We start from the raw sequence: 115,343 nt of genomic DNA, 5'->3' as shown, positions 1-115,343 counted from the left end.
CTCGGGTCAGCTGCTGGCCGACCGGTACAAGCTGACGAACCGGATCGCCGTCGGCGGGATGGGCGAGGTCTGGCAGGCCAGTGACACGCGACTGGACCGGACGGTCGCGGTCAAGATCCTCAAGGCGGAGCTGTCCGGCGACGCGGAATTCCTGCACCGGTTCCGGACCGAGGCACGGATGACGGCTTCGCTGAACCACCCCGGCATCGCCGCGGTGCACGACTACGGCGAGACGGTCGCGGACGAGCTGTCGATCGCGTATCTGGTGATGGAGCTGGTCGAAGGCGATCCGCTGGCCGCCATCATCACCCGCGAAGGGCGGCTGAACGCCGAGCGCACCCTGGACATCCTCGAGCAGGCCGGTAACGCGCTGCAGGCCGCGCACGAAACAGGTCTCGTGCACCGGGACGTCAAACCGGGCAACATCATGGTGACCCCGGCCGGACAGGTGAAGATCACCGACTTCGGTGTCGCGAAGGCCGCCGACGCCGCCCCCGTGACCAGGTCCGGCATGGTGATGGGCACCGCCCACTACATCGCGCCCGAGCAGGCGCTCGGGCACAACGCCGAACCGGCGAGCGACGTCTACTCGCTGGCCGTCTGCGGCTACGAATGCCTCACCGGGCACCGGCCGTTCCTGTCGGAGAACGCGGTGACCGTCGCGATGATGCACATCCGCGACCTCCCGCCGCCGCTGCCGCCGGACGTGCCGCCGGGCGCCCGCGCGGTCATCGAAGCGACCCTGATCAAGGATCCGCGACAGCGGTACAACAGCGGTGGCGAGTTCGCCGCCGCGGTGGCCGCGGTCCGCGCCGGGCTCCCGCTGCCGACGCCGTCGGGGCTGGTCAACGTGGCCTATTCGGCGGGGCAGCCCGTGATCCCGCCCGGCCCGCATTCGCCGCCGAACCCGATGGTGGCCGTCGGGCCGGCGTCGCATCCGGCGATGCACCCGGTCGGCGGCCCGCCGCCGATGGCGGTCAGCCGCCTGCCGGGCAGACGGCCACAATGGGGCTGGTGGGTGCTGCTCGCGGTGATCCTGATCGCAGTACTGGTGGCAGGAGCCTTCCTCATCGTGAGACTGGTCGGTTCGGGCAACGGACCGCAGTCGGGCGGCGTGGAAACGAGTGAACAGGTGCCGGCTCCGGGTAAGAAGTCTGAAGGTCCTCCGCCGACATCCGCCTACCCAGCGGTGCCGACGGAGGGCGGCACCGAGGAGCCGGCCGGACAGGCGAATCCGGGAATGATGAGCAGCAAACCTTGGACGGAATGGAACGGCACGCAGAGATGAGCACACCAAGACTGCTCAGCAACCGCTACGAGCTGGGCGAAACGCTCGGCTACGGAGGCATGTCGGAGGTCCACCACGGCCACGACGTGCGCCTGGGCCGGGAGGTGGCGATCAAGATCCTGCGTGCCGACCTGGCGCGGGATCCCCAGTTCCAAGAACGTTTCCGTCGCGAGGCACAGAACGCGGCGGCACTGAACCACCCGGCGATCGTCGCCGTCTACGACACCGGCGAGACGAACACCGAGTTCGGCCCGCTGCCCTACATCGTCATGGAGTACGTCGAAGGACGGACTCTGCGGGACATCGTGAAGACCGAAGGGCCGATGTCGCAGAAGCGGGCGATGGAGGTCATGGCCGACGTCTGCGCGGCACTGGACTTCTCGCACCGGCACGGCATCGTGCACCGCGACGTCAAACCGGCGAACGTGATGATCACGAAGAACGGCGCCGTCAAGGTGATGGACTTCGGCATCGCGCGCGCCATGCACGACGGGCAGTCCGCGATGACGCAGACCGCCGCGGTGATCGGCACGGCGCAGTACCTCTCGCCGGAGCAGGCGCGCGGTGAGTCCGTCGACGCGCGTTCCGACGTGTACGCCGCCGGTTGTGTGCTGTACGAACTCATCACCGGCGAGCCGCCCTTCACCGGTGACTCGCCCGTGGCGGTGGCGTACCAGCACGTCCGGGAAGACCCGAACCCGCCGTCGTCGGTGAACCCCGCCGTGGCGCCCGAGCTCGACGCCGTCGTGCTCAAGGCGCTCGCGAAGGGCCCGGCGAACCGCTACCAGTCGTCGGCGGAGATGCGTTCGGACCTGGTCCGCACGCTGTCCGGCCAGCGTCCGGCCGCGCCGATGGTGATGTCGGAGGACGAGCGCACCCAGGTCATGGACTCCGACCGCCGGGTGCCGCAGCGCTACGACCAGTACGAGGAAGAAGACGAAGACCCGGCCGCGAAGAAGAAGCGGCGTGCCTGGCTCATCGCCGGTCTCGTGGTGTCGCTGGCCGCCGTGGTGCTGCTGATCATGTGGCTGATGGGCGCGTTCCAGGGCACCGGCGCGGAGAGCAAGGCGATCCCGAAGGTGGTCGGGCAGTCCGAGGTCTCGGCGAAGGACACGCTGCGCGGCGCCGGCTTCAACTCGCTCGACACCAAGAAGGTCACTTGCACCGGCGAGGCCGTGAACGGCCAGCCCGCCTGCGACGACAACCAGATCGACAAGGTCATCGCGATCAACCCCGCCGAGGGCCAGATGACGCCGACCACGGACAAGATCACGCTGACCGTCGGCGCGAAGCCGGGCAAGGTCAAGACCCCGGACCTCAAGGGCAAGACTGCGGCCGAGGCCCTCGCAGCACTGACCGAAGCCGGTCTGAAGCTCGGGGCGACCACCGAGGAAGAGAGCAACGACCCGAACGAAGCGGGCAAGGTCACCTCCCAAAATCCGGCCGCGCAGGCTGAGGTCGACCAAGGTTCGAAGGTCGACATCACGATCGCCAAGTCCCAGGAACTGAAGACGGTCCCGAACTACAAGGGCAAGACTCAGGCCGAGGCCGAAGCCGGGTTGAGGGCGGCCGGGTTCACCCCGCAGGTCACCAGCGTGGACTCCGACCAGCCCAAGGGCACGGTGATCGAGCAGACCCCGAACGGCGGCAAGGTGGCCGTCGGCACTGTCGTCAAGCTGTCCGTGTCGAACGGCAACCAGGAGACCTTCGACATGCCGAACCTGAAGGGCATGACGGAGGACGAGGCGACGCGGCAGCTGCAGCAGCTGGGCTGGTCCGGCCGGCTGGACACGCAGGCCGACAAGAGCGGTGACCCGGATCAGGCGGGCAAGGTCAGCAAGACCAACCCGCAGGCCGGTACGAAGATCGCGAAGAACGCTCCGGTCACGTTGTTCATCGTCGAAGGCGATGAGACGCCGACGACGACGTCGAGCTCGCGGCTTTTCGACCCCCCGCGATAGGCAGCTGAGCAAGAGGGCCCCGCACGGTTTCGTGCGGGGCCCTTCTCATGCCGGCTGATCTCATCAAAGAGGCCTGTTGAGAGATAAGACAAACGTGGCGCGTCGGTGCAGGTGGTCGTGAGTGGCGTTTCGGGTTAGAACCCGAAACGCCACTCACGACCCGCGCGACCAGGGCCGTAGGCTCCCATCGCCGCATCAGGGCGCCAAACTGTCCAGAAGTCCTTGGTAGGCCTCCTGAATCCGCCCGGCGCTGGTGTGCACCACGACCGCCTTCGGTCGCGTCACGACGAGTTCCACGAGCCTGTCGTACATCGCCGCGAGCTGTCCGGGCCCGCCCAGCATCTCGTGCGCCTCGACGTGTTCGGGCTCGGCCGCGGCGCGGGTGCGCTCGGCGAACCGCCGGAGCACGTTCTCCTTGGTGTCGAGGAGGACGATCTCGCGGAACTCCGCGGCCGTCTCCCCGGCGAGAGTTTCCAGCCGTTCGAGGAAATCGGCGCGGCCGAGGAACTGCGGGACGATCACGTCGTGGCCCGCGAGCAGATGGGTCCGCGCGGCGCTCACGGCGAGATCGCGGGCGAGCGTTCCGGCTTCCGCGGGGTCGTCGCGCCAGGCACCGAGCAGGCCGCGGACGCGGTCGATGTCGAGGTTCAACGTCAGCGGATGGTCTTCGGCGTACCGCCGGGCGAGTGTCGACTTCCCACAGGCGGGCGGGCCGTTGAGCACGATGAGACGCGGCATCAGGCGTTGCGCCGCAGCAGGTGTCCGACGGCCGTCGCGCTCAGCAGCAGGACGGCGACCGACGCCACCGCGGCCACCGTGAACGGGACAGCCAGCGGTTCTTGCGAGGTCAAAGCGCGCAGCAGCGGGTTGGCCAGCGGCAGCCATTTCACCAAGAGGACCGCCGCGAGCGCGAAGATCGCCGCCAAGACCGACCAGCCGATGCGCGGGACCAGCAGCCGCGAACAGGGCAGCCCGGTCGCGATCCCGAACAGCGCGCACAGCGCGTGCGCCGCGGCGCCGAGAGCGAGGGTGCCGATCGGGAAGCCGCCCGAGCGGAGGCCCGACCAGGCCAGCGTCACGACGATCAGCACCGCGGCGCAGCCGAGGACGGCCAGCGTGGCGCCGCCGAGGACCGATCGCCAGCGTCGCGCGTGGCTGAAGGTCACCAGCCGCTGGACCGGGTCTTCGACGTCGAGCATCGCGATTGTCAGCCAGCACGAGACCACCAGGAGCGAACCCGCGCTGATCCCGTACTGCGGCAGCAGCGGCGACTTCGGATCCGTGTAGAGCACGGTGTTCACCGCGAGGTAGGCGAGGATCGCGGGCAGGTAGCGCTGGGAATGCCCGAGCAGCGCGAGGTAGTACCGGGTCATGGCGAGCACGGCGCCACCTCCCGGACCGAGAAGCCGCGGTTGAGCGCCCGCAGCAGGACCGCGTCCGTCTGCCCCGCTTCGACGGTCAAGGTGACTTTCCCGCCTTCGGTCACGGCTTGGCTGACGCCCGGTTCCGAGGACCAGTCGCCGTCGGGCCCGTGCAGGACGATCCTTGTCGCGCCATCTTCGACGTGGGTCAACAGGCCGTCGTCCATCCGGTAGACGACGTCGGCGTGGGCGTGCACGACGGCCGCGCGGTGGTCGGTGAAGACCACGCTCGCGCCCCGCTCCTTGGTCTCGGCGACGAGTTCGCCGAGCACCGTGTGCGCTTCGACGTCGAGCCCGGACCAGGGCTCGTCGAGGATCAGCAGCTCCGGCTCGGCGAGGACCGCCTGCGCGAGGCCGACTTTCTGGGCGTTGCCCTTCGACAGGGTCCGCAAGGGCGCGTCCGGCCCGCCGACCAGCGCCAGCCGGTCCAGCAGCGGATCGATCGCCGACAAGTCGACATGACCGTCGATGCGGGCCATATGCCGCAGGTACGCCCGGGCACTCATCCGCTGCCCCGCCGGGAAACGGTCCGGCAGGTAGCCGACCCGCGGGCTGCCCACGACGTTCCCCGAAGTCACCCGGGAAAGCGCCGCGAGGATCCTGAGCAGCGTCGACTTCCCCGAACCGTTCGAGCCGAGGACGCCGACCACGCGACCCGCCGGAATGTCGAGATCGACGTCGGCGAGCACGGGTTCGCCGCGGCCGTAGCGCTTACCGACTCCTTCGAGCCGGATCAGCGAGGTCACGCAGCAGCGGCCTTCTGCAGCGCGCGGGTCTCCTGTTCGAGTTCGTTGACCCTGGCGTCGGGGACCGGGTGCCCGGCCGAAGCCATCCAGTTCGCCAGCATCCGGTGCCCGCCCTGGGTGAGCACGGATTCGGGGTGGAACTGGACGCCTTCGAGCGGCAGCTCGCGGTGACGCATGCCCATCACGACACCGGACTCCGTGCGGCCTGTGATCTCAAACACGGCGTCGTCGATGGTTTCGGGCAAAACGGTCAGCGAGTGGTACCGCGTGGCGGTGAATTCCGAGGGGAGCCCGGCGAGCACTCCGTCGCCCGAATGGTGGACTTGACTGGTCTTGCCGTGCAGCAGTTCCGGGGCGCGGTCGACGGTGGCGCCGAAGACGACGCCGAGGGCCTGGTGGCCGAGGCAGACGCCGAGCATCGGGATGCGCTTTTCGGCGCATTCACGGATGACGTCCATGCTCTGACCAGCGCGTTCCGGGGTTCCGGGGCCGGGAGAGACGAGCACCGCGTCGAACTCGCCGAGCTTGTCGAGCTCCACCACGTCGTTACGCCAGACGGTGCAGTCGGCGCCGAGCTGGGCCAGGTACTGGACCAGGTTGTAGACAAAACTGTCGTAGTTGTCGACGACGAGCACACGCATGAAGCCAGCTTAGCGGCTCCCAGCAGGTGGACCGTACGCCAGATCACAATGATTGTTAGGGCTACCTAACTTACCGTGGTAGGAGTGAGCCGTTCTCTTCGTGTAGCCATCGTGGGTGCCGGTCCGGCCGGCATCTACGCCGCCGACATCCTCGACAAGTCCGACGCCGACGTGACGATCGACCTGTTCGAGCGCATGCCGGCGCCGTTCGGGCTGATCCGGTACGGCGTCGCGCCCGACCACCCCCGGATCAAGGGCATCGTCACCGCCCTGCACAAGGTCCTCGACAAGCCGAACATCCGGCTGCTGGGCAACGTCGACTACGGGACCGACCTGAAACTCGACGACCTGCGCCAGTTCTACGACGCGGTGATCTTCTCGACCGGCGCCATGGCCGACCGCGCGCTCGACATCCCCGGGATCGACCTCGACGGCAGCTACGGCGCCGCCGACTTCGTCTCCTGGTACGACGGTCACCCGGACGTGCCGCGCACCTGGCCGCTGAACGCCACCTCGGTCGCGGTCCTCGGGGTCGGGAACGTGGCGCTCGACGTGGCGCGGATCCTCGCGAAGACCGCCGACGAGCTGCTCAGCACCGACATCCCGGACAACGTCTACCAGGGGCTGAAGGCCAGCCCGGTCACCGACGTGCACGTGTTCGGCCGTCGCGGCCCGGCGCAGGCGAAGTTCACGCCGCTGGAGCTGCGCGAGCTGGACCACTCGCCGAACGTCGAGGTCATCGTCTACCCCGAGGACATCGAGTTCGACGAGGGCAGCATCGCGGCGCTGCGGGCGTCGAAGCAGATCGACATGGTCGTGAAGACGCTGCAGGAGTGGGCGATCCGCGACCAGGGCGACCGGCCGAAGCGGCTGCACCTGCACTTCCTGCACTCGCCGTGCGAGATCGTCGGCGAGGACGGCAAGGTGACCGGCCTGCGGACCGAGCGCACCGAGCTGACCGGTGACGGCAACGTGCGCGGCACCGGCGAATTCCACGACTGGGACGTCCAGGCCGTCTACCGCGCGGTGGGCTACCTGTCGTCGCATCTGCCGGAGATCCCGTTCGACCACACCACCGGGACCGTGCCGAACCAGGCGGGCCGGGTGCTGGACATCGACGAGGAGCAGGTGCCGGGCGTCTACGTGACCGGCTGGATCAAACGCGGCCCGATCGGCCTCATCGGCCACACCAAGGGCGACGCGGCCGAAACGATCGCGAGCCTGCTGGCCGACGCGGACGACCTCACGGCTCCGGCCGTCGAGGACCCCGACGCGATCCTCGGTTTCCTGACCGAACGCGGCGTTCCCTTCACCACCTGGGAGGGCTGGGGCAAGCTCGACGCCCACGAGAAGTCGCTGGGCGCCCCGCACGGCCGGGAACGCGTGAAGGTCGTCGAACGCGACGAGATGACCCGCATCTCGCGAGGCTGACAACTGCGCGTGAAGGCCCCCTTCCCTCGGCTGAGTCGAGGGAAGGGGGCCTTCACGGCGTTCCCAGGTAAGCGAGAACCGCGAGGACCCGGCGATTCGTGTCGTCCGAGGCGACGATGCCGAGCTTCGCGAAGATGTTCGCGGTGTGCTTCCCCACCGCGCCCTCGCTGAAGTGCAGCCGCGAAGCGATGGCGGCGTTGGAGCAGCCCTCCGCCATCAGCCCGAGCACCTCGCGTTCGCGCGGGGTCAGCGCGGAAAGGGGGTCGGAAGCGTTGCCCGCCACCAGTTTCGCGATCACTTCGGGATCCATCGCGGTTCCGCCACCGGCCACCCGCCGCACCGCGTCGATGAACTGGTCCGCGTTGAACACCCTGTCCTTCAGCAGGTAGCCGATCGCGCCGGCTCCGTCGGCCAGCAGTTCCCGCGCGTAGAGCTGCTCGACGTGTTGTGACAGAACGAGAATCGGCAGGCCGGGGATGTCACGCCGCACCGCCAGCGCGACCTGGAGTCCTTCGTCGGTGAGTGTCGGCGGCATCCGGACGTCGACGACCGAGACGTCGGGCCGATGGGTGCGCAGCGCCCGGTCCAGTTCCGGCCCGGTGCCCACCGCCTCGACGACGTCGAAACCGTGCGCGGTCAGCAAATGCGTCAAGCCGTCTCGGAGGAGGTACTGGTCCTCGGCGACGACGCATCGGGGTCGAGCTGGCACGGGATCTCCATGATCGCCTTCGTCGGCCCGCCGGGCGGGCTGGTCAGAGCAAAACTACCGTCGAAGGCGCCCAGCCTGCGTTCGATCCCGCGAATCCCGCTCCCCCGGGCCGCGTTCGCGCCGCCCTTGCCGTCGTCGGTCACCTCGATCCGCAACAGGCCGTCCTCGTAGCCCAGTTCGATCGACACTCGCCGCGCCTCGCCGTGCTTCGCGGCGTTGCCCAGCAACTCGCTGACCGCGAAGTACGCGCACGCCTCGGCGGGCTGCTCCAGCCGAGGCAGGACGCCGTTCACCGAAGCCCGCAGCGGGCTGTCCAGCGCCATCGCCCGGACCGCGTCACCGAGCCCGCGCTCGGACAACACCGGCGGGTGAATCCCGCGCACCAGCAGCCGCAATTCGGTCAGCGTCTCGGACGACGTCTGCCGAAGCTCGGCCGCCAGCCGTTTCGCCGCGGCCGGGTCGCTGTCGATCAGCGCTTCGACCGCGCCCAGCTTCATCCCCATCGCGACCAGCCGCGACTGGACGCCGTCGTGCAGATCGCGCTCGATACGCCGCAGCTCGGCGGCCTGCGCGACCGACGCGTCGGTCCGCGTCTGCTTCAGCCGTTCGACTCGCTGCGCCAGCCGCGAAGCCTCTGTGGGCCCGAGAAGCAGCTTCGCGAAGCGCGCTCCCGAGCGGGCCAGCCACGGCGCCACGAGGAGCCCCGCGACGACCGCAGCCACCGCGACCGGAGTCAGCGCGAGCGCTTGCCCGAACGGACGCGAGATCCAAAGGACGGCCAAGCCCCCGATACCGCCGAACACCAGCACCGCGGTCGGCACCACCATCAGCAGCAGCACCACGGAATCGACCACCGCGGCCGCCAGGTCACGCCACGTCGCCCGGTCTCGTATGACCCAGCGCAAGCGCGCCAGCCGCGCCGGCCACCACGGTGTGTCGTACAGCTGCCGTCCGTACTGGTACATCCCGTCCGCCCGGGGGACGGGGAACGGCGGCTCCGGCAGGTACGGCCGGTCGATCCGCACCCCGGTCCAGTTCTTGGCCTCGCGGCGCAGGGTGTCGGTCACCGTGCGACCGGCGACGACCATCGTCGGGAACAGCGGCGACGGCCAGATCAGGCTGAGCAGCGTCGGGATCGCCATCCCCAGTTGCGCGACCGAAAGCGCGAACAGGCCCAGCTGGAATCCCAGCGCCTTCGACCCGCTCCTCACCCAGCCGTCCCCGGCGCGAGCCGGACGGGGTCCGAGCCACCAGCGCGTCCATTTCCCGTACAGCCGGAGCGCGCGCGGCCCGGACAGCAGCACCGCGGGCATCAGCAACAGGCCCGCGACCGGATTCCACAGTTGCCAGCCGAGGTCGCGCCCGGTCGCGGGATCGTCGGAGATCCACTCGAACCGTTTGGTCCACTTGATGAACCACGACCGCTTGAACAGGCTGTTCCCGTCGCGGTACCAGCCATCGCGCTCGCGTTCCGGTTCCGGCGGCGCCGGCCGGTAGGGCGGTTCGACGTCGACACCGCACCAGCGTCCGGCCAGCCGCCTGGTGAGCGCGGCGCGCGGACGCGTCCCTTCGAGCGCCAGCGTGTAGGCGAAGACCAGGCCGACACAGAGCAGGCAGAAACCCACCAGTTCGAGCAGCAGGTCAAGCCAGCTCACCAGCGCCAAGCCCGCGAGCGCGAAGCCCCGGCGCACTGAGGTGAGGTAGGTGCGGATCATGCGACGAAGTCTTCCCCACCGGCCCGGCACGGCACAGTGACCGCAGGCCCCCGATCAGGGTGGGTCCAGCCCCACCCCGGTTGTGGGTTCAGCTCCATTCTGGCCAAGTCCGTTGCGCCATAACGTTTTTCGCATGCCACTCATCGAAGTCAGCAACCTCCGCAAGACGTACGGGGAGCACGTCGCGGTCGACGACGTTTCGTTCCACGTGGAACAGGGCGAGATCTTCGGGATCCTCGGGACCAACGGCGCGGGCAAGACCACCACGGTCGAATGCCTCCAGGGACTGCGGACGCCGGACTCCGGCACCATGTCGGTCCTCGGTCTCGACCCCGGCAAGGACCACGGCGCCCTCCGGCAGCGCCTCGGCTCGCAGCTCCAGGAGAGCCGCCTGCCGGACAAGATCAAGGTCCACGAGGCGCTCGACCTCTACGCGTCCTTCTACGCGAATCCCGCCGACACCGGCGACCTGCTCGCGAAGCTGGGCCTCACCGGGCAACGGGACCAGTACTTCGGCAAGCTTTCCGGCGGCCAGAAACAGCGCGTCTCGATCGCGCTCGCGCTGGTCGGCCGTCCCGAGGTCGCCGTCCTCGACGAGCTGACCACCGGGCTTGACCCGCACGCCCGCCGCGACACCTGGAAGCTCGTCGAGACCGTGCGCGACGCCGGCGTCACCGTCCTGCTCGTCACGCATTTCATGGACGAGGCCGAACGCCTCTGCGACCGCCTCGCGATCTTCGACGCCGGCCGCGTGGTCGCCACCGGCACCCCGGCCGCACTCCGCGACCGCGCCGGGAAATCCACTTTGGACGAAGCCTTCGTGACCCTGACCGGCCGCGACTGATCCGAGGAGACGGAAATGAACACGCTCGCCAAGATCACCCTCACCGAAACGAAACTCGCTCTCCGCACGCCCGGCTTCGTCCTCGGCGGGCTGCTCCTGCCGACGGCCATCACGGCCGTCCTCGGCGCCATTCCCGCCATTCGCGCGGACAGCGGGACAACGACGGGCATGCGCTTCCTCGATGCCTGGGTGCCGTCGATGATCGTGCTCACCATCGCCATGATGGGCCTGCAATCGATCCCCGGGATCATCGCGACGTACCGCGAACAGGGCATTCTCCGCCGCTTCGCCACCACCCCGGTGCACCCGGCCCAGCTGCTGGTGGCGCAGCTGATCATCAACGTCACCGTGACGATCGGCGGGGCCGGCATCCTCCTCGTGACGGCGGGCGCGGTCTTCGACGTCCCCACCCCGCGTCACCCGCTCGGCTTCCTGCTGACCTTCGTCCTCGGCACGACCGCGATCTTCGGCCTCGGCCTGATCGCGGCGGCGGTCGCCAAGACCAGCCGCGCCGCGGGCGGGATCGCGTTGATCGCCTACGTCCCGGTCATGTTCCTCGGCGGCGTCTGGCTGCCGCGCCCGTTGCTGCCGGAGGCCATCCGGGACATCGGCGCGTACGTCCCGCCAGGGGTGAAGGCCCTCGAAGACGCCTGGACCGGCACCGGCGCGCAGCCGCTGCAACTCGCCGTTCTGGCGGCTTTCGCGGTGGGCAGTTGTGTCGTGGCGGCGAAGCTCTTTCGCTGGGAGTAACGGCCGCTTCCGCCAAAGTGGTGATGATGATCGTTTTCTCTTGTGGCTTGGCCCGCGGGTGGGTAGTCAGGAAGACGGCCCACGTTCACTGTGTCTCTCTCGGAGGTCCGATGTCTCTGGATGTATCGCCCGCGCTGCTGGAGAAGGCCGAGCGCGGGGAGGTCTCCGACGCCGAATTCGTCGCCTGTGTCCGGGAATCCCTGCCCTACGCCTGGACCGTGATCACCGGTGTCATCGCGGAGGCCGAAGGCGCGGCCGACGGGTTCGCCGACAACGAGACGCCGCCGCCGAGCGAGGCCGAACGCGGCCAGCTGCTGCGGGCGCTGGCCTCGGACTCCATCCGCGGCGGACTGGAACGGCACTTCGGGGTGAAGCTGGCGTTCCAGAACTGCCACCGCGTCGCCGCGTTCAAACCGTCCCAAGTGGACAGTGACCGCTTCCGTGCGTTCATCTCGGTGCGCGGCCAGCTGCTGAACCAGAGCCCCGAACTCCGCGACTGCTAGCCCCTCCGCAGCGCGGGCAGGACCTCTTCCCCGATCCGCGCGATGTTCTCGAGCGTTCCCTCCGGCGTACCGGACGCTTCCACCATCATGATCACGTGGGAGACCCCGGTACGCCGGATGCTCGTTCCCAGCCGGTCGACGCAGTACTCCACGCCGCCGATCGGGTGCATCTCGCACAGCTTGTCGGTGTAGGAGACCGGGTCCTTGTCCAGCCCCCGCTTGCCGTCGAGGTACACGTGCCCGGCGAACCCCTCTTTCAGGGAACCCGGCAGCGCGGAGCGCACCACGTCCAGCGCGTCGTCCCCGACCTGGCACATCACCGTCGAGACGTGTTCGGCGGCGGAATCCCCGTACGCGGCAAGGGTTTCGATCTTGCCGTCGTCGTCGGTGTGCAGCCCGAGCAGCATCGGCAGCCCGCGATCGGCGGCGAGCCGGACCGCGTGTGAGCCGGCATCGCCGCAGGCCACGACCATGCGGGGCGCGCGCTCCGGCCGCGGCACCATCGGCACTTCACGGAAGTCGAAGTGCTCCCCCTTGGCCGAGACGGTCTTCGAGGTCATCGCCGTGAGCAGCAGGTCGAGACTCTCCTCGAACCCGGTTTCGTAGCGGGCCGCGCCGGTGCCGAAGACCTCCAGGTCCTGCCACGGCCCGCCCCGGCCGACGCCGATCCGCAGGCGGCCGCCGGAAACCGCGTCGAGCAGCGACCACTGTTCGGCCAGCGCCACCGGATGCGCGACCGACAGCACGCTCACCGCGGTGCCGACGGCGATCCGCTCGGTGCGGCCGAGCACGTGCGCGGCGAGGGTGATCGCGGACGGGCAGACGCCGTACGGCATGAAGTGGTGCTCGGCGAACCACACGTCGTCGAACCCGGCCCGTTCCGCGGCGATGGCGGCGTCGACCGACCGGCGCAGGACATCGGCGTCCTCTTGGCCGGGAAACCGGCCGGAGACGAGAAAGACTCCGAATCGCATACCTACTGGACCGAAACCTCGTTGAACCAGAGCCGCGGTTCCAGCCACGGGAAGACGACGAACATCAGCAGCGCCACGACCCCGAGCGCCAGCACGACCGCCGTCACGAGCTTCACCGCGAAGGGCCCCGGCAGCTTGCGCCAGATCCAGCCGTACATCAGCGCGCCTCCGAGATCTTGGGCAGGAGTTCGGCGTAGGTGCCGACCTGGTTCTTCGGCACCTGCTGTGCCAGCACCGCGTGGATGATGAGCCGTTCCTTCGCCGAGAACTTCGGGTGACACGTCGTCAGCGTGAGCAGCGAGACCTGGTCGGCCTTCGGCAGGATGCCGGGGTCCTTGTACGGCACCGGGTTCACCGTGTCGCCCTTGGTCGGGAACACGATGCGGCGGCCGTTGGTCTCGCCGTAGGCGCCGCCGTCGACGGCGTTCGGGTCGCGCAGGGTGCCGACGTTCTTGCACTTCGGCTGCGCGCCCTTGCCCGCCGCCCAGCCTTCGACCTCGTCCTTGTACGGCAGCACCTTGTAGATGTAGAAGTCGGTCTGCGTCTCGATGATGATCTGGTCGCACGAGCTGAGGTTGTCCAGGTCGTTGAACGGCGCGCCCTTGCCGACCCGGTGGCCGGCGATGGCGAAGTTGCCCGGCTCGCCCGGCAGCGCCGTGCCCTTGTAGTGGCCGGGGCCGACTTCGAGCGCGGCCTCGGTGGTGCCTTCCTGGATGGTGAAGTTGAAGTCGGCGCCGAACACCGGGATGTGGATCCTGGCGAACGCCTTCCCGTCGACCAGGTCCGGATGCAGCTGCCGGTCCTTGCCCCATTCGCCGTCCAGCTCCGAGCTGGCCTCGGACTGCTTGTTCGCGGAGAAGAGGTCGGTCACGTAGACCTCGTAGACCATGAACAGCAGCACCACGAGGCCCGCGGTGATGAGGAGCTCGCCGACGGTCCGGATGGCGGCGCCGCCCTTGCCCAGTTCGCGCGGCGGACGTTCTTCGGTCGCGGTGCCACCGCCGACCGGTTCGAAGACGACGGTCTCCTCGGTCGACCCGGGCGGGGGCGCGGGACGACGTCGAGGCGGCGGCGCGTCCGTCCGGCGGCGCGGCGGCGGTCCGTCGTACGCCCTGCCCTCCGGCGGCCTCCGGCGAGGCACCGGCGCCGCTCCTTGGGCACGACGGGGCGGAATCGCGTCCTCCGGCCTCCGCCGGGGGGCCGGACGGCCTCCGCCGGGGGGTCGTTCGGGGTGGCGCCGTCGGTCCCCACCCGGCTCTTCCCGCTCAGCCACGCAAGCTCCTCAGTCTCGAACCAAGCCGCAGTGTCGAACCAGCACAATGTCGAACCGTGTGTGACACCAGTGTCACAGTGCGGGAAATCGACCGGTCCCGGACGGTGCCCAGCGGCGCTCGTTTACGTTAACGTGTGCACGTGGCGCTGGTTGCGCACCCGAAAGCGGGTCATCGCCACCAGGGAAGCCGAACAGTACGCGAGGAACACGATGCCGAAGTCCAAGGTCCGCAAGAAGACGGCGTACACCCCGCCGACCGACCGCCGCACGCCGGTGAAGGTCAAGGCGGCGGGCCCGTCGAACCTGTTCTACAAGATCGTGATGTTCGGCCTCATGTTGATCGGCCTGTTGTGGCTGGTCGTCAACTACATCGCGGGCGACAAGATCCCCTTCATGGCGGATCTGGGCAACACGAACTTCGCCATCGGTTTCGCCCTGATGATCGCCGGGTTGCTCATGACGATGCGGTGGCGGTGAGCATTACCCCGGTTGGCGGCTTGACGCCTAATTACACCGGTGTGACTCATCCCCAGTGTGGATAACCCCTGTGGATAACTACCCCACCTCTTGGGCGCCGCAGCAGAACGTTGTGGTAGTGGCCTGGGTGATCACCCTGTTGTTGCTGGCAGGCGTGCTGTGGCTGGCCTTCGGCGGCGACGTCGGCGGCACCGTCCTGACCGGGGTGGCGATGCTGTCCGTGGGCGCTCTCGCGCTGCACGGCACCCTGCTCCGTCCCCGGCTCGCCGCCGGACCGGACGGAATCCTCGCCAGGACCGTCGGCGGCGCGCACCGCTACTCCTGGTCCGAAGCCCGGCTGCGGTTGCGCACGACGCGACGGCTCGGCCGGGACAACCTGACCCTCGAGGTCGAATCCGGCGACCACCTGCTGGTGTTCGGCCGGATCGACCTCGGTGAGGACCCCAGGGACGTCCTGGACGTCCTCACCGCCCTCAAGGGTCAGGCGTTGTCGTAGTAGTGGACGTCGCCGTTCGGGCCGTGTGACCAGCCCGGGACGGCCGGGCCGACGGCGGGCGGCGCGTACTCCCCGAAGATCTCGTACGGCGCGGCCGGCGAGCAGATCGGGTTGATCTTGACGACGCAGTTCCGCAGCGACCCGCTGAACTTCGCCTTCACGTGGCGGGGCCGCTGGTCCTCGACCACGGCCGAGCCCGCGGTGATCTCCCAGCCGGTGGCCGCGCCCGGGCCCGTCGTGCCGACGGTCTGCGTCGCCGCCGACGAGGTCACGCCGGGGTCGCCGAAGCAGATTTTCAACGCCGAATCGACGTAGGCGACACGCAGGGTGATCGTGCTGCCCGAGCCGAGGAAATAGCGTTTGGTGTAGGTGTGGCAGGTCTCGGCGGCTTGCCCGGCCTGTGCGACCGAAGGTGCCAGAGCCGTGGCCAGCGCGGCGACGGCGGCGAGAGCTGCTGTTTTCCGGATCTTCATCTCAACCCCCAAGTTGATGTCGATGATCAACTCGAAGGTACCCAGGTTCGTTGCTTCCCCACCGGGTATTCGGATGACCCACACGGGCGAACTGAGGGCTACTCCGGGTAACAGACGTACGTCGGCGCGCCCCGGCTGGTGGTGAGCTCGCAGGACGCCGAAATCGTCTGCGAGTCCTTCCAGGCGATGAGCCCGATCATCGCCACCACGACGATCGCGATCCCGCCGAGCTGCCACTTCAGCCGGTTCTTGTCCGGGGCGTACAGCAGCGCGAAGGTGACCAAGAGCCCGGCGACGAAACCACCGGCGTGCCCGAGGATGGAGATACCGGGCACCTGGAAGGTGATGAAGACGTTCAGGCCGAGGATCACCAGCAGCCAGGTCGGATTGAGCCTGAGCTTGATGACGATGACCGTGTACGCGCCGATGAGCCCGAAGATGGCCCCGGAGGCGCCGACCACCGGGACGGCGTCGAGGCCGGCGAACACCAGGTTCGCGGCCGAACCGCCGAGCATGGAGACGAAGTAGAGCACCGTGAACGGCACGCGGCCGAGCGCGGTCTCCAGCGGGCGGCCGACGAACCACAGCGAGAACGCGTTGCTCGCGATGTGCAGCAGGCCGTACTGGAGGAAGCCCGAGGTGACGACGCGCCACCATTCGTCGCCAGCCAGCGTCGCCGGATTCCACAGCTGACCGAACTGGAACAGCTCGGAGAAGTTGTTGTTCGCGAGGCTGCCGGACTGGGCGACCGTGACGAAGAAGATGATGACGTTGAGCGCCAGGAGGACAGGCGTCACGACAGCCGTCTGAACGGGCTGGGCGCCCGCGAGCGTGCGCGCGCCGTACCCGGCGTCGCGGTACTGCTTCTGCTGGACGCGGTCCTGCTGCCGTCCCGCCTGGACGCAGTCGGTGCAGTGGAAGCCGACGGCGGCTTCGCGCAGGCAATCCGGGCAGGCCGGACGACCGCAGCGTGAACAGCTCAGCCCGGTCTGACGGTTCGGGTGCCACCAGCAGCCGGGCATGGCGGCCTGCTGGTACTGGGGGTTCGGTGGTTGGCTCACGATGCCACCAACCTACCGAAATCCCCAGTGACAGGCTCTCTGATCAGCCCTCGCGGCTGATGCTGACCTTCTCGATGACGATGTCGTTCAGCGGACGGTCGGCCGGACCGGTCGCCGTGCGGCCGATCGCGTCGACGACGTCGCGGGAAGCCTGGTCCGCGACCTCGCCGAAGATGGTGTGCTTGAAGTTCAGGTGCGTCGTCGGCGCGACGGTGATGAAGAACTGCGAGCCGTTGGTGCCGGGTCCGGCGTTGGCCATGGCCAGCAGGTACGGCTTGGAGAACTGGAGCTCCGGGTGGAACTCGTCGCCGAACTTGTAGCCGGGGCCGCCGCGGCCGGTGCCGGTCGGGTCGCCGCCCTGCAGCATGAAACCGTCGATGACGCGGTGGAAGATCGACCCGTCGTAGAACGGGCCCGAGTTCGTGCCCTGAGCGTTGGGCTGGGTGTACTCCTTGCTGCCCTCGGCGAGCCCGACGAAGTTCGCGACCGTCTTCGGCGCGTGGTCGGGGAACAGGTTCAGGTTGATGTCACCCTGGTTGGTGTGCAGAGTGGCCTTCAGCGCGCCACCAACGAGGGATCCCTTGCTTTCAGTCACGAGCTTCATCGTGCCATCTGCGGCAAGATCTGGGGAAAAGGGGCACGATAGGTTACAAGCAACGAAGCAGAATCAAAACGATTGATGAGGTGAAGGCCATGACCCGGGCCGCAGATTCGGTGAGCGAGTCGGCGAAGGCCGGCGCGCTCGGCCTGCGCAAACGTGCCGTCGAGGCGGGTAAGGAAGCCACCGCCCACGCCGTAGAGGTAGCCGAGCAGAAGCTCTCCGAGAGCGCCGGTGAGATCGCTAAGACCAGCCGTCGCGCGCGCAAGAAGCTCGCGAAGAAGACGGAACTGACCCGCAAGGAGCTCAAGCGCAGCTCCAAGGCGGCTCGCAAGGAGGCGCTGGCCAGGATTTCCGAGATGCGGAAGCCGGGCCGCAAGGCGCGCAAGGCCGCCATCCAGGCCGCGAAGTCCGCCGGTGAGTCCAAGCGCCGGGGCAAGAAGGACTTCAAGGCCGCGAAGAAGGACTTCAAGGCCGCGCTCGTCGAGGCGAAGTCGGCGGCCAAGGGGACGCGCAAGCGTCGCCGCTGGCCGTGGGTGATCGGTATCGCCGTCGTCGGTGCCGGTGCCGCCTACGCGCTGCGTTCCAAGCAGGAGCCGCCGGTCGCGCCCGCGCCGCCGAAGGCTCCGCCCGCTCCTCCGGCGAAGCCCGCCGCTCCGGCGGCGGCCGCTCCGAAACCCGCTCCGGCGAAGCCCGCGGCTCCCGCGAAGCCCGCTGCTTCCGGTCCGGCCGCGGCTTCGGGTGCGGGTTCGGGTGCAGCAGCCAAGCCCGCGGCGCCGAAGAACGGGCACCAGGCTTCGAACGCCTCCGCCGACAAGAAGAACTGACGCTTCACCCATATCTGCTATCGCGAAACGGGTCGCCCAGGACCGCAGTCCGGCCCTGGGCGGCCCTTTCACGTTCCGGTGAGTTCGTAGCCCGCTTCTTCGACGGCGGCGCGGACGTCGTCGATGTCGAGGTCCTGGTCGCTGGACACGGTGACCGTGCCGTCGTCGACGTCCACCGCCACGGCGGTGACGCCCGCGATGGTCTCGATCTCCTCGGCGACGAAAACCGCGCAGTGCCCGCAGGCCATTCCGCGCACGGCGTAGGTGCGCGCGCTCATGTCGCCGGCACGGTGCGGGTGAGCGTGTGTCCCCGGCGCATCCGGCCGTCGGGGGTGAACTCCCCGAAGAAGTAGACCTCCATCGTGAGGTCCTTGCCGCGATTCGTCACGTACAGGGTGCTCCGCGCGGCGATCCGGTCGCCGTCCGCCACCGCTTCGTGCACTTCCATCCGCCCCGTGGGCCGGTTCTTGCGGACCGGGCGGGTGTGCGCGATGAGCTTCTCCCGGTCCATCCGGTGCCCGTCCGCGATGTGCACGATGTCCGGCGTGTGATGGCGGTCGACGACCACGCCCGCGTCCTCGTCGCTGTTCACCAGTTCGTCGTGGAAGGACGCGTGGAAATCCGCGATGAACTTCTTCGGATCGGTGCCGTGGAAGGGCGTCATGGTGCTCCCCAAGCCGCCTGAGCTATCTCTTACACGATGTAAGATATCCGCCGGACGCGAAGCTTGACAAGGCGTAAGAAATACGAAGGGGCGCCGTCGCCCCCGACGTGATGTCGAGAGCGGACGGCGCCCCTTCGGATGTTCGGCTCAGCGCGTGGCTGAACGGGTCACGCGGTCGCGGCGTGCTTGTCGATCAGCTGGCCGAGGCGGGGAAGGGCCTCCTCGACGTTCTTCTTGCCGTTCGGGCGCAGCTTCGAGTAGACCTTCTTGATGCTGTCGCGGCTGCTCTTCTCGGCGCGCGAGTCGGTGACCGACAGGAGCGCGTCCGAGGCCTCGTCGCTGCGGCTGACCAGGTAGGCACCGAAGTCGTTGCCGCCCTTGGCCTTGTAGTCGCCGTAGAACGGCTCGAGGGCCACGGTGAAGTCGTCGAGCAGCGTGTCGACGGCGGCGGGGATGATGCCCGGCTTGATCTTCTTGACGGCGGCGAAGCCGGTCTTCACGACGGCACCCGAAACGCCGCCCTTGTCCGAGACCTCGGCGTCGACGAGACCTTCGAAGTCGCTCACGACCGCCGGGCGACGGCTGGAGTCGAGCAAGATTTCCTTGAGGGTGTCAGCCACGAAACCTGTCCTTTTGTCTTATGGGGAGAAATGATCTTTTGTGCCGCCGAGCCACACCGCAAGGCGGCCTCCGCCGGATCTGGCGCCCGCGCTGGTCCCGCGAAACCTCGCGCGTGCGGCACAGGGTAGTACAAGATCAACTTCACTCTGACGTGTGGATACCACTACCTAGAGCTTCAGCTCACCGATAGCCTCCTTCGCCACCGTACGGGCTTTGATGCTCTGCTTCTGGTTGGTGGTCACGACTACCGCGTTCCCACCCTTCGCGACCGCGTAAACGGCGCCTTCGCCGGAAGGTTGGTAGCCGCCCTTCCAGCCCGCCGGCTCGTCGGCCGGGTTCGAGGTGTCGATGGGCGCTGCCTGGTCCACCAACGCCTTGGCCACGGCGGGTTCCCCGACGTACACGCGCACGGTGAGCTGCAGTTTCCCGCTCAGCGCATAGAAGAAACACGTCGGATGCGGCTGATCGGCCGAGGTCTTGACCTTGGAGACCTTCTGCCCGTTGGCGTCCGACACGAAATCGTTGCCGAGGTACGGGCACGGTCCCTTGCCGGTGGGTTCCGGGGCGGGCGGGATGCTGGGCGCCGCGGTCTTCGACGGCGCGGGCGAACTCGCCGCGGGCGGCGGCTGTTCCGTCGGCCCGCAGGCCGCCAGCAGCGGCACGACGAGCGGCAAGATCAGAAGACGTCGCATAGTGGCGTCCAGTGAAGCAGATCGCCGTTTTCGTGCGACGATGGCGCTGCGCGAGGAGTCTTCGGGAGGGTCAGTGCTCAGCAAGGAGCAGTACCTGGGTGCGGTCGCAGAGCGTATCCAGCGCAGCGGCGGCAGGCTGAACACCGTCCAGATCGGCCCGAGCGCGGCCGTCGTGGGCCTGTTCACCGAGTCCGTGATGATGTCGACGATGAACTACTGCGTGGTCGCCGCGGCGATCCCGGAGGTCACCGCGCCCGCGCTGTACGACTTCACCAGGCTGGCGACACAGCACGCGCGCGCGAACGTGATGGGCACGGTCGGCTGGACGGCCGCTTCGGTGGTCATCGCCGGGCTGATCGGCGACCGCGTGTACCCGGACGCCGCGCAGGCCGCGTCGGCGAAGTCCGGCAACCAGTTCGGCGGCGAAACGCGCATGGTGGCCGTCGACGTTTCGGCGGCGCAGATGTACGCGTTCGTCGGCGGGAAGCTTTGGGGCGCGGCGGTGCAGGGGTCGGTGAACGCGAAGCTGACGTTCTGTTTCCCACAGCCAGCTGAGGTCTATCAGCAGGTGCAGTGGGCGCAGTCGCAGGGCCAGCAGCCGCCCATGCCGCCGGGGCCGCCTCCGCCGCCGCCCGGTCAGCAGCCGCCGCCCGGTTGGCAGCCGCAGCAGCCACCGCCGCCGCAGTACCCGGTCGGGCCGCCGCCCGCGCAGGGTCCGCCGCCGGGTCAGCATCCGCCGCACTATCCGCCGCCCGCGCCCGGCTATCCGCCGCAGCGCCCGCCGGGGTACTGATGAACCGCACGTTGCGCGGCTGGCCGTCGTTCCCCGAGGAACTTCCGGAGTTCGACACCGAGGCCGCACCGGCGACCCCGCGCGAGCTTTTCCTGGAATGGCTCGAAGAAGCGGGCGAACACGTGCTTGCGCCGCACGCCGTCACTCTGTCCACAGTGGACACCGAGGGCGTACCGGACGCGCGGGTGGTGATCCTCAAGGACGTCGACGGGGACACCTGGGCGGTCGCGACGAGCTCCGAAAGCCCGAAAGGTGTCCAGCTGGCGAAGAATCCGTTCGCCGCGCTGACCTTCTTCTGGCCGGGGCGAGGCCGTCAGGTGCGCCTGCGTGGCCCGGTCTCGGCCGCCGACCCCGAGGTGTCCGCCGCCGATTTCACCGCCCGGCCGCCGGCGTCGCGGGTGGAGGCGTTCATCGGCAGGCAGTCCCAGGTGCTCGAAGATCCGGCCGATCTCGACCGCGCGGCCGCGGAAGCCGAGCGCTGGGTCGCCGGGAATCCCGGTGTGGCACCGGAAACCTGGACCCGGTACCTGGTGACACCGTCCGAAGTGGAGTTCTGGCAGGCGAGCCACGACCGGCGGCACAAGCGGCTCCGCTACCGGCGCGAGGACGGAAGCTGGCGCAAAGAGCGCCTCTGGCCGTAAACGGTAACTGGGAACGACGATCGTCGGGTTGTCGTGGATGATTCACCTCGGCGACGGTGAAGGCCACCTTGTCCCCAGATCGTTCGGAGGCGAAATGTCCACACGCCGTCGCATCGGGGGCGCCTTGGCCGCCACCGGGCTCGCCCTGCTGGCCGTCACGACGCCCGTCGCGAGCGCCCAGACCGGCGACCCGGCGAGAGGGCTGTACTCGGTGGAGGGCGCGTCCACGCCGGACAAACGCACCGCGGTCGCCCGTACCGGCGTCGACGTCGCGGGTTCGCGGGGCGGCGCGCTGACCGTCGTCGCCACGCCGGGACAGGCCGCGGCCCTGCGCGCCAACGGCTTCGGCCTGAAGCAGCTCGGCGACTTCGACAGCATGCTGAAACAGCGGAGCGCCCGTGCGGGCACCGCGGCGGTCGCCGGCGACTTCCCGCCGGGCGACGAGGCGTACCACACCTACGCCGAAACGACCGCTGAGCTGCAGAAGACCGCGAAGGACCACGGCGGCATCGCGACGCTGTCCAGCATCGGCAAGTCCCACGAGGGCCGTGAGCTGAACCTGCTGAAGATCAGCGACAACGCGGGCACGGACGAGAACGAGCCCGAGGTCCTGTTCACCTGCAACCAGCACGCGCGCGAACACCTCACCACCGAGATGTGCCTGCGGATCGTGCAGCGGTTCACCAGCGGCTACGCGACCGACGCGGCCATCAAGAAGATGGTCGACGAGCACGAGATCTACGTGATCCCGAACGTCAACCCGGACGGCTCCGAGTACGACATCACCGGTGGCGAGTACCAGGGCTGGCGCAAGACGCGGAAGCCCGTGCCGGGCAGCAGCGCGATCGGCACCGACCCGAACCGCAACTGGGACTACAAGTGGAACTGCTGCGGCGGTTCGAGCAACAGCCCGTCCGCCGAGGACTACCACGGCCCGTCGGCGTTCTCCGAGCCCGAGACCAAGGCGGTCGCGGACTTCGTCGACTCCCGCGTGGTCGGTGGCGCGCAGCAGATCAAGACGCACATCGACTTCCACACCTTCTCGGAACTGGTGCTCTGGCCGTACGGCTACACGAAGGCCGACACCGACACGGGCCTGAACGAAGAGGAAGCGAAGCGTTTCGCCGACGTCGGCAAGCAGATGGCCGCCACCAACGGCTACACGCCGGAGCAGTCCAGCGATCTGTACGTCACCGACGGCGACGTCAACGACTGGGCTTGGGGCAAGCACAAGATCCTCAGCTACACCTTCGAGATGTACCCGAAGGACGGCGGGATCGACGGCTTCTACCCGCCCGCTTCGGTGATCCCGGAGCAGACCGCCCGCAACGACAAGGCGGTCGACATCCTGATCAACGAGGCGAAAGCCTGAGATCGGCCACTCGCGACGCCCGGCTCTTCGGCGAATCCAAGCTGAAGCTCCGGGCGTCGCCCAGTTGGTCACGGACGAATTCCTCGGTCCGCGCGATCGTCTCGCGCAGCGCGGCGTCCTCGTCGCCGAAGAACCGGTGGACGATCTTGCCCGTCTCGGTGTCGAACTCCCACAGGCCGGCGATGCGGCCCCGGTCGACGATGACGTGACTCGGCGGGTCCGCCTGCCCGCCCAGCGTCTCCCCCGCCCGGCCTCCGGGTACCGGCCGTTCGACGTCGGCGTCGGCGAGCAGCCGCGGCATCTCTCGGTGCAGCAGGTGGATGCCGTCGATCCCGGCGAGCAGCGCGTACGACGGCTCGGACGGCACGGTGAACGCGGCGAACTCGTCGGCGATCTCCTTGGGCAGCAAGAGATCGGTGCCGTCGAGCGACACTAGTTCCAGCTGTTCCGCGATCTTCTTCGCACTGGCCGCGGTGAAACCGGAGAACCAGCGGAAATGCTTCAGCGACGCCGGGGCGGCCCACGAGAAGTACCGCCGGGCGAGTTCGGTCCGCGCGGTGTCCATATCGGACAGTGCGCCGCGCGGGGACGGCGTCCAGCGAACGTAGCCGTAGCGCTGCTGGTCCAGCCGTCCGGTGACGGGGACCCGCCGGATGTCGCCGCGGGCCTGGAGCAGACCGAGCGCGAGCGGCAACGTCGTGGTGGTCCCGCGTTTGCGGCCCGCCTCCCCGAGATTGCGCACCGCCGGTCCGGCGGCCTCCTTGATCGCGGCCGGAGAGAGCGGTTCGCCGTCGAGCAGATCGGCGACGGTGACGCACAGTTGCTCGATCTCGGCCTGCGTGACGCCGAGGTATTTCTCCGCGGCCGCGAGTTCGCCGGCGGGCGCCGCGGCGCCGACCGTCAGGCCGAGTTCGAAATCCGCCGACGGCAGGACGTAGGTGCAGCCACGTGCCGAAGGCAGTTCGTGGATGGCGAGCTGCGCGACGTCCGCGTCGACCGTCTCGCGATCGAGGCGGGCTCTGGCGAACAGCCCGAGATAGGGCGCCGATCCGCCGACCGAGCGCATCCAGCCGGTCCGCTCCAGCACCGCGGCCGCCGACGACCCGTGCAGCGTTCCGTCGAGCCCCTGCCGATGTGCCCACCACGCGCGCAGCTTGTCGGTCGCCATGACTCCACGTTAGGCGGCACCCCGCGGCCTGGCACGATGACGGCATGCTGGTCGAACTGGCCATCGGCGACGCGTACGGAGGCTCCTTCGAGCACGCGTACCCGGGCTTCGTGGCCGAGCACAACACGCTGGCCGGTTACGTGGCGCAGCCCGGTGCCCAGGCGGGTCGCTACACCGACGACACGCAGATGACGATCGCGATCGCCGAAGTGCTCGTGTCGGGACAGCGATGGACGCCGCTGCTGCTCGCCGAGCAGTTCGTGCGGGCCTACCACCGCGATCCGCACGACGGCTACGCGCCGCGCTTCCATCAGCTGCTCAGCGAGGTCCGCGACGGCGAAGAGCTGCTACGGCGGCTTCACCCGCAGAGCGACAAGAGCGGGGCGGCCATGCGCGCCGGGCCGATCGGGCTCCTGCCGACCGTCGACGACGTCCTCTACCACGCGAAACTGCAGGCCAGGATCACCCACGACACCCCGGCCGGGATCGCCGCGGCGCAGGCCGCCGCGCTGGCCGTCCACTATTGCCACCATCGGGTGGGTCCGCTCACCGAGGTCGCGAGGTGGATCGACGGGATCCTTCCGGAGGACGTCGGGCACGGCGGCTGGGCGTCGCCGTGGTCGGGCAAGGTCGGGCCGCAAGGCTGGATGAGCGTGCGCGCCGCGCTGACCGTGTTGACCGGCGGCGGAGGACTCGCCCGGATGCTCCACGCCGCCGTCGCGCTCACCGGCGACGTCGACACCGTCGCGACGATCGCGCTCGCCGCCGCGTCACGCTCGCCCGAGGTGGCACAGGATCTGCCGCCGTCGCTGTGGCGCGACCTCGAGAACGGCGAGTTCGGCCGCGACTATCTGGCCGGCCTCGACGAGCGGCTCCTGCACATCTGACGTAGACGGGCTCCACGGAACGCGGACGCGCCCGGCAGCCGGTTTCGGCAGACTGAGCGGGTGAAGTGGCTGATCAGGAGCGGGGCCGTCGCCGCTTGGCTCGCGGTGAGCGCGCTGCTCGTCGTCGGCACGGCGAATCTCGAACCCGGCCTCGGGGAACGCCCGGTCGACGCGTTCGGCTTCGCGGTCGTCTCGCTCGCTTGTCTCGCGCTCGCCGTCGCGTGGCGGCTCCCGGTGGCCGCGGCCGGGACGGAAGCGTTTGCGCTGCTGCTCTACCTGGGGATCGACTATCCCGACGGTCCGGTGTTGTTCGCCGGTCTCGTACCGCTGTTCGCGCTCGGAACCCTTCGCCCGCGGCGGCTCGCGTACGCCGTCGCGGGCGGTATGGCGGTGATAGTCGTCGGCGCGAACTTGACCACCGGCGGGGCGGGCGTCCTCGATCTGGTCTTCGTCGGCTGGGCAGGCTTCGCGGTCTTCGCGGCCGACGCGCTCCGAGCGCGGCGTGAGCGGGCCGCGGCCGCCGAACGGGCGGAACGCGAGCGCGTCCTCGGCGAGCGGCTGCGCATCGCCCAGGATCTGCACGACAGCGTCGGCCACGCGATGGCGGTCATCAACGTCCAGTCGGGAATGGCCGAGCACGTGATCGACGATCACCCGGAAGTGGCGAAGGAAGCGCTCGGGGTCGTCCGCACGGTCAGCGGCACGATCCTGGACGAACTGAACGCGATGGTGCGGCTGCTGCGTGAGGACTCGGCCCCGCTCCGGCCGGCGCCGGGCGTGGCGGACATTCCCGCGCTGGTCGCGTCGGCGAACCAGGCGGGCCTGGCCGTCACGCTGGACCTCGACGCTCCCGGTATCGGGCAGCCGGTCGGCGGCGCGGTGTACCGGATCCTCCAGGAATCCCTGACGAACGCCGCGAAACACGGTGCGCCGTCCGCCGAGGTGACGGTGCGGGCCGACGAGAACGGCGTGCGGCTCGATGTGTTCAACGAGATCCACGCGTCTGGTCCGGATGTTCCCGGCGCGGGGATCACGGGAATGGGTGAACGCGCCAGGGCGACCGGCGGCACACTGAGCGCGGGCCGTGAGGACGGGAGGTTCCGGGTGAGCGCGCGATGGCCGTGATCAGGGTGGTGCTCGCCGACGACCAGCTGCTCGTGCGGTCCGGATTCGCGGCGCTGCTCCGGGCGGAAGCCGGGATCACCGTGGTGGGGGAAGCGGACGACGGCGAGACGGCCGTCGCCGTCGTCGCGGAGACCGTGCCCGACGTCGTGCTGATGGACATCCGGATGCCGGGGACGGACGGGCTGGAGGCCACCCGCCGGATCATGGCGGACGAACGGCTTTCCGGTGTCCGCGTCCTCATGCTGACAACGTTCGACCTCGACGAATACGTCTTCGACGCGCTGCGCGCCGGAGCGAGCGGCTTCCTGCTCAAGCACACCAGGCCCGCCGATCTGATCCAGGCGGTCCGCGTCGTGGCGGCGGGAGACGCGCTCCTCTCCCCGAGCGTGACCAGGCGGCTGATCGCGGAATTCACCGCCCGGCCGTCACCGGCGCTGCCCCGTGCCGACGGCTCGGCGTTCACCGAACGAGAGCACGAAGTCGTCCTTCGCGTCGCGCAAGGGATGTCGAACGAAGAGATCGCGCGCGAGTTCGTGATCAGCGCGGCGACCGTGCGGACCCACGTAAGCCGGGCGATGACCAAGGTCCACGCCCGCGACCGGGCCCAGCTCGTGGTCTTCGCCTACCAGAGCGGGATGGTGCGCGCCTGACGTAGCCGCGGATCCCCACACCGGCACGACGACGCGACCCGGGCCCGGGAGCGACGCTTTCGCCATGAAACTCATCGCGAAAGCCGCTCTGCTCACCACGCTCCTTTCCCTGACCGGGATCACGACGGCGACCGCCGCGGAAAGACCGGCCCGCTGCGCCGAACAACGCTTCGCGGTCCAGGTGCACGGCGAACGCCAGACGATCGCCGGCGAATTCTGTGTCCGGGGGAAGCTCACCCCGCGCACGCCGGTGCAGGTCCTGTTGCACGGCGGGACCTACGACCGCGACTACTGGGACTGGCCCTACCAGCCGCGTCGTTATTCCTATGTGGACAGTGCGACCCGCGCGGGTTACGCGACGCTCAACCTCGACAGGCTCGGGTACGGCCGCAGCAGCCGCCCGGATCCGGAAACCCTCGACTTCGAAGCCGGCGGTGAGGCCGTCCACCAGGTCGTCCGGCAGCTGCGTCCGCGGTTCCGCACGATCGTCCTCAATGGACATTCCATGGGCGGACTGGTCGCGGAACGGGCCGCCGGACGGGGCGGTGTCGACGCCGTGATCGTCAGTGGCATCCCCCGGGTCCGGCCCGGCGCACGGACCGAGGCCGCGTCGCCGTTCCACCCGGCCGAACTGGACCCGAAGTTCGCCGGAAAGCCTTGGGCCCGCGGCTATTTCACGACAGTCCCCGGCACTCGCGCGCGGACCTTCCACCACCCCGGCACGTACGACCCGGCGATCATTCCCGTCGAAGAAGCCCTCAAGGACACGCTGGCGTCGGCCGAACTCCGCTCGGTGGGGCCCGGCGCGGCGAACCGAGCGGCGCCGAAGGTGCCGACGGCGTACGTACTCGGCGAACACGACACCCTGGTCTGCGGAAGCGGCGACTGCGGCGCCGACGAGATCGTGCGGGGCAGCGGTCATTCGATCAACACCAGCCTCGCCGCGCAGGCCTTCTACCGGTGGACCTTCACCTGGCTTGCTCGAAACACACGGTGAACGCGCACGATGCCTGTCACCGGCCCGGCGGCGGATGATCTCCGTCGCCGGGCCGGCATGCACGCCGTACTACCAGGAAGGCCGGTATCGCAGGCCTTGCTCGTAGTACTGATCGTCGGATTCGGCCGGCTCGGGCACCTCGTCCTCGGCGGGCCCCGCGGGTTCTTCCGAACGGTCCTTGAGCACCACGTTGTCGGCGCCCGCCGCCGGACGGCGAGACACCGGCGCCGATGGCGTGACGGTTTCCCCTTCCTGCTGGAGCGAAGGGGTGAAGCCGAGCCGCCAGCGGAGCCTGTCGGAGATGTAGCCGGCGTTACCGATCGGCGCCATCAGTTCCGCACTGCGTTTCGCGGAACCTTGCTGCGCCTCCTGGTAGGTCCGCATGACGGTGTCCGCGATCTCGGCGGGCGACATCCGCGATACGGCTTCGCTCACCCTGAGCCGCGTCATCACGCCGTCGGTGTTGACCGAAACGGAAACGGCACCGTCCGGCGAGGACGCGTCCACCGACAGGGCGGCCAGCGCCTCGAGCATCGCTTGCCGGTCGGCTGGTGGCTTCTTGGCCGCTGGTTTGTCAGCCACGATCCTCCGTCAATCGGTCGGCAGCGGGGAAAGTTCCATCGGCGGTTCCTGGAACTTGCCGTCGTTCGAGATGTCGACGTTCTTGTCCCGGACCCGCTTTTCCGTTCCCTTGTCGGTGTTCTCCGTTTCGAAGTTGCCGGGGTCGAACGTCTCACCCGGGCTGACGTCCGGCGGTTCGGGGATGATCGGCAGGTTGTTGATCTCGGTGTGGATCTTCGAGATCAGCGACTCCGCCGCGCGGAACATGGCTTCACGGAGGTTGACCACACCGTCGTGGAAGCTGTTGTAGATCATTTCGGGGCTGTCCCCGACGATCGAGGCGTTCTCGGAGATCAGGGTCGAGAGCCCGGCACCGGCAGCCGCACCGGCGACCTGGACCCCGTTCGCGGTGGTGAAGAACGTCGCCGCGGTGAGGGCGGCTCCGGCGGGCGGCACGGCCGCGACGAGCAAAGCCGCGACAGCACCGGCGAAACCCGCCGCCAACGCCTTCGTCAAGGCGGATTCGTCTTGGCGTTCCTGATCGTCCCGATACTTTTCCGCCGCGGTCAGGAAAGCGGCGGCGAGATTGCTCAGGTCGGCGCGCGCGGTCGCGATGGCGTCCCGCGCGGCCACGATGTCGGCTTCCAGCACCGTGAGTTTGGTGCCCACGCGGGAATAGGTGTTCACGAGACCCTGGATGTAACTCTTGGCGGTCTCGGCGCCTTCACCACGCCACTTGAGCAGCAGGACCAAGGACCGGTCGAGCGGCGCTTTCGTGTCCTGGAAAGCGTTCCAGAGGCCTTCGTAGGCCTCGATCATGGTCTGCAGGCTGTTCTCGCCGACGAGTTCCGCCTCGGAGAACTCGATGAAGAAGTCGCGGACCTGTTCCTTCAGGCCGCCGCTCAAATCGACGTCGCTGCCGAAGAACGGCGGGTAGAGGAGGTCCAATGCCGTGTAGGCCTTTTCCGCCCCCGCGGTGAGGTCGTGGGAGATGCCCTCGAGGAGTTTGCTGTGGTCGCCGAATCCGGAGTCGTTCTCCTCGTCCAGCGCGTTGAAGTACCCGTCCACGCCGCTACCCCTGGTTCCCATACGCAGCGCGGTTCACTCGCTGCTTGTTGTCCTCGTCCACCGATTCGTAAAGTTCGGCGACCCGTTCCAGGGCACGGGAGGCGTCCTGCGTGCTGCGGTGCAGTTTCGCGAGCATCTTCTCGACGGCCTGGCGGTGTTCCTCGTACGCCGCCGAAACCCCGCGCATGCCCAGGGTCTTCCCGAACGCGGTGTCGGGCGCGAAAAGGCTGGGGAGAAGGGCTCCCGTGACCGGGTCGGGCGCGGGCACGTCCTGCCCTCGCACGCCGGTATGGGCGGTACCGACTATGTCCGCGGCCTTCTGCAGTTCCTTGCTCGACAACCTGAGATCGTCGAGGTCGGTTTCGAAACTGACCATGTTCACCTCGCTGTCCGGATTCCACCCCCATGTAAGCAGCGTTGACTTGGCTGGGCGCAAGACTTTGTCATCCGCGTACGGTGACGAACGTCACCACTCAGACGCAGACCCAGCAGTAGAGGCGATCACCCCTGGTCCTCGCGGTGCGGGCGAGCTCCGCGAGGCCGGTCAGCATGGTGACCAGGTCGGCGGGATCGGCCTGACCACCGAACTCCTCGGTCCGGGACCAGGGCTCGGCCACCTCGCGCAGGCGTCCCTCATCGGCATCGGACAACGCGGCGGTCAGCTCGCCGGTCAGCGCGACGACCAGGCGCGAGCCACCGTCGGCCATGGCGACAGGTTCGATGGCGCGGCCGATGACGGTCTCGTAGTCGGCACCGGTGAGCAGGGATTCCAGCGTGCCCATTTGCACGAACGGGTCCACACCTTTGAGCGCGACGGTCGGGAAGGACGCCTCGTCCGGGCCGCCGACGAGGTCGATCGTGGTGGCCGCGGCGTCGTCGTCCGGCGCGGCGAAGTAGTCGAAGAGCACACCCATGCGCGCATTCTGCCCGGAAACGAAAAGACCACCCGGAGTACGGGTGGCCTTCGTGGATCCCAGTGTGGAGCTGAGGGGAATCGAACCCCTGACCCCCGCCTTGCAAAGGCGGTGCTCTACCAATTGAGCTACAGCCCCGGGTCGCAGGCGATCATGATAACCGCCCGCGCCGAAATCAGTTGTTGCGGGACGCGTCCGCGGCCTTGGCCGGAGCGCTTCCGTTCGTGGAAGCGGATCCCAGGGGGCGCTCGGTGGGAGCGGTGGCCTCACGCCAGAGGTCGGCCTCGGCCTTGGCTGCCTTGTTGCGCTTGATCACGAACAGCACGCCGCCCGCGATGACCGCGAGTGCCAACAGCTTCTTCATCAGAAGCCCCCTCTTTCCGCCGAGTTGCTCCGCTTACCCACCGATGCTACTGCACGCCGTTCTCCGGACGCCCGCTGCCCGACGTTCCACGTGGAACCGAAGACCCTGCCGGGAAGAGAAGGCCGGCAGGGTCCACCAGTCTCAACACGGGCACGCCACGGAACACTCCCGTGGCACGCATGACCTCGGCCACCTCGCGCTACCGGAAGACTGGACCGGCTGGACATCACACCCGAGCAGGAGGTACGCGTCTCCGAACTGCTCTTCGAGTTCCTGGCCGAACGAGAAGCAGCCGGGTAGCGAAAAAGCCGACCCGCGAGAATCGCGAACCGGCTTTCGGAGTGGGCCCACCAGGACTTGAACCTGGGACCTCTTCGTTATCAGCGAAGCGCTCTAACCGCCTGAGCTATGGGCCCGAACGAGGAGAAGATTACAGGACGCCTTCCGGCGCCCTGCAACCGGGTCACTCTCGTTCGGAAAGGGTCACTTCCAGGCCTCCGGCGAGGTCGGCGGAGACGTTGTAGATGAAGGCGCTGACGGTGGCCAGCGCCGAGATCAGCACGATGTTGATGGCGCCGAGGATGGCCGCGATCCCGAAGACGCGGCCGGCGCTGATCAACGGGTCGGCCGGCGCGTCGGCCCCTTCGCCGCCGACGAGCGACGAGTAGGTCCCGTTGAGTTTGTCCCAGACGCCCATGCCGTCGAGGACGGTGTAGAGGACGCCGACGGCGACGAGCCACACGAAGAACAGCGCGACGCCGAGGACGAGGGACAGTTTCAGCACCGACCAGGGGTCGAAGCGTTTGATCTGCAGGCTGGCGCGACGCGGTCCGCGGCCGGGGCGGCGGAGGGCGGTCGGCGCGGCACGGGTGCGGGAGGCCGACGGGATGGCGGAGGGGGCGGGGTCGCCCTCTCCGCTGTCGCCGAAAAGCCTCTTCGCGGCTGTGCCGCTGACCCCGTGATAGTCGGTCACGGTCGTCGCGTCCCGCTTCGGGTCCGAGTGGGCCACGTCTTCGGTGGCGACCGAAGACACCGAGACCGTCTGCTCGCTGGAGCCTTCGGGTTCCCCGGCGCCGCTGTCGCGCTGCCAGGGCGGGCTCGACGAACCCGCCTGTGCGCCGCCTGCTTCGGGCTTCTCGGATGGTGTCACGAGGTGTCAGTCCTTACCCAGTACGTGGGGCGTCGTCTACTCCTGCTCCGACGCCGGGGTTTCTTCTCCTTCAGTACTACCTGCAGTGGCGACGTCCGAGGGCTCGTCCGCGTTGCGTGCGACCGCGAGAAGAGTTGTTCCTTCGTCGAGATTCATCAGCCGCACTCCCTTCGTCTGCCTGCCTGCCTTGCGCACCTGTCCGGCCGAAGTCCGGATCACCCCGCCGCTGGAGGTGATCGCGTACAGCTCGTCTTCGGCGTCGACGATGACCGCGCCCACCAGCCTGCCACGTTTCTGGTCGTACTGAATGGTGAGCACACCCTTGCCGCCGCGGCCTTGCACCGGGTAGTCGTCGGTCGGCGTGCGCTTGGCGTAGCCGCCGGCGGTGGCGACGAGGAGGAACCGGTCCGGCTGGACGACGTTGATGCCGAGCAGTTCGTCGCCGTCGTTGAACCGCATGCCCAGCACACCGGACGTCGCGCGGCCCATGGGACGCAGGGCCTCGTCGGTGGCGTGGAAGCGGATCGACTGGCCTTCCGCGGAGACGAGGAGCAGGTCGTCCTCGGCGGCCGCGAGGACCGCGCCGACCAGTTCGTCGCCTTCGCGCAGGTTGACGGCGATGAGGCCGCCGGCGCGGTTGGAGTCGAAGTCGGTGAGCTTGGTCTTCTTCACCAGGCCGCGGCGGGTCGCGAGCACGAGGTACGGGGCGACCTCGTAGTTCGGGATCTCGATGACCTGGGCGATCTGCTCGTCGGGCTGGAACGCGAGCAGGTTCGCGACGTGCTGGCCGCGCGCGTTGCGGTTGGCCTCGGGCAGGTCGTACGCCTTCGCCCGGTACACGCGGCCCTTGTTCGTGAAGAACAGGATCCAGTCGTGCGTCGAGCAGACGAAGAAGTGCTGGACGATGTCGTCCTGTTTGAGGGTCGCGCCCTGTACGCCCTTGCCGCCGCGTTTCTGCGAGCGGTACAGATCGGTTTTCGTCCGCTTGGCGTAACCCGTGCGGGTGATCGTGACGACGACGTCCTCGACCGCGATGAGGTCTTCGACCGAGACCTCGCCGTCGAACGGGATGATCTTGGTGCGCCGGTCGTCGCCGTACTTGTCGACGATCTCCTGCAGTTCCTCGGCGATGATCGCGCGCTGCCGCTCGGGCTTCTCGAGGATGTCCTTGAGGTCGGCGATCTCGAGTTCGATCTCGGCGAGGGTGTCGATGATCCGCTGCCGCTCCAGTGCCGCGAGGCGGCGGAGCTGCATGTCGAGGATCGCGGTGGCCTGGATCTCGTCGACGTCCAGCAGGCTCATCAGGGCGGGCCGGGCCTCTTCGGCCGAGGGCGAGCGCCGGATGAGGGCGATGACCTCGTCGAGCATGTCCAGCGCCTTGACCAGACCGCGCAGGATGTGGGCGCGTTCCTCGGCCTTGCGCAGCCGGAAGCGGGTCCGGCGGACGATGACGTCGATCTGGTGCTTCACGTAGTGCCGGATCATCTGGTCCAGCCGCAGCGTGCGGGGCACGCCGTCGACCAGGGCCAGCATGTTGACACCGAAGTTCTGCTGCAGCTGGGTGTGCTTGTACAGGTTGTTCAGCACGACCTTGGCGACCGCGTCACGTTTGATCGTGACGACGATCCGCATGCCGCTGCGGCTGTTGGACTCGTCGGCGATGTCGGAGATGCCGGTGAGCTTGCCGTCGCGGACCAGGTTCGCGATGTTCTCGACCAGGTTGTCCGGGTTGACCTGGTACGGCAGCTCGGACACGACCAGGATCGTGCGGCCCTTGGCGTCCTCTTCGACCTCGACGACCGCGCGCATGCGCACGGAACCGCGGCCGGTGCGGTACGCGTCCTCGATCCCGGAGTTGCCGAGGATCATCGCCCTGGTCGGGAAGTCCGGGCCCTTGATCCGGACCAGCAGCGCGGCGAGCAGCTCGTCGTCGCTGGCCTCGAAGTTCTCCAGCGCCCATTTGACGCCGTCGGCGACCTCGCGCAGGTTGTGCGGCGGGATGTTGGTCGCCATCCCGACCGCGATCCCGGAACCGCCGTTGACCAGCAGGTTCGGGAACCGCGACGGCAGGACGTCGGGCTCCTGGGTGCGGCCGTCGTAGTTGTCGGAGAAGTCGACGGTCTCTTCTTCGATGTCCTGCAGCATGTGCATCGCGAGATGCGCCAGCCGGGACTCGGTGTACCGCATGGCGGCGGCGGGGTCGTTACCCGAGGAACCGAAGTTGCCCTGGCCGTCGATCAGCGGGTACCGCAGCGACCACGGCTGCGCGAGCCGCACGAGCGCGTCGTAGATCGCGGAGTCACCGTGCGGGTGGTAGTTGCCCATCACGTCGCCGACGACGCGGGAGCACTTGTTGTACCCGCGGTCGGGGCGGAAGCCGGAGTCGAACATCGAGTACAGCACGCGGCGGTGCACCGGCTTGAGGCCGTCCCGCACGTCCGGCAGCGCCCGCGACACGATGACGCTCATCGCGTAGTCGATGTAGGAGCGCTGCATCTCCTGCTGGATGTCGACCGGCTCGATCCGGTCGTGGTCCGGAGCCGGCGGCAAGGTTTCCGTCATGAGGTCCTTCTCGTGGGAGCAGTCCTAAGGGGACAAAAGAGCGGGACGTCGCTAGACGTCGAGGAAGCGCACGTCCTTGGCGTTACGCGTGATGAAGGAGCGGCGCGCTTCGACGTCCTCGCCCATCAGGACGGAGAACAGGTCGTCGGCCTGCGCGGCGTCGTCCAGGGTGACCTGGCCGAGCAGCCGGTTCGCCGGGTCCATCGTGGTCTCCCACAGCTCTTCGGCGTTCATCTCGCCGAGACCCTTGTAGCGCTGGATCGCGTCGTCCTTCGGCAGCTTCCGGCCTGCCTCGACACCCGCCTGGATGACGGCGTCGCGTTCCTTGTCGGAGTAGGCGTACTCCGGGTCCTGCCGCGGCCACTTGATCTTGTACAGCGGCGGGCGCGAGAGGAACACGTGTCCGTGCTCGATCAGCGGGGGCATGAACCGGAACAGGAAGGTGAGCAGCAGCGTGGTGATGTGCTGGCCGTCCACGTCGGCGTCGGCCATCAGCACGATCTTGTGGTAGCGCAGCTTCTCGATGTCGAACTCTTCGTGGATACCGGTGCCGAGCGCGGTGATCAGCGACTGGACCTCGGTGTTCTTGAGGACGCGGTCGATCCGGGCCTTCTCGACGTTGATGATCTTGCCGCGGATCGGCAGGATCGCCTGGTACATCGAGTCGCGGCCTTCCTTGGCCGAACCGCCCGCCGAGTCACCCTCGACGATGTAGAGCTCGCATTCCGACGGGTTGGTCGAGCGGCAGTCCTTGAGCTTGCCGGGCAGCCCGCCGATCTCCAGCGCTCCCTTGCGGCGGACCAGGTCGCGCGCCTTGCGGGCGGCCATCCGCGCCTGCGCCGAGGAGATCGACTTGTTGATGATCGTCTTCGCCTCGGTGGGGTTGCGCTCGAACCAGTCGGCCAGCCATTCGTTCGAGGTCTGCTGCACGAACGTCTTGGCCTCGCTGTTGCCCAGCTTGGTCTTGGTCTGGCCTTCGAACTGCGGCTCGGAGAGCTTGATCGAGACGATCGCGGCGAGCCCCTCGCGCACGTCGTCACCGGAGAGGTTGGCGTCCTTCTCCTTGAGCAGCTTCTTCTCGCGCGCGTACGCGTTGACGACGCGGGTGAGCGCGGCGCGGAAGCCCTCTTCGTGCGTGCCGCCCTCGTGCGTGTTGATCGTGTTGGCGAAGGTGTACACCGACGGCGTGAAGCCGTTGTTCCACTGCATGGCGACCTCGACCTCGAGGCCGGTGCCCTTGGCCTCGAAGGAGATCACGGACGCGTGGATCGGGTCCTTGCTGCCGTTGATGTGCTTGACGAAGTCTTCGAGACCGCCCGGGTAGCAGTAGGTCTTCTCCTTGACCCGCGCCGCCTGGCCGGAAGCGTCGGCTTCGGTCTCTTCGTCGGCGACGCGCTCGTCGCGCAGCGAAAGGGTCAGGCCCTTGTTGAGGAAGGCCATCTCCTGGAGACGCCGGGAGATCGTCTCGAAGTTGTACGTCGTGGTCTCGAAGATGTCGCCGTCGGCCCAGAAGGTGATCGTGGTGCCGGTCTCGTCGGCGGGGCCGAGATCCTCCAGCTCACCGGGGATCTGGTCGGTGTACACCTGACGCCAGCTGCGCCCGCCGTACTTGACCTCGGCGACGAGCTTGGTCGAGAGCGCGTTCACCACGGAGACGCCGACACCGTGCAGACCACCGGAGACCGCGTAGGAGTCGCTGTCGAACTTGCCGCCCGCGTGGAGCACGGTGAGCACGACCTCGAGGGTCGGCTTCATCTCCTTGGGGTGCATGTCGACCGGGATGCCGCGGCCGTCGTCCACGACGCGCACCCCGCCGTCGGCCAGCAGGGTAACCTCGACCTTGGTCGCGTGGCCGGCCATCGCCTCGTCGACGGAGTTGTCGACCACCTCCTGGACGAGGTGGTGGAGGCCGCGTTCACCGGTGGAACCGATGTACATACCGGGACGCTTGCGGACGGCTTCGAGGCCTTCGAGCACCGTGATCGACGACGCGTTGTACTCGCTCTTGTTCTCGGTCACAGGCGTTGATTCTCCTCGTCTCGCCCGAGCGGACGCTCGCTCATCCCCAGTGTACTTGGCCGCGTTCGCAGACATGCGGCAAGGACACCCCTGATTTGCTCACAGGCGCGCTAATTCGTTCGAAGAAGAGTCTTGACGTTCGCGAAGCGCTCTGGGCGCGTTCTCGGGGCGCTGGTGGCACAGTCCCGGCGAAGCGCAACTCGGATCAGCCGTACGTGTCACGCGGGCCGCGGCCCGGCACGTGCCGGGGCCCTTTCCGCCAGCTCGGCGCCGTCGGCCCCTGGATCCGCATCTTCTTCACTACGCCGTGCCCGACACCCTTCGCGATCTTCGCCAGCAGCTGCCCCTGGAGCAGGCGAAGCTGCGTCGCCCACGCCGTCGAGCTCGCTCGCACGGTCAGCTCGCCGTCCTTCAAGGCCACCGGCTGGGCGTGTTCGGCGACCTCTTCACCCACAAGCCGCGTCCAGCTCCCGAAGACCTGGCCGTTGGCCAGCCGCGTGTTCCAGCCGCGGTCGACCGCGATCCGGGAGGCGAGCCTGCCGAGCGGTTGCGGGTCGCGGGCGTCGGCACCCGGCCCTGACCAGCGACGACGTCGCGGGCTCTGCCCGGCCGAACCGGCTCCCCCTCCGGTGATACGGCCGCGGCGGACGCCCGGTTCAACTCCACGGGCCTTGGCTTTCGCCTTCGCGGCGTCCAGCGCGGCGCGCGCGAGGTCACGCCCCGTCGCCGGCTCCTTGCTTTCGGTATCGGTTGCACCGTTCGATACCGCAGTGGGTTCACGCTGCGTATCGAACAGGGCTCCCTCACCCGGGTTACCGCCCGAGTGGGGGGTGTCAAGCCGCTTATCAGGCCCCTTGGTCACGCGGGGCGATAACGCTTTCCTGGTGTTATCCACACTGTCCACAGGTTTGTCCCCAGATCGGTGGGCAACTGCTGTGGCGCCGGTCACCCGGGGTGTCCGCTGCCCGCCGATCACCCTCGGTTGATCTCACCATCCGCCACGAGGAACCGGTGTCCGGCCAGTTCGGCGGGCACGTCCTCGTCCACGGCGGCGGTCACCAGCACCTGCTCGGCGCCTGCCGCCACCTCCGCCAGCCGGGCCCGGCGACGCCGGTCCAGCTCGGCGAACACATCATCCAGCAGGAGCACCGGTTCCCCGGCCTCGCCACGCAGGAGCTCGTAGCTTCCCAGACGCAACGCGAGGGCGAACGACCAGGACTCCCCATGGCTCGCGTAGCCCTTGGCCGGCGCTTCGCCGAGGATGAGATCCAGCTCGTCCCGGTGCGGGCCGACCATGCTCACCCCGCGCTCCAGCTCCAGGTTCCGCGACCGTTTCAGCGCCTCGACCAGCACATCCTTGAGTACCGCTTGGTCGGCGCGAGGACCGTCGGGATCCCCGTAACCCTCCGGCATCGCTTCGCCGAGGCTCGACTTGTACGCGATCTTCGCCGGACGAGAGTCGGGCGCGACCCCCATGTACGCGGCGGCCGCGTACGGCGCGAGATCCGCGATCAGGTTGAGCCGGGCGGCCAGCAGCGCGGCGCCCGCCACCGACAGGTGGTCGTCCCAGACGTCGAGCGTCGACAACGCGTACGGGTCTTCGCGTCCCGTACGCCGCTTGCCCGCCGTCTTGAGCAGGGCGTTCCGCTGCTTCAGCACCTTCTCGTAGTCGGCGCGGACCCCGGCGTACCGGGGAGCGCGCAGCACGAGGAGCTCGTCCATGAAGCGGCGGCGCTCCCCGGGATCCCCGCGCACCAGCGCCAGATCCTCCGGCGAGAACAGCACGGTGCGCAGGATTCCGAGGACATCGCGGGGCTTGCCGACCGCGCCGCGGTTGACCCGCGCGCGGTTCGCCTTGCCGGGCGTGATCTCCAGCTCGACCGTCAGCTCGCGGTCGTCGTTGACCACCGCGACCCTGATCAGCGCGCGTTCGCACCCGTGCCGCACCAACGGCGCGTCGGTCGCGACGCGGTGCGAGCCGAGGGTCGCGATGTAGCCGATCGCCTCCAGGAGGTTCGTCTTGCCGCGGCCGTTCTGTCCGACGAGGACGGTCGGGCCGGGTTCGAGCGCGAGATCGGCTTGTGGCCAGGACCGGAAGTCGGTGACCTGGAGGTGTCTGAGGTACAACCGTCCTGCCTAGTCGCCGGCTTTCTTGACGGCGTGCCCGCCGAACTGGTTGCGCAGCGCGGCCACGGCCCGCATGGCGGCGGAATCCTCCTGGCGCGAAGCGAACCGGGCGAACAGCGCGGCCGAGATGACCGGCGCCGGGACAGCGTTGTTGATCGCCTCTTCCAGCGTCCACCGGCCTTCGCCGGAATCCTCGACGTAGCCCTCGAGGTCGTCCAGCTCCGGGTCCTCGTCGAGGGCGCGGACGAGCAGGTCGAGCAGCCACGAGCGGACGACGGTCCCCCGCTGCCAGCCCTTGATCACCGCGGGCACGTTCTCGACGACCTTCGCGGCTTCGAGCAGCTCGAAGCCTTCGGCGAAGGCCTGCATCATGCCGTACTCGATGCCGTTGTGGATCATCTTCGCGTAGTGACCGGAGCCTACGGCGCCGGCGTGCGAGAAGCCTTCGTCACGCGGGCCTTCGGGACGAAGCGCGTCGAAGATCGGCATGGCCTTCTCGACGTCCGAAGCCGCGCCGCCGACCATCAGGCCGTAGCCGTTGTCCTTGCCCCACACGCCACCGGAAACCCCGCAGTCGAGGTAGCCGATCTTCTTCGTCGCGAGCAGGTCCGCGTTGATCCGGTCGTCGGTGTACTTCGAGTTGCCGCCGTCGATCACGAGGTCGCCCTCGGACAGCAGGTTGCCGAGCTCCGCGACGGTCTGCCGGGTGGGTTCGCCGGCGGGCACCATGATCCAGACGATCCGCGGACCGTCCAGTTTGGACACCATGTCCTCGAGTGAGGTGGAGTCGGTGACGTCGGGGTTGCGGTCGTAACCGATCACCTCGTGACCGGCCGCGCGCAGCCGCTCACGCATGTTGAACCCCATTTTGCCGAGGCCGATGAGTCCCAGCTGAGCCATGAAGATCCCCTTTGGTGCGAACAGAATTGGCGGCCGGTCAGCCCGGAAGGCGAACCGGCATCAGGAGGTACAGGTAGCCGGGGACGACGTTGCCCTCCTCGTCGGCCGGCTTGATCAGCGCCGGCCGGTTCGGGGTGGTGAACGTCAGTTCCGCCCGGTTCGCGTTCAGCGCGCCGAGCCCGTCGACGAGGTAACCCGGGTTGAACGCGATGGTCACCGGCTCACCCTCGTAGTCGACCTGAAGCTCTTCTTCGGCCGAACCCTCGTCGTCGCCGCCGGCGGACAGGCGCAGCGAACCGTCGTTGAACTCCAGCCGCACCTGGGTGCCACGCTCGGCGACGAGCGAAACACGCTTGATGGACTCGGCGAGCGCGGAGACCTCGATGACCGCGCGCGAGGTGTGCTGCGCGGGCAGCAGCTGCCGGTACGGCGGGAACTCCGCGTCGAGGAGGCGGGTGGTGGTGTAGCGGCCGGAACCCGAGAGACCGAGAAGGCCTTCGCCGCTGGCGAGCGCGAGCCGGATCTTGGCACCGCTGGCGCCGAGCGTCTTCGCGGCCTCGGCGAGCGTGCGCGCCGGGACGAGCACGGCGGCGTCGGACAGGCCCTCGGCCGGCTCCCAGGTGAACTCGCGCATCGCGAGGCGGAAGCGGTCGGTGGCGACCAGGGTCAGCGAAGAGCCGGAGATCTCCAGCCGCATCCCGGTCAGCATCGGGAGGGTGTCGTCCTTGCCCGCGGCGACGACGACCTGGGTGACGGCCTGGCCGAACGCGTCACCGGTGAGTTCACCGGCGAAGGCGGGCTGGGACGGGAGCTGCGGGTAGTCCTCGACCGGCATGGTCGGCAGGGAGAAGCGCGCGGAGCCGCAGGTGATGGTGGCGCGGGCGCCGTCGACGGAGATCTCGACCGGCTGCGCGGGCAGCGACTTGGTGATGTCGGCCAGCAGACGGCCGGAGACCAGCAGACGGCCGCCGTCGGCGATGGTGGCCGGGACGCCGACCGTGGCGGAGACCTCGTAGTCGAATCCGGAGACGGTGAGGGCGTCACTCGTCCCGTCGGATCCCGCATCGAGCAGGACACCGCCCAGCACCGGGACCGGAGGCCGCGACGGGAGGCTTCTCGCCACCCACGCGACGGCGTCGGCCAGCCCGTCACGCTCGACGCGGATCTTCATGCGCGCTTCCTTTCGACAGCCGAGCCCCTGACGGCTCGAAAGCTCAACGGGTCACCTCGGCCGGAGAGCGCGATGGCCAGGTGCCTCGCAGGTGTTGTTCGGCCCGAGCGAGGACGCGGACGCACGTCGACACGCAGACCAGGTGCAGGGACCCACGTTAGGCCGTCCCCGGGGTCCGCGTCACCTCGGCCTCCCCTTGCTTTTGTCGACAAGACGACACGGCTCTCCGGCTGTCCCCAGATTCGTCCTTCGCCTGTTTTTGTTTTGTTCTCTTCTAGAGAAGAAGAAAAGACAGCAGTAGTAATAGGCGTTGTGGATTGTGTGGACAAGGCTCGTTCGCGCAGGTCCGGGCGCCTCGGAGGCTGTGGACTCCGGGTGTGTACGGACGGTGGACAGCTCGGGCCGTCCGTGGATGGATTCGGGCGGCGCTCGATCTGTCCACAGTCATCCACAGTTGTCCCCACGGTTATCCCCAGTTGTGTGCCGGTTTGTACCCAGGGTTGTGGGCGGCGTTCGTGACCGGAATCGCTCGGGAGAGTGATCCGTGCAGCCCGCGTCACCCTTGTGCACAAGATGTGGGCAACCTGGGGACAGGGTGTGGATCTTGGTGTGGAAATGCTGTGGATTCCCTGTGAGTGCGATGTGGACGGAAACCCGGTCGCCGCAGCTCCCGAACCCACCGGAGTTGTGCACAGTCTGCCCACACCCTGTGGATTCCCTTTGTACACAAGGAAAAACGCGAAGCACACCGAGGCTGCTTCGCGTCCTTCGCCGCTTCTCCGCCTACGCGTGCTTCGGGCCTATGTGGACACTAAGAAGGGCTCCCACCTACCGGCGAGAGCCCCGAAACCCTTGTCGGCCAAGGGATTGATACTCGAATGACCCAACGGTCTCCCCAAGGGCGCCCCGCGCCCGACGGAGACTTCACCGTCGAGCGCCCTCTTTCGGGCCGAAGGCCCACGAAAACGCGATGAAGGGGCGCCTTCCCGCTCACCTCGAGGTGGAAGCGGAACGACGCCCCTTCGGCGCGCTTTTCGTCAGCGCTCGACAGAGAACACAGTCAGCGCTCGACAGAGAACACAGTCAGCGCTCGACAGAGAACACAGTCAGCGCTCGACAGAGAACACAGTCAGCGCTCGACAGAGAACACAGTCAGCGCTCGACAGAGAACACAGTCAGCGCTCGACAGAGAACACAGTCAGCGCTCGACAGAGAACACAGTCAGCGCTCGACAGAGAACACAGTCAGCGCTCGACAGAGAACACAGTCAGCGCTCGACAGAGAACACAGTCAGCGCCCGACAGAGAACACAGTCAGCGCTCGACAGAGAACACAGTCAGCGCTCGACAGAGAACACAGTCAGCGCTCGACAGAGAACACAGTCAGCGCTCGACAGAGAACACAGTCAGCGCTCGACAGAGAACACAGTCAGCGCCCGACAGATATCACTGCCGTGCTCGTTGCTTGATCCTCGATGTCAGTTCCTGCACCTGGTCGTAGATGCGGCGCCGTTCGGCCATCTCCTTGCGGATCTTCTTGTCCGCGTGCATGACGGTCGTGTGGTCGCGGCCGCCGAAGGTCTGCCCGATCTTCGGCAGCGACATGTCGGTCAGCTCGCGGCAGAGGTACATCGCGATCTGGCGCGCGGTCGCGAGCGCCTTCGTCTTGCCGGGGCCGCAGAGGTCGTCGAGGGTCACGTCGAAGAACTCGGACGTGACGCCCATGATGGTCGGCGCGGTGATCTCCGGGGCGTGCGAATCCGGGATGAGGTCCCGGAGCACGATCTCGGCGAGCGCGACGTCGACGGGCTGCTGGTTCAGCGACGCGAAGGCGGTGACGCGGATGAGCGCGCCTTCGAGTTCCCGGATGTTCGCCTCGACGCGCGAAGCGATGAACTCCAGGACCTCGCCGGGAACCGCGAGCCGGTCCTGTGCGGCCTTCTTGCGAAGGATCGCGATCCGGGTTTCGAGTTCCGGCGGCTGGATGTCGGTGATGAGGCCCCACTCGAACCGCGTGCGCAACCGGTCTTCCAGCGTTTCGAGGCGCTTCGGCGGGCGGTCGGAGGAGACGACGATCTGCTTGTTCGCGTTGTGGAGGGTGTTGAAGGTGTGGAAGAACTCTTCCTGCGTACCTTCTTTGCCTTCCAGGAACTGGATGTCGTCGACGAGCAGGATGTCGATGTCGCGGTAGCGGCGCTGGAACGCGACCTTGCGGTCGTCGCGCAGCGAGTTGATGAAGTCGTTGGTGAACTCTTCGGTCGACACGTACCGCACGCGCATGCCGGGGAACAGCCGCTGGGCGTAGTGCCCGACCGCGTGCAGCAGGTGGGTCTTCCCGAGTCCGGACTCTCCCCAGATGAACAACGGGTTGTACGCGCGCGCCGGTGCTTCGGCGACGGCGACCGCGGCCGCGTGCGCGAAGCGGTTCGACGCGCCGATCACGAACGTGTCGAACGTGTACTTCTCGTTCAGCTTCGTCTTCGACGTCTGCGGCTGCGCCGGCGCGGTGTACGGCTGGCCCGCGATCGGCTGCCCGGAGAAGGTCGGCCAGATCTCGGTCACGGCGGCGAGGGCCTCGCCCTCTTCGTCGACTTCTTCATCGCTGTCATCGCCATCGTTGAGGCTGTTGTCCACCGGCTGCTGCCTCGGCGGCCTCGGTTTCGGAGGCTCGGGCCGGGGCCTGGTCGGGGACAGCATGCCGTCGCCGTCGGGCAGCGGAGGAGTACCCGGCACCGGACCGGAACCGTTTTCCACCCGGCTGGGTGACGTCGGTTCGTAGCGGGGGCCGGGCGAGGGCGGCGGCGGAGGCATCGACGGCTCGGTGCTGTCGACCTTCACCGCGAGCGAGACCGCGCGGCCGAGCCGGCGCGAAAGGGCCTCGGTGATTGCGCCGCGGAGGGCGCGCTCGATCGCTTCCTTGGCGAAGTCACTGGGGGCGGCGAGGAGCGCGGTGCCGTCGAGCAGGCCGATCGGCCGGGTCACCCGCATCCAGGCGCGCTGCTGCGGGGAGAGGGTGCCATCCGACAGCTCGCGCACGACCTGTTCCCAGATGACGCCAAGATTGTGCTGGTGATCGGACACCTGCCTGACTCCCCTCCCCTCATCGGTGCGCTGCGGCGAGATCACTCAGCGGCCCGAAACGCCGGGTCGAGCGTCATCCTGGCCCGATCGACTCATGCGCACAGCAAATATCCACATAGTTGTCCACAGCTGTGCACTAATGTACGGCGGCCCGCGGTGACGCCACCTGCGGGCTCGACGTATGCCGACGGGACGCCTCCACATCCCCAAGGACACCCGGGCGCCTGCACCGTTCCACCTCGGCGAAAACCCGGGAGGGGCACGCTAACAAGCCCCGCTCGTTGCCACAAGGCATCCTCGCGCGCAAGCATTTCACGGTGTACGGCGTGTTGCCATTCGATGCCCTCGCGTCGTCGGTGATCACTCTCCACGTACCGTCGCGGTGCGTGGTCGAGGGGGTGCCTGCCGGGCTCGGGCGGTGGGTGCGTACCCTCGTAAGGTCTCCCGTATACAGCGGGGGCGTTTCGCGTGCCCACGTTGTCGTCGCTCGACGTGACGAGGCCACACGTTGGTAGGAGACACCAGAGACTGCCGTGCGTCAGCACGACACGCCAGGAACGGGTCGAACCGTTCCCGGCGGCCGAGAAACAGGAGAAGTTAGTCGTGAGCAAGGGTAAGCGCACCTTCCAGCCGAACAACCGCCGCCGCGCCCGGGTCCACGGATTCCGGCTGCGCATGCGGACCCGCGCCGGCCGGGCCATCCTGGCGGCTCGTCGTCGCAAGGGCCGCGGCGCGCTGTCCGCCTGATCCGGCCGTCGTCGAGGGACGTCGTGCTGCCGGCCGCCGCGAGGTTGCGGCGCAGTGAGGATTTCCGTGCCGTGATGCGGCGTGGGGCCAAGGCAGGCAGGCGCCGCCTCGTCGTCCATGCGTTGACCACGGACCCGCCCGATGCCGCCGAAGCGGCGCGGGCGGGTTTTGTGGTGAGCAAGGCCGTGGGGAACTCGGTGGTCCGCCACCGCGTCACCCGCCGGTTGAGGCATCTTGTTTCCGCCAGGCTCGGAACACTGCCGCCGGGCAGCTCGTTGGTGATACGGGCACTACCTCCGGCCGCGGACGCGTCCAGCGCGGAACTCGGTTCGGACCTCGACGCGTCGTTGCGGCGCCTCGGGCTGTCCGGGAAGTCCCGCCAGACGCGACCACCCGACAACGGATCAGCGGTGTAACGGCATGCGAGCCACCGAGAACGAGACCACCGAAGACGCCCGGCCCGGACCGGTGGCATGGGTGCTGCTCCTGCCCATCAAGCTGTACCGCAAGGCGATCTCCCCCTTCCTTCCTCCGGCGTGCCGGTTCTACCCGAGCTGTAGCGCGTACGCCGTCGAGGCACTGACCCGGCACGGCGCCGGCCGCGGCACTTATCTCGCGGTCCGGCGCCTGCTGCGCTGTGGCCCGTGGACCATGCCCGGGCGCGACCCGGTACCCGAGACGTTCTCGTGGCGCCACCGCCGACCTGAAACACCGATCGAGGAGTAGCTCAGTGCTCGACTTCATCTACTACCCTGTGTCCTTCATCTTGTGGTGTTGGCACAAGGTCTTCGGGTTCGTGTTCGGCGAGGCGAACGCGTTCTCCTGGGTCCTCGCGATCATCTTCCTCACGTTCACGGTCCGCGGCATCATGTTCAAGCCGTTCGTGAACCAGGTCCGGTCGATGAAGAAGATGCAGGACTTCGCGCCGGAAATGAAGAAGATCCAGAAGAAGTACGCCAACGACCGGCAGCGCCAGGCGATGGAGATGCAGAAGCTCCAGAAGGAGCACGGCGTCAACCCGCTGGGCAGCTGCCTGCCGATGCTGCTGCAGATCCCGGTCTTCATCGGTCTGAACCACGTCCTGCGGATGTTCACCATCAACCCGTACGGCGGCCCCAAGACCGAGAACTACTTCTTCGATCAGGCCGGCGTCGAGTCGTACGTCCACGCGAAGCTGTTCGGCACCAACCTCGGTGACGCCATCTACACCGGTGTCGACATGGTCAGCGGTGGCAACGCGGAGACCGGCTTCCACTGGGGTGTCGCCCCGGTCGCGATCCCGCTGATGATCGTCGCGAGCATCGCCACGCACCTCACCGCGCGTCACTCGGTCCAGCGCCAGAACCCCGAGTCGGCCACGCCGCAGACCGCGATGATGAACAAGTTGACGATGTACATCTTCCCGCTCGGTGTCCTCATCTTCGGTGCGCTCTTCCCGATCGGTCTGCTCATCTACTGGCTCGCCAACAACGGCTGGACCCTGATGCAGCAGCGCCTCGTCTACACGAAGATCGACAAGGAAGAAGAGGCCCGCAAGGCGGCCGAGAAGGAGAAGCGCTCGAACCTCGGCCCGAAGCCCGGCCAGAAGCCGACCGCGCCGCGCCCCGGTCAGAAGCCGGTCCAGCAGAAGAGGAACAAGCAGTCCTCCGGCGGTCAGGTCAAGAAGGCGGGCTCGCCGCACGGTTTCGCCCAGACCGACTCCTCCCCCGCGGAGAAGAAGGACGCCAAAGACGGAACGGCCGAGTCGTCCACGAACGGCTCGAAGGAGAACGGTGCGGACGTGCCCGGTCTCATCTCGGACTCGACTAAGAAATCGGGCCGGAAGCGTCGCTGACGCCGATCCGGGCCGGAGAGGAGACCAGTAATGGCGGAGACGATCGACACGATCGACGCCGAGGAGAACAGCGCGGCCGAGGTTGAGGGCGCCGCTGAAGAGACCGCTCGCAAGGGAGGTGTCGACGACGACGTCCTCGTGAAGGAGGGCGACATCGCCGGTGACTACCTCGAGCGGTTGCTCGACCTTTTGGACTACGACGGCGACATCGACCTCGATGTCGAAGCGGGCCGCGCGATCGTCAGCATCGACGGCGGCGAAGACCTGGAGAAGCTCGTCGGCGCTCGCGGCACCGTCCTCGAGGCGCTGCAGGAGCTGACGCGTCTGGCGGTGCAGCAGGAGACCGGTTCGCGTAGCCGGCTGATGCTGGACATCGCGGGCTGGCGTGCGGACCGTCGCGAGGAGCTCCGCGAGCTCGGCCGCTCGACCGCCGAGACGGTGCTCTCCTCCGGTGAGCGTGTCCGGCTGCAGCCGATGAGCCCGTTCGAGCGGAAGGTCGTGCACGACGCGGTCGCCGCCGTCGACGGGGTCAAGAGCGAGAGCGAAGGAGAGGATCCGAAGCGCCGGGTCGTCATCTTCCCCGCCTGACGGTTTACTCGAACGAAGCGGCCCGCCGGTCATCCGGCGGGCCGCTTCGTCGTTTCCGGGGCGAATTACACGCGTGGCGTTTCACGTGAAACGCGGCGAGCACCACGGCCGCTGTCTTGAGCGAGATTCCCAGTCGCCCCGCGCGGTCGTGCCGGTGTGCTTCACTGCGAGCGTCGCGGACAGCCCGGGCAGCGACGGGGGTCCCTCTGGTTCGCCAGTTCCGGTGGTGCACCTTGCGCACTGTCCGGCGATCGAATCGGTCGAGCCGCACTCGTGCCCACAGTCCCCGGTCGGGGAACGCGAGTGGAGTTGTCCACAACTTCGGTCTGTCTCCCCGCTTTGCGGTCGGCGTCATGGACAATCAGTGGAGCGCGTTTCACGTGAAACGGCGTCGAGGTTGAGGAGCGAGAGTGGGCTTGGACGGGGTCGCCGCATCGGTACGGAGTGCGGCGTCGGAAGTATTCGGAGACCGCGTCGAGCAAGCCGTCGGCTACGTCGAACTCCTGGAGCGGCACGGCGTCGAGCGCGGGCTCATCGGACCCCGCGAGGTCGACCGGCTGTGGGAACGCCACGTCCTCAACTCCGCCGTGATCGGCGAGCGGATCCCTGACGGCGCCCGCGTGGTCGACGTCGGCTCGGGTGCGGGGCTTCCGGGTGTACCGCTCGCGATCAGCCGACCGGACCTCGATATCGTTCTGCTCGAACCGATGGCCCGCCGGGTCGACTGGCTGGCCGAGGTTGCCGAGAAGCTGGAACTCCCCATCACCGTTGTCCGTGGGCGCGCGGAGGAGCGGCAGGTACGTGAGGAGCTCGGTGACGCGGATGTCGTCACCGCCCGGGCGGTCGCTCCGTTGGCCCGGCTCGCGAACTGGTGTCTCCCGCTGGTGCGTCCCGAAGGTGCTCTGGTCGCCCTCAAAGGAGCGAGCGCTGGAGAGGAAATCGAACGCGATCGCGTCGCCGTCCGGAAGGCCGGCGGTGGCGAACCGGAAGTCTTCGAGTGCGGCACCAAGGTGCTTGAGGTTCCGAGCACGGTCGTCGTGATCCATCGTCTGCCCCCGAAACCGTCTCGATCGCGCAGGCGTAGCTAGACCGGTTCCACGTGAAACAACGCAGAACGACTCCCACGTCTAATACAGAGGAGGCTCGAGACCGGTGACTCCCCCGCCGTCCGACCCTGCGAGCGCCGGCCAGGAACTCGGCTGGACGCCCATCGCCGAAGAAGCCGTCCGCGCCGCCAGCGTGCTGCACCCCAAGGAGGGTGCGCTCCCCCGGCCGAACCGCCGGCGAGTGCTGACGGTCGCCAATCAGAAGGGCGGCGTCGGCAAGACGACGAGCACGGTGAACCTCGCCGCCGCCCTGGCCGTCCACGGGCTCAAGACGCTCGTGATCGACCTCGACCCTCAGGGCAACGCGAGCACCGCGCTCGACATCGACCACCGCTCCGGCACGCCGTCGATCTACGAGGTACTGATCGGCGAGGTGTCGCTCGCCGAGGCCGCGGCCCAGAGCGAGCAGTCGCCCAACCTCTACTGTGTGCCCGCGACCATCGACCTCGCCGGTGCCGAGATCGAACTCGTCTCCATGGCGTCCCGCGAGATGCGGCTCAAGGAGGCGCTGTCGTCCGAGATCCTCGACGAGATCGGCGTCGACTACGTCTTCATCGACTGCCCGCCGTCGCTCGGCCTGCTGACCGTCAACGCGATGGTCGCCGCGCAGGAGGTGCTGATCCCGATCCAGTGCGAGTACTACGCGCTCGAAGGTCTGGGGCAGCTGCTGAGCAACATCGAGCTCGTCCAGGCGCACCTGAACCGCGAGCTGAGCGTCTCCACGATCCTGCTCACCATGTACGACGGCCGGACGAAGCTGGCCGATCAGGTGACGAACGAGGTCCGGAACCACTTCGGGGACACTGTTCTCAAGACGGTGATCCCGCGCAGCGTGAAGGTCTCCGAGGCCCCCGGATACGGGCAGACGGTCCTCGCGTACGACCCTGGTTCCCGGGGTGCGATGAGCTACGTGGACGCGGCCAAGGAGATCGCGCAACGCGGGGTGGAGATGAAGGAAAGGAGCGGTACGGCATGAGCGAGCGCAGAGGGGGGCTCGGGCGCGGGCTCGCCGCCCTGATCCCCACGGGCCCGCCGCCGGGCTCGGCGGCACCCGCCGAGAACGGCTCCCCCGTCCCGTCCGCGCCCGCGAGCAAGCCCGCGGGGCCGGACGACAAGGGCTGGTTCGCGGCCAACGGTGCGGCCGGTTCGCACGGCGGAGCGGTCGCCGGCGCGGTCTACCGCGAGGTGCCGGTCAGCCAGATCAAGCCGAACCCGAAGCAGCCGCGGCAGGTCTTCGACGAGGACGCGCTCAACGAGCTGGAGCACTCGATCCGCGAGTTCGGGCTCATGCAGCCCATCGTGGTCCGGGAGCTCGGCACCGACGAGTACGAACTCGTCATGGGCGAGCGGCGCCTGCGTGCCTCCCAGCTGGCGGAGCTGGAGGCGATCCCGGCGATCGTTCGTCAGACCGCCGACGAGGCGATGCTGCGCGACGCATTGCTCGAGAACATCCACCGCGTTCAGCTCAACCCGCTCGAAGAGGCGGCCGCGTATCAGCAACTGCTCGACGAATTCGCGGTCACGCACGAGGAGCTGGCGGGCCGGATCGGGCGCAGCCGGCCGGTCATCACGAACACGATCCGCTTGCTCAAACTCCCCCTCGCGGTCCAGCGCCGGGTCGCGGCCGGGGTGCTTTCGGCGGGCCACGCGCGGGCGCTGCTCTCCCTTGAGGACGCCGACAGTCAGGAAGAGCTGGCCGCCCGGATCGTCGCGGAAGGCATGTCGGTTCGCGCGACCGAGGAAGCCGTCACGCTCAAGAAGAGCGAGAAGCCGGCCAAGCCGAAGCCCGCTCCCCGCAAGCCGATCCAGGCTCCCGGTCTCCAGGAACTGGCGAACCGGCTTTCGGACCGGTTCGACACTCGCGTGAAGGTCGACTTGGGTCGCCGCAAGGGGCGGATCACGCTCGAATTCGGGTCGGTTGACGATCTTGAACGTATCGTCGCGCTGATGGACCAAAATCAGGCAAATCAGACACGCGAAACCGATTAGGGATCACCCCGGGTCATTTTGTCACGGTGACGATAGCTGAATGTCGACGAAGAAGTGACACTGAGTACTTGAACTGGGGGCAAGTATGAAGGGGCTTTTCGACGGTCGAAATCCGCGCGCGGTGGTCTTCGACTGCGACGGATTGCTCATGGACACCGAGCCGTGTTGGTCGGTCGCCGAGACCGAGCTGTTCGCTCGGCGAGGTCTGCCCTTCGGGCCGGACGAGAAGGCGTTGGTGATCGGCAAGTCGCTCCCGTCCGCCGCCGGCGCGATGGCGGAGGCGTTCGGCGAACCCGAGGGCGGCGCGGAGATCGCGGACGAGTTGCTGAGGTTGGTGACCGAAGTCGTCACCGCGAAAGCGGAGCCGATGCCCGGCGCCCGTGAGTTGGTCGAACTGACCGCCGCCGCCGTTCCGGTCGCTGTCGCGAGCAACTCGCCCCGGGCACTGCTGGACGCCGCGCTTGTCCGCGGCGGTCTGGCGGAAATGTTTCCCGTGAAACTGGCCGCCGACGAGGTGGCCGCGCCGAAGCCCGATCCGGAGATGTACCTGACCGCTTGCGCTCTGCTCGACGTCGATCCCGCCGACGCGTTGGCGTTCGAGGACTCGATGACCGGTCTTCGGTCGGCGCGAGCGGCTGGGATGACCGTCGTCGGGGTTCCCACGTTGAAGCAGCAGGACTTCCCCGCCGATGTCGTGATCGGCTCCCTGCGCGATGAAGAACTGCTCGCCTGGATCGGCGGATGGCTACGGCGGTGACCGGTCTCCCCTTCGTCCGCTTCCAGAGCCCGACCCGCGATGAGCGGGGAAACTTCACCGGCGTCTTCGGTCTCGTCAACGGGCCGGGCGCCTGACCGCCGAGCAGGAAGCCTTCCGCCGGGCGAACAACGACTGGTACGACGCGAACTTCACCAACCCGGCGAGCGCCGATCCGAGCGTCTACGACGCCGAGGTCAATCCCGGAGCCGCGGCATGGTTCAAGACCACCGCTCGTGTCTTCATCGAGCGGGTCGACGGCTACCTGGCGATTCTCGAATCCGAATACCAGGTAGTCGTCGTCCAGAACTGAAAGAGACTCAGCTCTTGCGGGAAATCGCCCGCCCCACGAGGCCGGCGAAGACCGATCCGAGAGTGGCCCCGGACGCCTCGATCGCCACCGGGACGATCGACGTCTCGGTCAGGCCCGGCGACAGGTTCACCGCGAGGAAGTAGACCCGGCCGTCTTCGCCGACCACGGCGTCGGTGCGGGAGATGTCGCGAAGCCCGAGTTGCCGGTGTACGGCGACGGCCAGTTCGCTGACCGCCTTGGCGGCGTCGTCAGGGATCCGCGCGGGGGTGAAGAAGTCGGTCAGCCCGGCGGTGTAGCGGGCGGTGTAGTCGTACACGCCGCTCTCCGGCACGATCTCGACCGCGGGCAGTGCCTCGGGGCCTTCTTCGCCTTCGATGACCGTCACGGCCACCTCGACGCCGGAAACGAACTTCTCCGCGAGAACGGTGTCGCCGTAAGCGAAGCAGCCGACCATCGCGCCGGGCATTTCGGCGGCCTCCTTGACGACCTGGGCGCCCAGCGCCGAGCCGCCCTGGTCCGGCTTGAGGATCATGGGCAGGCCCAGCGTGTCGACCATCGAGTCGAGCACGGCCTGCGCGCCGAGTTCGCGGAAGGTGCTGTGCGGCAGCACGACCCAGTCCGGCGTGGTGAAACCCGCGTCGGCGACGAGCGCCTTGGCCGTCGGCTTGTCCCACGCGCGGCGGCAGCCCTGCGAACTGGTGCCGACGTAGGGCACGTCGAGCATCTCCAGCACCGTCTGCACCGCGCCGTTCTCCCCCTCACCACCGTGAAGGGCGACGATGGCCGCGTCCGGCCGCTGGGTGCGAAGGCGTTCGAGCAGGCCGGCGTCGGTGTCCCACTCCTCGACTATGAGACCTTCCGCCCGCAACGCGACCGACAGCCGGCGCCCGGAGCGGAGTGAGACATCGCGTTCGTGGGAAAGTCCGCCTGCGAGTACGGCAACGGTGCGGTCGACCACCGAGGACTCCTTTTGTGCTTGGGGACGTCCGGCCGATCAGACCGTGTCCGGAGAGGGGTTCTGCGGCCCCGAGATCGAGCGTGGGCTCACGTTACCGAAGGTACGCGCCAAGTCCATTTCGGACTCGAGCACCGCGGCGAGCCGCCGGACGCCTTCGCGGATCCGCTCGGGCGTCGGGTAACAGTAGGAAAGCCGAAGCTGTCTGCTGCCGAAACCGTCGGCGTAGAAACCGGTTCCGGAGGCGTATGCGACGCGGGCCGTGACCGCCCTCGGCAGCATCGCCTTCGTGTCCACGCCTTCGGGCACGGTCATCCAGACGTAGAAACCGCCATCGGGTTTGGTCCAGCTGCAGCCGGCGGGCATGTGCTGATCGAGCGCGGACAGGATCGCGTCCCGGCGCTCCCGGTAGTTCTCGCGGAAGGTCTTGATCTGACCCATCCAGTCGTGCGTCGCGAGGTATCGCGACACGATCAACTGGTTAAGCGTCGGCGGACAAAGCGTCGCGGACTCGGCCGCGAGCACGAGTTTCTCCCGGACGGCGTGCGGCGCGAGTACCCAGCCGACCCGCAGGCCGGAAGCGAAGGTCTTCGAGAAAGAGCCCAGGTAAACGACGTTGTCGGGGTCGATCGAGCGGAGCGCGGGATACGTCTGCCCGCCGAAACCGAGCAGCCCGTACGGGTTGTCCTCGACGATGAGGATGTCGTTCTCGCGGCAGATCTCCACGATCTCCGCGCGCCGCTCGACGGCCAGCGTGACGCCGCCGGGGTTGTGGAAGTTCGGGATCGTGTAGAGGAACTTGACCCGGCGGCCCGCTTTCCGCGTTTCCGCGAGCGCGGCACGGAGCCCTTCGGGGACCAGGCCGTGGTCGTCCATCGCGACGTGGACGACGTCCGCCTGGTACGCGGCGAACGAGCCGAGCGCGCCGACGTACGACGGTCCCTCGGCGATGATGACGTCACCCGGATCGCAGAACAGCCGGGTGACCATGTCGAGCCCCATCTGGGAGCCGACCGTCACGACGACGTCGTCCGGGTGGGCCTTGATGCCTTCGAGCGCCATGATCTCGCAGATCTGCTCGCGCAGCGCCGGGACGCCGTGCGCGGAGCCGTACTGGAGCGCGACCAGGCCTTCCTTGGTGATGAGCTCGCCGACCTGCGCGGACAGCGTGTCCAACGGGAGCGCGGCGAGGTTCGGCATGCCGCCGGCGAGCGACACCACCTCGGGGCGACTGGCCACCGCGAACAAGGCCCTGATCTCGGAAGCAGTCATCCCGGCCGTACGCGCGGCGTAGCGGTCGAGATGAGGGTCGAGGTTGTGTCGGCCGGGTTCCGGCCGGACAGGGCGGTTCTCGGTCATCAGGCGCTTCACCCGGCTTCGAAGTGGACATAGTCGCTACCGACTGGTAGTTCCATCGAGTGTAACCACCCTCCCTTGAGGGGCCCTGGCCTTTCGGTGTTCATCACATCGGCCTATCCTCGGACCGGACCCCTTCGGTGAGCCCTGCTCGGGACAAGGCCGCGTCGGGTGATCTTCATTCAGGGAGGTTTGTCTGTGTCGCGTCGCGTCGTGGGCGTAACCCTGGACAACCTCGAGCACCTGCCGAAGAGCTGCCGCCGCTGCGTGTACTGGGAGCTGGCGCCGCATATGAAGGCGCAAGCCGAGGAATACGGCGCGACAGAGGTCGAGAAGGAAGCCTGGGTCTCCAGCGTCCTGCTGGAGTGGGGTTCCTGCGGCCGGATCGTCTATAGCGACACCCTGCCCGTCGGTTTCGTGCTCTACGCGCCGCCGAACGCCGTGCCGCGCTCGCTGGCCTTCCCGACGTCGCCCCCTGGCCCCGACGCGGTCCTGCTGACCGCCTTCCAGGTGCTTCCCGAATTCCAGGGCGGCGGCCTCGGCCGGATGCTGGTGCAGGCCGTCGCGAAGGACCTCACCAAACGCGGGGTCCGCGCGATCGAAGCCTTCGGGGACGCCAAGCCCGACGAGACCGATCCGGACGGCGGGCACAGTTGTGTCCTGCCCGCCGCGTTCCTGCAGAGCGTCGGGTTCAAGACCGTGCGGCCGCATCCGCGGTGGCCGCGGCTGCGACTGGAACTGCGCTCGGCGATCTCGTGGAAGGAAGACGTGGAGGCGGCCCTCGAGCGGCTGCTCGGCCAGGTCTCCATCACGACGGCTGAGCCGAGCATGGGTCGCGCCTGACCTTCTTCACCCCCTCACCGCCCGCTCTAGCAGAGTTCCAGGGCGCGCGCAGCAGCCATCCCCCGGCCTGGGGACAGCTGTGGGTAACCCGCCGAGTTATCCACAGATCGCTGATAGGAGCGGTGGAAAATCTGTGGATGGGTAGGCTGGACCTGGGGACGCCCCCCGGGAAGGGCGGGGGCTGCGCGCCGGGTGGAGCTAGGGGTGGCGTGCTCGGGCGAGGGGGCACACAACCGGTTGTGCCGACGGCGTCGGCAGTGAGATGTGCGCCCGCGTGCGGCTGTGGAGGACTGGCTACTCCGCTTTGGCGAGCTCGTGGGCCAGGACGTCCGCGAAGGTGAACGTGCCGGTCGGCTGGTCCCCTTCACCGAGGAGGTACAGGCGCTTCACGGCGACCAGGATGCCTTCGGCGACGATGTCGCGGAAAGCCGGGTCCGCCAGTTTGCGGCTGTCCTCCGGGTTGGTCAGGTAGCCGATCTCGATCCGCACCGCGGGGCAGCGGGTGCGGGTGAAGATCTCCCAGGTCTTGTAGTGCGTGCGGCAGTCGAGCATGCCGGTGCGGGCGGCCAGCTCGCGCTGGATGAAGCCCGCCAGCAGCTCACCGACGGTCGACGTGGTGCCGTTGCCGGTGCCGAAGTGGAAGCTCGCGACCCCCTGCGCCTTGGGCGAGGAGTTCTTGTCGTTGTGCAGCGAAAGGAACAGGTCGGCGCCCGCCTCGTTCGCGAACTTCGCCCGGTCGCCCTCGCTCGGGCTCTGGTTCGGGCCGCGCGAGATCAGCGCCTCCATGCCCGTGGCCTGCATCCGGCCTTCGAGCCGCCGAGCCAGGTCCCAGGCTATGTCCGCCTCGCGCAGACCGCTCGCGACGACCCCGAGGTCGTCGCCGCCGTGGCCAGGGTCGATCACGATGCGCTTGCCGCGCAGCCGGGGACCCGCCTGCCGCACCTGCTCCTGCTCGCGCAGGAAGACGGGGCGGCCGCCGCGGGCGCGCGGCGAAGAGAGCCGGTGCAGCTCACGGATGGTGGCCGGGCCGCACATACCGTCGGCGACCAGGCGCATGTCCCGCTGGAAGGTCTTGAGCGCGCGCTCGGTCTGGGGACCGAAGTGCCCGTCCGGTCGGCCGGCGTCGAAGCCGAGCTCGGTCAGCCGCTCCTGGAGCGCGAAAACATCGTCACCCTGCATGGGCGCGGAGAACATGTAGGTCAGCGGCCGGCTGCCGAGATGGAAGCCGGCGCCGCGAAGCGCCTGATAGGTGGCCGGACCCACCAGACCGTCGGTGATGAGCCCACGGCGCTGCTGGAACGCCCGCACGGCATGTTCCATCGCCGTGTCGAAGACCTCGTACTCCCCGGATTCGGTCACCGGCGGGAGCAGCTCCATCGCCGCCAGCGTGGACCTGATCTCGGCGACGTCCGGTCCGGCGTCACCGCGGCGGAGTACCCGCATGCACTCCTCGCTCTTCCCTTTGGGGCACCGATCGAGCTCGATGCACGACTATGAAAACCCTGCGGGGCGAACCCCGGTGCTCTATTGTGCCCTGTGAACTCTCGGTGAGCGCGGAGGCCCGGTCGGTGCGTCAAGTGCCCGTTCGTGGAACTCGTCCAGGCGTTCCCGTAACGGAGAGATCTACCCATTCCCCGTGACGACGAAACCCGGAGCCTGGGCAGGCCCCGGGTTTCGGCAGGTGAAACGCGAGATCAGAGGACGTCGGCGAGGTCCGACAGCAGCGCGGCCTTCGGCTTGGCGCCGACGATCTGCTTCACGGGCTTGCCGCCCTGGAACAGGATCAGCGTCGGGATCGACATCACCTGGTAGTCACGCGCAGTGTTCGGGTTGGCGTCGATGTCGAGCTTCGCGACGGTCAGCTTTTCGCCGTTCTCCGCCGCGATCTCCTCGAGCACCGGGGCGACCATCTTGCACGGACCGCACCAAGTCGCCCAGAAGTCGACCAGGACGGGCTTCTCGCTCGTCAGCACGTCGTCGACGAACGTCTTGTCGGTCACCGTCACGGTGTTGGCCATGGTGTCTCCTTCTGGGTGGTGAAACTCCGGTGATGGGATAAGTCAGTTGGTGGTGGCGCCGTAGCCGCCACCGACCAGCTCAGGGGTCTCCTGGGCGGCCTCGACACCGGCGTGCTCCGCCAGCCATCGTTCCGCGTCGATCGCCGCGGCGCAGCCCGAACCCGCGGCGGTGATGGCCTGCCGGTACGTGCGGTCGACCAGGTCGCCCGCGGCGAAAACGCCGGGAAGGTTCGTGTACGAGGTGCGGCCCTTGGTGAGCACGTAACCGTCCTCGTCGAGGTCCACCTGACCGCGCACCAGCTCGCTGCGCGGGTCGTGACCGATCGCGACGAAGAACCCGGTCACGTCCAGCTTGGACTCCTCGCCGGTGACCGTGTCCTTGAGCTTCAGGCCCTCGACCTTGCCCTCACCCTCGACTTCGGTGATCTGCTTGTTGAGCGCCCACTTGATCTTCTCGTTCTCGCGGGCGCGCTCCAGCATGATCTTGGAGGCGCGGAACTCCTCGCGGCGGTGGACGATCGTGACGGACTTGGCGAACTTCGTCAGGAAGGTCGCCTCCTCCATCGCCGAGTCGCCGCCGCCGGCGACCACGATGTCGTGGTCGCGGAAGAAGAAACCGTCGCAGGTGGCGCAGGCCGAAACCCCGCGGCCGAGCAGCTCCTGCTCGCCGGGCACGTTCAGATAGCGGGCCGCGGCGCCCATCGAGAGCACGACCGCGCGGGCCGCGTAGCGCTTGCCGTTCGCGAAGACGTACTTGACGTCACCGGTCAGCTCGACGGACTCGACGTCCTCCTGGCGCAGGTCGGCGCCGAACCGCTTGGCCTGCTCGCGCATCTCTTCCATGAGGTCGGGCCCCTGGATGCCTTCGCGGAAACCGGGGAAGTTCTCGACCTCCGTCGTCGTCATCAGCGCACCGCCGAACTGAGTGCCCTCGAACACCAGCGGTTCGAGCTGCGCTCGTGCCGCGTACACAGCGGCGGTGTAACCCGCAGGACCCGATCCAATGACGATCAGGTTCCTGATCTCCTCGGCAGCCACCCGTGACCTCCGCTCGTAGTGACCTGTTCACCAGGCTCAACACGATCGTAAGGGCCGGTGTTCCCGTGGTGACCGGCGCTACTTTCTCCTGCGCTGCGCCTCGGCGGAGATCCGACCTCTAGCGCCGCTAGGAAAGCTAGCGCGGTAGCAAAGGTCCCTCGCTCCCCCCAAAATGGGGCTGGTGGGGAGCGAGGGACCAGTGAGGTTTCGGCCGGCTACTTCTGTCCGATGATTTTGTCGAAGAGGACCGCCGGGTTGCCCGGGCCGCAGTCGGCACCGAAGGCGACGATGCGGAACTGGGCGAGTTTGCCTGTGGTGTAGATCACCATCACGCCGTCCTTGCCCGCGACGTTCACCGGCCGGATGCCCTCCGGCCGCACGTCGGCGTCCATTCCGGCAGCGGCGACGCAGGCGTCGAGGCGTTCTTCGGTCTTCAGTGAGCCGAAGTCCCGGACGCCGATCGCCTTGCCGACGAGGGCTTCGGCCCCGCCGCCGTCTCCGCCGACCGAAGGCCCGGAAGGAGCCGACGGCGCGGGCTGCGCGATACCGCCCGAATCGGGCTCCCGGGTGGTCGGGACGACGATCGCCACGGCGGCGATGGCCGCCGCCGCCACGGTCGCTATCCCGGCGCCCCAGCCGATCCGCTTGTTCCGCCGCCGCCGTGCGGCCGCGAGGTCCACCACCGGGGCGACCTGCTCCTGCGGCCGTTCAGATGCGCCTTGAAACGCAGGCGTCGCCCGCATTTCGGCGGCCAGCGCGGCGTCGATCCGGGCCGCGTACTCGGCCGGCATCGGCGCGACCGGCTCGTTCGCGAGTTCCGCGAGGTCGGCCGTGGTCGCTTCGAGTGCTTCGATGATCGCCAGTGCTTCGGGGTCGGCGTTCACCCGCGGCCACAGCTCGGCCGCTTCTCGCTCGTCCAGCACACCTGCGTGCAGGTCGGCGAGCACATCGACAGACCACGGCGGACCGACGGTCCCACCGATCCCCCTGCTCTCGTCTGTCATCGTCCCTCCCCGTCACCCGGCGTGCCCTGAGGACGCCTGGCACCCCGTTGCGGGGTAGCGCGCTCTCGTTTGCTTTCGTGAGTTGGGACGTTCGCAATCGCATCGGGGTTCCGTAGATGTCCGAGAACCTTCGCGAGCTTTCCGCGACCTCGGGCACATCGGCTCTTGACCGTGCCCTCGGCGATGCCGAGCATCTTCGCCGTCTCGGCGACGGAGTATCCCTCGACGTCGACCAACACGATCGGGGCACGCTGGTCTTCGGGGAGCTGGTCGAGGGCTTCCTTGACGACCAGGCTCGTCTCGCGTTCCGACATCGAGTCACGCGGCGACGCGGGCTCGTTGAACTGCCCGGTCTCGGGCAGCGGAACGGTCGGTCTTGCCTTGCCCCGCCGGATGCGGTCGAGGCACGCGTTCACGACGATACGGTGCAACCACGTCGTGACCTGCGATTCCGCTCTGAAGTTGCCCGCTGCTCGGAACGCGGAGATGAAGGCGTCCTGCAGGGCGTCCGCGGCTTCTTCCGGATCCCGCAAGGTGCGCAGGGCTACCGCCCACATGCGGTCTCGATGTCGCTGGACCAGTTCACTGAACGCGTGCGGGTCTCCGGCGGCATGCGCCGCTATGAGATCCGCGTCCGTGGGAGCTGCAGCTGTCACCCGGGAGAGCCTACTGACCCGGTGTCCGTCGTCACCCCGCAGGCAGGAACGTCAGCTCTTTCAGTTCGGTGACGAACTTTCCTTTGTCATCTTCACCCAGCTGAGTGATCCAGATGATGAAGTACTGACCCTGCTGAGGCTGCTGCAACGCAATGGTCGACTCGCCCGCCGCGAGGTCCCCCGCCCCGACGACCTTCGTCTCGTCGAGCTTCGGGTTCTTCTTGTCGGCGGAGCGGATTTCGACCTTCGAACCGGGGCTCGCCGCGTCGAGCTTGACCTGGGTGAGGTTGATCGGGTCCTTGAAGGTCACGACCAGCCCGACGCCGTCCTTGAGCACCGGGAACTGCTCGTCGTACTGGTCGGTCTTCCACGAGGTGACCGTGTCGCCGTCGGTCGCGTTCCTGGCTTTGCCGGGGCTGTCGCCCTTGCTGCCCGGGTTGTAGACGGCCACGGCCGACGGCTTCACCGCGGCACCAACGGCGGGAGACGGCTTCTGCTGAGCGGGCGGCGGCTGCTCGCCAGAGGGCGGGGCGACCTGTGAAGAGGACGCGGCGACGTTGATCTTCGGGCCGCTGGACTTCGACTCGCCCTGGAACAGGTTGATCAGCATCATCCCGCCCCAGGCGAGGATGACCACGGTCGCGACGACCAGCACGGTCACGCCGAACGCCAGCTTCTTGCGCCGCGCGACGTCCTTGACCGGCTTCTTCGTCGTCCAGACCGTGCCGTCCGATTCGGCGACGGCCTCTTCCTCGCCGACGGCCTTGATCAGCTGGGTGCGCTCTTCGGCTTCGGCGACCTGATCCAGCACGCGCAGGATGGCCGCGCTGGTCCGGATACCGCCGTGGCCGCCGTCCTCGATGGTGCGGACGGCGAGCGAGGACAGCTCGACCGGCACCGTCGGGACCAGCGAACGCGGCGGGATGACGCGGCCGGTCGGCGCGTGCGGCGCCGCCGGGATCGCGGCCGGGCCGCCGGGAAGGGCCCAACGGCCGGTCAGCAGCAGGTACAGGACGGCGCCGAGTGCCTTGACGTCGTCGCGAAGGGTCGCTTCGGGCAAGGGGCCCGGGAAGGCGAGCTTCAGCGCGCCGTCCGGGGTGAGCCGGAGACGCTGCGGATGATCGAGGCCGAGGACGAGACCGTTCTGATGGGCGTGGTCGACGGCTTCCGCCAGCGCCTGCACCATCCTGGCCGCCGCGGCGGGCGCCACCGGGCGCTGCGCCACCAGGTCGACCAGGTCGCTGCCCTTGGTCCATTCCGCGACGACGACACCGAGCAGACCTTCGCTCGAGGTGACGCCGCTGCCGAGACTGAGCACGTCGAGGACGCGCGCGACCCCGCCGTGGCCGAACTTCGAGGCGTGCGCGGCACGCTCCAGCGTCCGGCGCGCCAGCCGGGCGGCTTCCGCGTCCGCGGGGTCGCCGACCAGCAGCGTCAGCGCCACGTCCCGCTTCAGCTGCCCGTCGCGGGCACGCCAAAGATGCGCGGCGGCCCGCTCGTCCACCCCGAACTGTGCGAGCAGGCGATACCGGCCGTCACCGACGACCCGGCCAGGGGCCAGCGACCCGCCTTGGGCCCGGATGCCCATCTGGCTGGCCTCCCCTGCCTGTTCGCTCCGTCTCGTATCCACCGCACTCTCCCGCGTAGCTCCCGCCCCGAGGGTACCCAGAATACGACCCGTGAACGCGCGCCATCCGTACGTGAATCGTTATCCGCGCTTGATCAACCGGGTGATCCTCGCCGTGGCGGGCTTCAATTCCTCGACCTTCAAGGCCATGAGCACGCCGAACGAGACCACGATCCCGACCGCTGTCTGCAGCAGAAGTTTCACCCAGGCATGGAAAGTAGGCCCGAACGAGTCGGGGACGATCTGCCCGGCGAGCCACGCCGCGCCGACCCCGAGCACACTCGCGACGACCGTGAAGAGGATCACCCCGAGAACCCGCTTGCTCCGGAGATTTCCGAGGGTCACCCACAGCCAGACCTGACCGAGGATCGCGCCGACGACGAACGTGAGGCCGTTGACCATCATCACGCCGAGCACGATGTTGTCCGGCGAGAGCAGCGCGGGGCACAGGTACAGCAGCGGCACCTTCACCACGGTCATCACGATCATGATCAGCACCGGCGTCCGCGCGTCCTTCATCGCGTAGAACACCCGCATCTGCAGCATGACCAGCGCGTACGGCAGCAGCGCGAACGCGGAGATGGCCAGCGCCTCGCCCATCCGCGACGCGTCCTCGACCGTGCCCTTGCCCAAGGTGAACAGGGCGATACCGACCGAACCGCCCACCACGGTCATCACGGCGGAAATCGGTACGAGCATCACCGTCGAGATGCGGGACGCGTACGAGAGGTCGCCGATCAGCTTCTTGTGGTCGCCGTCCGCGGCCGCGCGGCTCATCCTCGGCATGATCGCGGTCAGCAGGGACACGCCGATCACGCCGTACGGCAGCTGGAACAGCAGCCACGCGTTGCTGTACGCGGTCACACCACCCTGCGAACCACTGGTCAGCACCCGGGTCGTGATCGTGTAACCGACCTGGCTGACCGCGACGTAGCCGACGGTCCACAGTGCCAGCCCGCCGAACTCCTTCATGCGCTTGTCGATGCCCCAGCGCCATTTGAACTTGAACCCGGACCGCAGCAGCGGCGGGATCAGCAGCACCGACTGCGCCACGATGCCCGACGTCACGCCGATGCCCAGGGTCAGCAGCTTCGGGTCGGTGATCGACACCGGATCGGTGGAGATGTTCCCCGGCATGATCCACACGACGAGGATCGTGAAGATGACGACGAGGTTGTTGATCACCGGCGCCCACGCCGTCGGGCCGAAGATGTTCTTCGCGTTCAGCACCGCGGAGAGCAGGGCGAACACGCCGTAGAAGAAGATCTGCGGCAGCAACAGGTACGCGAACGCGGTGACCAGCTCGGGATTCGCCTGGCCCTTGTCGTCGACGTAGAGCTTGGTGATCAACGGCGCCGCGAAGACGGCGATCGTCGTCCCGACCACGAGCAGCGTGCCAGCCACCGTGACCAGCCGCTGCGTGTACGCCTCGCCGCCGTCCTTGTCGTCCTGCGACCGCACGAGCAGCGGGACCACGAGGCTCGACAGCACGCCGCCCATCAGCAGCTCGAAGATGATGTTCGGCATCGTGTTGGCGACGTTGAACGAGTCGTTCTCCACCTGGGCGCCGATGGCCGCGACCAGCAGCAGCTTCCACGCGAAACCGGTGATGCGGCTGATCAGCGAGGCGATCGCCATCCGGCCGCTGGACTTCGCGATCGACGGCGCCTTCGCCGGAGCGGCGACATCCTGCTCGCCGGTGTCCCCCGGCCGCGGTTTGACCAGCGGCGCGTCCTTGATCGCCGGCATGACCTGCGTGGCGAGCTGGTCGTACGGGCGGAGGACGTCGGGGTCGGCGACCGGCCAGCGCGATCCCATCGGGACGCCGGGGGTGCGCGGGATGAACCGGGTCGCGTCGGGTTCGTCGCGCCGGTCGACCTGCCACGGGCGGACCGGTGGCGGCTGACGGCGCCCGCGATGCGGCGGCGGCGGTGTCTGGTGGAGCGCCTGAGGCGGCTGGGCCGGAGGTGCCGCCGGACGCCGCGGCGGCGGGTTCTGTGACGGCTGCGGCAGCGGCGGCCCCTGCGGCGGCGGAACCGGCTGGCGGCGGGTCGGCGGCGGAGGCGTCCCCTGGGCAGGGGGCGCCTTCCGCGGCGGTGCCTGGTTCGGCGGCGGGGTCTGCGGTGGCCTCAGCCGCCGTGTCTCGTCGTCGGGACGGCCCGCCACCCGCTGGTGGCGGCCGTCGACCGGCGGCGGGGGCGGCGGCGTGGCCCGCCGCGGCCGCTCACCGCGTTCGGGCGGGGGCTGCTGCGGGGGCGGCTGACGACGCTCCGGACGGCGTGCGGGTCCATCGGTGCGGCGGGGCGGTGGCGGAGTACCTTCGCGCCGGGGACGGCCTGCACGCTCGGGCGGTACACCCGGCTCTCTTTCCAACGCGTGCCCAATCCTCGGTGCTCGGCTACGTGATGCCCGGCGGCATCGTTCGACCCAGGGTAATCGGCAACGGCCGGAAACACTTAAACCTGTGCGTCCTCGGTCACACGCGGGGCGGTTTCGTTCGCCCGATCGGCTCGCGAGTCCTTGATCCTCCGGTAGATCCGCCGGGACGACAGGAGCAGCAGCGCACCGGCCGCGGTGATGGTGATGATGATGGTGATCGCGCCGTATTCCGTGGACGTCAGCTCGAAGCGCGCGGCCGAACCGAGCGGGGTCCCGTCGGGCGTGGTCAGCGAGACGTCGACGCTGAACCGGCCCGCTCGCAGCGCCTCGACCGGGAGCAGCCGGTTACGGGCGCTGTTGGCCGGGACCATCTGCGCCTGCAACAGGGTGTCGTCGGTCGGGCGCAGGCCGACGTTGTTCTTCAGGGCGACCTTGACGGCGACGCCGACCGGCAGGTTGTTGGTGATGAACACCGGCAGTGGCGCCGCGCCGGAAGCCAGCGCGATCGTCTGCTTCGGCCGCTCGACGGTGACCTGGCTGCGGATCGCCTCCAGATCGCCGCGGGCGTTGCCGGTGACGGTCGCGGCGTCCGCGCCGCGCCACGACGTCGACGCTGCCCGGATGAGGGCGAGCCGCACCGGGGCGATCACGTCGGCCGGCATCACCCGTTTGGTGGCGTCCATCGTCATCGCGGACGACAGGCCCAGGGTCTCGTTGTCCAGCTGGGACATCTTCGCGGTGACGTCGCCGCTGGTCGCGGCAGTCAGATCCCGCGGGTCGTAGTTGACCGACGCCGTCCCGGACGGGCTTTCGCCGAGCAGCTCGGGCAACGGCGCCGACTTGAGGAGACCGGCGGTGTAGAAGTCGCCCATCCGCTCCAGGAACGTGGTGAGTTCGGTGCCGCTCGCGGCCCAGTGCCGCGGGGGCGCGATCAGCAGCCGCGAACGGCCCGGCCCCTCGTTCTGCCCGCCGAGCCCGGCACGGAAGGCGATGGCGCCGAGCCCGTTCTGGGTCGACTCCGAGCCGTTCAGCGCGGACGAGATCAGCGCGTCGATCGGCTGGGCGCGCAGGTCCGTCCCCTCGATCGACACCCCGCTCGAAAGCGGCGTACGGGACTGGAGCTTGCCGGAATCGGTCAGCACGGTCTTGACGCCGGCCTTGCCGATCGCTTCGAGGGTCTGCGAGTCGAGGGCGCCGCCGGGCCACAGGACGCCGTCCTGCGGCTGGATGCCGAGCAGGTTCTTGATCGTCCCCGCGCCGCCGAGCGCGGTGGTCATGAGCGCGGTGTCGGTGGCGTCACCGGCGCGGACCTTCGTCAGCGCGGTGAGGTCGGCGTCGGCGAACGGGAGGGTGACCACGCACCGGCCCGCGACCAGCGCCTTCAGCCTGCCGAGCCAGCTCTTCGCGGTCTCGACGCCCTTGCCGGGGGCGCCGCCGGCGATCTGGTAGCCGCGGGTCATCCCGTCGACGGTCGCGACCAGGTCGGGGTCGATGGCCAGGCACAACGACGACGAGACCTTCGTGTCGGCCTCGGCCGCGCGCGCCGCCTCGACCAGCGAGTCCAGCCGTCCACCGGCGGCCAGCTCGTCGGCCAGCCGTTCGTCCGCCAGGGTCAGCGGGCCGCCGAGCGGGGCGGAGACGACGTGCACGGCGCTGTTCGCGATCGGCCAGAGCAGGCTCGTGGAAGGCGCGGACGGCGGACGTGACCCGGGGGCCTTGCCTGGAACACCCAGCACCGGCATCAGCAGGGTGACCGCGGCCAGCCGTTCCGGACCGCCGAAATCCGGGGTGCCGTTGACGTTGACCAGCAGCGGGTACACGCCGGGCCTGGGGAACTGCAGCTTGGCGGACTGACCGAGCGGGACGGACAGGTTCAGCGCCGCGCTCTGTCCTGGCTCCAGTTGGTCCGGTTCGAGGTCGACGAACTCGGTCGCGGCGAGATCCTTGAACTTGTCGCCGGCGAGGACGTCACCGATCTGCTGCTCGGTCTGGAGCCGGGTGCCCAGCTGCAGCCGGACGCCCAGTTTGCTGATCCGCCGGTCGCCGATGTTGGTGACCCGGCCGGTGACGGCGAGCGAAGCGGAGGTCGAGGTGATCACGCGGGGGTTCAGCTGGTCGAGGTCCACGCGCAGCCGGGGCTGCTCCTGGGCCTGCGCGCCCGCGACGGGCAACACGGTGAAGACCAGGAACAGGATCGACAGGACAGTGGCGGCAAGCCGCTTCACTCAGGTGCTCCCTCGGCGGTGTGCTGTTGCTGCGCGAAGAGTTCTTTGGCCTTCCGGACCAGCTTGCGCTCGTCGGAGTAGGCGAGTTTGGTCTCCAGGTCGGCGAGCGGGACCCAGGCGACCTCGGTCACCTCGACATCCTCGTCCGAAAGTTCGCCGCCGGTGGATTCCAGGATGAAATGGTGCACCGTCTTGTGCACGCGCCGTCGCTCGGCCACGAACCAGTAGTCGATGGTGCCGAGGGGCTGCAGGACCTGCGCGGAGATGCCCGTCTCCTCTTTCACCTCGCGCACAGCCGTCTGCTCCACCGTTTCACCGTCCTCGATGTGGCCCTTCGGCAGCGACCACAGCAGTCTGCCGTGCCGGTCGAGCCGCCCGATCAGCGCGGCGTTCGCCCGTTCGGCGTCGACGACGAGTCCGCCGGCCGAGGTTTCGTCGACCGTGGTCAGCCGCCTTCCCCGCCTGCGCCTCCGCCGGCGGCCCGGCTTCGAAGCGCCGGAGCGCCCGGCTGATCCAGACATGCTGCGATGCTAGAGCAAACGGCGGTACAGGTACGCTGGCTCTCCGTGCCCATGGTGGGCCGGGCCGTAGTAAGTACATCCAAATCGTGGTGGGATTGTCGTGAACAAGGTGGTCGCCGGGCAGGCGATTGCGGGGAAGAGCACTGCGATGCAGAACGCCGTGACCGAGCTGATGCGCATCTCCCCGCTGGCGGACGAGCTCGCGAAGCTCTTCGCGAAGGCGGGGCACAGCCTGTACCTGGTCGGCGGCAGCGTCCGGGACATGATGCTCCGCCGGCTGTCGAACGACCTCGACTTCACCACCGACGCCCGTCCGGACCAGGTGCTCAAGATCGTCAGCGCCTGGGGCGACGCGGTGTGGGACGTCGGTATCGCGTTCGGCACCGTCGGCGTGACCAAACAGGGCATGACCCTCGAGATCACCACGTTCCGCGCCGACAGCTACGACCGCGTCGGCCGCAACCCCGAGGTCACCTTCGGCGACAGCATCGAGGGAGATCTGCTCCGCCGCGACTTCACGGTCAACGCGATGGCGATCGACCTCGCCAACAAGACCTTCGTCGACCCGCACGACGGGCTCCAGGCACTGCAGGACAAGGTGCTCGACACGCCCGCGACCCCGCAGGAGTCCTTCGCCGACGACCCGCTGCGCATGCTGCGGGCCGCGCGGTTCTCCGCGCAGCTCGGGTTCACCGCGGCTCCGCGCGTGGTCGACGCGATGTCGTCGATGGCCGAGGAGATCGACCGGATCACCGCCGAGCGCGTGCAGGCCGAGCTGTCGAAGCTGCTGCTGGCGGACGACCCCCGGCCCGGTATCGAGCTGCTCGTCGACACCCGCCTCGCCGACCGCGTACTGCCCGAAGTGCCCGGAATGCGGCTGGCGATCGACGAGCACCACCAGCACAAGGACGTCTACCAGCACTCGCTGACCGTGCTCGCGCAGGCGATCGACCTGGAGAAAACGCACGAGCCGACCTCCGAGCCGGATCTGATCCTGCGGCTCGCGGCGCTCCTGCACGACATCGGCAAGCCCGCGACGCGCGAGTTCCAGCCCGGGGGCGGTGTGAGCTTCCACCACCACGAGGTCGTCGGCGCGAAAATGGCACGCAAGCGTTTGCGCGCGCTGAAGTTCTCGAAGGAGATCGTCCAGGACGTCAGCCAGCTCGTGTTCCTCCACCTGCGGTTCCACGGCTACGGTAAGGGCGAGTGGACGGATTCGGCGGTGCGGCGCTACGTCACCGACGCCGGAGATCTGCTGCCCCGGCTGCACAAGCTGGTGCGCGCCGACTGCACCACGCGTAACCGCAAGAAGGCGGCCGCGCTGCAGGCGACCTACGACGACCTCGAGCGGAGGATCGAAGCCATCCAGGCGCAGGAGGACCTCGACCGGGTCCGCCCGGACCTCAACGGCGAGGAGATCATGCGGATCCTCGGCCTCCAGCCCGGGCCGGACGTCGGCAAGGCGTGGAAGCATCTGAAGGAACTGCGGCTCGACCGCGGTCCGCTGGAGCACGACGAGGCGGTGGCCGAACTGCGGAAATGGGCCGCCGAGAACGGCATAGGCTGAGATAAACCCCGTTGGTCTCTGGATCCACGTGGCGTAACCCGAGATACTCCTGCCGGTGCTCCGGGCAGGGGGAAGATCCATGGCGAAGCGGCCGCCCAGTTTTCTGGTGACGTTGCTGCGTCGGGGCGCGCCCGCGCTGGCGACGGCGACGAGCGAGCTGTCGGACGAGGTCGGCGACCCGACGCCGATGCGCGCGCTCCGGCGGATCCAGCACATGTCGGGTCCCATCGACACGGCCCATCGCGACAACCTGCTGCTCAGAGCCGCCCGCTACGTCGCCCTCGTCCCGCTGGTGTACCGGCTCTTCGCGGTGCCCGGCGCGTTCGGCGTGTACGTCTCCACTCACGGCATGATCGGGATCGGGCCGGTCGGGCTGGTGGCCCTCGGCTCGGCTGCGCTCTCGCTGTACGGCATCCGGTGGATGCTGCGTTCGGCACCGTTCCGCCCTCAGCACGCCGTCCGGCTGCTGGCGATCGACCTCGTGTTCACGCTGCTCGCGCCGCTCGCGGTCGGGGCGCTGGTGCCGGCTTCGGTGTTCACCGAGGCGATGGCGATCCCCGGCAAGCACCTGCTCGGCGAGGTCGCCCTGCTGGCGCTCGCGCTGGGCATGCCCGCCGCGGCGGCGCTCGCCGTCGGCAGCTTCCCGGTACGGATGCTCGCGTCCCTGCTCGGCACCGGCCAAGCCGCGCCCGGCGACGCCATGGCCACCTTCCCGTCGATCCTCGGCGTCCTCTTCACCGCCAGCGGGGCCCTGGTCCTGATCGGGCTCGGCACGCGGCTCGCCCTCGCGTACGGCATCCGCAACGGCCGCATCGCCGAACGAGCCCGCCAGCACCGGATGCTCCACGACTCCGTGCTGCAGACCCTCGAAGCGATCGCGCTGGCCAACAAGGGCGACCCGGCCACGCGCCTCGACGAGGTACAGCGGCTGGCGCGGGCGCAGTCGCTGGAGCTGCGGCGGACGATCGAGACCGAGGCTTCGGAACGGTCGGAGGCGGGTTCGCGGCCGCTGGGCGAGAAGCTCGCGTCGCTGGCGGCGGAGATGGCGCGGGACGGGTTACGCGCCCAGCTGGTGATCGCCGAACTCGACGACGACACGCTTTCGGAGGTCCGGCAGATCGCCATCCGCGACGCCGTCCGCGAGTCCCTGCGCAACACCCTCAAACACGCCGGGACGGACAAGGTCGTCGTCCGGGTCGAGGAGCAGGAAGGCGGCGTCGCGGTGATCACCCGCGATCACGGCGCCGGGTTCAGCCTCGACTCCCGGCCCGCCGGTTTCGGGATCAGCGAGTCCATCACCGCCCGGCTGAATGAGGTCGGCGGGACCGCGAGGGTGGAGTCGGCTCCGGGCAATGGCACCAGAGTCACCCTTTGGGTGCCTTTCTGACGGTAAACAGGAGAACATGAAGAAATCGGACCTCCTGGCCGAAGCGCTCACCGCGTACCGAGACGGTGACCGGGCCACGGCAGCGGACCTCGCCGAGCGTGCCGGATCCACGCTCGGCATCGAACTGCACCGGTACCTGACCGAGGGCGGCGGCGGTGACGTGTACGACCAGCCCGCCGCGTTCACGGCGTTCATCCGCGGTGGCGGGAACGTCAAGCTCTACCGGCAGCTCAGCGCCATGCTCGCCCGGCGCTACGGCAGTGTCGGTTCGCTGCTCGACCTCGGCTGCGGCGACGGGCTCGCCGTCGTCCCCGCCCTCGAACAGGCGGACCGGCAGCCGGGCCGGATCGACCTGGTCGAGCCGTCGAGCGCATTGCTCGCGGAAACGCGGAAACATCTCGCCGGCACACACGGCCTGCACACCTGGGGCGCCACCGCGCAGGAGTTCCTCGCCCGCGACGACGACCGGCAGTGGCAGCTGACGCAGTCGACCTTCGCGCTCCAGTCGATCCCGACCGGCGAGCGCACCGAGGTCCTGCGGGCGCTCCGGCCGCGTACGTCGTGTCTGGTGCTCGCCGAATTCGACGTGCCCGAATACGACGAGGGCTCCCCCGAGTACCTGCTTTCGCTGGTCACCCGCTACGAACGCGGGATCGCGGAGTACGGCAAGGAGGCGTCGCTGGTGGCGCAGGGATTCCTGCTGCCGATTCTGCTCGGCCTGGTCAAACCCGGCGCGGACCGCACGAACTGGGAGCAGCCCGCCACCGATTGGGCTTCGCAGCTGAAGGAAGCGGGCTTCACCGGCATCCGGATCGAGCCGCTCGCGGACTACTGGTGGTCGCCCGCGGTGCTGATCACGGCTTCCTGAGCCGGATCACGCCGGATCTCGCGAGTTACGCCCTCAATCACGCGAGTTACGCCTCCAGTCACGTGAGTTCCGGCTTCAGTCACGTGCGTCTCAGGTACCCACCGCGGTGCGTGGACGGCGGTCACGCGTGATCAGACGGACGGCTCGCGTGACGGGATGGACGACACGCGTGATCAGACGGACGGCTCGCCCTGGAACCCCGGATCACACGTGATTGAAGGCGACACACGCGTGATTGAAGGCGTAACTCGCGTGATCAGAGCCGGATCACCTTCAAGCACGCGAGTTACGCCTCCGGACACGCATGTTCCGCCTCGGCGCACCTACTGGACGCGGGAAAGCGCACCGGTTTCGAGGTGCTGGGCGAGCGGCCGGGGCAGCACGTAGGCCACGGCCCCGCCCGGCGTCCCGTTCCACGGCGCGGTGATGCCGGTGACCACGCGCAGCGGCCGCACGACGCGGTAGAGCCGGCGTTCCCGCTCGCGGTCCGCGGCCAGCGACGTCTCGATGAACCGCGCCGATTCGGCGTGCACGAGGTTGCCGGTCTCGTTGCCGAACCGCTGCACCGTGGTGCCCGACGGCAGGACGACGATCCGCTTGCGGCGGAAGAAGTTCAGCGGCGGCTCGCCGCGCAGCGGCAGGATCGGCCAGTCGGCCGGGTTGTCGGACTCCTCGTTCGCGCCCACCGCACCTCGCGCTGGGTACAGCAGCAGGGTGCCGAGGAAGAAGCGCGCCGCCTCTTCGAGTTTCGCGAACACCACCGGCTCGTCCGTCGGCGGACGCGAGACCTCCCAGCCGCTCTCGGTGCGGCGCAGGGTCCACAGCCCCGGCTCCGGTACCGCGTTCGCGCCGATCCGATACGACGTCGGCGCCACCCCGTGCTCGGCCAGCCGCTGGTACAGGACGTCCAGCACCTCGACGGCCCGGATGTCGCGGGTGGGTTCGCCGTCGCGTTCGACGCGGGTGCGGGCACTTTCGTCCGGCAGGTCCGCGGCGGTCTGCGGCGGCCGCGGCTTGCCGACGATCTCCGCCTCCGCGGTCGCCCGCACCAGCTCGCCGATCAGCGGTGGCCGGAATCCGGCGGCCCGGATGTGCTCGATCAGCTCCGGCTCCGGCGGCACCCCGTACTTGCGCAGGTAGTGCGGGACCGCCGCGGGCCAGATCCACACGCCGTCGGTGTGGAAGGCGTTCGGCACGTCCGGCGGGCCGTTCGGGGTGAAGATGTCGGGCTGCGGACCCGGCCGGGTGAGCGCCACCGGCGAGCGGAAGAGGTAGTCGAGGACGCCGCGCATCATCTCCGGCGGCACCGGCGGCCGGTTGACGACCGGGCGTTCGCCCTCGTTGTGCGCGTCGACGACCTTCGCGTGCCGGAACACGACGTCCAGCGGCAGTCCCGCCTTGGCCGAAAGCCAGGCCGGGACGTGTTTGGTGTCGCGCGGGAAGATCGCGAGCTCGGTCGCGTACGCGCGCGGCGACGGCTTCCCGCCCTCGTTCGGCGCGAGCCGCCATGTCGGTTCCTGCTCGGCGTCGAAGTCGAAGTCGAAATGCGATTCCGAGTCGAGCGTGAAGGTGCCCTGGAACCAGGTGCCGGTCTCGGGCTGGTGCATCGCCGCACGCAGCCGCGCGAACAGCGAACCGAGCTCCGGCGGGGCCGCGATCGACACCGACACCGGGCCGTTGCCCTCGTCGCCGACCGAGCGGACCTCGAGTTCGGAGTAGTCGCCGACCTGCCGGAACTGGGCGCCGACGCGCTGCCAGCCCGGCGGCAGCACCCGCAGCAGGGTCCGGCCGATGGCCCGCAGCAGCGCGCCCTGGTCGCCGGTGCCGATCGCCGGACGGGCGTCCGGTGTCTCGACGAAGTCGTGCCTGGTCTGCCACAACGCCGTCAGCCGCGACGGCGAGACGGTGGTCGAGAAATCCGTCAGGCCCAGTTCGGCCGCGCGGGCCGCGTCCTCGCCCGCCCAGCGCAAGGTCAGGTCGCCGCCGCCGGTGTTCGGCGCGATCTGGAAGTGCTCGTCGTCGAACCGGCCGTACGACTGGAGGCTGAAGGTCGCGCCGACCTCGCCGTTCAGCACGACCCGGGCCGGGCGGCCGTTCCAGTCGCGATCGAAACCCTCGGGCGCCGCTTCCCCCGGCGGCGCGATGAGCAGCAGCGTGCCGTCTTCGGTCGACCGCTGGGCCGCGAAGACGGTGTCCCCCCAGACGGCGTACAGGCCATCCGGCCGCTCCGCCGCTTGAACCCGGTAACGCACTATGTGTCCCCTCCCCGAATACCCCAAACCGGAGGTAAATCTAGTGGGCCGGATAGCGGGCGTACCACCGGTCGTCACCCGGTGCGTTCCCGCCGAACTCCGCGAGCGCGTCGTCCGCCAGCCGTCCGATCACCTCGGCCAGTTCCAGCTTCTCGAGCCAGTCCGTCCGCAAGGCCTGCTCGCCGTACATCGCGCCGACGAGATTCCCGCAGACCGACCCCGTCGAGTCGCTGTCGCCGCTGTGGTTCACCGACGCGAGCAGCGCGGTGTTCGCGTCCGTGGTGGCCAGGGCGACGTAGACCGACATGGAGAGCGCGGTTTCGCCGATGTTCCCCTGCCCGAGCGATTCGAGCTTCTCCGGCGTCGGGGCGCATTGTCCGGCCAGCGCGAGCGCCTGGTCCAGCGCGACGCTCTGCTCTTCGTGCCCCTGGTACTTCTCCAGCTCGGCGCGAGCGGTCGCGACGGCGTCGAGCAGCGGTTTCCCGACCAGCAGCTCGCGCACGATCACCGCGAAAGCACCCGACGAGAGATACCCACTCGGGTGACCGTGCGTCAGGGCCGCGCTCTCGGCGCCGAGGCGGAACACCTCGGCCAGGTCGTCCGACCACAACGCGACCGGCGCGGCGCGCATGATCCCGCCGCAGCCCTTCGAGTTGTTGACCGGCTTGGCCATGCCGGCGCGTACTCCGGTCTTTCCGTACGCCTCCAGCTCGCTGAAGCAGGTGAGGCCGGGCGCGCGGCGGCTGAACAGCTCACGGTTCGTGATCAGCCAGCCGTCCGGCTCCGCGCTCGTGTCCTTCGGACCGCGGGCGCGCTCCCACGAGACGCCCTGGGTGTGCAACCAGCGCTGGTAGGCCAGCTGCAAGGACTGCTCGACCGGTTCGGTGCCATGGTGGGCCCTGATCAGGCCTTCCAGGGTGAACAGCGTCATCTGGGTGTCGTCGGTGATCCGGCCGACGCCGCCGTACGCGGGGATGAGGTCGGTGATCCCGGCTGGTCCGGCGATCTCCCGGATACGGTCGATCGAGTCGAACTCGGTCTTCGCGCCGAGCGCGTCGCCGATCGCGCCGGCGAACAGGCTGCCGCGCAGCCGCGACCTGGTCGCCGGGTCTTGAAGCCACTCGCGCATTTCTCTACTGATCTCCTCGTGGATACCGGTTCGCTTCCCAGCGTCGCCGCTCTTCGGGCTCGCGGGGCAGGCCGAAGCGGTTGAAGTAGTAATACGCGTCGCCCGCCATGGCGTCGACGACGCCGAGATCGGCGAACGCGGCGAGCCAGGACTCCGGCAGTCCGGGAACGGTGAGCCTGGCGCCCACCATCGCCCCGGTCAGCGCCGCGGTCACGGTGCCGCCGCGGGCGGCCAGCGCCAGCGCCGCTTCGGCGTCGTAACCCCGTTTCGCGGCGGCGAACAGCGCCCGGCCGAGCACCGAAAGCGGCGTCCGGCCGTCGCCGATGCTGTCGAACTGCTCGACGTCGTCGCCGTCAGTGCCGTCAACGTCATTCCGGAGGTCGAGCACGGTCTTGACCAGCTCACCGACCTCGCCGCTGTACTCGTCGAAGCCTTCGAGGAAGTTCGCGACCGCCGGTTCGCCGTTCTGGGCGGCGAGCTGGGCGCGGAAGACGTTCACCAGCAGTTCCGCGCCGTGGACGACCTCGTGACCCGCGGCGGATCCGACCAGCTCGCGGACGACCTTCATCGCGTAGAACGTGCTGTCGGCGGGACCCTGCACGCCGCCGGTCACCGTCGCGGCGAGCGCGGTCGCCAGCATGGCCGAGAACTCCGCGGGGGCCGGTCCGGCGCCCGCGGTGGCCTTGGCGACCCAGCCGTCCGGCCGTCCGCCCGCGGGCAGCGACGCCGGGATCTCGGGCTTGTCCGGGGTCGGGTCCAGGCCGCGGATCACCGATTCGGTGTGGAACAGCAGCTGCCGGGTCAGCCCGCCGAGCGGCAGGCCTTCGGCGGGATCAGCGCCCGAGCCCAGGGCGTCTCCGAGCGCGAAGCCGACGTACGCGCCGAGGATCCGCGGGTACGCGAAGCTGCCGACGGGGAGCGTCGGGTCGTAGAACTTCCCGAAGGTCCAGGCGCTCGGGCGCGGTTCGCCGTTGTCGTAGAAGTGCGTCACGAGGCCGTTGGCGAACAGATCCTCGGGCAGTTCCGGCAGCGGGCGGCCGTCGTACTTCGCCCGGGAGCGCTCGAACGACAGCGTCGAGGCGCGGACGAAACGGGTGAGCTCGTCGCTGCTCAGCGGGTAGCCGTTGTCCCTGGCCTGGTCGACGAGGCTCCGCAGGTTCGCGACGGCGGGCCCGTCGTACTCACCGCTGAAGTACGCGGGACGCTCGACGGACTCGGGGCGTTCGGTGCCCGACGGAAGGCCGAGATCGGCGACCTGCCGCAGCGTCTCCGGATAGACGTTGAAGGTCTCCGGACGCCCGGGGTTGACCAGCAGGCCGACCCCGGGATTGTCCTTGGCCCGGCGAAGGAGCACGCGGGGCTGCACCCGCTGCCACGCCGTGTACTCCGACGGCACCTGCGCTTCGGAGGTGTAGACGACGAACCGCGCGCCCGCGTCACCGAAGTCGCGGGCCTGCAGGTGGCCGTCCTTGATCGGGGCGAGGACGTCGAGGTCGAGCATCCAGTGGACGAACTCCTCCGGCGTGATCCACTCGACGCGCAGGTAGCCGAGCAGCGTCTCGACCGGGCTTTCCGGTGCCGGGCGGCCGGAGAACCGCGGCCCCGGCCGGTGGTCGGGGTTCGCGCGGACCGCGCCGGTCGGCTCGCCGTACAGCGTGTGCTGCTCCCAGCGCAGGATCGCCGCCTTCGGCACGGGCAGGCCGGGCACCGCGTCCGGGTCGAACTCGGGGTCGACGATCTCCGCCCACCGGGTGAAGGCGTCGGTGTCTTCGCCTGCCGCCGAAACGGCCATCAGCTCCAGGTCGAGGCGGATCTCGCCGCCGTCGTCCGGGACGAAGGCGACCGGGCTGGGGAACAGGCCGGCGCCGGGATCGGTCCCGTCGAGCCAGCCGACGGTGTTGTACGTGACGTTCCAGCCGTCGGTCGCGCGCACGACGTAGTCGCGGCGCACCCGCAGCGCGCCGGTGCCCTCCCCGCCTCGGCCCGCCAGCCACTCCTCGACGCGGCTGACGGCTTCCTCTTCGTTCATCGTCCCCATTCCCGATTTCACCAGCGCGGATACCGCTGGGCCCAGCCGTCGACCTCGTGCAGCGCCGAGTGGCGGTCGAAATGCCAGAACGCGTCCGTGGCGATGTTCTCCACCAGGTAGCGCAGTTCCAGCTGCTCGACCCACTTCTGCGGCAGCCCTGGGATGCCGGTGCGGGCGCCGAGCAGGGCGCCGGCGATGGCACCGGTGATCGCGCTGCGGCCGGAGTGGTTGACCGCCCGCAGCAGCGCCTGCTCCGGGTAGTTCTCGAAACCGGACAGCGCTGCGAACGCGCGGCCCAGCACCGAAAGCGTGCCCTTGCCGTCCCCGATCAGCTCCGGGACCCGCAGATCGGGCAGGCCGTGCTTGCCGAAGAACGGCACCGATTCCGCGACCATCGCCTTGAGATCCGCCCAGACCGGCCCCCGCTGGTGCGGGTTCTGGTCGCTGAAGATCTCCCGGGAGGTGTTCCAGACCGGGTAGCTGAACGCCTCCGCGGTCAGCGCGGGCTCGAACAGCCACGTCAGGTAGGTGGCCGCTTCGACGTCGACCTCACCCGGATGGGTCACCGCGACGAGGTCGCGCACCGCCTGGCGGACGCCGCCGCTCATCGCGGTCCCGGGCCCGGCCGCGGTCATCGCCGCGGGCAGCGCCGCGACCAGCGCGTCCGGTCCGCTCATCGGCATCGCGGTCGGCGAGATGGTCGCCAGCGCGTGATAGGCGTTCAGTTCGGCGTCGTCGGGGGTGCGGCGGACGCGGAGCTCCGGCACCTTCACGAGCCAGCCGTCGGCGTTGTCCAGCGGCGCGCCCTGGGTGTGCAGCCAGCGCATCAGCGAGTTGCGCGCGACCGTCCCGAGCGCCTTTTCGGCGTCGCGGTTCTCCGGCTGCTCGCGATGCGGGCTGCGGATCACGGCCTCGGTGTAGAACAGCAGCCGCTGGGTGAGCGGCCCGATCCGGCCGGGCAGATCGAACGCGACCGGCAGATCGGTGACGCCGTCCGGGCCGTAGGTGCTGTGGATCTCGTCGAGCCGCATCCGGTCGACGGCCGCGCCGAGCGCCTCGCCGAGCGCGAAGCCGACGTACGCGCCCGTGACACGCTGCCAGCCGTAACGCGAGCTGGAGCGGTCTCGCTCGAAGTACTTGCCGAAGGTGTCCAGGCGCGGCTGGATCTGGCCTTCGTTGTCGTAGCCCGGCGCCAGCCCGTTGGCCCGCAGGTCGTTCGGACGGCTACGGGGTGGTTCCGGCTGCCGGAGCCGCGCCAGCCAAGACTGTCCGAGGACGGTCTTCTGGCATTCCTCGGCGCTCAGCTCGAACCCGCGCCGGCGGGCCCGTTCGGCGGCGGCCAGCGGCGGCTTGACCGGCTCGGACAGACCCATCTTCGCGGCGGTGTCGACGGCGAGCGCCTCCAGCTCCGGGTCGGCCTCCGGGCAGCGCTCGTTGACGTCGACGCCGGGACCCCGGCGCGGGAACCGGAGCGCGGTCTCGGCGAGTTCGGCGCCGCTGACGTCCTCGAACGTCGCTGGACCGCCGTTGATCACCAGGTTCGGCGGGCTCTCGTAACCCGCGAGGGTGGCGATGTCGACCTTCCAGTACCCGTGCTCACGGGACGGGAGGTTCCTGGTCGAGCTGAACACCCGCAGCTCGGCGCGTTCCTCGTTGAAGTAGAACCGTTCCGTCTTGCCCGACGCCAGGTCGAGCGGGACGTAGACCTCGCAGCGCAGCAGCCCGATGAGCAGCTGTTCCCTGGTCAGCCAGCCGACGCTGGCGAACGACAGCAACGTTTCGAGCTTGTTCTCCGGCTTGGGGTAGCCGCGGCGGATCGGACCGGCCTTGTACTCCGGGTTCTCCCGTTCCTCCCCGGTCTGCACGCCTTCCGCGTTGACCTTGACCCAGCCCGCGACGACCGGCGGCGGGACACCGAGGTCACCGAGCCCGGCCTTGGCGTACTCCGGGTCGACGACCTCGCGCCACGCCTCCTGTCCGGGGAACGCGACCGGGACGCTGAGGCCGCCGGGCTGCGGATGCGCCTGGCGCAGCTCGCCGTCCGGTTCGCGGACGATCACCGACGGCGGCGGGAAGATCTCCTTCTCGGCATGACCCTCGTCGAGGAAGGCGATCGTGTTGTAGGGGACCGACCAGCCCTCGGGGATGCGCAGGACCTTCTCGTGGTCGACGCGCAGGCCGGCGCCGCCCGGTTCGGACACGTCCGGACCGTGGACCGCGCGCAGCCACTCTTCGACCTTGGCTACCGCTTCCGCCGATTCCACCTACTCGATCCTCTCCAGGCTGCCGTCGGACACGTGCTCGGCGATGGTCCTCGGGAGCACGTAGGCCACCGCCCCGCCGGGCATGTTCGCCCAGGGGACGGTGACACCGATGATCACGTGGAGCGGGCGGCGCAGCCGGTAGGTCCCACCGACGCGCTCCCGTTCCAGCGGCAGGGACGTCGTGGCGAACCGTACCCCTCCGTGATGAACCAGATTGCCGGTCTCCTCGCCGAACCGCAGTACGACCGTACCGGCGACCATCCGGCTCACGCGCTTGTTGCGGAGCAAGGTGAGGGGAGGCTCACCCGGCGCCGCTTGCACCGGCCAGTCGGCGAGTTCCTTCGCCGTCTCCAGTGGTGTCTCGTGTCCGGCGGTCATCCTCGCCGGATGCAGGAGGAGCGCGCCGAGAAGCTGATGCGACGCGTCTTCGAGCTTGTCGAAGTACTTCGGCGACACCGGGGCGCCGTCCGAATAGGCCGCGACCTCCCAGCCCTTCTCGGTGAAATTGAGGCACCAGGCGCCGTCCGCGCGGTCGCCGATGCGGTACGCCTCCGGCCAGACGGCGTGCTCGCCGAGCCTGCTCACCAGCACGACCAGGAGTTCTTCGTCGGTCAGCACCGGATTCGGCGACGTCTCCAGCTCCGCGGCGATGTCGCCCTCGGTCTTCTTGACGTCGGAGCGGCCCGGCTTCGGCCGCGGTTTGCCGAGCAGGTCCGCTTCCGCGGTCCGCCGCACGAGGTGCTCGACGTACGGCGGCTGGAACCGCTGGCCGCGGATGTGCGCGACCAGGTCCGGCTCCGGCGGGATCCCGTATTTCCGCAGGTAGTGCGGCACGGACGCGTGCCAGATCCAGGTGCCGTCGGTGTGGTAGCTCTCCGGGACGTCGCCGTCGGCCCCGGGATCGAAGATGTCCTTCCCGAGCCCGCTGCCGGAGAGGATGGCCGGTTCACGCTCCAGGTACTGCGCGATCAGCGGAGCTTCGGACTCGTCGAGCTCCGGTCTGTCCACCACGGGCGGCTCGCCCTCGGTGTACGCGTCGACGATCCGGGCGTGCCGGAACTCGACGCGCAACGGCAGCTGCGCGCGCAGGCGCCACCAGTCGGGGACGTGCTCGTCGTCGCGCGGGAACGCGGCCAGCTCGTCCGGGTACGCCGAAGCCCCCGGAGGCCGGGTCCACGACGGTTCGTCGTCGAGGGTGAAGTCGAAGTCGAAGGTGCCGTCGGGTTTCAGCGTGAACCGCGACTGGAGCCAGGTCCCCCGGCCGATCGCGTACATGCCGGTGCGCAGCCTGCCGAAGAGTTCGGTCAGCTCGGGCGCGGGCGTGCAGTTGTGGCCCTCTAGTTCGGTGTGGTCCCCGGCCTGCCGGAAATCGGCGACGGCCGGATGCGCCGCGTCGGCGGCACCCGAGCGGATGAGCTTGCCGATCTCGACCAGCAGCCCGCGTTGCTGTTCCGGAGTGAGTTGTTCCACGTGAATCATCGCGCCCGGTTCGGGAAACGTGGTTCCGCCCGGAAGGTCGGCGGCTCCCCGGCGGCGCGGCGGGCCAGCTCGTCCTCCCACATCTTGAAGGTGCGTTTGCGCAGCGACCGGATCAGCGCCGATTCCTGCGGTTCCACGCGGCGGTTCTCCCGCTTCGCCTGCGCGTACAAGCCGTCGATGGTCTCGTAGAGCGCGAAGATCGGCCCGCCGCCCTTGAGCTCGTACGCCCGGGCGCGCTCGGTCTCCTGGACGAACTTCTCTTCGGACACCTTGCTGATATCCGAACTCGCCATCGCCCACATGACCTCACGCACGTGCTCCGGCTTTTCGTCGAACTCGCCGGTGCTCAGGTTGAGGAGGAAACCCGTCAGGCCCCCGTCGGGGGTCGGCTCGACGCGGTAGGTCTTCCCGAAGTACGTGTAGAAGGACGGCGTCTGGCTCACGTGTTCTCCTCAGGAGGCAGGCCCTTGCGGAGACCGGCCATGAACTTCTCCCGGACCCGGTCCATCAACGCGGCTTCCAGCAGGGCCTGTTCCGGGGACAACCTCTTCTTGTTGTTCTCGTCCAGTGTCCGGTTGTACGTCGGGAAGTCGCGGCGGACCTCGTACAAGGCGTGCTCGTAGGCCGACACGGTGTCGATGTGCTTCAGGTGCAGCCGCAGTTCGGCGACGTGCCCGTTCGGCAGCCGGACGTTCATCTGCAGATCGCGGTACCCGCTGTCCTGCGGATTCGCGAAGCGGTCGTCGAAGCTGACGATCTCCAGGTCCGGATCGTCCATCACCGCGTTCAGCGCGTTGTAGACGTCGGCCAGCGTGTCGAACTGGATCTTCACGCCGACCAGGTCGGTCAGTTTCGACGCGTCGCCGTCGTAGCCCGCGATCTTCGCCTTGGCGCGGTCGTCGTCCTTCGGACCGGGCCTGCCCGACGCGTCACCGTTGTTCTCGTCCGCGATCCGTTCCGCGATCCGGTTGAGGTCGCCCTGGTTCTGGGGCCACGCCTGCCGCTCGGCGTCCAGGAACTCCTGGATCTTCGCGTCGTCGCCCTTGTCCGCGCGATCGAAGCCGGCGTGGTACTGATCGCCGGGCTCCACGTCGGCGGCGATGTCCGCCGCCGCGTTCGCGAGGTCCCGCTGCTCCTGCGTCAGCGGAGTGTCGCCGGGACCGTCCTCACGGACGTCGTCGATCATCTGGTAGCCGCGTTCCTCGACGTCGCGCAGGGCGTCTTCGAGGATCGGGATGGCTTCCGGGTGCAGCAGCAGGCTGCCGATGGTCATCGGGTTGTTCAGCAGCGAAGCCCGCAGGTACGCGTTGTCCGGGTGCTCCATCAGCCGGACGAGTTCCGGATGCGCGGGCAGATGCTCGCGGATGAAGTCCCGCATGGGACCGACGTCGTGCTTGACCCCGTTCTCGTCCTCGTGGACGGCCCGCTTCTTGTCCGGGTCCAGCCCGTCCACCGCGGCCGCGACCTCGGGATCGTTCAGGAACCGCTCGCCATCGGCCCGGTCACCCTGGGCCGGCTCGTCGTGAGCCATGCCGTAACCCGCGTCTTGCGGCGGCGTCACGATCGGACGGCCGTCCGGCCCGATCCGCGACGGCTGCACGTCGGGTGTGTCTTCCATGGCGTAAGCGATCCGCGGGTCGACGTGCTGCGCGGCCGGGCCCTCCGGGACACCGACGTGCATCAGCTTCACGCCCAGCGGCGGATGCGGCAGGTTCATCAGCGCGCCGGACTGCGGGTCGATGAACGCGACGCCGTCCCGCGTGTTCGCCACCATCGCGACGTGCCCGCGCTCGACCCCGTTCTCGTCGAGGTACTTCACCGCGACCACCGCGTGGTGATCGGTCGGCATCCCCCGCATCTCGCGGATGACGGTGTCGTAGTCGGCGCGGTCGGAGAACTGCCCGCCGAACCGCCCCTCGACGTGCTCCAGCGTGCCGCGGCTGTCCATCTCGTGCACGAGCAGCGGGTCGGCGGTCGAGTCGATGCCGTTCAGCCGGTCCATGTACGCGCCCGGTGTGCGGGTGCAGTTGGAGCGGTAGCCGTTCGCCAGCGCGTCGGGGTCGTTGAAATGCGGGTTGACCTCGCCGAGCCGCGGATGGCGGTCGGCGATGTACGCGGCCTGCTGCGCGGGGCTCGCCGAACCGGCGTGGATCGCCGGTTCGCTCGGCGGGTTCGTCGCGACCGCCATCGACGAGTAGTCCCGCTCGGGCGTGGGCAGCTCGATCGTGTCGTCGGTGACGGGCTGCTCGCCGTACTCGGGTCCCTTTTCGACGTCCGCGACGCCGTGGTCCGCCGGGTTCTCCGTCGTGACGTGCGGAGTCTGCGGCTCGTCGAAGCCGCCGAGGCGCGCCATCGACTGCGCCTGGGCCAGACGCGCGAGTTCCGGCGCCTCCGCGGCGTGCCGGGCCCGCCGCTCGTCCATCTTCTGCTTGGCGGTCTCGGGGTCGAGGTAGCGCGGGTCGCCGGGAGTGACCTCTTCGGCGTGGATGACCCACTTCGGCCGGTCGACCAGCGGCGGAGTCTTGAACTCCTTGCTGTGCACGTAAAGCTGGGTGGCCGGCTTGTTGATGGCCTCGTTCTCGCGCGGGTTCTCGGCGAGCGACGAGACGTCCTTGCCCGTCTTCGAGACGATGTGGATCTCGACGTCTTCGCCGAACTTCGACTTCGTGTCCGGCGAGGTCTTGATGGTCGAGCTGGTCATCGTCGGCTCGGGGACGGTCTGGCCGGGTTCGTAGTGCGCCGCCATGATCGCCGCGGCCCGCATGTCGCCCTTGGTGTCGATGCCGCGGATGGCTTCGCCGCGGAAGTCCGGCAGCTCGTTGAGCGCGCCGACGATCGCCCGGGTGCTGCGCTGGGCGTTCTCGAAGTCGGGGTGCGCTTCACCCTTGCGGTTGGCTTCGTTGATCGCGTAGGCGTGTTCGCGCGAGTACGAGTAGATCGCTTCGGCGGCCTCGGGCGAGACGCGGTCCTTCAGCGGGCTGGCTTCGAGCCGCTTGAGCGCCTTCTCGCGAGCCTGCTCGGCGAGTTCGGCGCTGTCGTAGCGGTCCCGGAGGCTCTTGTGATCCTCGGGCGTGCCACGGAATCCGTCGTCGGAGAGGTAGCTCTCGTCGATTCGCGCGGGGGTTTCCTCCGGGCCCTTGAGCCGGTCGGCGATGTCGAGTTCGGTCTTGGGCGCCTCCTGGACCGGCGTTTCGGTCTCGGGGGCCCTGTCGACGTGCGGAGCGTCGCCGCCGCCCATCGGCATCGCCTTGATCGACGTCGGATCGTCGGGCAGCGTCGCGAGCCGCCCGGTCATCGGGTCGGCGAAGACCACGCCGTGCGGCGTGTTCACCGCGGCGACGATCCGGGTCTCGATCCGGTCCTTGGACCGCGGCGAGCCTTCCGGCGCGTTCGGATCGCCGGCGGCGTGATGCTCGAACGCCACCGCGGTCCGCGCGCCGACCGGACGTTCGCCCAGCTCACGGGCGATGTCGGCGAAACCGTTGCGGTCGGACCACTGCCCGCCGAGCCGGTCGCTGACGTGCTGCAGCGGTGAACCGCCCGCCGACGGCGAGGCGACCGAGTCGCCGCCGTTCATCCGGTCTTCGAACGCGACCAGCGCCTCGGCCGAGTTCGTCTGGTAGCCGTCCTTCCACGATTCGGGCGCGTAGTAGTTGCGGGTGTTGGCCTCGCCGATCGCGGGGACCTCGTCCATGAGCAGCCGGACCTGCTGGTGCGGCGTCTCGGTCGAACCGGCGTGGATGACCGGCGTCCCGCCCTCTTCGAGCGGCTTCGCCAGCTCGGACCAGCCACCGTCAGGAACGTGTTCCCTCGGCGGCTTGGGAAGCTCCCGGACCGGGGCGTCGGTGACGTCGACCCAGCCGCCCTTGCCGTCGGCCACCTTGGTTTCGAGCCCCGCGAGGCCCTGGCCCTGGAACAGCTCCGGGTGATCGCGGCGGAGCTGGGCCTCCTGGTCGGCGGCTTCCTGCGCCAGGCGCTCCTGCACGGCGTTGTTGTAGTCGCGCCGCTCGGCGACCTTCTGGTGGACCTCGTCCGGGCTCAGGTGGCCGTCGTCACCGGCGACGACCTCTTCGCATTCGACGATCCACTTCGGCAGGTCGTTGGGCGACCCGTCGGCGAGGCGCTTCTGGTAGTCCGGGTGGTCGGGATGACCCGGGCCCATCTTGACGTCGGTGACGCGCAGCTGCGTCGCCGACTTCATCAGCACCTCGCGTTCTTCCTTCTTCGAAGCGAGGTCTTCGATATGGCGTCCGGTCTTCGACTGGATGCGCATCTCGACTTCGCCGGGGAAGGTGCTGCGCGGATGCTCCGGCGTGACCCGCGACGTGCTCAGCATCTGCGGGTCGACTATGACCTGGCCCTTGGCGTGCGCTTCGAGGAAGGCCCGGATCGCGCTCTTGTTGCCGCCGAAGTTCACCCGCCGCGAGACGAGCCCTTCGTAGGCGGGCATCTCGTTGAGGCCGGAGGTGATCGCCTCGATATGCGGGCGCAGCGCCTCCAGCTCCGCGCCACCGTGACGCTGGGCGTGCGTGATCCGCTCGGCCATGTCGGTGCGCGTGTAGCTGTGCACCGCGTAGGCGCCCTGATCCGACATCTCCCTGACGCGCGGATCTTCGTGGGCGTCGCGTTTGGCGAGACCTTCGCGGCGGACCTGTTCGCTCCGCGCTTCCCCGGTGTCCTTGTCGAAACCGCGCTTGTCGATCTGCGTCTCGGCGAGCGCGCGGTAGGCGGCGGGATCGTCCGTGTGGAAGTCCGGATCCGTCAGGTACGGCTCGTCGACCGTGGTCCGGTCGTCGGGCGGGACGTCCTGGGGCGCCTCGGCGTCCTTGGGGGTCTCGGTGTCTTTCGGAGCTTCGGTGTCCTTCGGAGCCTCCGTGTCCTTCGGAGCTTCGACGTCCTTGGGAGCCGCGACGTCCTTCGGAGCCTCGGTGTCCTTCGGGACCCCGGTGTCCTTCGGGGCATCGACGTCCTTCGGGAGCTCGGTGTCCTTGGGCAGGTTGCTCTGGCCGCGGTCCTGAGGTGCCTGCTGCGGCGCGTGCTCCACCGGCCGCACCGGCGGCTGCTGCTGCGGCGGACGCTGCGGTTGCTGAGGGCCCGCGTTCGGGTCGTGGCCAGGACGCGGTGCCGGCACCTGCGGCGGACGCTGCGGACCACCGAACCGCGGCGGCTCGGCACCAGGCGGCATCGGCCTGCCGGGCTGTCCCGGATGCCCCGGCTGTCCGGGGTGGTGACCGGGTGGCGGCGGCATGGGGCCGCGGTTGCCCGGGAACGGACCGTTGCCCGGGTGCTGGGGCCGCGGCGGAGGCGGCGGAGGCGGCGGATAGCCGGCCGGACCGCGGTTGCCCGGAGGCGGACCGGGCGGAGGCGTCTGCGGACGCGGCGGGACCCCGCCGTTCGGGCCCGGACCAGGTCCAGGCCTGCCCTGATAGCCCTGAGGCGGCCTCGGCGGACCCTGCGGTCCTGGCGGCTGCGGCGGTTGCTGAGGACGCTGACGCGGCCCGCGGTCCTGCGGATACCCACCCTGACCGGGGTGCTGCTGCGGCGGGCGAGGGCCCATCGGACCGGGCTGACCCTGCGGTCCTCGCGGTGGCATGGGGCCACCACCACCGGGAGGCGGCGGAGGCGGCGGCGCGAAACCACCCGGAGGTGGCGGCTGCATCGGCTGCTGGCCCTGGAAGGGCATCGGGGCAGGCGGCTGGTCGAACCGCGGCTGCTGAGGCCCGCCGTTGCCCGCGAAACCCGCGGCCTGGACGCTGTCGTTCGGGCGGACCGGGCGAGACGGATCATGCCCGGGAGGCGGGAAACCGCCGCCGGGGGTGGGCCCGTTGCCGCCGGGTGCCATGCCGTAGCCACCCGACGGAGCGGGCGAGCCCGAACCCGGGTTCGACGCCATGCCGTACCCGCCCGAACTCGACGGCGCACCCGTGGAAGCGGCGGGCGGCATCGCGCTGGACTGCGAAGGACTCGGCGACGGGCCCGGTGCCGGACCGGGCGCGGGGCCCTGTGACGGGCTCGGCGCTGGGCCCGAAGCGGGCGCCGGACCACCCGTCGGTGTCTGGGCAGGGCTCGCCGCCGGTGTCTGGGCCGGTGCCTGCTGCTGACCGGCAGCGGCTTGCTGCTGCTGACCGGAACCGTTGTCGGCGGCGGCCGCCGGAGCGTTCTGGTGGGTCTGCGCCGCACGCTGACCGTCACCGGTGTTCGCCGGGGTGTCGGCCGGACGTTCCGGGGCCTGCGTCGAGGACTGGCTGATCCGGTCGCTGTCCGCCGCCCGCTGCGGGCCGCTTTCGGAGCGCGGCTGCGGGTCGGCGGAGCCGTCCGAACCGCGGCTCGAAGCCGCCTGACCGTCCGAAGTGGACCGTGGCGCCGGATCCGGCGAAGAGTCCGACCGCGAAGAGGAACCGGAATCCGAAGAAGAACGCGGTTCCGATGAAGTGCCCGAATCCGAAGAAGAACGCGAGTCCGAGGAGGAACGCGAGTCCGAAGCAGAGCCCGAGCCCGACGAAGAGCCCGAGCCCGACGAAGACTGCGAATCCGCGGAGGAACGCGAGTCCGAAGAAGAAGAGTCCGAGCCCGACGAAGAACGCGAGTCGGAAGAAGAGCCCGAGTCCGAGGACGACCGCGAGTCCGAAGAAGAGCCGGAATCCGAAGACCCCGGAGTACGCGAAGGCGTCCCCGCATCCCCGGTATCCACATCCGGCGTGGGAGGACCCGAGTCGCCGGGCGTGTTCGCGGCCTTGATGTCGCCGATCTGGTTCTTCGCCCCGTCGACACCGCCGCCGACGGCCCCGCCGGACGCGCCCATCAGCACGTCCTTGGCCGAAAGCTTGTCCAGGTCACCGGTGACGGCGGCCTGCCCGACCGTGCTGGCGACCCCTTCCGCCGCGCCGCGCACCGCACCCCGCGCCGCGCTGTCGACGATCTGGCCGCCGACGCTGTCGGAAAGTCCCTTGGTGGCGCCCTTGCCGATACTGCTGCTGCCCGCGCCGACCACGCCATCGACGGCGCCGCTGATCGCGGAATCCTTGGTCTTGCTGAAATCCCAGCTCTCGCGGTCGCCCTTGGCCATCTGGAGACCCTGGATACCCGCGTCCATGGCGAGGTTCATCGCCGTGTTCTGCAGGACCTCCTTGCCGATCTTCTTCAGGCCCTCCTTGAGAAGTTTCTCCAGGAGTTCCTTCGCGACCTTCTTGAAGCCTTCCTGCGCGAGCTTCTGCATCAGCTGCCGGAAGATCATCTGGACGGTCATCCGGGTGGCGATCTGCGCCGGCGCGATCCCGGCGGTCGACCCGCCGAACGTCACCGCCGCGGCCGCGATCATCGCGACGATCTGCGCGGCGAGGATCACCAGCGAGATGATGATCATGTACTTCGTGTACTCGACGTCCAGCGCGGTCGCGTTGCACGAGTCGCCGAGTGCCTTCGAGGAATCGGCCAGCGACTTGAAGTACGCCTCGTCGCCCTCGACGAACTTCTTCCACGCCTCGGCGAACTTCTCCGCACCCTCGCCGCTCCAGCCGCCGAGGACCTCGGTGGCGCCCTTGGTCGCGGTGTCGGCGATCGGCTGGATCGCCTTCGACGCGTTGTGCCAGGCGTCGCGCAGTTCGCGGAGCTTGTCTTCGTCGCCTTCGGGCCAGCTTTCCCCGACGACGATCGGCAACAGCCACTTGACCGCGTCGGGCATCTCCATACCCACGGCGCTAGACCTTCTTGTCCAACGTCGACTTGATCTCTTCCTCGGCGTTCGTGTACGCGGTCATCGACCGCTCGACGTTGTGCTGCATGCCCCGCAGCGCCTCGACGACGTTCGCGAACCCTTCGGACGAGCCCTGCGCGCCGGGCTCGTAGTCCTTCGCGAACTCCTTGCCCGCGTCGTCGTTGCCCCAGCACTGGCCGAGCGAGTTCATCGCGGCCAGCAGTTCCTTGCCCGCTTCGTCCAGCTGGTCGGCCGCGATCCCCAGTTTCGCCGCGGCCGTCTTCACCGCTTCCGGATCCGCGGTGAACCCGGCGCCACCCCCACCGTTCGGCATCAGACTCCCCTGGTCAGCCAGCTCGAGGGCGGCTCTTCCTCATCGTCGTCCTGCTGACGCACCCGTTTCGGCACCGGTTTCGGTGCCGGCGGAGCGGGAGGTGCGGGCGGCGGAGGAGGCGGCGGGGCGTCGTCCTTGATCATCAGCGGGGCGTCGAAGTCTTCGTCGGACTTCGCGGGTGCGGCCGTCTCCTCCTCTTCCGCGAGGAAGTCCGGGATCACCGGCATCAGCCCTTGCAGTGAAGGCGCGCCTTCGATGAGGTCCGACAGGTCCGGCAACCCCTCGGTGATCGGGGCCATCAGCTCGGCGACCTGCTGCTTGACCTGCAGCGATCCCTGACGGACCAGGGTCAGCACGGTGTTGGCCAGCTGCGCGGGATTGGTGCGCTCGAAGGCGTTCGGCTGGATTTCGAGTTTGGCGAGGGTGCCGGTCGCGTCGATGGTGGCGCGGACGAGGCCGTCCTGCGAGACCACCGTCGCCGACGTCTGCGAAGCGGCTTCCTGCGCGTCCCGGAGCTGGGCCGTCTGCCGCTCGAACTGTTCGAGCAGCGTGTCGACCTGGTCCTTCATGGCGGCATTGCGCGCTTCGAGGCGTGCGCTGTCGTCGCCGGCCGTCGTCACTTGAGCCCCCGAGAGTGCTTGATCCCGGGCATACGCCACCCGGTGTCGGTAAGCGTCACCCTAATGCCAACGGGGGAGCCTTATCAGCCGTTCTCCTTTTTCGCACCGCGAGCAGGTACCCGGCGGCGCCCACCAGGTACAGGACGGCCGCCGTGACCAGGAGTCCCGGCGAACGGCCGTCGGCCGGGATCACCGTCGCGGCCAGGGAGACCGCGGCGACCTGGGTGATGTTGAACAGCGTGTCGTAGAGCGCGAAGACCCGCCCGCGCGTTTCGTCGGCGACGTCGAGCTGGACCGAGGAGTCGACGCAGAGTTTGAGCACCTGCCCGGCGCCGGTCACCAGGAACGCCGCGAGCAACGCGGCCGGGACCACCATCGGCAGGCCGAGCGCGAGCTGCGCGACCGCCGCCAGCACCAGCGCGCCCACCACGACGCGGACCCTGCCGAACAGCTTGATCAGCCAGGCGGTCAGCAGCCCGGCGACCAGGATCCCCGCCCCGGCGAACGCCGCCATCTGGCCGAGCCCCGCCATCCCGGCGCGGAAGATGCCCGCGTCGGTGAAGTGGTTGCGCATCAGCAGCACGGTCACCAGCAGCGAGATGCCGTACGACGCGCGATGGGCGAACAGCGCGACGAACCCGGCCGTCACGCTGGGCGTCCGCCAAGCCGCCGTCGCGCCGTCGGCCAGGCCACGGGCGACGGCGAGTGCCGGGTTCGACGGCTCGTCGACCGTCGACGGCCCGAGCAGCCCGCGCGCGAACCCGGAGGCCAGGACGGCGGCGCCGATCCCGCCCAGCGCGGCGACGGCGGTGACCCACGCGGAACCGGCGTCGTCGGCGCCGGTCAGCGCCCGGAGGCCGATCGCGCAGCCGCCACCGACCACGGCGAGCACCGAACCCCAGGTCGCGGCGAAGGCGTTCGCGGCGACCACGGACTTCTCCTCGACGACGTGCGGAAGCGACGCGGACAGCCCCGAGCCGATGAACCGCGAGATGCCTTCGGACGCCAGAGCCAGGGAGAACAACCCGATCCCGGCCGCTCCCGTGCCGACGGCGACGGCCGTCGCGAGGATGGTGAAGGACCGCAGAAGGCTCGCGAAGATCAGGACCTTCCGCCGGTCCCAGCGGTCGAGCAGCGCGCCCGCGAACGGCCCGACGATCGAATACGGCAGCAGCAACGCCGCGAACCCGCCCGCCATGGCGAGCGCGTCGGCGGCGCGTTCGGGGTTGAAGAGCACGGCTCCGGCCAGCCCGGCCTGGTACATGCCGTTGCCCCAGTGCGCGGAGAACCGCGTGAACAGCAGCCGGCGGAAGTCACGGTCGCGGACGAACGCCCTGGTGGGCGCCGTGGCGGTGGTCGTCACGGGAGGAGCCTATTAAAGGTGGCCGATGCGCTTTGAGGTCGCCTCTCGGCGGCTATGCGCAGTGTGGCTCCAGCCGGACGGTATTCCACAAAGGCGGTTCTTCAGTGAGCCCGGGGGACACGGAAAGCGCACCGACCGTTGTGTCCAACGGTGCTCGTGATGCTGTTGTTCCCAGAGCCGGACGATTTGTCTCCGCTCGAAGTGGGATCATGGCGGACGTGCCAGCGGACGCCGAGGTCGAACCGGGAACGCTCCTGGTCGCCGCCCCCACGATGTTCGATCCCAACTTCAGGCGGACCGTCGTGTTCGTCATCGATCACCGGGACGAGGGAACGCTCGGCGTCGTGCTCAACCGGCCGAGTGACGTCCCGGTGTACGACGTGCTCCCCAACTGGGGCGGGCACGTCGCCGAACCGCAGTCGGTGTTCGTCGGCGGTCCGGTCGAGAAGAAGACCGCGTTGTGCCTGGCCGCGCTGCGGACCGGCGAGACGGCGTCGAGCGTGCCCGGCGTGATCGCCGTCCGCGGCCCGGTCGCGCTGGTCGACCTCGACACCGATCCCGAGATCCTGGTGCCGAAGGTCCGCGGCGTGCGGGTCTTCGCCGGCTACGCGGGCTGGGACTCCGGCCAGCTGGCGAACGAGATCGAACGCGACGACTGGGTGATCGTCCCGGCGCTGCCGAGCGACGTCCTCGCTTCGCCGCACCATGACCTCTGGGGTCAGGTGCTGCGTCGTCAGGGCATCCCGCTGGCGCTGCTGGCCACCCATCCGGGAGACCTCCAGCGCAATTAGGCGGTGGCGGTGTCGGCCTTCTTGAAGACGCCGCAGGTGCCGCAGGCGCAGCCGCTGCAGCCGGCGGGCCGCTCCGGCTCGGGCTCCGGCACCGTCGCGGCGGCGCGGTTGCCGAGCACTCCCCCGGCCGCGACCAGCGCGATCATCCCGATCACGCCCACGAACGAGGCGAGCAGCAGCCCGAACGTCGTCGGCATGACCAGCGCGGCGATCCCCGCGAGCACGGCGATCACGCCGCCCGCCAGCGTCGGGACCCCGGCGACCTTGTTGCCGAGCCGGAAGGCGTCCTCACTGCGCATCGTGGCGGCGGTGCGCACGCCGGCGCCGCGGTCACGCGGCAGCTTCTCGCGCAGGCCGAGGAACCCACCCCAGCCGACGAGGACACCCAGCACGATCGGGACCAGCGCTATGACGAACACTCCACGAGGATAAGCGTGACGTCCCGGCAACCTGCCGGATACCCTGATCGACTGTGCTACAGGCCATGTCACGCCGAGTTCTAGCCACTGCCCTGATCGGGGCCATTCCCCTCACCCTGATGGCCGCACCGGCCGCCGAAGCGGGTCACCGTCCGCTTCGCCTGATCGGGGAACAGATCGTCCCGAACGCCCTGTCCTACGAAGGCACCGTCGTCGGCGGCCTGTCCAGCATCGATTTCGACCCCCGCACCGGCGAATACGCGCTGATTTGCGACGACCGGTCCGCCCTCAACCCGGCGCGGTTCTACACGGCGACGTTCTCCGTCGACGCCAAGGGACTCGGCCCGGTCACCTTCACCGGCACCAAACCGCTCCTGCGTCCCGATGGCACGCCGTACCCGCCGCTCGCGAAGAACGACCCCGCGCAGCCGCCGAACATGCAGACCATCGACCCCGAAGAGCTGCGTGTCGACCCGTGGACCGGTCAGTACCTCTGGTCGCAGGAGGGCGAGCGGTCGGCCGCGGCCCGGATCGATCCGTCGATCCGCGAGGCGAAGCGCGACGGCGCCTACGTCCGTGACCTGCCGATTCCCGCCAACGAGAAGATGACCGAGACGACCGGGCCGAGGCAGAACCTCGCCCTCGAAGGCCTCACCTTCGCGGGCTTCGGGTCGCTGGTCGCCAGCTCGGCCGAGGGGCCGCTGCTGCAGGACGGCCCGGAGGCGAACACCACGTCGGGCGCCCTTTCCCGGATCACCCTCCAGTCGCGGTTCGGGCCGGTCTTCGCGCAGTACGCGTACCCGCAGGAGAAGGTCTTCGCGTCGCCGAACCCGCCCGGCGGGTTCGCGACCACGGGCATCTCGTCGCTGCTGGCCGTCGACCAGGCCGATCCGACGCGCTACCTGGTGATGGAGCGTTCGTTCGTCACCGGCGTCGGCAACAAGGTCCGTATCTACGAGATCGACACCAAGGGCGCCACGAACATCCTGAAAACGCCCTCGCTGGCCGACGCGAAGAAGGTCAAGCCGGTGAAGAAGCGCCTGCTGGCGGACCTCGCGGACTTCAAGTTGTCCACTGTGGACAACGTCGAGGGGATGACCTGGGGGCCGCGCCTCCCGAACGGCGAGCGCAGCCTGGTGCTGGTCAGCGACAACAACTTCTCCGCGACGCAGGTGACCCAGTTCATCGCTCTGGCGGTCCCCTCGGAACGCCTTTGACCAGCGGGTTAGACTGGACCCATGAACACGGCTCGGCTGCTCCTTAGCCTGCCGCGCTGAACTCGGCCCCACGGCCGGGACCAGCGCGGCGACCCCTCATGCCCTCCGGGCTGGGGGGTCGAGTTGTTTCTGGAGTGGCTTGACGTGGATGAGCACGGAGGATTTCGGCGATGAACCAGGCGAGCGAAGGCGCCGACGCGGCCCCTCAGCACCGCTACACCGCGGAGCTGGCGGGCCAGATCGAGCAGCGCTGGCAGGACTACTGGTCCGACCACGGCACCTACCACGCACCGAACCCGGTGGGCCCGCTCGCGGACGAGAGCGGGGAGGTCCCGTCGGACAAGCTGTTCGTCCAGGACATGTTCCCGTACCCGTCGGGCGCCGGCCTGCACGTCGGGCACCCGCTGGGCTTCATCGCGACCGACGTCTTCGCGCGGTACCACCGCATGATCGGCCGCAACGTGCTGCACACGATGGGCTTCGACGCCTTCGGCCTGCCGGCGGAGCAGTACGCGGTGCGCACCGGGCAGCATCCCGCGAAGACCACCGACGAGAACATCACGACGTACCTGCGCCAGCTGCGCAGCCTGGGCCTGGGCCACGACGACCGGCGCCGGATCCGCACCACCGATCCGGAGTACTACCGCTGGACGCAGTGGATCTTCCTGCAGATCTTCAACTCCTGGTACGACGAGAAGGCCGGTAAGGCCCGGCCCATCGTCGAGCTGGAGACCGAATACGCGCAGGACAAACGCCGCACGCCCGACGGGCGCAACTGGTGTGAGCTGACCCGCGCCGAGCAACTGGAGATCATCGACTCGCACCGACTGGTCTACATCTCCGAGGCGCCGGTGAACTGGTGCCCGGGGCTGGGCACGGTGCTGTCGAACGAAGAGGTCACCTCCGACGGCCGCAGCGAACGTGGCAACTTCCCGGTCTTCCGTCGCAACCTGCGGCAGTGGATGATGCGGATCACCGCCTACGCCGACCGGCTGGTCGACGACCTGGACCTGCTGGACTGGCCCGAGAAGGTCAAGTCCATGCAGCGCAACTGGATCGGCCGCTCGCACGGCGCACAGGTGAAGTTCAAGGCCGGCGACCAGGAGATCGAGGTCTTCACCACCCGCCCGGACACGCTGTTCGGGGCGACTTACGTCGTCGTCGCGCCGGAGAACCCGCTGGTCGAGAAGCTGACAGCGGCGACATGGCCCGAAGGCGTCGACGCCAGGTGGACCGGCGACGCCGCGACTCCCGCAGAGGCGATCACCGCGTACCGCGACGCCGCTTCGCGGAAGTCCGAATTGGACCGTCAGGAGAACAAGGAGAAGACCGGCGTCTTCACCGGCTCCTACGCGGTGAACCCGGCCGACGGCAAGGAGATCCCGATCTTCGTCGCCGACTACGTCCTGATGGGCTACGGCACCGGCGCGATCATGGCGGTCCCCGGCCAGGACGCTCGCGACTGGGAGTTCGCCGAGAAGTTCGGCCTGGAGATCATCCGGACGGTCCAGCCGACGGAAGGCTTCGACGGCAAGGCGTTCACCGGCGACGGGCCCGCGATCAACTCAGGCTTCCTGGACGGCATGGGCGTCGACGAGGCCAAGAAGACGATGATCGGCTGGCTGGAGGAGAACGATCACGGTCGCGGCACCGTCCAGTACAAGCTGCGCGATTGGCTGTTCTCGCGCCAGCGCTACTGGGGCGAGCCGTTCCCGGTGGTCTACGACGAGGACGGTCAGGTCCACGCGCTGCCCGACAGCATGCTGCCGGTCGAACTGCCCGAGGTCGCCGACTACTCGCCGGTCACCTTCGACCCGGAGGATAGGGACAGCACGCCGTCCTCGCCGCTGGCGCGTGCCACCGAATGGGTCGAGGTCGAGCTGGACCTGGGCGACGGTAAGAAGACCTACCGCCGCGACATCAACACCATGCCGAACTGGGCGGGTTCCTGCTGGTACCAGCTGCGTTACCTGGACCCGACCAACTCCGAGGCACTGGTCGCGCCGGAGAACGAGGAGTACTGGGTCGGCCCGCGTCCCGCCGAACACGGCGTCGACGACCCCGGCGGCACGGACCTGTACGTCGGCGGTGTCGAGCACGCGGTGCTGCACCTGCTGTACTCGCGGTTCTGGCACAAGGTGCTGTTCGACCTGGGCCACGTGTCGTCCAGGGAGCCGTACCGGAAGCTGTTCAACCAGGGCTACGTGCAGGCTTACGCGTACACCGATTCCCGCGGTTTCTACGTTCCGGCCGAAGACGTCGTGGAGAAGGACGGGAAGTTCTTCTACCAGGACGAAGAGGTCAAGCAGGAATACGGGAAGATGGGGAAGACGCAGCGCAACGTCGTCACCCCGGACGAGATTTCCGCGAACTACGGCGCCGACACCTTCCGCTTCTACGAGATGTCGATGGGTCCGCTGGACGTCTCGCGGCCGTGGGCGACCAAGGACGTCGTTGGCGCGCAACGGTTCCTGCAGCGGCTGTGGCGGCTGGTCGTCAACGAGGAGACCGGCGAACTGCGAGTGTCCACTGTGGACGCCACGGACGAGGATCGCAAGCAGCTGCACAAGACCGTCGCCGGGGTCCGCGAGGACTACGCGGAGATGCGGTTCAACACGGCCGGCGCGAAGCTGATCGAGCTGAACAACTACGTCACCAAGACCTACGGCGGCACCGAGGCCACGCCGCGGGAACTGGTGGAGCCGCTGGTGCTGATGCTGGCGCCGCTGGCCCCGCACCTGGCCGAGGAGCTGTGGAAGCGCCTGGGCCACGCGGATTCCCTGGTGCACGGGCCGTTCCCGGTCGTCGACGAGAAGTACCTGGTCGAGGACTCCGTGGAGTACCCGATCCAGGTCAACGGCAAGGTGCGCTCGCGGGTCACCGTGCCCGCCGACGCGGGCAAGGACGCCGTGCAGGCGGCCGCGCTGGCCGACGAGAAGGTCGCCGCGCTGGTCGGCGACGGCACGCCGCGCAAGGTGATCGTCGTGCCCGGACGGTTGGTCAACATCGTGCTGTAGCGCCGTGGCCGATAGCCGCCAGCGTCGAGGGTCGTGAGGCGATTCGATGGAGTTGTTCAAGGACAACGAAATCGAACGGAGAACGCCCTCATGACCCTCGACGGCAAGGTGGCTTTGGTGACCGGCGGCAGCCGCGGGATCGGTGCCGCCACGGCGATCCGGCTCGCCGAGGACGGCGCCGACGTCGCACTCACCTACCAGAACAACGCCGAACTCGCGGCCGGTGTCGTGGACCGGATCAAGGCGCTCGGCCGTCGCGCGCTGGCGATCCAGGCCGACAGCGCCGACGCCGCGGCCGTGGTCTCCGCGGTCGACACGGCGGTCGCCGAGTTCGGCAGGCTCGACGTGCTGGTCAACAACGGGGGCGTCGGCTTCGTCGGCCCGCTCGACCAGACGAGCCTGGAGGACATCGACCGCGTGCTCGCGATCAACGTCCGCGGTGTCTACGTGGCCACGCAGGCCGCGGCCCGGCACCTCGGCGACGGCGGGCGCGTGATCAGCATCGGCAGCTGTGTCTCGGATCGGGTGCCCGGCCCCGGGATGTCGCTGTACGCGGTGAGCAAGACCGCGCTGCTGGGCATGACCAAGGGCCTGGCCAGGGAACTGGGGCCGCGCGGCATCACCGTGAACATCGTCCACCCCGGCCCGACCGACACCGACATGAACCCGGCCGACGGCCCGTACGCCGCCGACCAGCGGAGCCTGACGGCGTTCGACCGCTACGGCTCCCCGTCGGAGGTCGCCGCGACCGTGTCGTTCCTGGCGCGGCCGGAAAGCAAGTACGTGACCGGCTCGACCGTCTCGGTCGACGGCGGGCACGCGGCGTAGCTAGTCGGTGGACAGGCCGATCTCGCGCGCGAGATCGGCCAGCATCGCCTCGAAGAGGACGTCCGGTTTCGAGAACGGGATCGGATAGTTGCCGAAGACCTCGAGCGTGACGTGCCCGTAGAGCCGGGCCCAGAACTGGATCATCAGGTACGTCACGCCGAGGTCGAGCTTTTCGAGCGGGAACGTCGCCCCGGACTCCTTCAGCACGGCGAGCAGTTCCTCTTGGAAGGATGTGAGATCGTCTCGCAGCTCGGCCGGGACCACGTCGTTCGACGGCGTCACCAGATCGTGTGTCGCGAGCACCTGCCCCGCCGCCGCCAGGAAGATCCGCCCGAACGGCTCGTCCAGCCTGCTCAACGTGTCGTCGCCCGCGGGCGACGCGAAGACGAGCGTGAACTCCTTGGTGTGCGTGAGCGCCCACCGCCGGAATCCCTTGCAGATGGCGAAAAGTTGCAGCGCGCCCTCGTCCGGCAGCTGCGCGATGTCCTCGGCGAGCCCGGCCGCCAGATCCGCGACGACGTCCGCGCGCAGATGCTCGACCAGATCGTCACGGGAACCGTAGTAGCGGTACAACGCCGGCGCCGTGATGCCGAGCTCGCGCGCGATCGCCCGCAGGGTCACGGCCTCCGGGCCATGCTCGACCAGAAGCGTCCGCGCGGTCCGGCGGATGTCCTGATCCGTCGCCGCCCGCTCGCGGACCCTGCGGCTGGGGTTGGTCATCCGGGCATTCTAGGTGGTCAGTACGGGGATTACCCCAGAAGGCGAGCCTGAAGCCTCGTGAGCGGCCGGAGCGCGAGGAAGATCGGAACGGCCATTCCGGCGGCGATGAGGAAGTGCACGATCCACGCCCCCGCCAGCGTCGGCCCGCCCCAAGTGCCTTCGGGGTCGCTCCCCGTCCAGAAGAGCCCGTAGGTCGCGATGCGCACGACGAGGTAGAAGAGCAGCAACGCGAGCAGGAACGCGACCGCGCTCGGACCGAAGGCCGCCACGAACCGCGGCCGAGCTCCGCCCTCCCTCCCGAGCCAGCGCCGCGCGAGCCCGCGCTGGACCTTCGCCCCACCGAGATACCCCGGCAGCACGAGAAGCGCGTAGATCGCGCGTTTCCAGTCCGAAATCGTCATATCCGACACGCTAGGGTGCCCTGACCTGGGAAAACATGGGGTAAGCCGTCGGATCGGGTAGGGAAAACCGGAGGTCGCTGTGGTGATCCACACGACCGGGCTGTGGATATGCGCCAAACGTTCCCCGATGTCAGACGGGTATGCCACACTCGGTCGCCGAACGGCTACGACGTGAACAGGGGAGGTTCGCGTGTCGAACCCTGAGCAGCTCTTCGCTGATTTCGAGGCCAAGCTGGCCGACGCCCAGCGAAAGGCGAATCAGATGCGCACCGAGATCGAAAGCGTCTCGGTGTCCGAACGCAGCAAGGACGGCCAGATCTCGGTCAAGGTCAACCACGCGGGGAACCTCGTCGGCCTGGAGATCGGCCCGTCCGTGCGCGACAACCCCGCGCTCGCGCAGGAGATCCTCCGCGTCGTCCAGAGCGCGCAGAGCAAACTCGCGGGCGCGATGCAGACCGGCGTGCCGTCCATCGCGGGCACCGAGACCATGAACGAACTGGTCAACCAGCTGCACAACGAGTACCCGGAACCCGAACCGACGGGCTACGTCGAGGGCGGCCACCAGGAGGCGGACGAGGACGACCGCTTCGTCGCCGAAGACGAGCTCGACGCGCCTCCTCCCCCGCCCGCTCCGAAGCCGCCCGCTCCTCCGACTCCGCCCGCGCCGCCGCGCGCCGCGCGCAGGCAGCAGACGGACCACGAGGACGACTACTTCACCGGCGGCGACTTCCTGCGCTGAGCGGGTTCTTGAGGGAGGGAAACCATGGTGCAGCCACAAGGTAGTGAAGATTTCAAGGTCGATCCCGCGGAGCTTGCCGCGCATCGCAACACGATCGACTATCTGGGACAACGAGTCGCGATGACGGGATCTGCTGCGGACGCGGCCATGGGCGATGAAGCATTCGGCCTGGTCGGAATCCCCCTCGCCGCTATTTGCGCCACTGTGCAGAGCCTGGCGCGGAGCGCGATCGAGTCGGCCGTCGAAGCTTCGGCCGACCATGCCGATCGGGTGCACACGTGGCAACAGAGGAAGCAAATGCAGGAGGACGAGTTCAAGAGCCTCTTCAAAGTGGAGGACTGACCGATGGCAGAAACACCCGTCGCGGCTCCAGGCCCCAATCCGCTGATCAAGACAGACGCCGCGCAGGACGAGAGCTCACTCGAAGGCGCGGGAATCCTCCAAGACTTCTGGGACACCGGTGCCAAGATCGCGAGCGGAGACTGGGCAGAAGGGTTGGCGAATCTCGCCAACGGGGCGATGGGCCTGGCCGATCTCGTCGCCGATCCCATCGGGACCCTTGCGGCGTCGGCGTTCGGTTGGATCATCGAACACGTCCCGTTTCTCCGTGAACCACTCGATTGGCTCGTCGGTGATCAGGTCGCGTTGGACAACATGATCGGGACCTGGGAGAACATCGGCAAGGAACTCGAGTCGGTCAGCGAAGACCTGGGCAAGGCTGTCGACCGCGAAAGCGCGAATTGGACCGGTGAAGCCGCGGACGCCTATCGGGCCTTCGCCAAGAATCGGGCCGATCTTTATGCAGGCATCGCCTCGGGTGCGAGTTCCATCGGGACACTGGTCAGCGTCTGCAAGATGATCCTCGCGGTCGTGCGAACCATTGTCCGTGACTTGATCTCCGAGTGTCTTGGAAAGCTCGTGAGCATCGCGATGCGCTACCCGGGGCCCGCGATGCCTGCCGGTATCGCAGCGGAGGGAACTCCCAAGGCCATCAGTTACGCACAGAGGTGCGTCGGTTGGATCAAGAAGCTGACCAAGGCGTTCGACAAGGCAAAGGGCCTCTTCAAGCGTCTAACGGATGGCTTCGACAAGATCAAGGACGCTCTGACTCCGAAGGCACTGAAGAAGTTCACCGGTGGTGGGAAGAAGGCTGTCGACGCCGCCGAGGAGAGCAAGACCTTCGCTGCCAAGGTCGCTAAGGCGCGAGCTGACCTTCCGGAGTCTCGCAAGCACATCTTCGCGCTCGAAGACACCGCAAAGAAAAATGGTCTTGGTGAGAATCTGTCTCAGGTGAAAGATAATGTCGTCGACAGGATCAAGGAAGGATACGGAGATGACTTCCAGGAAAACCTGACGAAGGAGAAGCGGAAGTTCTACGGGAAGATGGCCGATGGGATTATCGGTGACTCGGACGAAGAGCCTCCGAGTCAGAAAGCCCAGCCTCCCGCAGGATTCGTTGGGCCCTACAGTGCCGGCGGAGCTCCGCAGAGCGCCCCGGAGCCCGTTCACGGGAAGTCGGCCACGGAGGACGATGAGCCACCGATCTTCGATCAGCCTGGCGGAAACCGGATTTCCGGCTCGTTGTGATCCTCGGAAACCGGAAGGAACGACAGGTGGCTGATGGCCGGTTGGTGATCTCACGAACGCCGGAGGTCTTCGGCCATCTGGTGCTGGTCGTTCTCTTCGGCACACTGACCGCCGTCATGGCGTTCGCGGTGTTCAGCGACTATCAGCTGGCGGTGCGCATAGTCGCCGGTGTGCTCTGTGCCGTGTTCATCTACTGCGGCAGCATCGAGTTCCGCAACTACCGGACGCCACCCCCCGCTGATGAGCTGGTCATCGAGGCGAATGGCATCACCCGGATCGTCAATGGACTGGTCAGCTGGACAGCCCCGTGGAGTGAAATCGAGAAGGCGTTCTTGAGTCTCAAGTTCCGCGAGTACACCCATCGCAGACCAAAGAGCGATCAGTTCACGCTCGTTCTGCGGCCTGGCCCGGATTTCGACGCTCGTTCGACAGGTCTCACCCGCGAGCCGGATGGTGACCTCCAGGTATCGGACGTCGACCTCACTTCGCGTGAGGCCGAGGAGTTGCTCCCCATACTCGTTCGCCATGTCGAAGTCGAGATCGAGAACGACAACACCGCAGTGGTCGCAAAGCCCGACGAACCGATCGTCGACGTGGCGCGAGGCGAGGAACTGGTCGTCGAGGACGACGTGGTGAAGATTCACGTCAATGGCTGGGACAAGCGGAAGCTGAAGGTGTTCCACCTCTGCTCGTTGATGATCGAGGTGTGCTGTCTCGTCGTCGCGGCTGCCACCGATGTCACTGCCGTGCGGGTGGGTGCGTTCGTAATCCTCTTCGCTCTCTTCGTGGTGACGTTGGTGGTCGATGCGTTCGAGAGCGAGACGCACAAGAAGGAACGGAAGGCGGTACTCGAACTCGGACGGCGCGGGTTCTTCCTGCGAACCTATGGCTCTGTCGTAGGTGTGTGGTGGCACGAGATCGATGCGGTGCGATGGGGTATCGACGACCAGCGCCGATACCTGGAGTTTCTTCCCACCTCGGAGGCATTCCGGATCCGGCATCCACAGCTGGTGAGCCTGACCAGGCGTGATCGATACGACGAAGAGTCCGACGTCCTCGACGGCGGTTGGTACAGGTTGGCGGAGCCGTTTACAGGCAACGCCCGGCGTGAGTTCGAGGTCGCCATGCGAACAGCGCGAGAAGTGGAGTTCCGGGAAACAGCCATAGCGGGTTGAGGCGCCCGTCAGCCGGGGCGCCGCCGGCGCCGATCACTCGGGGGGCTACGTGATCGACGCCGGCGACCCGATGCCCTCTTCCCGGCACCGGCCGGGATCGGGGCAACGTCACCGCTTGGAAGCGGCAACGCATCTCAAGAGCGGGCGTGATCGCCGAAGTGACGCCCGGGGGAAGGTTATCCCCCGAAAGAGTGACGGCGTTCCGCTGCTCGCCTGATTGTCGCACTACCCGCCGAGAAAGTTACAAAGTTCTTCACATCTTCGCCCGGAGAAGGGGCATGACCGGACAACTGCTGGTCATGGCATCGTTTCCGCCATGACTTCTCAGGTGCTGGTCATCGGGTCCGCCAATGCCGATCTCGTCGTCCCGGTCGACCGGCGGCCGGGTGGTGGCGAAACCGTACTGGGCGGCGACACGGTCTTGTCGCCGGGTGGCAAAGGCGCCAACACCGCGGTCGCCGCGGCCAGGCTCGGCGCCGACGTCGCGTTGCTCGGGGCGGTCGGCGACGATCCGTACGGCGAGCTGCTCAAACGGTCGCTGGCCGAGTCCGGGGTGAACACGGACTCGCTGCGCACGAGCGAGCGTCCGACGGGGATCGCGTACATCACGGTCACGCCCGACGGAGAGAACTCCATTCTCGTCTCGCCCGGCGCGAATTCCAGCCTGCGGCCCGAGGACGTCGATCTCGGCGGCGCCGAGATCGTGGTGTTGTCGCTGGAGATCCCGCTCGAAACCGTCGAGCACGCCGTCGCGCGGGCCGCCGAACACCAAGTGAAGACGCTACTGAACCTGTCGCCGGCGGCCGAGCTTTCCGCGAAGACGCTCCAGGGGCTCGACGTGCTGCTCGTCAACGAGCACGAGGCGGCCTTCCTCCTCGGTGGCGAAGCCGACTTCCCCAAGCTGCTCGACCTCGGTCCGAAGGCCGCTGTCGTGACGCTCGGCGCGAAGGGGGCGGCGGTGGTGACCGCGGACGGGGTGACGGAGGTGCCGTCGCCGAAGGTCGAGGCCGTCGACACGACGGGCGCCGGTGACGCCTTCGCCGGGGCGCTCGCCTCCTCGCTCGCGAAGGGCGACGAGCTGGCCGACGCGGCGCGCAAGGCGGTGAAGGTGGCGGCGATCACCGTGACCCGCCAGGGTGCTCAGCCCTCGTATCCGACGGCGTCCGAACTGGAATGATGCCCTCTTCTGTGTTCTGCTGGTGGCTATGAGCCAGGTCACGCCGCCTATGAGATATGGTCTAGACCATGCCGTCTGAGTCACTGTCCGGGGTCGCCGTCAGTCCCGGCCGCGCGAGCGGTCCTGTCGTCCGGGTCGCCGAGCCGCTCGGTGAACCCGCGAGCACGCCGGCGCCTGCCGACCCCGCCGCCGAGGCCGCCCGGATCGACCCGGCCGCGCAGATCGTGGCCAGCAGGCTCGAGAAGCTCGCCGAGACGGCGACTGGCGAGGCGGCGACGATCCTCATCACCACCGCGGCGATGGCGGCCGACCCGGCGCTCGTCTCCTCGGCGGAGCAACTCGTCAAGGACCAGAATCTGCCCGCGCCGCGTGCGGTGCACCAGGCGGCGGGCAAGTTCGCCGACGCGCTCGCGGCCGCGGGCGGCTACATGGCCGAGCGGGCCCGCGACGTCCTCGACGTGCGTGACCGGCTCATCGCCGAGCTGCTCGGCATCGCGCCTCCCGGCGTTCCCGACCTCGACTCGCCGAGCGTGCTCGTCGCCCGTGACCTCGCGCCAGCCGACACCGCGGGCCTCGACCCGGACAAGGTGCTCGCGCTCGTCACCGAAGAGGGCGGCCCCACCAGTCACACCGCGATCCTCGCCCGCGCGCTCGGCATTCCCGCCGTCGTCGCGGTCCGCGGCGTTCTCGCGCTCGACGCGCAAGCGCTTGCGGTGGACGGTGACACCGGCGTCGTCGAGGTCGCGGACCCGGACGCCGAGATCGTCACGGCCACCAAGACCGGTGCGATCGAATGGGACGGCACCGGCGCGACCGCCGACGGCCACCGGGTGAAGGTGCTGGGCAACGTCGGCTCCGCCACCGACGCCCAGGCCGCCGCCGAGGCGGGCGCGGAAGGAGTCGGCCTCTTCCGCACCGAGTTCTGCTATCTCGACGCGTCCGCCGAGCCGAGCGTGGAAGAGCAGCGCAAGGCCTACACCGCCGTGCTCACGCCGTTCCGCGGCAAGCCGGTCGTCGTCCGCACTCTCGACGCGGGCGCCGACAAGCCGCTCGCGTTCCTGGAGCCCGAGGACGAGCCCAACCCGGCGCTCGGCGTACGCGGCCTTCGCGTCGCTTTCGACCGGCCTGAGATCCTCGACCGCCAGCTCGAGGCCATCGCGGGTGCCGCGCAGGACTCCGGAGCCGAGGTTTCGGTGATGGCGCCGATGGTCGCCACCGCCGACGAGGCGGCCTGGTTCGCCGAGCGCGCCCGCGCCGCCGGAATCGCCCGCGTGGGCGTGATGATCGAGATCCCGGCCGCCGCGCTGACCGCCCGCGAGATCCTCGACGCGGTCGACTTCGTCTCCGTCGGCACCAACGACCTCGCGCAGTACACCTTCGCCGCGGATCGCCAGCTCGGCGCGGTCGCCAAGCTCAACGACCCGTGGCAGCCCGGGCTGCTGCGCCTGCTGAAGGTCATCGGCCAGGCCGCGAAGGACACCGGCAAGCCCGCCGGCGTCTGCGGGGAGGCCGCCGCCGACCCGAGGCTCGCGCTGGTGCTGGCCGGGCTCGGCCTCACCAGCCTGTCGATGAACGCGCCGGCCGTGCGCGCGGTCGGCGCGAGCTTGGCGGCGACGACGCTGGCCGAATGCGAGGCACTGGCCGAGGCCGTCCTGGCCACCTCGGACCCGGTCGCCGCGAGGCAGGCCGCGGCCAAGCGGTAGCAAAGGTCCCCCGCTCCCCGAAAAGGATCGGGGGGCATGTCGAAATCCGGTCCACCGCTTCGACGCCTAGGTGAAGACACCGAAGCGACGAAAGGACCGGACCATGACGACCACCATGACCCCGACGCGGGCTGGACGCCGGGAATGGGTCGGGCTGGCCGTGCTGGCCCTCCCGACCTTCCTGGTCTCCCTCGACGTCTTCGTACTGATCCTCGCGTTGCCGAAGCTCAGCCAGAGCCTCGGCGCCGACAGCACGCAGCAGCTGTGGATCATGGACGTCTACGGCTTCATGATCGCCGGGTTCATGGTCACCATGGGCACCCTCGGCGACCGCATCGGACGCCGGAAACTGCTGCTCATCGGTGCCACGGCGTTCGGAGCGGCCTCGGTGCTCGCCGCGTTCTCGACGAGCGCGCTGATGCTCATCGCCGCCCGCGCGCTGCTCGGGATCGCCGGTGCGACGCTGGCGCCGTCGACGCTCGCCCTGATCAGCAACCTGTTCACCGACAGCCGCCAGCGTTCCCTCGCGATCGGCATCTGGGCGGGCTGCTTCACGGTCGGCGCGATCGTCGGGCCGATGGTCGGCGGCGTGATGCTGGAGCACTTCTGGTGGGGTTCGGTGTTCCTGCTCGGCGTCCCGGCGATGGTCCTGCTGCTCGTGGTCGGCCCGAAGCTGCTGCCCGAGTACCGCAACGAGAACGCGGGCCGCCTCGACCTCGCGAGCGTCGCGCTTTCGCTGGTCACGATCCTGCCCGCGGTCTACGGCATCAAGGAACTCGCCCGCGAGGGTGTGCACGTGGTGCCGGTGGCCTCGCTCCTGATCGGTCTCGGCTTCGGCGTGGTGTTCGTGCGGCGCCAGCGAATCCTCCAGGACCCGCTGATCGACCTGACGCTGTTCCGCGGCCGTGCGTTCTCGACGGCGTTGGGTGGGATGTGCGCGTTCTCCATGCTGGGCGGCACGACCATGCTCTTCGTCGCGCAGTTCTTCCAGATCGTGCTGGAGCTTTCGCCGGTCGGCGCCGCGCTGGCGTTGCTGCCGGGCATGCTCGCCTCGACCGTCAGCTTCCTCGGCGCGCCGATCCTGGCCCGCCGAATCCGCCCCGCGACGCTGATCGCCACCGGCCTGGCCGGCGCGATCGCCGGATTCCTGCTGCTGACGCAGGTCGAGGCGGGCGCCGGTCCGGTGATCCCGTCGATCGCCTTCGCCATCACCTGCCTGTGCGGCGGCCCGCTGATCACCCTGGGCACGGATCTGGTCGTCGGGTCGGTGCCGCCGGAGAAGGCCGGTTCGGCGGCCTCGCTTTCGCAGACCGGCAACGAGTTCGGCTACGCGCTGGGCATCGCGACCGTCGGGACGCTGGGCAACGCGGTCACGCGGTCACGGCTCGCCGACGCGGTCCCCGCGCACGACGCGTTCGCCAGCGGGATGCACGCGGTGTCCGGGCTGGCCGCGGTGGTGCTGGCCGCGGTCGCGTACTTCGTGCTCCGGCACCTGCGCCACATCTAGCCGAAGAAACCCCGCCGCGGGTACTTGATGATCAGCGACCCCCCGTGCACGCGCCCGGTGATGACGAACCGGGGCGTGCCGGGGCGGCCGTTCGATCGCGTCCGGTCGTCGAGGTTGCCGAACTTGATGTCGGTGATCGAGTTGGTGTCGACGGCGCCGTTCTCGGGGATGGTGATCTCCACCGGACCCCATTTGGCCTGCAGCTCGATATGCACCACCGGGTACCGGATCTCGGCCTGGGAGAAGTCCAGTTTCGTGGCGCCGTACTTGTTCCGGATCACCATCGACTCGGGGACCAGCCAGTTCCCGTTGCGCTGCAACGCCGAGTACTTGCCGTTGAGCTCCATGACCTGGCCGGACGCCCGCGCGTACGCGTGCTGAGCGGGCGGCGCCCACGGGTTCTGCTGCTGCCGCGGCACCATCCCCGCCTCGGGGTGCACCAGGCCGGGCAGATCCGTGAGCACCGCGTTCAGCTCACCGCGGGTCTTCGAGGCGAGGGCGCGGTCGGTCCGCTCGGTGAACTCGTCCAGGTTCAGCATCCCGAGGCCGATCGCCTTCTGGAGCACCTCGACGACGTGTTCGCGCTCCGCGTCGGAGACCCGGATGTCCCGTCCGCTCAACGGCTTGGTCTCGGTCGTCGACTGCTCTTCCTCGCCCATGCCAGGAATGGTAGAACCGATTCTCACGCGCGAGATCGGGGAAATACCCTGAACAGACCCGCATTTCTTCCCTGTGCCGCCCTGGTGGCGGTCGTCCTCCTGCTGACCGGTTGCACCGTCGAAGCGGATCCGCCGGACGCCGTCCCGGTGCCGACGGCCCCACCGGCGTCGAAACTCGACGGCGTACCGGTGGACTACAGCGGGTTCCGCCTGGTCATGACGACGTCGCCGCCGTCGGTGCTCGACCCCGCCACCGGCGCCACCACCCCGCTTCCCGGCGCTCCGGGCGGAGACCGGGTCAACGACGTCCTCCGCGTCGGCAAGTTCCCGGTCGTGCTGTCGGCCGCCCGCTGTGGGCCGTCGTGCCTGGAGCCGTCCGAAGTGCTCGTCTACGGCGACCCCAAGAACCAGCCGTGGAAGCTGGGCAAGGCCCGCAGTGTCGCCCCTTCAGCTGACGAAACCGGCGTCTGGCTGATCCGCGACGAAGGCGACGACCTCTGCCGTCTCCAGTACGTCTCCCTGCTCGGCGCGGAACGCGATCGCGGCCGTCCGGCGAGCTGCACGACAGCCGTGCGCCAGGAGGTGCCGAAGGGGCTGCTGATCACGGTGAACAGCGGGACCGCGAGCGCCGAGGACGTGCTGATCGATCCCGCCACCGGCCGCGCCGTCCACCAGTTCCCCCGGGTGCTGGCGATCACCAAGGAGCGGATGCTGCTCGCCGAGCTGACCGAGTTCTCCGTGCTCGACCTGCGGAACGATCAGCGCACGCCGGTCCGGTGGCCGGTGGCCAACGGCAAACCGGGCCAGGTGGTGCCGAGCCGTGACGGCTACAAGGTCGCCGTGCTGTTCGGCGACCCCGCCTGGGCGGGCACGGCGACGCAGACGGCCGACGTCTGGGTGCTCGCCCTCGACACGCTGACCTGGACGCACGCGCCCGCGATGCCGATCGCGACCGAGCTCAAACGGGTCGCGATCGAGTGGACCGAGAGCGACGACCTGGTGATCGCGGCCGACGTCGTCGCGAACTGGCGCCTCGACCGGCCACAGTGGACGATCGTCAAGACCCCGCTGCCCGCCGAGCGGAACCAGCGGGTGGTGGCGATCGCCCAGGGGTGAGCTACTCCTCGTCCAGCCCGTGCTCGATGGCGTAGCGGGCGAGCTCGACGCGGTTGTGCAGCTGGAGTTTCCGCAGCGTCGACTGGACGTGGTTCTCCACCGTCCGATGCGACAGCACGAGCTTCTCGGCGATCTGCCGCGCCGTCATCCCCTTCGCGACCAGGCGCAGGACGTCGGTCTCGCGTTCGGTCAGCCGCGGCGGCGCGGGCCCGTCGTCCGGCGCGTCGGCCATGCGGCGGTACTCGCCGAGGACGAGGCCGGCGAGTCCGGCGGTGAACACCGGGTCACCCGCGGCGGTCCGCTTGACCGCGTCCACCAGTTCGCTCGCCGAAGCCGATTTCACCAGGTAGCCGGACGCCCCGGCCTTGACCGCCTCGAGGACGTCGCTGTGCTCGCCGCTCGCGGACAGCACCAGCACCTTGGTCGACGGCAGTTCCGAGGTGATCTCGCGGGTGGCGTCGACCCCCGACGTCTCGCCGAGGTTGAGGTCCATCAGCACGACGTCCGGCCGGACCGTACGCGCGATCCGCACCGCGGCGGGCGCGTCCGGCGCGGTGGCCCGCACGTCGAATCCGTGCTCGGCCAGGTCGCGCGCGACCCCGTCCCGCCACATCGGATGATCGTCGACCACCATCACCGAGACCCGAGCCTCACCGGTCATCGCTTTCCCCTCGCCGCGACTGGAACCTTGACTTCCCATTCCGTGCCCTGGCCGGGCGCGGTGTCCAGGGCGGCACTTCCGCCCAGATCCCGCACGCGTCCCTTGATGGACTCCGCGATACCTAGATGTCCCTCGGCCGCCGCTCGTTCCAAGACGCCGGGCGCGATTCCCGGGCCGTCGTCGCGGACGCTGACGACGACCTCGGTGCCGAGGTCCTCCAGCAGCACCCAGGCGTGCGCGTCTTCGCCCGCGTGTTTCTCGACGTTCGACAGCGCCTCGCGCGCCACGGCAACCAGCTCCGAGGTCACGTGCTCGGGCAGCTGGACCTCGCCCGCGGGCGTCGAGACCTGCACCGAGGGCGTCGCGAGCAGCTGCAGCGCGGCACGGAGGTCGGTGGTCCCGTTCTCGCTCGGATGCGTCGGCTCGGTGGTGACCAGCGCGCGCAGCGCGATCTCCTGCTCACCGGCGAGTTTCGCCAGCTCGGCGGCCTCCCCGCCGAATTCGGCGCCGCGTTTGCGCACCCGCGCGAGCACCTGGAGGACGCTGTCGTGGATCGAGCGGGCGAGCCGCTCCCGCTCGGCCGTCGCGGCTTCCATGCGCAACGCCCTGGTCAGCGCGTCGGCCGACCGGCGGGCCATGGTCGCGGCGAGGCCGATCACGAACCCGCTCGCGGTCAGCAGGAAGCCGTCCCGCGCGACGTCGACGTCGAACCGCCAGCGCACCAGCCCGGTGACCACCGAGACCACGAGCCCGGCGAGCACCCCGCCGACCGCGCCGAACCGGGTGCCGGCGGCCGCGGGCGGGACCGCCGCCCACACCGTCGTGATGAGCGGGACGTTGGCGTCGAACTGCGCGGTGGTCAGGATCCACGCCGACGTGAACATGAGGGCGACGGTGAGCACGAGATCGACGCCGACCAGCCACGGCCAGCGGCTCGACGGCCGCGCGTAGAACACGCTGCTGACGATCGTCCACACCGTCATCAGGCCGAACGACGTCCACGCCAGCCACTTGTTCGCGTAGCCGTCGTAATGGACGACGAAGGAGCCGAGCGCGAAGAACAGCGTCGTCACGCGGAGCACGATCACGCCGCGCCACAGCGGAGTGGCCGGGTCCCGCGTGCCGAGCGCCGAGACCGCGCGCCAGAGCGGGGTCTCGGTCATGACTTGGCTTCGGACTCTTCCCCGGAATCGTTCGGTTGTGCCGCCTGATCCCGCAGGACGTCGATCTCGGCCGGATCGGGATCGTGTTCGTGCAGCAGCGAGCGGATCCCCGCGTTGAGCACCGCGAGCAGCGGCACCGAGAGGAGCGCGCCGGCGATCCCGGCGGCGACGAGACCGGCGGTGATCGCGAGCACCACGGCGAGCGGGTGCAGCTTCACCGCGCGGCCGAGCAGGATCGGCTGGAGCACGTGGCTTTCCAGCTGCATGACGCCGATGACGATGGCCAGCACGATCAGCGCGCCGACGATGCCCTTCGTCACCAGCGCGATCAGCACCGCGACCGCGCCCGCGATCACGGCGCCGATGATCGGGATGAAGGCGCCGAGGAACACCAGCGTCGCCAGCGGGATCACCAGCGGCACGCCGACGATCGCCAGCCCGATGCCGATGCCGACCGCGTCGACCACGGCCACCGCCGCCGTCGCGCGCACGTAGCTGACCAGCGACGCGAAGCCGCGCCGCCCGGCGACGTCGACCCGGTTCCGCACGCGGCCCGGCACCCCGCGGACCAGGAACTTCCAGATCTGGTCGCCGCCGGAGAGGAAGAAGATGAGGATGAACAGCGTCAGGATGAAACCGGTGACGATCTCGCCGACCGTGCCCGCGGTGGTGAGCGCGGTGGTGGTGATCGACGCCTGGTTGTTCTGCAGGAAGCTGATCGCCTGGTTGATGAACTCCTGGATCTGCTCCTGGCGCAGGTGCAGCGGCCCGTCGATGAGCCAGACCTTGATCTGGTTGAGGCTCTCCGTCAGCTGCTTCTGCAGTTCGGGCAGGCCGGACGAGAACTGCGCGACGACGAACGTCAGCAGCCCGCCGAGGACCGCGAGCCCGGCGATCAGCACTATCCCGGCCGCGAGCCCGCGCGGGAATCTCAGCGCCGTCAGCTTGGAGACCGCCGGCGCGAGCAGCGCGGCGAGCAGCAGCGCGATCGACAACGGGATCACGACCACCGACAGATAGCCGATGAGGAACACGATGACGTAGAGCGCGGCGATCACCACGATGAAGCGCCACGACAACGCCGCGCCGATCCGCAGGCCGCGGGGCACCAGGTTGGTGACGTCTTCGGTGGACTCGGAGAGGAACGGGTTCGCCGGGTCGAATTCCGGCTGTTTGCGCTGGGGCTCGCTCACGCGCTCACCGTATCGGTCCGGGGCGACGTTTCCTGAACATTCCGGGCGACGCGCACGGGTCGGATTCGCCCGATGCGACGCTTGACACACCGCGGGCCGATGGACTCCGGAGTAACCGGGCTCCGCCAGCCTCGATCACTCATCGTGATTTCGGGCTACACCGTGTGTTCTTCACACGATCGTGCCATCAAGGTGGTTCAAAGTCGCGCGGGCCTTCCGCACTTTGCTTACCTCGGTCCCGCAACCACGAACCGAAGCGACAGGAGACCGAGTGACGAACGCGGCGAAGAACGAGAGGCGTGGCGCTGTGCGCTTCGGCCGTCTCGCTTCGCGTGCGCTGTTCGTGCTCGGCGGCGCCGTCGCCGGTTCCGCCGCCGCGTGGGCCGTTTCCGGCGCTTCCGCTTCCGCGGACATCGCCCCGGTGGTCTCCGCTCCCGAAACCAGCGTCACCCCGGTCACCGACGCGACCGCGGCCGGACTGACCGACGTCTCCCACGGCGCTTCGAAGTTCGCGGGTGACGTCGCCGGTGCGATGTGCGGCGACAGCCAGCAGGACGCCACCACGTGGTCGATGCCCGGCGAGAACGAGTCCGGTGCCAAGAAGCACCACTGCGGCGACCTGCGCGCCGACCGCCACGAGGTTTCGACGCGCGTCAGCGACGCGGTCACCGACTTCGCGGACGACTCGGTCGTCACCCCGGTCAAGCGCACCCTCGGCGCCGTCGAGCACATCGTGCGCAAGCCGCAGGACACCCGCCGGGTGCTGGACGAGACCATCGCCCCGTCGCCCGACTTCGGCCGCAAGGTCTGGGATCTCCTCGACCCGCGCGGGCACGGCGACCTCGTCCCGGAGCTCCCGGTCGGCGAAACCCCGGTGAACCCCGAGTCGCCGCTGGACACCGTCGGCGCCGGCGAGCAGGTCACCGACTTCGCGCAGCTGGCGACCACCCAGTTCCCCGCTTCCTTCGAGACCGTCCTCCCGATGCCGGCCCTCGTGCAGCAGCACGGCGCCTTCGATCAGGTCGAGGACGCTCCGGCGCGTGACGGTCACCGTGGTGACCTCCCGCGTCCGATCACCCCGGCGCCGCTTCCCGCCGCGCCTTCCTTCCCGACTGTCCCCGGCGGCTCCGCCCCCGGTGGTCACCTCGACGGCCTGACCCACGGCGTTCCCGCCTGGGTCGCCGCCGCCGTCGAGCGTTCCCTGACCGGCTACGCGCTGGCAGGCACGCGGTACATGCCGCTCACCCCGGGCTCGCAGCCCGGCGTCACTCCCGACTGAACACCTCCCTCCGCGGGGTAGCCGACGCGCCTCACGCCTCCCGATCCCGGGCTTGGCTTCGCGTCCGCTCCTGATCCCCCGCGAAACGGCGGTGCGCTTTTGTGCGCCCGCAATCGCTCCACCCCCCTCTGGTGCCTTTCGAACGGCACCTCCTCGAACCCGAAAGGGAACCCGAAATGAAGGAGAAAAACCCCATGCAATCCTGGGCAAAGCGCGGACTCCAGACCGCGTTGGTCACGGGTGGGTTGTTGATGCTGGGCACCGGCATCGCCTCGGCTGACGAACAGGTCAACCCCGACACCCCGGCCTCCCCGCTCGACGCGAACGTCACCGTTCCGGTCGAGATCGACAACAACGCCGTTGGCACGCCCCTCGGCCAGGCCGACCTCCCCGGCTACAAGGGCGAGATCAGCACCAAGGCCGTCACCAAGCCCGTCTCGGACGCGCTCGACTCGGCTTCTTCGCCGGGCAGCAGCACGGACGGCATCGGCGGAGGCCTCCCGTCCCTCCCGACCACCGGCGCCGTCCCCGCGCCGCTGGCCGCCAAGGACTCGGCCCGTCAGGTCAGCGGTGGGCTGACCGAGGGTGGTTTCACCACCACGGACGACATCCTCAAGGGCAACAAGGTCGTCGGTGACGTCGTCGTCCCGATCCAGATCGTCGACAACGCCATCGGCGTGATCGGCGACGCCGAGGTCGAGGGTGGCACCCACGACCAGACCTGGTCGCACAACCAGGACATCGAGACCACCGGTGAGGACTCCAGCCTCGCCGGGAACGTCGTGTCCCTCGACTGGGCGCTGCCCGTGCAGATCGCCGGCAACGGCGGCGGGCTCGCCGGCGGCACCGGCCGCGTGGTCGGCGGTTCCGCCAGCCAGAGCACCACCGAGACCGGCAACATCACCACCGACGGCGAGGGCTCCGCCCTGTCCGGCAACGTGGTGGCCGGCCAGTTCGCCACCCCGGTCCAGGTCACCGGCAACGCCGCCTCCTGGATCATCGGCAACGCCAACAGCTCCGGCTACGAGGCCGAGACCGAGGCCACCTCCGGCGGCTGGGTCGAGACCGACGGTGACGACTCCGCCCTCGGCGGCAACGTCGGCGCGGTGCCGATCGCCCTCCCGGTGAAGGTCAACGACAACGCGGCCGCCGCGTGGGGTTCGCTCGCGAACTCCAACAGCAGCTCGTCGGCGGACGCCACCGCCGGTGACACCACCCCGGGCTGGGCCGACGTCCCCAGCTACGTGCAGACCTCCGGCGAGGACTCGGCCGTCGCGGGTAACGCGATCGTGCCGCAGACCGCGGACGTCGCGAACGTCGGCGGCGTGGCCGCCAGCTGGATCGGCCTCGCGAACACCGGTACCGAAGGCGGCACCAGCCAGTCGAGCACCGTCGACGCCGGTGGCTTCGTCAGCACCGAGGGCGAAGGCTCCGCGGGCGGCGGCAACATCGTCGACCCGGCCGTGGCCGCTCCCGTCGAGGTGACCTGCATCGCGGGCACCTACATCGGCAGCGCGAACGTCGCGTCGTGCGAGAACACCGTCGACGCGAACGCCGGCAACGGCAGCCACACCACGGGTGACAACTCCACCCTGGCGGGCAACATCGTCAACACCCAGGCCGCGCTGGCCCCCGAGGTGTTCGGCGTCGCCGGCTCGCACATCGGACAGGCGACCGCCGAGGCGTCCGAGACGAAGACCGTGACCGCCGGCGCGTACGACGGCACCACGGGCAACGACTCGTCCGGCTCGGGCAACATCGTCCAGGTCCCGGCCGCGGTTCCGGCCGAGGTCTTCGGCGTTGGCGGCTCGTTCATCGGCCAGAGCACCGCCTCGGCCGAGGAGACCAAGGTCGTCTCCGGCGGCGGCGGTGGCAACACCAACGACGACAACGGCTTCCTCAGCTCCAACCTGGGCACCGTGCCGGTTTCGCTGCCGGTGCAGGCGTTCGGGATCGGTGGCGCGTTCATCGGCCAGGGCCACGGTGGCGCCGACGGTGACACCACCTCCAACGCGGGCGGCGACGTCAACGCGACCGGCGACGGTGGCGCGGGCTCGGGCAACCTGGTCTACGGCCCGGTCTCCCTGCCGGTCCAGGCGCACAACTTCGCCGCCGTGCTCGGCGGCATCGCGTCGGGCGAGGGCACGAACCTCACCGACTCGAACGCGGGCGGCGACGCCACCGCCACCGGTGAAGAAGGCGCCCTGGCGGGCAACATCGTCCAGACGCCGATCGGCGGCGCGGTTCCGCTGACCGGCCACGGCATCGCCGGTGCGGGTATCGCCGAGGGCGACAGCGTCAGCGACGTCCTGTCGGAGGCCGGCGGCGACGCCACCACCAACGGCGACGAGGGCGCGGTTTCGGGCAACATCGTCGGCGTGCAGGCGCTGCCGATCGTGCCGATCACGCACGACGCGGTCGCGGTCGCGGGTCTCGCCGACGCCGAAGGCTCCAACACCGTCGACGCCCTGTCGGGTGGCGACGTGGAGACCTCGGGTCTCGACGGATCGCTCTCGGGCAACATCCTCGACATCCCGGCCGCGGTCGACCCCGAGGTGTTCGGCAACGCCGTCGCGGTGGCCGGTGCCGTGTCCGAGACCGAAGCGACCAGCATGATCACCGGCCAGGCCGGTGGCGACAGCATCACCGACGGCAGCGGATCGGCCCTCTCGGGCTTCAACTTCCACCACCCGTTCGTCTTCGTGGTGCCGCTGAACGAGTTCGAGATCCCGGTCCTGGCGATCGCGGACGAGAACTCGGAGGACTTCACCGAGATCAACGGTGAAGAGTTCACCCGCGCCTTCACCGACTCGGTCGGTTCGGAGATGCCGATCGACGCGCTGCCCGCGCTGCCGTTCGGTGCCCCCGCGCTCGACGGTGCCGGCGCCCTGCCCTCCACCCCGGCGATCGGTGGCGCCCGCGCCGACGGTCCCCAGGTGGCGACCCTGCCCGTGCAGGTGGCCGGCCTGACCGCGCTGAAGCAGCTGCAGAACATCCCGGCGCAGCTGCCGAAGTCGGACCTGCCCGAGCTGCCCGGCACCCCGGGCCTGCCCGGTCTCCCGGCCCTGCCGAAGACCCCGGGTCTGCCCGGTGACGCCGCTCGTGCGGACGCCCCCAAGCTCGCCCAGCTGCCGGCCCTCCCGGCGCTGACCAAGGGCCTGCCCACCACGGGCAAGCTGCCGGTGCAGCTCCCGACGGCCGGCAACCTGCCGACCGCGGGCAACCTGCCCGCCGCGGGCGAACTGCCGGTGCAGCTGCCCACCACGGGCACCCTGCCCGCGGTGAACAGCACCCCGGCGATGCCGACCGCGCAGGTCCCGGCTCTGGCGGGCGTCGACTCGTCGCCGCTGAGCATGTTCCAGCGCTTCATCGGCACCCTGACCGGCAAGAAGTTCCACACCATGTGAACCTGCCAGTCGGCTAGCGCCACTGAATGAACCGAAGCGGGCCCGGAGTCACCGACTCCGGGCCCGCTTTGTGTCGTGTTCAGCCCCCAGGGGTGAAAAGCGCGTCCTGGGCGGCGCCCATCGCGGTCAGCACCGCGCCCTCCAGCACCGCGCTCCCACCGACGGTGCCCGCCCGGACCTCGGTCCGCAGCGGCGAGATCTCCGAGAGCCGTCGGCTCACCCTTGCCGCCAGCGCGTCGCCGCCGGCGCGGCCGATCTCCCCACCCAGCACGAGGAAGCCCGGGTCCAGGACCGCGGTGACCGCGGCGGCACCGATCGCGATTCGCTCCGCGACGATCTCCAGAAACTCTTCGGCGTTCGAGTCGATGGCGTACCCGACAGCCGCTTCGGCCGCTTCGGCGTTGTCGGCCGGCGAAGCCGGGATGCCGTGCGCGCGGGCGAGTTCGCAGATCGCGGCGCTTCCCGCGAGGGTGTGGAAGCCGCCGTCGCAGTCGGTCGCCGTCGGCAGCCGTCCGGGGCCCAGCATCGGCAGGAACCCGATCTCCCCCGCGCCGCCCGACGCGCCCCGCCGCAGCGAACCGTCGAGGACGACCGCCGCGCCGACCCCGAAACCGAGCCACAGCAGGACGAACGTGTCCCGGTCGCGGGCGGCGCCGAGCCGCTGTTCGGCGGCGGCCGCGAGGTTGACCTCGTTTTCCAGCAGTACCGGGACACCGAGCCGTCGCCTGAGTTCGTCGACGAGTTTCCCGTGCCACGCGGGCAATCCCCCGGCATGCCGCAGACCGCCGGTCGCCGGGTCGACGAGACCGGGAGCGCCGACCGCGACCGTGTGCAGCTCGGTCGCGCCCGCCTCGGCGGTGGTGGCCTCCAGCAGGGCGATCGCCCGCTCGACGGCCACGTCCGTGTCCACGTCGAGGTCGAACGGCAGCGACGCCTCCGCCCGGGTCCGGCCGAGGAGGTCCGCCACCGAGACGGCCAGGCCGTGGGTGCGGACGTCGAGGCCGGCGAGGTACGCGCGGTCGGCGACGATGCCGTACAGCTTCGCGTTCGGGCCGCGGCGTTCCGCGCCCGCCTCGCCGACGATCTCGATCAGCCCGGCGTCCTGCAGCCGTTCGACGAGGTCCGCCACCGTCGGCCGGGAAAGCCCGGTCAACGTCTTGAGCTGGGCGGCTGTCAGCGCGCCTTCGCGGTGAAGGAGGTCGAGGGCGAGGCGGTCGTTGATGGCACGCGCCGTGCTCGGGGAGGCGGACGGCATCCGGATGACACTCACCGGCAGATCCTCCCAGAATTAATTATCAGGTTCCCTTCCTGATAGTTTACGCTGACGTCCGTCGAGTCGTCTCATGGACCTTGGGGGCCCAGTGACCAACACAGTGGAAACCGTCGGCGGGCCGACGCGGCGGGTGCGGCAAGCGCGGATCGCCATCGCCGCCGTCTTCGCCGTGCACGGCGCGGTGACCGGCAGTTTCGCCACCCGGATCCCGTGGATCCAGGAACACGCGGGGATCAGCGCGGGCCAGCTCGGCCTCGCGCTCGCCTTCCCCGCCATCGGCGCCTCGCTCACCATGCCGCTCGCCGCGCGGATCGGGCACCGGCTGGGCGGCAGGCTGGGGCTCCGGCTCCTGCTCGCGTACTGGACGCTGGCGCTGATCCTCCCCGCCCTGGCGGGAAACCTCGTCACGCTGTGCCTCGCGCTGTTCGTCATGGGCACCGCGGCGGGTACCTCCGACGTGCTGATGAACGCCCTCGGTGTCGACGTCGAGGAGCGGATGGGCAAGTCGGTCATGTCGGGGCTGCACGGCATGTGGACCACGGGCGCGCTCGTCGGCTCCGCCGCGGGCACGCTCGCCGCGCATGCCGGGATGGACGCCCGGCTCCACTTCGTGATCGCGTCGGCCGTGCTCACCGTCGCCGGTGCGCTGATCTGCCAGG

103 protein-coding genes and 2 tRNA genes (2 of these 105 only partly in view) are annotated in these 115,343 nt (G+C 69.0%); 44 read left to right on the top strand and 61 right to left on the bottom strand.

Going from position 1 to position 115,343, the window contains the following annotated elements; all coding sequences use genetic code 11:
- On the top strand, positions 1-1,288 hold the 3' portion of the coding sequence (locus NQK81_RS25865; RefSeq protein WP_257483572.1) for a protein kinase domain-containing protein. The gene continues 8 nt to the left of window position 1, outside the view; only the last 1,288 of its 1,296 coding nucleotides appear in the window; the start codon falls outside the window, past its left edge; its stop codon occupies positions 1,286-1,288.
- On the top strand, positions 1,285-3,249 hold the full coding sequence (gene pknB / locus NQK81_RS25860; RefSeq protein WP_257489847.1) for a Stk1 family PASTA domain-containing Ser/Thr kinase: 1,965 nt from the start codon (positions 1,285-1,287) through the stop codon (positions 3,247-3,249). The genes NQK81_RS25865 and pknB overlap by 4 nt, the downstream gene beginning before the upstream one ends.
- Before the next feature lie 195 nt (positions 3,250-3,444).
- Here pknB and NQK81_RS25855 read toward each other — a convergent pair whose 3' ends face one another.
- Genes NQK81_RS25855 through NQK81_RS25840 form a run of 4 tightly spaced genes read right to left on the bottom strand, consistent with a single transcriptional unit; the run spans position 3,445 to position 6,057 of the window.
- Positions 3,445-3,987, bottom strand: coding sequence for an AAA family ATPase (locus NQK81_RS25855; RefSeq protein ID WP_257483571.1), 543 nt, complete (start codon positions 3,985-3,987; stop codon positions 3,445-3,447).
- Complete coding sequence (locus NQK81_RS25850) at positions 3,987-4,631, bottom strand: hypothetical protein (RefSeq protein ID WP_257483570.1); 645 nt, start codon at positions 4,629-4,631, stop codon at positions 3,987-3,989. The genes NQK81_RS25855 and NQK81_RS25850 overlap by 1 nt, the downstream gene beginning before the upstream one ends.
- Entirely contained in the window at positions 4,619-5,416 is a 798-nt protein-coding gene (locus tag NQK81_RS25845; RefSeq protein WP_126734791.1) for an ATP-binding cassette domain-containing protein, read from the bottom strand. Before NQK81_RS25845 ends, NQK81_RS25850 begins: the two co-directional genes overlap by 13 nt.
- Positions 5,413-6,057, bottom strand: coding sequence for an aminodeoxychorismate/anthranilate synthase component II (locus tag NQK81_RS25840; RefSeq protein WP_126734790.1), 645 nt, complete (start codon positions 6,055-6,057; stop codon positions 5,413-5,415). The genes NQK81_RS25845 and NQK81_RS25840 overlap by 4 nt, the downstream gene beginning before the upstream one ends.
- Before the next feature lie 111 nt (positions 6,058-6,168).
- On the opposite strand from NQK81_RS25840, the gene NQK81_RS25835 reads away from it, so the two are divergent.
- Entirely contained in the window at positions 6,169-7,488 is a 1,320-nt protein-coding gene (locus tag NQK81_RS25835; protein WP_257489846.1) for an FAD-dependent oxidoreductase, read from the top strand.
- 52 nt (positions 7,489-7,540) lie between these two features.
- Here the strand turns inward: NQK81_RS25835 and NQK81_RS25830 are convergent, their stop codons facing one another.
- Both NQK81_RS25830 and NQK81_RS25825 read right to left on the bottom strand, forming a co-directional pair.
- A complete protein-coding gene (locus NQK81_RS25830) occupies positions 7,541-8,197 on the bottom strand; it encodes a response regulator (protein ID WP_126734789.1) in 657 nt (218 codons plus the stop codon).
- Positions 8,137-9,912, bottom strand: a complete 1,776-nt coding sequence (locus NQK81_RS25825; protein WP_257483569.1) for a sensor histidine kinase — start codon at positions 9,910-9,912, stop codon at positions 8,137-8,139. The genes NQK81_RS25830 and NQK81_RS25825 overlap by 61 nt, the downstream gene beginning before the upstream one ends.
- Before the next feature lie 133 nt (positions 9,913-10,045).
- Between NQK81_RS25825 and NQK81_RS25820 the strand changes: the two genes are divergently transcribed.
- From NQK81_RS25820 to NQK81_RS25810, 3 genes are all read left to right on the top strand, one after another.
- Entirely contained in the window at positions 10,046-10,756 is a 711-nt protein-coding gene (locus NQK81_RS25820) for an ABC transporter ATP-binding protein (RefSeq protein ID WP_257483568.1), read from the top strand.
- Positions 10,757-10,771: 15 nt separating this feature from the next.
- The gene (locus NQK81_RS25815) at positions 10,772-11,506 is read left to right on the top strand and encodes an ABC transporter permease (protein ID WP_257483567.1); all 735 of its coding nucleotides are present in this window, start codon (positions 10,772-10,774) and stop codon (positions 11,504-11,506) included.
- 110 nt (positions 11,507-11,616) lie between these two features.
- Entirely contained in the window at positions 11,617-12,009 is a 393-nt protein-coding gene (locus tag NQK81_RS25810) for an SCO5389 family protein (protein WP_257483566.1), read from the top strand.
- On the opposite strand, the gene NQK81_RS25805 is transcribed toward NQK81_RS25810, so the two are convergent.
- The 3 genes from NQK81_RS25805 to NQK81_RS25795 are packed head-to-tail and all read right to left on the bottom strand — an operon-like array spanning position 12,006 to position 14,256.
- On the bottom strand, positions 12,006-12,983 hold the full coding sequence (locus NQK81_RS25805; RefSeq protein ID WP_257483565.1) for an LLM class flavin-dependent oxidoreductase: 978 nt from the start codon (positions 12,981-12,983) through the stop codon (positions 12,006-12,008). The two genes, NQK81_RS25810 and NQK81_RS25805, sit on opposite strands and share 4 nt — an antisense overlap.
- A gap of 2 nt (positions 12,984-12,985) precedes the next feature.
- Positions 12,986-13,141, bottom strand: a complete 156-nt coding sequence (locus NQK81_RS25800; RefSeq protein WP_257483564.1) for a hypothetical protein — start codon at positions 13,139-13,141, stop codon at positions 12,986-12,988.
- A complete protein-coding gene (locus tag NQK81_RS25795; protein ID WP_371878810.1) occupies positions 13,141-14,256 on the bottom strand; it encodes a class E sortase in 1,116 nt (371 codons plus the stop codon). The genes NQK81_RS25800 and NQK81_RS25795 overlap by 1 nt, the downstream gene beginning before the upstream one ends.
- A gap of 210 nt (positions 14,257-14,466) precedes the next feature.
- Here NQK81_RS25795 and crgA point away from each other — a divergent pair, with 210 nt between their 5' ends.
- Both crgA and NQK81_RS25785 read left to right on the top strand, forming a co-directional pair.
- A complete protein-coding gene (crgA, locus tag NQK81_RS25790; RefSeq protein WP_126734831.1) occupies positions 14,467-14,733 on the top strand; it encodes a cell division protein CrgA in 267 nt (88 codons plus the stop codon).
- A gap of 118 nt (positions 14,734-14,851) precedes the next feature.
- Positions 14,852-15,229, top strand: coding sequence for a PH domain-containing protein (locus tag NQK81_RS25785; protein WP_192747326.1), 378 nt, complete (start codon positions 14,852-14,854; stop codon positions 15,227-15,229).
- Here NQK81_RS25785 and NQK81_RS25780 read toward each other — a convergent pair.
- The 3 genes from NQK81_RS25780 to NQK81_RS25770 all read right to left on the bottom strand — a co-directional run bounded on the left by NQK81_RS25780 (position 15,214) and on the right by NQK81_RS25770 (position 17,367).
- On the bottom strand, positions 15,214-15,702 hold the full coding sequence (locus NQK81_RS25780; RefSeq protein ID WP_257483562.1) for a hypothetical protein: 489 nt from the start codon (positions 15,700-15,702) through the stop codon (positions 15,214-15,216). The two genes, NQK81_RS25785 and NQK81_RS25780, sit on opposite strands and share 16 nt — an antisense overlap.
- A 98-nt stretch (positions 15,703-15,800) precedes the next feature.
- Positions 15,801-16,763, bottom strand: coding sequence for a rhomboid family intramembrane serine protease (locus NQK81_RS25775; protein WP_257483561.1), 963 nt, complete (start codon positions 16,761-16,763; stop codon positions 15,801-15,803).
- Between the two features lie 43 nt (positions 16,764-16,806).
- The gene (locus NQK81_RS25770) at positions 16,807-17,367 is read right to left on the bottom strand and encodes a peptidylprolyl isomerase (RefSeq protein ID WP_257483560.1); all 561 of its coding nucleotides are present in this window, start codon (positions 17,365-17,367) and stop codon (positions 16,807-16,809) included.
- 89 nt (positions 17,368-17,456) lie between these two features.
- Here NQK81_RS25770 and NQK81_RS25765 point away from each other — a divergent pair, with 89 nt between their 5' ends.
- The gene (locus tag NQK81_RS25765) at positions 17,457-18,188 is read left to right on the top strand and encodes a hypothetical protein (protein ID WP_257483559.1); all 732 of its coding nucleotides are present in this window, start codon (positions 17,457-17,459) and stop codon (positions 18,186-18,188) included.
- Positions 18,189-18,256: 68 nt separating this feature from the next.
- On the opposite strand, the gene NQK81_RS25760 is transcribed toward NQK81_RS25765, so the two are convergent.
- The 4 genes from NQK81_RS25760 to NQK81_RS25745 form a co-directional block, all read right to left on the bottom strand.
- A complete protein-coding gene (locus NQK81_RS25760; RefSeq protein WP_257483558.1) occupies positions 18,257-18,466 on the bottom strand; it encodes a heavy-metal-associated domain-containing protein in 210 nt (69 codons plus the stop codon).
- A complete protein-coding gene (locus NQK81_RS25755) occupies positions 18,463-18,852 on the bottom strand; it encodes a nuclear transport factor 2 family protein (RefSeq protein ID WP_257483557.1) in 390 nt (129 codons plus the stop codon). The genes NQK81_RS25760 and NQK81_RS25755 overlap by 4 nt, the downstream gene beginning before the upstream one ends.
- Positions 18,853-19,019: 167 nt before the next feature.
- Positions 19,020-19,472 (bottom strand): DUF6918 family protein, encoded by a 453-nt coding sequence (locus NQK81_RS25750; protein ID WP_192747319.1) that lies wholly within the window; start codon positions 19,470-19,472, stop codon positions 19,020-19,022.
- A gap of 168 nt (positions 19,473-19,640) precedes the next feature.
- On the bottom strand, positions 19,641-20,165 hold the full coding sequence (locus NQK81_RS25745; protein WP_192747318.1) for a DUF2020 domain-containing protein: 525 nt from the start codon (positions 20,163-20,165) through the stop codon (positions 19,641-19,643).
- A 73-nt stretch (positions 20,166-20,238) separates the two neighbouring features.
- On the opposite strand from NQK81_RS25745, the gene NQK81_RS25740 reads away from it, so the two are divergent.
- From NQK81_RS25740 to NQK81_RS25730, 3 genes are all read left to right on the top strand, one after another.
- Positions 20,239-20,958, top strand: coding sequence for a hypothetical protein (locus NQK81_RS25740; RefSeq protein ID WP_257483556.1), 720 nt, complete (start codon positions 20,239-20,241; stop codon positions 20,956-20,958).
- On the top strand, positions 20,958-21,599 hold the full coding sequence (locus tag NQK81_RS25735) for a pyridoxine/pyridoxamine 5'-phosphate oxidase (protein WP_257483555.1): 642 nt from the start codon (positions 20,958-20,960) through the stop codon (positions 21,597-21,599). Before NQK81_RS25740 ends, NQK81_RS25735 begins: the two co-directional genes overlap by 1 nt.
- Positions 21,600-21,693: 94 nt before the next feature.
- Positions 21,694-22,971 (top strand): M14 family metallopeptidase, encoded by a 1,278-nt coding sequence (locus NQK81_RS25730; RefSeq protein WP_257483554.1) that lies wholly within the window; start codon positions 21,694-21,696, stop codon positions 22,969-22,971.
- On the opposite strand, the gene NQK81_RS25725 is transcribed toward NQK81_RS25730, so the two are convergent.
- Entirely contained in the window at positions 22,952-24,139 is a 1,188-nt protein-coding gene (locus NQK81_RS25725; RefSeq protein WP_257483553.1) for a DNA glycosylase AlkZ-like family protein, read from the bottom strand. The two genes, NQK81_RS25730 and NQK81_RS25725, sit on opposite strands and share 20 nt — an antisense overlap.
- Positions 24,140-24,183: 44 nt before the next feature.
- Between NQK81_RS25725 and NQK81_RS25720 the strand changes: the two genes are divergently transcribed.
- The 4 genes from NQK81_RS25720 to NQK81_RS25705 all read left to right on the top strand — a co-directional run bounded on the left by NQK81_RS25720 (position 24,184) and on the right by NQK81_RS25705 (position 27,798).
- Positions 24,184-25,026: an ADP-ribosylglycohydrolase family protein gene (locus NQK81_RS25720; protein ID WP_257483552.1), complete on the top strand. Its 843-nt coding sequence runs from the start codon at positions 24,184-24,186 to the stop codon at positions 25,024-25,026.
- A gap of 60 nt (positions 25,027-25,086) precedes the next feature.
- Complete coding sequence (locus tag NQK81_RS25715) at positions 25,087-26,151, top strand: sensor histidine kinase (RefSeq protein ID WP_257483551.1); 1,065 nt, start codon at positions 25,087-25,089, stop codon at positions 26,149-26,151.
- Positions 26,142-26,801: a response regulator gene (locus NQK81_RS25710; protein ID WP_126734770.1), complete on the top strand. Its 660-nt coding sequence runs from the start codon at positions 26,142-26,144 to the stop codon at positions 26,799-26,801. The genes NQK81_RS25715 and NQK81_RS25710 overlap by 10 nt, the downstream gene beginning before the upstream one ends.
- A 64-nt stretch (positions 26,802-26,865) precedes the next feature.
- Positions 26,866-27,798, top strand: coding sequence for an alpha/beta hydrolase (locus NQK81_RS25705; protein WP_257483550.1), 933 nt, complete (start codon positions 26,866-26,868; stop codon positions 27,796-27,798).
- A 69-nt stretch (positions 27,799-27,867) separates the two neighbouring features.
- Here the strand turns inward: NQK81_RS25705 and NQK81_RS25700 are convergent, their stop codons facing one another.
- The 15 genes from NQK81_RS25700 to dnaA form a co-directional block, all read right to left on the bottom strand.
- Positions 27,868-28,380 (bottom strand): YbaB/EbfC family nucleoid-associated protein, encoded by a 513-nt coding sequence (locus tag NQK81_RS25700; RefSeq protein ID WP_257483549.1) that lies wholly within the window; start codon positions 28,378-28,380, stop codon positions 27,868-27,870.
- A gap of 9 nt (positions 28,381-28,389) precedes the next feature.
- The gene (locus NQK81_RS25695; protein WP_257483548.1) at positions 28,390-29,427 is read right to left on the bottom strand and encodes a hypothetical protein; all 1,038 of its coding nucleotides are present in this window, start codon (positions 29,425-29,427) and stop codon (positions 28,390-28,392) included.
- 4 nt (positions 29,428-29,431) lie between these two features.
- Positions 29,432-29,803: a hypothetical protein gene (locus NQK81_RS25690; RefSeq protein ID WP_126734767.1), complete on the bottom strand. Its 372-nt coding sequence runs from the start codon at positions 29,801-29,803 to the stop codon at positions 29,432-29,434.
- Positions 29,804-29,900: 97 nt separating this feature from the next.
- Entirely contained in the window at positions 29,901-30,341 is a 441-nt protein-coding gene (locus tag NQK81_RS25685; protein WP_257483547.1) for a hypothetical protein, read from the bottom strand.
- 65 nt (positions 30,342-30,406) lie between these two features.
- A tRNA-Ala gene (locus NQK81_RS25680) sits at positions 30,407-30,479 on the bottom strand.
- 37 nt (positions 30,480-30,516) lie between these two features.
- Positions 30,517-30,705 (bottom strand): DLW-39 family protein, encoded by a 189-nt coding sequence (locus tag NQK81_RS25675; protein WP_034321928.1) that lies wholly within the window; start codon positions 30,703-30,705, stop codon positions 30,517-30,519.
- Between the two features lie 342 nt (positions 30,706-31,047).
- Positions 31,048-31,121: transfer RNA gene (locus NQK81_RS25670), tRNA-Ile, on the bottom strand.
- Positions 31,122-31,168: 47 nt separating this feature from the next.
- Positions 31,169-31,855, bottom strand: a complete 687-nt coding sequence (locus NQK81_RS25665) for a DUF3566 domain-containing protein (RefSeq protein WP_125679336.1) — start codon at positions 31,853-31,855, stop codon at positions 31,169-31,171.
- A 36-nt stretch (positions 31,856-31,891) separates the two neighbouring features.
- Entirely contained in the window at positions 31,892-34,417 is a 2,526-nt protein-coding gene (gyrA, locus tag NQK81_RS25660) for a DNA gyrase subunit A (protein ID WP_126734764.1), read from the bottom strand.
- A gap of 51 nt (positions 34,418-34,468) precedes the next feature.
- Positions 34,469-36,436: a DNA topoisomerase (ATP-hydrolyzing) subunit B gene (gene gyrB, locus NQK81_RS25655; RefSeq protein ID WP_257483546.1), complete on the bottom strand. Its 1,968-nt coding sequence runs from the start codon at positions 36,434-36,436 to the stop codon at positions 34,469-34,471.
- Positions 36,437-36,641: 205 nt separating this feature from the next.
- Positions 36,642-37,133, bottom strand: coding sequence for a DciA family protein (locus NQK81_RS25650; protein ID WP_192747980.1), 492 nt, complete (start codon positions 37,131-37,133; stop codon positions 36,642-36,644).
- A gap of 275 nt (positions 37,134-37,408) precedes the next feature.
- Entirely contained in the window at positions 37,409-38,563 is a 1,155-nt protein-coding gene (recF, locus tag NQK81_RS25645; RefSeq protein WP_126734762.1) for a DNA replication/repair protein RecF, read from the bottom strand.
- 9 nt (positions 38,564-38,572) lie between these two features.
- Positions 38,573-39,463: a phosphogluconate dehydrogenase (NAD(+)-dependent, decarboxylating) gene (gene gnd / locus NQK81_RS25640; protein WP_126734761.1), complete on the bottom strand. Its 891-nt coding sequence runs from the start codon at positions 39,461-39,463 to the stop codon at positions 38,573-38,575.
- A gap of 37 nt (positions 39,464-39,500) precedes the next feature.
- Positions 39,501-40,634, bottom strand: a complete 1,134-nt coding sequence (gene dnaN / locus NQK81_RS25635) for a DNA polymerase III subunit beta (protein ID WP_020632653.1) — start codon at positions 40,632-40,634, stop codon at positions 39,501-39,503.
- A gap of 1,445 nt (positions 40,635-42,079) precedes the next feature.
- Positions 42,080-43,714: a chromosomal replication initiator protein DnaA gene (gene dnaA / locus NQK81_RS25630; protein WP_126734760.1), complete on the bottom strand. Its 1,635-nt coding sequence runs from the start codon at positions 43,712-43,714 to the stop codon at positions 42,080-42,082.
- 603 nt (positions 43,715-44,317) lie between these two features.
- On the opposite strand from dnaA, the gene rpmH reads away from it, so the two are divergent.
- From rpmH to NQK81_RS25585, 9 genes are all read left to right on the top strand, one after another.
- Positions 44,318-44,461 carry a 50S ribosomal protein L34 gene (gene rpmH, locus NQK81_RS25625; RefSeq protein ID WP_005154511.1) on the top strand — a complete coding sequence of 48 codons (144 nt, stop codon included), beginning with the start codon at positions 44,318-44,320 and terminating at the stop codon, positions 44,459-44,461.
- A gap of 23 nt (positions 44,462-44,484) precedes the next feature.
- Positions 44,485-44,877, top strand: coding sequence for a ribonuclease P protein component (gene rnpA, locus NQK81_RS25620; RefSeq protein WP_126734759.1), 393 nt, complete (start codon positions 44,485-44,487; stop codon positions 44,875-44,877).
- 4 nt (positions 44,878-44,881) lie between these two features.
- Positions 44,882-45,187 carry a membrane protein insertion efficiency factor YidD gene (gene yidD / locus NQK81_RS25615; RefSeq protein ID WP_016338357.1) on the top strand — a complete coding sequence of 102 codons (306 nt, stop codon included), beginning with the start codon at positions 44,882-44,884 and terminating at the stop codon, positions 45,185-45,187.
- 4 nt (positions 45,188-45,191) lie between these two features.
- Positions 45,192-46,295, top strand: a complete 1,104-nt coding sequence (gene yidC, locus NQK81_RS25610; protein WP_257483545.1) for a membrane protein insertase YidC — start codon at positions 45,192-45,194, stop codon at positions 46,293-46,295.
- A 30-nt stretch (positions 46,296-46,325) separates the two neighbouring features.
- Complete coding sequence (locus NQK81_RS25605; protein WP_126734757.1) at positions 46,326-46,883, top strand: Jag family protein; 558 nt, start codon at positions 46,326-46,328, stop codon at positions 46,881-46,883.
- A gap of 410 nt (positions 46,884-47,293) precedes the next feature.
- Positions 47,294-47,971, top strand: coding sequence for a 16S rRNA (guanine(527)-N(7))-methyltransferase RsmG (gene rsmG, locus NQK81_RS25600; protein WP_126734756.1), 678 nt, complete (start codon positions 47,294-47,296; stop codon positions 47,969-47,971).
- 64 nt (positions 47,972-48,035) lie between these two features.
- Positions 48,036-48,965 (top strand): ParA family protein, encoded by a 930-nt coding sequence (locus NQK81_RS25595; protein ID WP_016338354.1) that lies wholly within the window; start codon positions 48,036-48,038, stop codon positions 48,963-48,965.
- Entirely contained in the window at positions 48,962-49,978 is a 1,017-nt protein-coding gene (locus tag NQK81_RS25590; protein WP_034321893.1) for a ParB/RepB/Spo0J family partition protein, read from the top strand. The genes NQK81_RS25595 and NQK81_RS25590 overlap by 4 nt, the downstream gene beginning before the upstream one ends.
- A gap of 148 nt (positions 49,979-50,126) precedes the next feature.
- On the top strand, positions 50,127-50,735 hold the full coding sequence (locus tag NQK81_RS25585; RefSeq protein WP_257483544.1) for an HAD family hydrolase: 609 nt from the start codon (positions 50,127-50,129) through the stop codon (positions 50,733-50,735).
- Between the two features lie 317 nt (positions 50,736-51,052).
- Here NQK81_RS25585 and NQK81_RS25580 read toward each other — a convergent pair whose 3' ends face one another.
- On the bottom strand, positions 51,053-52,003 hold the full coding sequence (locus NQK81_RS25580) for a D-alanine--D-alanine ligase family protein (protein WP_126734752.1): 951 nt from the start codon (positions 52,001-52,003) through the stop codon (positions 51,053-51,055).
- 36 nt (positions 52,004-52,039) lie between these two features.
- Positions 52,040-53,359 carry an aminotransferase-like domain-containing protein gene (locus tag NQK81_RS25575; RefSeq protein WP_257483543.1) on the bottom strand — a complete coding sequence of 440 codons (1,320 nt, stop codon included), beginning with the start codon at positions 53,357-53,359 and terminating at the stop codon, positions 52,040-52,042.
- 195 nt (positions 53,360-53,554) lie between these two features.
- Here NQK81_RS25575 and NQK81_RS25570 point away from each other — a divergent pair, with 195 nt between their 5' ends.
- A complete protein-coding gene (locus tag NQK81_RS25570; protein ID WP_125679353.1) occupies positions 53,555-54,199 on the top strand; it encodes a GNAT family N-acetyltransferase in 645 nt (214 codons plus the stop codon).
- Between the two features lie 294 nt (positions 54,200-54,493).
- Here the strand turns inward: NQK81_RS25570 and NQK81_RS25565 are convergent, their stop codons facing one another.
- The 9 genes from NQK81_RS25565 to NQK81_RS25525 form a co-directional block, all read right to left on the bottom strand.
- Entirely contained in the window at positions 54,494-55,642 is a 1,149-nt protein-coding gene (locus NQK81_RS25565; protein WP_257483542.1) for an N-acetylmuramoyl-L-alanine amidase, read from the bottom strand.
- Between the two features lie 251 nt (positions 55,643-55,893).
- Positions 55,894-56,217: a thioredoxin gene (gene trxA, locus NQK81_RS25560; protein WP_101611569.1), complete on the bottom strand. Its 324-nt coding sequence runs from the start codon at positions 56,215-56,217 to the stop codon at positions 55,894-55,896.
- A 42-nt stretch (positions 56,218-56,259) separates the two neighbouring features.
- Positions 56,260-57,255 (bottom strand): thioredoxin-disulfide reductase, encoded by a 996-nt coding sequence (trxB, locus tag NQK81_RS25555; RefSeq protein WP_126734749.1) that lies wholly within the window; start codon positions 57,253-57,255, stop codon positions 56,260-56,262.
- A gap of 215 nt (positions 57,256-57,470) precedes the next feature.
- Positions 57,471-58,259, bottom strand: a complete 789-nt coding sequence (locus NQK81_RS25550; protein ID WP_257483541.1) for an RsmA family anti-sigma factor — start codon at positions 58,257-58,259, stop codon at positions 57,471-57,473.
- Positions 58,256-58,915 carry an RNA polymerase sigma factor SigM gene (gene sigM, locus NQK81_RS25545; protein ID WP_126734747.1) on the bottom strand — a complete coding sequence of 220 codons (660 nt, stop codon included), beginning with the start codon at positions 58,913-58,915 and terminating at the stop codon, positions 58,256-58,258. Before sigM ends, NQK81_RS25550 begins: the two co-directional genes overlap by 4 nt.
- A gap of 31 nt (positions 58,916-58,946) precedes the next feature.
- Positions 58,947-60,503: a protein kinase family protein gene (locus tag NQK81_RS25540; protein WP_257489845.1), complete on the bottom strand. Its 1,557-nt coding sequence runs from the start codon at positions 60,501-60,503 to the stop codon at positions 58,947-58,949.
- A 120-nt stretch (positions 60,504-60,623) separates the two neighbouring features.
- A complete protein-coding gene (gene murJ / locus NQK81_RS25535; protein WP_257489844.1) occupies positions 60,624-62,360 on the bottom strand; it encodes a murein biosynthesis integral membrane protein MurJ in 1,737 nt (578 codons plus the stop codon).
- A gap of 638 nt (positions 62,361-62,998) precedes the next feature.
- Complete coding sequence (locus tag NQK81_RS25530) at positions 62,999-65,146, bottom strand: DUF6049 family protein (protein ID WP_257483540.1); 2,148 nt, start codon at positions 65,144-65,146, stop codon at positions 62,999-63,001.
- Positions 65,143-65,667 carry an NUDIX hydrolase gene (locus NQK81_RS25525; protein ID WP_126734742.1) on the bottom strand — a complete coding sequence of 175 codons (525 nt, stop codon included), beginning with the start codon at positions 65,665-65,667 and terminating at the stop codon, positions 65,143-65,145. Before NQK81_RS25525 ends, NQK81_RS25530 begins: the two co-directional genes overlap by 4 nt.
- A 148-nt stretch (positions 65,668-65,815) precedes the next feature.
- On the opposite strand from NQK81_RS25525, the gene NQK81_RS25520 reads away from it, so the two are divergent.
- From NQK81_RS25520 to NQK81_RS25510, 3 genes are all read left to right on the top strand, one after another.
- Positions 65,816-67,234: a CCA tRNA nucleotidyltransferase gene (locus tag NQK81_RS25520; protein ID WP_257489843.1), complete on the top strand. Its 1,419-nt coding sequence runs from the start codon at positions 65,816-65,818 to the stop codon at positions 67,232-67,234.
- Between the two features lie 79 nt (positions 67,235-67,313).
- Entirely contained in the window at positions 67,314-68,621 is a 1,308-nt protein-coding gene (locus NQK81_RS25515; protein WP_257483539.1) for a sensor histidine kinase, read from the top strand.
- Positions 68,622-68,637: 16 nt separating this feature from the next.
- Positions 68,638-69,489 carry a class I SAM-dependent methyltransferase gene (locus NQK81_RS25510; protein ID WP_257483538.1) on the top strand — a complete coding sequence of 284 codons (852 nt, stop codon included), beginning with the start codon at positions 68,638-68,640 and terminating at the stop codon, positions 69,487-69,489.
- A 323-nt stretch (positions 69,490-69,812) separates the two neighbouring features.
- Here the strand turns inward: NQK81_RS25510 and NQK81_RS25505 are convergent, their stop codons facing one another.
- The 10 genes from NQK81_RS25505 to NQK81_RS25460 are packed head-to-tail and all read right to left on the bottom strand — an operon-like array spanning position 69,813 to position 88,652.
- Positions 69,813-71,741, bottom strand: a complete 1,929-nt coding sequence (locus tag NQK81_RS25505) for a TNT domain-containing protein (RefSeq protein ID WP_257483537.1) — start codon at positions 71,739-71,741, stop codon at positions 69,813-69,815.
- Between the two features lie 40 nt (positions 71,742-71,781).
- On the bottom strand, positions 71,782-72,870 hold the full coding sequence (locus NQK81_RS25500) for an ADP-ribosylglycohydrolase family protein (RefSeq protein ID WP_257483536.1): 1,089 nt from the start codon (positions 72,868-72,870) through the stop codon (positions 71,782-71,784).
- 4 nt (positions 72,871-72,874) lie between these two features.
- Positions 72,875-74,899, bottom strand: a complete 2,025-nt coding sequence (locus NQK81_RS25495; RefSeq protein WP_257483535.1) for a YrhB domain-containing protein — start codon at positions 74,897-74,899, stop codon at positions 72,875-72,877.
- Positions 74,900-74,916: 17 nt separating this feature from the next.
- Positions 74,917-77,163, bottom strand: a complete 2,247-nt coding sequence (locus tag NQK81_RS25490; protein ID WP_126734736.1) for an ADP-ribosylglycohydrolase family protein — start codon at positions 77,161-77,163, stop codon at positions 74,917-74,919.
- Positions 77,164-78,633 carry a TNT domain-containing protein gene (locus NQK81_RS25485; RefSeq protein ID WP_257483534.1) on the bottom strand — a complete coding sequence of 490 codons (1,470 nt, stop codon included), beginning with the start codon at positions 78,631-78,633 and terminating at the stop codon, positions 77,164-77,166.
- A 5-nt stretch (positions 78,634-78,638) separates the two neighbouring features.
- Positions 78,639-79,085, bottom strand: a complete 447-nt coding sequence (locus NQK81_RS25480; RefSeq protein WP_126734734.1) for a hypothetical protein — start codon at positions 79,083-79,085, stop codon at positions 78,639-78,641.
- Positions 79,082-86,329 (bottom strand): WXG100-like domain-containing protein, encoded by a 7,248-nt coding sequence (locus NQK81_RS25475; RefSeq protein ID WP_257483533.1) that lies wholly within the window; start codon positions 86,327-86,329, stop codon positions 79,082-79,084. Before NQK81_RS25475 ends, NQK81_RS25480 begins: the two co-directional genes overlap by 4 nt.
- Before the next feature lie 10 nt (positions 86,330-86,339).
- Positions 86,340-86,669, bottom strand: a complete 330-nt coding sequence (locus NQK81_RS25470; RefSeq protein WP_126734733.1) for a WXG100 family type VII secretion target — start codon at positions 86,667-86,669, stop codon at positions 86,340-86,342.
- Complete coding sequence (locus NQK81_RS25465; protein ID WP_257483532.1) at positions 86,669-87,289, bottom strand: YbaB/EbfC family nucleoid-associated protein; 621 nt, start codon at positions 87,287-87,289, stop codon at positions 86,669-86,671. The genes NQK81_RS25470 and NQK81_RS25465 overlap by 1 nt, the downstream gene beginning before the upstream one ends.
- Before the next feature lie 55 nt (positions 87,290-87,344).
- Positions 87,345-88,652, bottom strand: coding sequence for an MFS transporter (locus NQK81_RS25460; RefSeq protein ID WP_257483531.1), 1,308 nt, complete (start codon positions 88,650-88,652; stop codon positions 87,345-87,347).
- A 209-nt stretch (positions 88,653-88,861) separates the two neighbouring features.
- On the opposite strand from NQK81_RS25460, the gene NQK81_RS25455 reads away from it, so the two are divergent.
- Positions 88,862-89,443, top strand: coding sequence for a YqgE/AlgH family protein (locus NQK81_RS25455; RefSeq protein ID WP_007032276.1), 582 nt, complete (start codon positions 88,862-88,864; stop codon positions 89,441-89,443).
- Here the strand turns inward: NQK81_RS25455 and NQK81_RS25450 are convergent.
- Positions 89,440-89,862, bottom strand: coding sequence for an SdpI family protein (locus NQK81_RS25450; RefSeq protein WP_126734731.1), 423 nt, complete (start codon positions 89,860-89,862; stop codon positions 89,440-89,442). The genes NQK81_RS25455 and NQK81_RS25450 overlap by 4 nt on opposite strands.
- A 65-nt stretch (positions 89,863-89,927) precedes the next feature.
- On the opposite strand from NQK81_RS25450, the gene NQK81_RS25445 reads away from it, so the two are divergent.
- The 3 genes from NQK81_RS25445 (at position 89,928) to NQK81_RS25435 (ending at position 94,924) form a co-directional block, all read left to right on the top strand.
- The gene (locus NQK81_RS25445; protein ID WP_257483530.1) at positions 89,928-91,079 is read left to right on the top strand and encodes an esterase-like activity of phytase family protein; all 1,152 of its coding nucleotides are present in this window, start codon (positions 89,928-89,930) and stop codon (positions 91,077-91,079) included.
- Between the two features lie 170 nt (positions 91,080-91,249).
- The gene (leuS, locus tag NQK81_RS25440) at positions 91,250-94,096 is read left to right on the top strand and encodes a leucine--tRNA ligase (RefSeq protein ID WP_257483529.1); all 2,847 of its coding nucleotides are present in this window, start codon (positions 91,250-91,252) and stop codon (positions 94,094-94,096) included.
- A gap of 90 nt (positions 94,097-94,186) precedes the next feature.
- Positions 94,187-94,924 (top strand): SDR family oxidoreductase, encoded by a 738-nt coding sequence (locus NQK81_RS25435; RefSeq protein WP_257483528.1) that lies wholly within the window; start codon positions 94,187-94,189, stop codon positions 94,922-94,924.
- Here the strand turns inward: NQK81_RS25435 and NQK81_RS25430 are convergent, their stop codons facing one another.
- Entirely contained in the window at positions 94,925-95,644 is a 720-nt protein-coding gene (locus tag NQK81_RS25430; protein WP_257483527.1) for a TetR/AcrR family transcriptional regulator, read from the bottom strand. It lies immediately after the preceding gene.
- A 29-nt stretch (positions 95,645-95,673) separates the two neighbouring features.
- Positions 95,674-96,045 (bottom strand): hypothetical protein, encoded by a 372-nt coding sequence (locus NQK81_RS25425; protein WP_257483526.1) that lies wholly within the window; start codon positions 96,043-96,045, stop codon positions 95,674-95,676.
- A 190-nt stretch (positions 96,046-96,235) separates the two neighbouring features.
- Here NQK81_RS25425 and NQK81_RS25420 point away from each other — a divergent pair, with 190 nt between their 5' ends.
- From NQK81_RS25420 to NQK81_RS25390, 7 genes are all read left to right on the top strand, one after another.
- Positions 96,236-96,784, top strand: a complete 549-nt coding sequence (locus NQK81_RS25420) for a YbaB/EbfC family nucleoid-associated protein (protein ID WP_257483525.1) — start codon at positions 96,236-96,238, stop codon at positions 96,782-96,784.
- A gap of 24 nt (positions 96,785-96,808) precedes the next feature.
- Complete coding sequence (locus NQK81_RS25415) at positions 96,809-97,126, top strand: hypothetical protein (RefSeq protein WP_257483524.1); 318 nt, start codon at positions 96,809-96,811, stop codon at positions 97,124-97,126.
- A gap of 3 nt (positions 97,127-97,129) precedes the next feature.
- Positions 97,130-98,371, top strand: a complete 1,242-nt coding sequence (locus NQK81_RS25410) for a WXG100 family type VII secretion target (protein WP_257483523.1) — start codon at positions 97,130-97,132, stop codon at positions 98,369-98,371.
- 26 nt (positions 98,372-98,397) lie between these two features.
- Entirely contained in the window at positions 98,398-99,546 is a 1,149-nt protein-coding gene (locus NQK81_RS25405; RefSeq protein ID WP_257483522.1) for a hypothetical protein, read from the top strand.
- A 316-nt stretch (positions 99,547-99,862) separates the two neighbouring features.
- Positions 99,863-100,723 carry a ribokinase gene (locus NQK81_RS25400; protein WP_257483521.1) on the top strand — a complete coding sequence of 287 codons (861 nt, stop codon included), beginning with the start codon at positions 99,863-99,865 and terminating at the stop codon, positions 100,721-100,723.
- Between the two features lie 68 nt (positions 100,724-100,791).
- Positions 100,792-102,426 carry a phosphoenolpyruvate--protein phosphotransferase gene (ptsP, locus tag NQK81_RS25395; RefSeq protein WP_257483520.1) on the top strand — a complete coding sequence of 545 codons (1,635 nt, stop codon included), beginning with the start codon at positions 100,792-100,794 and terminating at the stop codon, positions 102,424-102,426.
- A 103-nt stretch (positions 102,427-102,529) separates the two neighbouring features.
- Positions 102,530-103,933: an MFS transporter gene (locus NQK81_RS25390; RefSeq protein ID WP_257483519.1), complete on the top strand. Its 1,404-nt coding sequence runs from the start codon at positions 102,530-102,532 to the stop codon at positions 103,931-103,933.
- Here NQK81_RS25390 and NQK81_RS25385 read toward each other — a convergent pair.
- A complete protein-coding gene (locus tag NQK81_RS25385; protein WP_257483518.1) occupies positions 103,930-104,592 on the bottom strand; it encodes a DUF1707 SHOCT-like domain-containing protein in 663 nt (220 codons plus the stop codon). The two genes, NQK81_RS25390 and NQK81_RS25385, sit on opposite strands and share 4 nt — an antisense overlap.
- 84 nt (positions 104,593-104,676) lie before the next feature.
- Here NQK81_RS25385 and NQK81_RS25380 point away from each other — a divergent pair, with 84 nt between their 5' ends.
- The gene (locus NQK81_RS25380) at positions 104,677-105,708 is read left to right on the top strand and encodes a hypothetical protein (RefSeq protein WP_257483517.1); all 1,032 of its coding nucleotides are present in this window, start codon (positions 104,677-104,679) and stop codon (positions 105,706-105,708) included.
- 1 nt (position 105,709) lies between these two features.
- Here the strand turns inward: NQK81_RS25380 and NQK81_RS25375 are convergent, their stop codons facing one another.
- From NQK81_RS25375 to NQK81_RS25365, 3 genes are read right to left on the bottom strand one after another with little or no spacing between them, the layout of a single operon-like run.
- Positions 105,710-106,369 (bottom strand): response regulator, encoded by a 660-nt coding sequence (locus NQK81_RS25375; protein ID WP_126734717.1) that lies wholly within the window; start codon positions 106,367-106,369, stop codon positions 105,710-105,712.
- Positions 106,366-107,532 (bottom strand): MacS family sensor histidine kinase, encoded by a 1,167-nt coding sequence (gene macS / locus NQK81_RS25370; protein WP_257483516.1) that lies wholly within the window; start codon positions 107,530-107,532, stop codon positions 106,366-106,368. Before macS ends, NQK81_RS25375 begins: the two co-directional genes overlap by 4 nt.
- Positions 107,529-108,725, bottom strand: coding sequence for an AI-2E family transporter (locus NQK81_RS25365; RefSeq protein ID WP_257483515.1), 1,197 nt, complete (start codon positions 108,723-108,725; stop codon positions 107,529-107,531). Before NQK81_RS25365 ends, macS begins: the two co-directional genes overlap by 4 nt.
- A 271-nt stretch (positions 108,726-108,996) precedes the next feature.
- Here NQK81_RS25365 and NQK81_RS25360 point away from each other — a divergent pair, with 271 nt between their 5' ends.
- Both NQK81_RS25360 and NQK81_RS25355 read left to right on the top strand, forming a co-directional pair.
- Positions 108,997-110,004 carry a hypothetical protein gene (locus NQK81_RS25360; RefSeq protein WP_257483514.1) on the top strand — a complete coding sequence of 336 codons (1,008 nt, stop codon included), beginning with the start codon at positions 108,997-108,999 and terminating at the stop codon, positions 110,002-110,004.
- Positions 110,005-110,198: 194 nt separating this feature from the next.
- Complete coding sequence (locus tag NQK81_RS25355; RefSeq protein WP_257483513.1) at positions 110,199-113,411, top strand: beta strand repeat-containing protein; 3,213 nt, start codon at positions 110,199-110,201, stop codon at positions 113,409-113,411.
- Positions 113,412-113,490: 79 nt separating this feature from the next.
- On the opposite strand, the gene NQK81_RS25350 is transcribed toward NQK81_RS25355, so the two are convergent.
- On the bottom strand, positions 113,491-114,681 hold the full coding sequence (locus NQK81_RS25350; protein WP_257483512.1) for an ROK family transcriptional regulator: 1,191 nt from the start codon (positions 114,679-114,681) through the stop codon (positions 113,491-113,493).
- A gap of 91 nt (positions 114,682-114,772) precedes the next feature.
- Between NQK81_RS25350 and NQK81_RS25345 the strand changes: the two genes are divergently transcribed.
- A protein-coding gene (locus tag NQK81_RS25345) for an MFS transporter (RefSeq protein ID WP_257483511.1) crosses the window boundary here: on the top strand, positions 114,773-115,343 show its 5' portion. The gene runs 596 nt beyond the window's last position; 571 of the gene's 1,167 nt are visible here — the first part of the coding sequence; its start codon is at positions 114,773-114,775; its stop codon lies beyond the right edge, outside the window.

The sequence above is a fragment of the Amycolatopsis roodepoortensis genome (assembly GCF_024628825.1).
Classification (GTDB): domain Bacteria; phylum Actinomycetota; class Actinomycetes; order Mycobacteriales; family Pseudonocardiaceae; genus Amycolatopsis; species Amycolatopsis roodepoortensis.
Note: the sequence above shows the minus strand (reverse complement) of the source record. Positions and strands in the feature narration are given on the sequence as shown.

Bases quoted from the DNA above. Each gene is read 5' to 3' on its own strand.
- NQK81_RS25415 (WP_257483524.1), top strand. From the start codon at position 96,809: ATGGTGCAGCCACAAGGTAGTGAAGATTTCAAGGTCGATCCCGCGGAG.
- NQK81_RS25805 (WP_257483565.1), bottom strand. From the start codon at position 12,983: ATGCGATTCGGAGTCTTTCTCGTCTCCGGCCGGTTTCCCGGCCAAGAG.
- NQK81_RS25385 (WP_257483518.1), bottom strand. From the start codon at position 104,592: ATGGGCGAGGAAGAGCAGTCGACGACCGAGACCAAGCCGTTGAGCGGA.
- NQK81_RS25820 (WP_257483568.1), top strand. From the start codon at position 10,046: ATGCCACTCATCGAAGTCAGCAACCTCCGCAAGACGTACGGGGAGCAC.
- NQK81_RS25445 (WP_257483530.1), top strand. From the start codon at position 89,928: ATGTCACGCCGAGTTCTAGCCACTGCCCTGATCGGGGCCATTCCCCTC.
- NQK81_RS25390 (WP_257483519.1), top strand. From the start codon at position 102,530: ATGACGACCACCATGACCCCGACGCGGGCTGGACGCCGGGAATGGGTC.
- NQK81_RS25515 (WP_257483539.1), top strand. From the start codon at position 67,314: ATGGCGAAGCGGCCGCCCAGTTTTCTGGTGACGTTGCTGCGTCGGGGC.
- NQK81_RS25675 (WP_034321928.1), bottom strand. From the start codon at position 30,705: ATGAAGAAGCTGTTGGCACTCGCGGTCATCGCGGGCGGCGTGCTGTTC.
- NQK81_RS25760 (WP_257483558.1), bottom strand. From the start codon at position 18,466: ATGAGCGCGCGCACCTACGCCGTGCGCGGAATGGCCTGCGGGCACTGC.
- NQK81_RS25475 (WP_257483533.1), bottom strand. From the start codon at position 86,329: ATGGAGATGCCCGACGCGGTCAAGTGGCTGTTGCCGATCGTCGTCGGG.
- NQK81_RS25685 (WP_257483547.1), bottom strand. From the start codon at position 30,341: ATGGGTGTGCTCTTCGACTACTTCGCCGCGCCGGACGACGACGCCGCG.
- NQK81_RS25425 (WP_257483526.1), bottom strand. From the start codon at position 96,045: ATGACGATTTCGGACTGGAAACGCGCGATCTACGCGCTTCTCGTGCTG.
- NQK81_RS25470 (WP_126734733.1), bottom strand. From the start codon at position 86,669: ATGCCGAACGGTGGGGGTGGCGCCGGGTTCACCGCGGATCCGGAAGCG.
- crgA (WP_126734831.1), top strand. From the start codon at position 14,467: ATGCCGAAGTCCAAGGTCCGCAAGAAGACGGCGTACACCCCGCCGACC.
- NQK81_RS25585 (WP_257483544.1), top strand. From the start codon at position 50,127: ATGGACACCGAGCCGTGTTGGTCGGTCGCCGAGACCGAGCTGTTCGCT.
- NQK81_RS25430 (WP_257483527.1), bottom strand. From the start codon at position 95,644: ATGACCAACCCCAGCCGCAGGGTCCGCGAGCGGGCGGCGACGGATCAG.
- yidD (WP_016338357.1), top strand. From the start codon at position 44,882: ATGCGAGCCACCGAGAACGAGACCACCGAAGACGCCCGGCCCGGACCG.
- NQK81_RS25410 (WP_257483523.1), top strand. From the start codon at position 97,130: ATGGCAGAAACACCCGTCGCGGCTCCAGGCCCCAATCCGCTGATCAAG.
- gyrA (WP_126734764.1), bottom strand. From the start codon at position 34,417: ATGACGGAAACCTTGCCGCCGGCTCCGGACCACGACCGGATCGAGCCG.
- NQK81_RS25765 (WP_257483559.1), top strand. From the start codon at position 17,457: ATGACCCGGGCCGCAGATTCGGTGAGCGAGTCGGCGAAGGCCGGCGCG.
- NQK81_RS25745 (WP_192747318.1), bottom strand. From the start codon at position 20,165: ATGCGACGTCTTCTGATCTTGCCGCTCGTCGTGCCGCTGCTGGCGGCC.
- NQK81_RS25355 (WP_257483513.1), top strand. From the start codon at position 110,199: ATGCAATCCTGGGCAAAGCGCGGACTCCAGACCGCGTTGGTCACGGGT.
- NQK81_RS25705 (WP_257483550.1), top strand. From the start codon at position 26,866: ATGAAACTCATCGCGAAAGCCGCTCTGCTCACCACGCTCCTTTCCCTG.
- NQK81_RS25735 (WP_257483555.1), top strand. From the start codon at position 20,958: ATGAACCGCACGTTGCGCGGCTGGCCGTCGTTCCCCGAGGAACTTCCG.
- NQK81_RS25510 (WP_257483538.1), top strand. From the start codon at position 68,638: ATGAAGAAATCGGACCTCCTGGCCGAAGCGCTCACCGCGTACCGAGAC.
- macS (WP_257483516.1), bottom strand. From the start codon at position 107,532: ATGACCGAGACCCCGCTCTGGCGCGCGGTCTCGGCGCTCGGCACGCGG.
- pknB (WP_257489847.1), top strand. From the start codon at position 1,285: ATGAGCACACCAAGACTGCTCAGCAACCGCTACGAGCTGGGCGAAACG.
- NQK81_RS25575 (WP_257483543.1), bottom strand. From the start codon at position 53,359: ATGACCGAGAACCGCCCTGTCCGGCCGGAACCCGGCCGACACAACCTC.
- NQK81_RS25550 (WP_257483541.1), bottom strand. From the start codon at position 58,259: ATGACAGACGAGAGCAGGGGGATCGGTGGGACCGTCGGTCCGCCGTGG.
- NQK81_RS25500 (WP_257483536.1), bottom strand. From the start codon at position 72,870: ATGCGCGAGTGGCTTCAAGACCCGGCGACCAGGTCGCGGCTGCGCGGC.
- NQK81_RS25690 (WP_126734767.1), bottom strand. From the start codon at position 29,803: ATGGTCAGTTTCGAAACCGACCTCGACGATCTCAGGTTGTCGAGCAAG.
- NQK81_RS25825 (WP_257483569.1), bottom strand. From the start codon at position 9,912: ATGATCCGCACCTACCTCACCTCAGTGCGCCGGGGCTTCGCGCTCGCG.
- NQK81_RS25815 (WP_257483567.1), top strand. From the start codon at position 10,772: ATGAACACGCTCGCCAAGATCACCCTCACCGAAACGAAACTCGCTCTC.
- NQK81_RS25520 (WP_257489843.1), top strand. From the start codon at position 65,816: ATGCAGAACGCCGTGACCGAGCTGATGCGCATCTCCCCGCTGGCGGAC.
- NQK81_RS25590 (WP_034321893.1), top strand. From the start codon at position 48,962: ATGAGCGAGCGCAGAGGGGGGCTCGGGCGCGGGCTCGCCGCCCTGATC.
- gnd (WP_126734761.1), bottom strand. From the start codon at position 39,463: ATGGCTCAGCTGGGACTCATCGGCCTCGGCAAAATGGGGTTCAACATG.
- NQK81_RS25435 (WP_257483528.1), top strand. From the start codon at position 94,187: ATGACCCTCGACGGCAAGGTGGCTTTGGTGACCGGCGGCAGCCGCGGG.
- NQK81_RS25565 (WP_257483542.1), bottom strand. From the start codon at position 55,642: ATGCGGGTACTCCGCCGCGGTGACGCCGGACCGGACGTCGCCGAGATC.
- NQK81_RS25495 (WP_257483535.1), bottom strand. From the start codon at position 74,899: ATGAACGAAGAGGAAGCCGTCAGCCGCGTCGAGGAGTGGCTGGCGGGC.
- NQK81_RS25840 (WP_126734790.1), bottom strand. From the start codon at position 6,057: ATGCGTGTGCTCGTCGTCGACAACTACGACAGTTTTGTCTACAACCTG.
- murJ (WP_257489844.1), bottom strand. From the start codon at position 62,360: ATGGGATCGCGCTGGCCGGTCGCCGACCCCGACGTCCTCCGCCCGTAC.
- trxA (WP_101611569.1), bottom strand. From the start codon at position 56,217: ATGGCCAACACCGTGACGGTGACCGACAAGACGTTCGTCGACGACGTG.
- NQK81_RS25730 (WP_257483554.1), top strand. From the start codon at position 21,694: ATGTCCACACGCCGTCGCATCGGGGGCGCCTTGGCCGCCACCGGGCTC.
- dnaN (WP_020632653.1), bottom strand. From the start codon at position 40,634: ATGAAGATCCGCGTCGAGCGTGACGGGCTGGCCGACGCCGTCGCGTGG.
- NQK81_RS25605 (WP_126734757.1), top strand. From the start codon at position 46,326: ATGGCGGAGACGATCGACACGATCGACGCCGAGGAGAACAGCGCGGCC.
- NQK81_RS25720 (WP_257483552.1), top strand. From the start codon at position 24,184: ATGCTGGTCGAACTGGCCATCGGCGACGCGTACGGAGGCTCCTTCGAG.
- NQK81_RS25525 (WP_126734742.1), bottom strand. From the start codon at position 65,667: ATGTCTGGATCAGCCGGGCGCTCCGGCGCTTCGAAGCCGGGCCGCCGG.
- NQK81_RS25540 (WP_257489845.1), bottom strand. From the start codon at position 60,503: ATGGGCATCCGGGCCCAAGGCGGGTCGCTGGCCCCTGGCCGGGTCGTC.
- NQK81_RS25800 (WP_257483564.1), bottom strand. From the start codon at position 13,141: ATGTACGGCTGGATCTGGCGCAAGCTGCCGGGGCCCTTCGCGGTGAAG.
- NQK81_RS25855 (WP_257483571.1), bottom strand. From the start codon at position 3,987: ATGCCGCGTCTCATCGTGCTCAACGGCCCGCCCGCCTGTGGGAAGTCG.
- NQK81_RS25455 (WP_007032276.1), top strand. From the start codon at position 88,862: ATGGCGGACGTGCCAGCGGACGCCGAGGTCGAACCGGGAACGCTCCTG.
- leuS (WP_257483529.1), top strand. From the start codon at position 91,250: ATGAACCAGGCGAGCGAAGGCGCCGACGCGGCCCCTCAGCACCGCTAC.
- NQK81_RS25810 (WP_257483566.1), top strand. From the start codon at position 11,617: ATGTCTCTGGATGTATCGCCCGCGCTGCTGGAGAAGGCCGAGCGCGGG.
- NQK81_RS25710 (WP_126734770.1), top strand. From the start codon at position 26,142: ATGGCCGTGATCAGGGTGGTGCTCGCCGACGACCAGCTGCTCGTGCGG.
- NQK81_RS25780 (WP_257483562.1), bottom strand. From the start codon at position 15,702: ATGAAGATCCGGAAAACAGCAGCTCTCGCCGCCGTCGCCGCGCTGGCC.
- NQK81_RS25725 (WP_257483553.1), bottom strand. From the start codon at position 24,139: ATGGCGACCGACAAGCTGCGCGCGTGGTGGGCACATCGGCAGGGGCTC.
- NQK81_RS25400 (WP_257483521.1), top strand. From the start codon at position 99,863: ATGACTTCTCAGGTGCTGGTCATCGGGTCCGCCAATGCCGATCTCGTC.
- ptsP (WP_257483520.1), top strand. From the start codon at position 100,792: ATGCCGTCTGAGTCACTGTCCGGGGTCGCCGTCAGTCCCGGCCGCGCG.
- NQK81_RS25375 (WP_126734717.1), bottom strand. From the start codon at position 106,369: ATGACCGGTGAGGCTCGGGTCTCGGTGATGGTGGTCGACGATCATCCG.
- NQK81_RS25755 (WP_257483557.1), bottom strand. From the start codon at position 18,852: ATGACGCCCTTCCACGGCACCGATCCGAAGAAGTTCATCGCGGATTTC.
- NQK81_RS25770 (WP_257483560.1), bottom strand. From the start codon at position 17,367: ATGAAGCTCGTGACTGAAAGCAAGGGATCCCTCGTTGGTGGCGCGCTG.